The organism is Bosea sp. ANAM02, assembly GCF_011764485.1.
Classification (GTDB): Bacteria; Pseudomonadota; Alphaproteobacteria; order Rhizobiales; family Beijerinckiaceae; genus Allobosea.
In genome coordinates this window covers 112838-223572 of sequence record NZ_AP022849.1, presented here as the reverse complement: position 1 = coordinate 223572, position 110735 = coordinate 112838, and the positions used below count along the sequence as shown (strand labels likewise).

General features: G+C 63.1%; 118 protein-coding genes (2 of these 118 running past the window's edge). 41 read left to right on the top strand and 77 right to left on the bottom strand.

Annotated elements, in window-relative coordinates; all coding sequences use genetic code 11:
- The 6 genes from gyrA to OCUBac02_RS24790 all read right to left on the bottom strand — a co-directional run.
- A protein-coding gene (gene gyrA, locus OCUBac02_RS24815) for a DNA gyrase subunit A (protein WP_173050241.1) crosses the window boundary here: on the bottom strand, positions 1–8 show its beginning. It extends 2842 nt beyond the left edge of the window; only the first 8 of its 2850 coding nucleotides appear in the window; its start codon is at positions 6–8; the stop codon falls past the left edge of the window.
- Between the two features lie 22 nt (positions 9–30).
- Complete coding sequence (locus OCUBac02_RS24810) at positions 31–771, bottom strand: bactofilin family protein (protein WP_173050239.1); 741 nt, start codon at positions 769–771, stop codon at positions 31–33.
- A gap of 75 nt (positions 772–846) precedes the next feature.
- Complete coding sequence (locus OCUBac02_RS24805) at positions 847–1197, bottom strand: hypothetical protein (RefSeq protein ID WP_173050237.1); 351 nt, start codon at positions 1195–1197, stop codon at positions 847–849.
- A gap of 403 nt (positions 1198–1600) precedes the next feature.
- Positions 1601–2395 carry a hypothetical protein gene (locus tag OCUBac02_RS24800; RefSeq protein WP_173050235.1) on the bottom strand — a complete coding sequence of 265 codons (795 nt, stop codon included), beginning with the start codon at positions 2393–2395 and terminating at the stop codon, positions 1601–1603.
- Positions 2396–2426: 31 nt separating this feature from the next.
- A complete protein-coding gene (locus OCUBac02_RS24795) occupies positions 2427–4256 on the bottom strand; it encodes a PcfJ domain-containing protein (protein ID WP_173050233.1) in 1830 nt (609 codons plus the stop codon).
- Positions 4257–4329: 73 nt separating this feature from the next.
- Positions 4330–6756, bottom strand: coding sequence for a DNA gyrase subunit B (locus OCUBac02_RS24790; RefSeq protein ID WP_173051157.1), 2427 nt, complete (start codon positions 6754–6756; stop codon positions 4330–4332).
- Positions 6757–7209: 453 nt separating this feature from the next.
- Between OCUBac02_RS24790 and OCUBac02_RS24785 the strand changes: the two genes are divergently transcribed.
- The 6 genes from OCUBac02_RS24785 (at position 7210) to OCUBac02_RS24760 (ending at position 11634) form a co-directional block, all read left to right on the top strand.
- Positions 7210–7374: a hypothetical protein gene (locus OCUBac02_RS24785; protein WP_173050231.1), complete on the top strand. Its 165-nt coding sequence runs from the start codon at positions 7210–7212 to the stop codon at positions 7372–7374.
- Positions 7374–7955, top strand: a complete 582-nt coding sequence (locus OCUBac02_RS24780; RefSeq protein ID WP_173050229.1) for a hypothetical protein — start codon at positions 7374–7376, stop codon at positions 7953–7955. Before OCUBac02_RS24785 ends, OCUBac02_RS24780 begins: the two co-directional genes overlap by 1 nt.
- 69 nt (positions 7956–8024) lie before the next feature.
- Positions 8025–10211, top strand: a complete 2187-nt coding sequence (locus OCUBac02_RS24775) for a PcfJ domain-containing protein (RefSeq protein WP_173050227.1) — start codon at positions 8025–8027, stop codon at positions 10209–10211.
- Positions 10201–10806, top strand: coding sequence for a hypothetical protein (locus tag OCUBac02_RS24770; RefSeq protein WP_173050225.1), 606 nt, complete (start codon positions 10201–10203; stop codon positions 10804–10806). The genes OCUBac02_RS24775 and OCUBac02_RS24770 overlap by 11 nt, the downstream gene beginning before the upstream one ends.
- A gap of 1 nt (position 10807) precedes the next feature.
- Positions 10808–11419 (top strand): hypothetical protein, encoded by a 612-nt coding sequence (locus OCUBac02_RS24765; RefSeq protein WP_173050223.1) that lies wholly within the window; start codon positions 10808–10810, stop codon positions 11417–11419.
- Entirely contained in the window at positions 11416–11634 is a 219-nt protein-coding gene (locus OCUBac02_RS24760) for a hypothetical protein (RefSeq protein WP_173050222.1), read from the top strand. The genes OCUBac02_RS24765 and OCUBac02_RS24760 overlap by 4 nt, the downstream gene beginning before the upstream one ends.
- Here the strand turns inward: OCUBac02_RS24760 and OCUBac02_RS24755 are convergent.
- On the bottom strand, positions 11631–12608 hold the full coding sequence (locus OCUBac02_RS24755) for a DnaJ C-terminal domain-containing protein (RefSeq protein ID WP_173050220.1): 978 nt from the start codon (positions 12606–12608) through the stop codon (positions 11631–11633). The two genes, OCUBac02_RS24760 and OCUBac02_RS24755, sit on opposite strands and share 4 nt — an antisense overlap.
- The gene (locus OCUBac02_RS24750; protein WP_173050218.1) at positions 12608–13654 is read right to left on the bottom strand and encodes an MFS transporter; all 1047 of its coding nucleotides are present in this window, start codon (positions 13652–13654) and stop codon (positions 12608–12610) included. The genes OCUBac02_RS24755 and OCUBac02_RS24750 overlap by 1 nt, the downstream gene beginning before the upstream one ends.
- Before the next feature lie 397 nt (positions 13655–14051).
- Here OCUBac02_RS24750 and recD2 point away from each other — a divergent pair, with 397 nt between their 5' ends.
- On the top strand, positions 14052–16460 hold the full coding sequence (recD2, locus tag OCUBac02_RS24745) for an SF1B family DNA helicase RecD2 (RefSeq protein WP_173050216.1): 2409 nt from the start codon (positions 14052–14054) through the stop codon (positions 16458–16460).
- A gap of 25 nt (positions 16461–16485) precedes the next feature.
- On the opposite strand, the gene OCUBac02_RS24740 is transcribed toward recD2, so the two are convergent.
- Together OCUBac02_RS24740 and OCUBac02_RS24735 are read right to left on the bottom strand one after the other, a co-directional pair.
- On the bottom strand, positions 16486–17109 hold the full coding sequence (locus tag OCUBac02_RS24740; RefSeq protein ID WP_173050214.1) for a hypothetical protein: 624 nt from the start codon (positions 17107–17109) through the stop codon (positions 16486–16488).
- A 5-nt stretch (positions 17110–17114) separates the two neighbouring features.
- Positions 17115–18044 (bottom strand): hypothetical protein, encoded by a 930-nt coding sequence (locus tag OCUBac02_RS24735; RefSeq protein WP_173050212.1) that lies wholly within the window; start codon positions 18042–18044, stop codon positions 17115–17117.
- A 51-nt stretch (positions 18045–18095) separates the two neighbouring features.
- On the opposite strand from OCUBac02_RS24735, the gene OCUBac02_RS24730 reads away from it, so the two are divergent.
- A complete protein-coding gene (locus OCUBac02_RS24730) occupies positions 18096–18734 on the top strand; it encodes a hypothetical protein (protein ID WP_173050210.1) in 639 nt (212 codons plus the stop codon).
- Here OCUBac02_RS24730 and OCUBac02_RS24725 read toward each other — a convergent pair.
- A complete protein-coding gene (locus OCUBac02_RS24725) occupies positions 18724–19296 on the bottom strand; it encodes a hypothetical protein (protein ID WP_173050208.1) in 573 nt (190 codons plus the stop codon). The two genes, OCUBac02_RS24730 and OCUBac02_RS24725, sit on opposite strands and share 11 nt — an antisense overlap.
- A gap of 255 nt (positions 19297–19551) precedes the next feature.
- Between OCUBac02_RS24725 and OCUBac02_RS24720 the strand changes: the two genes are divergently transcribed.
- Positions 19552–20481, top strand: coding sequence for a radical SAM protein (locus tag OCUBac02_RS24720; RefSeq protein WP_244639326.1), 930 nt, complete (start codon positions 19552–19554; stop codon positions 20479–20481).
- A gap of 30 nt (positions 20482–20511) precedes the next feature.
- On the opposite strand, the gene OCUBac02_RS24715 is transcribed toward OCUBac02_RS24720, so the two are convergent.
- Complete coding sequence (locus OCUBac02_RS24715) at positions 20512–21063, bottom strand: hypothetical protein (protein ID WP_173050204.1); 552 nt, start codon at positions 21061–21063, stop codon at positions 20512–20514.
- A gap of 128 nt (positions 21064–21191) precedes the next feature.
- Between OCUBac02_RS24715 and OCUBac02_RS24710 the strand changes: the two genes are divergently transcribed.
- Complete coding sequence (locus OCUBac02_RS24710; protein WP_173050202.1) at positions 21192–21692, top strand: hypothetical protein; 501 nt, start codon at positions 21192–21194, stop codon at positions 21690–21692.
- Between the two features lie 3 nt (positions 21693–21695).
- Here the strand turns inward: OCUBac02_RS24710 and OCUBac02_RS24705 are convergent, their stop codons facing one another.
- The 3 genes from OCUBac02_RS24705 to OCUBac02_RS24695 form a co-directional block, all read right to left on the bottom strand.
- Positions 21696–23147 (bottom strand): hypothetical protein, encoded by a 1452-nt coding sequence (locus OCUBac02_RS24705; RefSeq protein WP_173050201.1) that lies wholly within the window; start codon positions 23145–23147, stop codon positions 21696–21698.
- A gap of 63 nt (positions 23148–23210) precedes the next feature.
- Positions 23211–24407 carry a hypothetical protein gene (locus OCUBac02_RS24700; protein WP_173050199.1) on the bottom strand — a complete coding sequence of 399 codons (1197 nt, stop codon included), beginning with the start codon at positions 24405–24407 and terminating at the stop codon, positions 23211–23213.
- A gap of 51 nt (positions 24408–24458) precedes the next feature.
- The gene (locus OCUBac02_RS24695; protein ID WP_173050197.1) at positions 24459–24788 is read right to left on the bottom strand and encodes a hypothetical protein; all 330 of its coding nucleotides are present in this window, start codon (positions 24786–24788) and stop codon (positions 24459–24461) included.
- Positions 24789–24905: 117 nt separating this feature from the next.
- Between OCUBac02_RS24695 and OCUBac02_RS24690 the strand changes: the two genes are divergently transcribed.
- From OCUBac02_RS24690 to OCUBac02_RS24680, 3 genes are read left to right on the top strand one after another with little or no spacing between them, the layout of a single operon-like run.
- Positions 24906–25736, top strand: coding sequence for a thymidylate synthase (locus OCUBac02_RS24690; protein ID WP_173051155.1), 831 nt, complete (start codon positions 24906–24908; stop codon positions 25734–25736).
- An 8-nt stretch (positions 25737–25744) separates the two neighbouring features.
- On the top strand, positions 25745–26581 hold the full coding sequence (locus tag OCUBac02_RS24685) for an adenine nucleotide alpha hydrolase family protein (protein WP_173050195.1): 837 nt from the start codon (positions 25745–25747) through the stop codon (positions 26579–26581).
- Positions 26578–27081 carry a dihydrofolate reductase gene (locus tag OCUBac02_RS24680; protein WP_173050194.1) on the top strand — a complete coding sequence of 168 codons (504 nt, stop codon included), beginning with the start codon at positions 26578–26580 and terminating at the stop codon, positions 27079–27081. Before OCUBac02_RS24685 ends, OCUBac02_RS24680 begins: the two co-directional genes overlap by 4 nt.
- Before the next feature lie 151 nt (positions 27082–27232).
- Here the strand turns inward: OCUBac02_RS24680 and OCUBac02_RS24675 are convergent, their stop codons facing one another.
- Positions 27233–27934 carry a hypothetical protein gene (locus OCUBac02_RS24675; RefSeq protein WP_173050192.1) on the bottom strand — a complete coding sequence of 234 codons (702 nt, stop codon included), beginning with the start codon at positions 27932–27934 and terminating at the stop codon, positions 27233–27235.
- A gap of 105 nt (positions 27935–28039) precedes the next feature.
- Entirely contained in the window at positions 28040–29425 is a 1386-nt protein-coding gene (locus tag OCUBac02_RS24670; protein WP_173050190.1) for an RtcB family protein, read from the bottom strand.
- A gap of 299 nt (positions 29426–29724) precedes the next feature.
- Between OCUBac02_RS24670 and rtcR the strand changes: the two genes are divergently transcribed.
- Positions 29725–31317 carry an RNA repair transcriptional activator RtcR gene (rtcR, locus tag OCUBac02_RS24665; RefSeq protein WP_173050188.1) on the top strand — a complete coding sequence of 531 codons (1593 nt, stop codon included), beginning with the start codon at positions 29725–29727 and terminating at the stop codon, positions 31315–31317.
- Between the two features lie 27 nt (positions 31318–31344).
- On the opposite strand, the gene OCUBac02_RS24660 is transcribed toward rtcR, so the two are convergent.
- The gene (locus OCUBac02_RS24660) at positions 31345–31863 is read right to left on the bottom strand and encodes a 3'-5' exonuclease family protein (protein ID WP_173050186.1); all 519 of its coding nucleotides are present in this window, start codon (positions 31861–31863) and stop codon (positions 31345–31347) included.
- A gap of 95 nt (positions 31864–31958) precedes the next feature.
- Positions 31959–32417: a hypothetical protein gene (locus OCUBac02_RS24655; RefSeq protein ID WP_173050184.1), complete on the bottom strand. Its 459-nt coding sequence runs from the start codon at positions 32415–32417 to the stop codon at positions 31959–31961.
- 15 nt (positions 32418–32432) lie between these two features.
- On the opposite strand from OCUBac02_RS24655, the gene OCUBac02_RS24650 reads away from it, so the two are divergent.
- Complete coding sequence (locus OCUBac02_RS24650) at positions 32433–33092, top strand: hypothetical protein (RefSeq protein ID WP_173050182.1); 660 nt, start codon at positions 32433–32435, stop codon at positions 33090–33092.
- On the opposite strand, the gene OCUBac02_RS24645 is transcribed toward OCUBac02_RS24650, so the two are convergent.
- Both OCUBac02_RS24645 and OCUBac02_RS24640 read right to left on the bottom strand, forming a co-directional pair.
- The gene (locus OCUBac02_RS24645) at positions 33058–35367 is read right to left on the bottom strand and encodes a penicillin-binding protein 1A (protein WP_173050180.1); all 2310 of its coding nucleotides are present in this window, start codon (positions 35365–35367) and stop codon (positions 33058–33060) included. The two genes, OCUBac02_RS24650 and OCUBac02_RS24645, sit on opposite strands and share 35 nt — an antisense overlap.
- Positions 35364–35960, bottom strand: a complete 597-nt coding sequence (locus tag OCUBac02_RS24640; protein WP_173050178.1) for a hypothetical protein — start codon at positions 35958–35960, stop codon at positions 35364–35366. The genes OCUBac02_RS24645 and OCUBac02_RS24640 overlap by 4 nt, the downstream gene beginning before the upstream one ends.
- Before the next feature lie 161 nt (positions 35961–36121).
- Between OCUBac02_RS24640 and OCUBac02_RS24635 the strand changes: the two genes are divergently transcribed.
- Together OCUBac02_RS24635 and OCUBac02_RS24630 are read left to right on the top strand one after the other, a co-directional pair.
- The gene (locus OCUBac02_RS24635; RefSeq protein WP_173050176.1) at positions 36122–36463 is read left to right on the top strand and encodes a hypothetical protein; all 342 of its coding nucleotides are present in this window, start codon (positions 36122–36124) and stop codon (positions 36461–36463) included.
- Between the two features lie 364 nt (positions 36464–36827).
- Positions 36828–36992, top strand: coding sequence for a hypothetical protein (locus OCUBac02_RS24630; RefSeq protein ID WP_173050174.1), 165 nt, complete (start codon positions 36828–36830; stop codon positions 36990–36992).
- A gap of 271 nt (positions 36993–37263) precedes the next feature.
- Here the strand turns inward: OCUBac02_RS24630 and OCUBac02_RS24625 are convergent, their stop codons facing one another.
- Positions 37264–38154, bottom strand: a complete 891-nt coding sequence (locus OCUBac02_RS24625) for a hypothetical protein (protein WP_173050172.1) — start codon at positions 38152–38154, stop codon at positions 37264–37266.
- A gap of 130 nt (positions 38155–38284) precedes the next feature.
- Here OCUBac02_RS24625 and OCUBac02_RS24620 point away from each other — a divergent pair, with 130 nt between their 5' ends.
- Genes OCUBac02_RS24620 through OCUBac02_RS24610 form a run of 3 tightly spaced genes read left to right on the top strand, consistent with a single transcriptional unit; the run spans position 38285 to position 41384 of the window.
- Positions 38285–39520: an N-6 DNA methylase gene (locus tag OCUBac02_RS24620; protein ID WP_173050170.1), complete on the top strand. Its 1236-nt coding sequence runs from the start codon at positions 38285–38287 to the stop codon at positions 39518–39520.
- A 57-nt stretch (positions 39521–39577) separates the two neighbouring features.
- Entirely contained in the window at positions 39578–40255 is a 678-nt protein-coding gene (locus OCUBac02_RS24615; RefSeq protein WP_173050168.1) for a hypothetical protein, read from the top strand.
- 10 nt (positions 40256–40265) lie between these two features.
- On the top strand, positions 40266–41384 hold the full coding sequence (locus OCUBac02_RS24610) for a hypothetical protein (protein ID WP_173050166.1): 1119 nt from the start codon (positions 40266–40268) through the stop codon (positions 41382–41384).
- Here OCUBac02_RS24610 and OCUBac02_RS24605 read toward each other — a convergent pair.
- The 4 genes from OCUBac02_RS24605 to OCUBac02_RS24590 all read right to left on the bottom strand — a co-directional run bounded on the left by OCUBac02_RS24605 (position 41367) and on the right by OCUBac02_RS24590 (position 44316).
- A complete protein-coding gene (locus OCUBac02_RS24605; protein WP_173050164.1) occupies positions 41367–41819 on the bottom strand; it encodes a MarR family winged helix-turn-helix transcriptional regulator in 453 nt (150 codons plus the stop codon). The two genes, OCUBac02_RS24610 and OCUBac02_RS24605, sit on opposite strands and share 18 nt — an antisense overlap.
- Before the next feature lie 565 nt (positions 41820–42384).
- Positions 42385–42777, bottom strand: a complete 393-nt coding sequence (locus tag OCUBac02_RS24600) for a hypothetical protein (protein WP_173050162.1) — start codon at positions 42775–42777, stop codon at positions 42385–42387.
- A 115-nt stretch (positions 42778–42892) separates the two neighbouring features.
- Positions 42893–43402, bottom strand: a complete 510-nt coding sequence (locus OCUBac02_RS24595; protein ID WP_173050160.1) for a hypothetical protein — start codon at positions 43400–43402, stop codon at positions 42893–42895.
- On the bottom strand, positions 43402–44316 hold the full coding sequence (locus tag OCUBac02_RS24590) for a hypothetical protein (protein ID WP_173050158.1): 915 nt from the start codon (positions 44314–44316) through the stop codon (positions 43402–43404). The genes OCUBac02_RS24595 and OCUBac02_RS24590 overlap by 1 nt, the downstream gene beginning before the upstream one ends.
- Before the next feature lie 120 nt (positions 44317–44436).
- Here OCUBac02_RS24590 and OCUBac02_RS24585 point away from each other — a divergent pair, with 120 nt between their 5' ends.
- Positions 44437–44928 carry a L,D-transpeptidase gene (locus OCUBac02_RS24585; protein WP_173050156.1) on the top strand — a complete coding sequence of 164 codons (492 nt, stop codon included), beginning with the start codon at positions 44437–44439 and terminating at the stop codon, positions 44926–44928.
- Positions 44929–44935: 7 nt separating this feature from the next.
- Here the strand turns inward: OCUBac02_RS24585 and OCUBac02_RS24580 are convergent, their stop codons facing one another.
- Genes OCUBac02_RS24580 through OCUBac02_RS24570 form a run of 3 tightly spaced genes read right to left on the bottom strand, consistent with a single transcriptional unit; the run spans position 44936 to position 46325 of the window.
- A complete protein-coding gene (locus OCUBac02_RS24580) occupies positions 44936–45226 on the bottom strand; it encodes a hypothetical protein (protein WP_173050154.1) in 291 nt (96 codons plus the stop codon).
- A gap of 15 nt (positions 45227–45241) precedes the next feature.
- Positions 45242–45739 carry a hypothetical protein gene (locus OCUBac02_RS24575; RefSeq protein ID WP_173050152.1) on the bottom strand — a complete coding sequence of 166 codons (498 nt, stop codon included), beginning with the start codon at positions 45737–45739 and terminating at the stop codon, positions 45242–45244.
- Positions 45740–45794: 55 nt separating this feature from the next.
- Positions 45795–46325: a transglycosylase SLT domain-containing protein gene (locus OCUBac02_RS24570; RefSeq protein ID WP_173050151.1), complete on the bottom strand. Its 531-nt coding sequence runs from the start codon at positions 46323–46325 to the stop codon at positions 45795–45797.
- Positions 46326–46626: 301 nt separating this feature from the next.
- Between OCUBac02_RS24570 and OCUBac02_RS24565 the strand changes: the two genes are divergently transcribed.
- The 3 genes from OCUBac02_RS24565 (at position 46627) to OCUBac02_RS24555 (ending at position 59982) form a co-directional block, all read left to right on the top strand.
- Positions 46627–47220, top strand: coding sequence for a hypothetical protein (locus tag OCUBac02_RS24565; protein ID WP_173050149.1), 594 nt, complete (start codon positions 46627–46629; stop codon positions 47218–47220).
- Positions 47221–47557: 337 nt separating this feature from the next.
- Complete coding sequence (locus OCUBac02_RS24560; protein ID WP_173050147.1) at positions 47558–48364, top strand: GntR family transcriptional regulator; 807 nt, start codon at positions 47558–47560, stop codon at positions 48362–48364.
- Between the two features lie 320 nt (positions 48365–48684).
- A complete protein-coding gene (locus tag OCUBac02_RS24555; RefSeq protein ID WP_173050145.1) occupies positions 48685–59982 on the top strand; it encodes a putative Ig domain-containing protein in 11298 nt (3765 codons plus the stop codon).
- Between the two features lie 50 nt (positions 59983–60032).
- Here OCUBac02_RS24555 and OCUBac02_RS24550 read toward each other — a convergent pair whose 3' ends face one another.
- Positions 60033–60242 (bottom strand): cold-shock protein, encoded by a 210-nt coding sequence (locus tag OCUBac02_RS24550; RefSeq protein ID WP_173050143.1) that lies wholly within the window; start codon positions 60240–60242, stop codon positions 60033–60035.
- Between the two features lie 141 nt (positions 60243–60383).
- On the opposite strand from OCUBac02_RS24550, the gene OCUBac02_RS24545 reads away from it, so the two are divergent.
- Together OCUBac02_RS24545 and OCUBac02_RS24540 are read left to right on the top strand one after the other, a co-directional pair.
- Entirely contained in the window at positions 60384–60740 is a 357-nt protein-coding gene (locus OCUBac02_RS24545; RefSeq protein ID WP_173050141.1) for a hypothetical protein, read from the top strand.
- A 59-nt stretch (positions 60741–60799) separates the two neighbouring features.
- Positions 60800–61960, top strand: coding sequence for a hypothetical protein (locus OCUBac02_RS24540; protein WP_173050139.1), 1161 nt, complete (start codon positions 60800–60802; stop codon positions 61958–61960).
- On the opposite strand, the gene OCUBac02_RS24535 is transcribed toward OCUBac02_RS24540, so the two are convergent.
- The 7 genes from OCUBac02_RS24535 to OCUBac02_RS24505 form a co-directional block, all read right to left on the bottom strand.
- Entirely contained in the window at positions 61950–62897 is a 948-nt protein-coding gene (locus tag OCUBac02_RS24535) for a hypothetical protein (protein ID WP_173050137.1), read from the bottom strand. The two genes, OCUBac02_RS24540 and OCUBac02_RS24535, sit on opposite strands and share 11 nt — an antisense overlap.
- A 2-nt stretch (positions 62898–62899) precedes the next feature.
- Entirely contained in the window at positions 62900–63565 is a 666-nt protein-coding gene (locus OCUBac02_RS24530) for a hypothetical protein (RefSeq protein ID WP_173050135.1), read from the bottom strand.
- Between the two features lie 5 nt (positions 63566–63570).
- On the bottom strand, positions 63571–64674 hold the full coding sequence (locus OCUBac02_RS24525; RefSeq protein ID WP_173050134.1) for a hypothetical protein: 1104 nt from the start codon (positions 64672–64674) through the stop codon (positions 63571–63573).
- Positions 64675–64679: 5 nt separating this feature from the next.
- Positions 64680–65063 (bottom strand): hypothetical protein, encoded by a 384-nt coding sequence (locus tag OCUBac02_RS24520; protein ID WP_173050132.1) that lies wholly within the window; start codon positions 65061–65063, stop codon positions 64680–64682.
- Positions 65064–65072: 9 nt separating this feature from the next.
- Complete coding sequence (locus tag OCUBac02_RS24515; RefSeq protein ID WP_173050130.1) at positions 65073–65552, bottom strand: hypothetical protein; 480 nt, start codon at positions 65550–65552, stop codon at positions 65073–65075.
- 55 nt (positions 65553–65607) lie between these two features.
- A complete protein-coding gene (locus tag OCUBac02_RS24510) occupies positions 65608–66435 on the bottom strand; it encodes a hypothetical protein (protein ID WP_173050128.1) in 828 nt (275 codons plus the stop codon).
- A 139-nt stretch (positions 66436–66574) separates the two neighbouring features.
- Positions 66575–67156, bottom strand: coding sequence for a hypothetical protein (locus OCUBac02_RS24505; RefSeq protein WP_173050126.1), 582 nt, complete (start codon positions 67154–67156; stop codon positions 66575–66577).
- Positions 67157–67537: 381 nt separating this feature from the next.
- On the opposite strand from OCUBac02_RS24505, the gene OCUBac02_RS24500 reads away from it, so the two are divergent.
- Both OCUBac02_RS24500 and OCUBac02_RS24495 read left to right on the top strand, forming a co-directional pair.
- Positions 67538–68305, top strand: coding sequence for a GatB/YqeY domain-containing protein (locus tag OCUBac02_RS24500; protein ID WP_173050125.1), 768 nt, complete (start codon positions 67538–67540; stop codon positions 68303–68305).
- Positions 68286–69062: a polyamine aminopropyltransferase gene (locus OCUBac02_RS24495; RefSeq protein WP_173050123.1), complete on the top strand. Its 777-nt coding sequence runs from the start codon at positions 68286–68288 to the stop codon at positions 69060–69062. The genes OCUBac02_RS24500 and OCUBac02_RS24495 overlap by 20 nt, the downstream gene beginning before the upstream one ends.
- A 37-nt stretch (positions 69063–69099) precedes the next feature.
- Here OCUBac02_RS24495 and OCUBac02_RS24490 read toward each other — a convergent pair whose 3' ends face one another.
- The 14 genes from OCUBac02_RS24490 to OCUBac02_RS24425 form a co-directional block, all read right to left on the bottom strand.
- Entirely contained in the window at positions 69100–70494 is a 1395-nt protein-coding gene (locus OCUBac02_RS24490; protein WP_173050121.1) for a nucleotidyltransferase domain-containing protein, read from the bottom strand.
- A 57-nt stretch (positions 70495–70551) separates the two neighbouring features.
- Positions 70552–70806: a hypothetical protein gene (locus tag OCUBac02_RS24485; protein WP_173050119.1), complete on the bottom strand. Its 255-nt coding sequence runs from the start codon at positions 70804–70806 to the stop codon at positions 70552–70554.
- Complete coding sequence (locus OCUBac02_RS24480) at positions 70803–71168, bottom strand: colicin E3/pyocin S6 family cytotoxin (protein WP_244639343.1); 366 nt, start codon at positions 71166–71168, stop codon at positions 70803–70805. Before OCUBac02_RS24480 ends, OCUBac02_RS24485 begins: the two co-directional genes overlap by 4 nt.
- A gap of 230 nt (positions 71169–71398) precedes the next feature.
- Entirely contained in the window at positions 71399–71641 is a 243-nt protein-coding gene (locus OCUBac02_RS24475; RefSeq protein ID WP_173050117.1) for a hypothetical protein, read from the bottom strand.
- On the bottom strand, positions 71638–72006 hold the full coding sequence (locus tag OCUBac02_RS24470; RefSeq protein WP_173050115.1) for a hypothetical protein: 369 nt from the start codon (positions 72004–72006) through the stop codon (positions 71638–71640). Before OCUBac02_RS24470 ends, OCUBac02_RS24475 begins: the two co-directional genes overlap by 4 nt.
- Positions 72003–73037 carry a hypothetical protein gene (locus OCUBac02_RS24465; RefSeq protein ID WP_173050113.1) on the bottom strand — a complete coding sequence of 345 codons (1035 nt, stop codon included), beginning with the start codon at positions 73035–73037 and terminating at the stop codon, positions 72003–72005. Before OCUBac02_RS24465 ends, OCUBac02_RS24470 begins: the two co-directional genes overlap by 4 nt.
- A gap of 23 nt (positions 73038–73060) precedes the next feature.
- On the bottom strand, positions 73061–74029 hold the full coding sequence (locus tag OCUBac02_RS24460; protein ID WP_173050111.1) for a hypothetical protein: 969 nt from the start codon (positions 74027–74029) through the stop codon (positions 73061–73063).
- A 3-nt stretch (positions 74030–74032) separates the two neighbouring features.
- The gene (locus tag OCUBac02_RS24455; RefSeq protein ID WP_173050109.1) at positions 74033–74704 is read right to left on the bottom strand and encodes a nuclease-related domain-containing protein; all 672 of its coding nucleotides are present in this window, start codon (positions 74702–74704) and stop codon (positions 74033–74035) included.
- 9 nt (positions 74705–74713) lie between these two features.
- Positions 74714–75193, bottom strand: coding sequence for a hypothetical protein (locus tag OCUBac02_RS24450; protein WP_173050107.1), 480 nt, complete (start codon positions 75191–75193; stop codon positions 74714–74716).
- Between the two features lie 14 nt (positions 75194–75207).
- Entirely contained in the window at positions 75208–75594 is a 387-nt protein-coding gene (locus OCUBac02_RS24445) for a GcrA family cell cycle regulator (protein WP_244639324.1), read from the bottom strand.
- A gap of 1301 nt (positions 75595–76895) precedes the next feature.
- Positions 76896–77153: a hypothetical protein gene (locus OCUBac02_RS24440; RefSeq protein ID WP_173050105.1), complete on the bottom strand. Its 258-nt coding sequence runs from the start codon at positions 77151–77153 to the stop codon at positions 76896–76898.
- Positions 77154–77391: 238 nt separating this feature from the next.
- Complete coding sequence (locus OCUBac02_RS24435) at positions 77392–77982, bottom strand: nuclease-related domain-containing protein (RefSeq protein ID WP_173050103.1); 591 nt, start codon at positions 77980–77982, stop codon at positions 77392–77394.
- A 78-nt stretch (positions 77983–78060) separates the two neighbouring features.
- Positions 78061–78279 carry a hypothetical protein gene (locus OCUBac02_RS24430; RefSeq protein WP_173050101.1) on the bottom strand — a complete coding sequence of 73 codons (219 nt, stop codon included), beginning with the start codon at positions 78277–78279 and terminating at the stop codon, positions 78061–78063.
- On the bottom strand, positions 78279–78800 hold the full coding sequence (locus OCUBac02_RS24425; protein WP_173050100.1) for a hypothetical protein: 522 nt from the start codon (positions 78798–78800) through the stop codon (positions 78279–78281). The genes OCUBac02_RS24430 and OCUBac02_RS24425 overlap by 1 nt, the downstream gene beginning before the upstream one ends.
- A gap of 221 nt (positions 78801–79021) precedes the next feature.
- Between OCUBac02_RS24425 and OCUBac02_RS24420 the strand changes: the two genes are divergently transcribed.
- Positions 79022–82030 carry a DotA/TraY family protein gene (locus OCUBac02_RS24420; RefSeq protein ID WP_173050098.1) on the top strand — a complete coding sequence of 1003 codons (3009 nt, stop codon included), beginning with the start codon at positions 79022–79024 and terminating at the stop codon, positions 82028–82030.
- Between the two features lie 16 nt (positions 82031–82046).
- On the opposite strand, the gene OCUBac02_RS24415 is transcribed toward OCUBac02_RS24420, so the two are convergent.
- The 3 genes from OCUBac02_RS24415 to OCUBac02_RS24405 form a co-directional block, all read right to left on the bottom strand.
- The gene (locus OCUBac02_RS24415) at positions 82047–82400 is read right to left on the bottom strand and encodes a hypothetical protein (RefSeq protein WP_173050096.1); all 354 of its coding nucleotides are present in this window, start codon (positions 82398–82400) and stop codon (positions 82047–82049) included.
- A 235-nt stretch (positions 82401–82635) separates the two neighbouring features.
- Positions 82636–82968 (bottom strand): hypothetical protein, encoded by a 333-nt coding sequence (locus OCUBac02_RS24410; RefSeq protein WP_173050094.1) that lies wholly within the window; start codon positions 82966–82968, stop codon positions 82636–82638.
- Positions 82965–83180, bottom strand: coding sequence for a hypothetical protein (locus OCUBac02_RS24405; protein ID WP_173050092.1), 216 nt, complete (start codon positions 83178–83180; stop codon positions 82965–82967). Before OCUBac02_RS24405 ends, OCUBac02_RS24410 begins: the two co-directional genes overlap by 4 nt.
- Positions 83181–83454: 274 nt before the next feature.
- On the opposite strand from OCUBac02_RS24405, the gene OCUBac02_RS24400 reads away from it, so the two are divergent.
- The 4 genes from OCUBac02_RS24400 to OCUBac02_RS24385 all read left to right on the top strand — a co-directional run bounded on the left by OCUBac02_RS24400 (position 83455) and on the right by OCUBac02_RS24385 (position 87580).
- A complete protein-coding gene (locus tag OCUBac02_RS24400; protein WP_173050090.1) occupies positions 83455–83682 on the top strand; it encodes a hypothetical protein in 228 nt (75 codons plus the stop codon).
- Positions 83683–83971: 289 nt separating this feature from the next.
- On the top strand, positions 83972–84853 hold the full coding sequence (locus OCUBac02_RS24395; protein ID WP_173050088.1) for a hypothetical protein: 882 nt from the start codon (positions 83972–83974) through the stop codon (positions 84851–84853).
- 564 nt (positions 84854–85417) lie between these two features.
- Positions 85418–85906 carry a hypothetical protein gene (locus OCUBac02_RS24390; RefSeq protein WP_173050086.1) on the top strand — a complete coding sequence of 163 codons (489 nt, stop codon included), beginning with the start codon at positions 85418–85420 and terminating at the stop codon, positions 85904–85906.
- Between the two features lie 9 nt (positions 85907–85915).
- Positions 85916–87580 carry a hypothetical protein gene (locus OCUBac02_RS24385; protein WP_173050084.1) on the top strand — a complete coding sequence of 555 codons (1665 nt, stop codon included), beginning with the start codon at positions 85916–85918 and terminating at the stop codon, positions 87578–87580.
- A 230-nt stretch (positions 87581–87810) separates the two neighbouring features.
- Here the strand turns inward: OCUBac02_RS24385 and OCUBac02_RS24380 are convergent, their stop codons facing one another.
- The 12 genes from OCUBac02_RS24380 to OCUBac02_RS24325 all read right to left on the bottom strand — a co-directional run bounded on the left by OCUBac02_RS24380 (position 87811) and on the right by OCUBac02_RS24325 (position 94837).
- Positions 87811–88104 carry a hypothetical protein gene (locus OCUBac02_RS24380; RefSeq protein ID WP_173050082.1) on the bottom strand — a complete coding sequence of 98 codons (294 nt, stop codon included), beginning with the start codon at positions 88102–88104 and terminating at the stop codon, positions 87811–87813.
- Positions 88105–88137: 33 nt separating this feature from the next.
- A complete protein-coding gene (locus OCUBac02_RS24375) occupies positions 88138–88344 on the bottom strand; it encodes a hypothetical protein (RefSeq protein ID WP_173050080.1) in 207 nt (68 codons plus the stop codon).
- Between the two features lie 43 nt (positions 88345–88387).
- Complete coding sequence (locus OCUBac02_RS24370) at positions 88388–88666, bottom strand: hypothetical protein (protein ID WP_173050078.1); 279 nt, start codon at positions 88664–88666, stop codon at positions 88388–88390.
- Positions 88667–88747: 81 nt separating this feature from the next.
- The gene (locus tag OCUBac02_RS27645; RefSeq protein ID WP_173050077.1) at positions 88748–89308 is read right to left on the bottom strand and encodes a helix-turn-helix transcriptional regulator; all 561 of its coding nucleotides are present in this window, start codon (positions 89306–89308) and stop codon (positions 88748–88750) included.
- A gap of 65 nt (positions 89309–89373) precedes the next feature.
- Positions 89374–89595, bottom strand: a complete 222-nt coding sequence (locus OCUBac02_RS24360) for a hypothetical protein (protein WP_173050076.1) — start codon at positions 89593–89595, stop codon at positions 89374–89376.
- A 1-nt stretch (position 89596) separates the two neighbouring features.
- On the bottom strand, positions 89597–90127 hold the full coding sequence (locus OCUBac02_RS24355; RefSeq protein WP_173050075.1) for a hypothetical protein: 531 nt from the start codon (positions 90125–90127) through the stop codon (positions 89597–89599).
- A complete protein-coding gene (locus OCUBac02_RS24350) occupies positions 90120–90347 on the bottom strand; it encodes a hypothetical protein (protein ID WP_173050074.1) in 228 nt (75 codons plus the stop codon). Before OCUBac02_RS24350 ends, OCUBac02_RS24355 begins: the two co-directional genes overlap by 8 nt.
- Positions 90340–91269, bottom strand: a complete 930-nt coding sequence (locus tag OCUBac02_RS24345; RefSeq protein ID WP_173050073.1) for a hypothetical protein — start codon at positions 91267–91269, stop codon at positions 90340–90342. The genes OCUBac02_RS24350 and OCUBac02_RS24345 overlap by 8 nt, the downstream gene beginning before the upstream one ends.
- An 8-nt stretch (positions 91270–91277) precedes the next feature.
- A complete protein-coding gene (locus OCUBac02_RS24340) occupies positions 91278–91772 on the bottom strand; it encodes a hypothetical protein (RefSeq protein ID WP_173050072.1) in 495 nt (164 codons plus the stop codon).
- Complete coding sequence (locus OCUBac02_RS24335; RefSeq protein ID WP_173050071.1) at positions 91769–92944, bottom strand: hypothetical protein; 1176 nt, start codon at positions 92942–92944, stop codon at positions 91769–91771. Before OCUBac02_RS24335 ends, OCUBac02_RS24340 begins: the two co-directional genes overlap by 4 nt.
- A 146-nt stretch (positions 92945–93090) precedes the next feature.
- A complete protein-coding gene (locus tag OCUBac02_RS24330) occupies positions 93091–93942 on the bottom strand; it encodes a hypothetical protein (protein ID WP_173050070.1) in 852 nt (283 codons plus the stop codon).
- Positions 93935–94837 (bottom strand): hypothetical protein, encoded by a 903-nt coding sequence (locus OCUBac02_RS24325; RefSeq protein ID WP_173050069.1) that lies wholly within the window; start codon positions 94835–94837, stop codon positions 93935–93937. The genes OCUBac02_RS24330 and OCUBac02_RS24325 overlap by 8 nt, the downstream gene beginning before the upstream one ends.
- A 192-nt stretch (positions 94838–95029) precedes the next feature.
- On the opposite strand from OCUBac02_RS24325, the gene OCUBac02_RS24320 reads away from it, so the two are divergent.
- Both OCUBac02_RS24320 and OCUBac02_RS24315 read left to right on the top strand, forming a co-directional pair.
- Positions 95030–96313, top strand: a complete 1284-nt coding sequence (locus tag OCUBac02_RS24320; protein ID WP_173050068.1) for a type II toxin-antitoxin system HipA family toxin — start codon at positions 95030–95032, stop codon at positions 96311–96313.
- A 28-nt stretch (positions 96314–96341) separates the two neighbouring features.
- On the top strand, positions 96342–96806 hold the full coding sequence (locus OCUBac02_RS24315; RefSeq protein ID WP_173050066.1) for a hypothetical protein: 465 nt from the start codon (positions 96342–96344) through the stop codon (positions 96804–96806).
- Position 96807: 1 nt separating this feature from the next.
- On the opposite strand, the gene OCUBac02_RS24310 is transcribed toward OCUBac02_RS24315, so the two are convergent.
- From OCUBac02_RS24310 to OCUBac02_RS24285, 6 genes are all read right to left on the bottom strand, one after another.
- Entirely contained in the window at positions 96808–97239 is a 432-nt protein-coding gene (locus OCUBac02_RS24310; protein ID WP_173050064.1) for a hypothetical protein, read from the bottom strand.
- Positions 97240–97548: 309 nt separating this feature from the next.
- Positions 97549–98106, bottom strand: a complete 558-nt coding sequence (locus tag OCUBac02_RS24305; protein WP_173050062.1) for a hypothetical protein — start codon at positions 98104–98106, stop codon at positions 97549–97551.
- On the bottom strand, positions 98103–98915 hold the full coding sequence (locus tag OCUBac02_RS24300) for a metallophosphoesterase (RefSeq protein WP_173050061.1): 813 nt from the start codon (positions 98913–98915) through the stop codon (positions 98103–98105). The genes OCUBac02_RS24305 and OCUBac02_RS24300 overlap by 4 nt, the downstream gene beginning before the upstream one ends.
- A gap of 5 nt (positions 98916–98920) precedes the next feature.
- Entirely contained in the window at positions 98921–99211 is a 291-nt protein-coding gene (locus OCUBac02_RS24295) for a hypothetical protein (protein ID WP_173050059.1), read from the bottom strand.
- The gene (locus tag OCUBac02_RS24290; protein WP_173050057.1) at positions 99208–99471 is read right to left on the bottom strand and encodes a hypothetical protein; all 264 of its coding nucleotides are present in this window, start codon (positions 99469–99471) and stop codon (positions 99208–99210) included. The genes OCUBac02_RS24295 and OCUBac02_RS24290 overlap by 4 nt, the downstream gene beginning before the upstream one ends.
- Positions 99472–99473: 2 nt before the next feature.
- Positions 99474–100709, bottom strand: coding sequence for an RNA-guided endonuclease InsQ/TnpB family protein (locus tag OCUBac02_RS24285; protein WP_173050055.1), 1236 nt, complete (start codon positions 100707–100709; stop codon positions 99474–99476).
- Positions 100710–100980: 271 nt separating this feature from the next.
- Between OCUBac02_RS24285 and OCUBac02_RS24280 the strand changes: the two genes are divergently transcribed.
- The 6 genes from OCUBac02_RS24280 (at position 100981) to OCUBac02_RS24255 (ending at position 106471) form a co-directional block, all read left to right on the top strand.
- A complete protein-coding gene (locus OCUBac02_RS24280) occupies positions 100981–101226 on the top strand; it encodes a hypothetical protein (protein ID WP_173050053.1) in 246 nt (81 codons plus the stop codon).
- Between the two features lie 42 nt (positions 101227–101268).
- Positions 101269–102501 (top strand): hypothetical protein, encoded by a 1233-nt coding sequence (locus OCUBac02_RS24275; protein WP_173050051.1) that lies wholly within the window; start codon positions 101269–101271, stop codon positions 102499–102501.
- Between the two features lie 30 nt (positions 102502–102531).
- Positions 102532–102963: a hypothetical protein gene (locus OCUBac02_RS24270; RefSeq protein WP_173050049.1), complete on the top strand. Its 432-nt coding sequence runs from the start codon at positions 102532–102534 to the stop codon at positions 102961–102963.
- Positions 102964–103052: 89 nt separating this feature from the next.
- Entirely contained in the window at positions 103053–104783 is a 1731-nt protein-coding gene (locus tag OCUBac02_RS24265; protein WP_173050047.1) for a DUF4403 family protein, read from the top strand.
- Positions 104784–104853: 70 nt separating this feature from the next.
- Positions 104854–105723: a hypothetical protein gene (locus OCUBac02_RS24260; protein ID WP_173050045.1), complete on the top strand. Its 870-nt coding sequence runs from the start codon at positions 104854–104856 to the stop codon at positions 105721–105723.
- Between the two features lies 1 nt (position 105724).
- Complete coding sequence (locus tag OCUBac02_RS24255; RefSeq protein ID WP_173050043.1) at positions 105725–106471, top strand: hypothetical protein; 747 nt, start codon at positions 105725–105727, stop codon at positions 106469–106471.
- A gap of 39 nt (positions 106472–106510) precedes the next feature.
- Here OCUBac02_RS24255 and OCUBac02_RS24250 read toward each other — a convergent pair whose 3' ends face one another.
- The 5 genes from OCUBac02_RS24250 to OCUBac02_RS24230 all read right to left on the bottom strand — a co-directional run.
- Entirely contained in the window at positions 106511–108226 is a 1716-nt protein-coding gene (locus OCUBac02_RS24250; protein ID WP_173050041.1) for a flotillin family protein, read from the bottom strand.
- A 2-nt stretch (positions 108227–108228) separates the two neighbouring features.
- A complete protein-coding gene (locus OCUBac02_RS24245; protein ID WP_173050039.1) occupies positions 108229–108879 on the bottom strand; it encodes an OB-fold-containig protein in 651 nt (216 codons plus the stop codon).
- The gene (locus tag OCUBac02_RS24240; RefSeq protein ID WP_173050037.1) at positions 108879–109991 is read right to left on the bottom strand and encodes a PspA/IM30 family protein; all 1113 of its coding nucleotides are present in this window, start codon (positions 109989–109991) and stop codon (positions 108879–108881) included. Before OCUBac02_RS24240 ends, OCUBac02_RS24245 begins: the two co-directional genes overlap by 1 nt.
- A 226-nt stretch (positions 109992–110217) precedes the next feature.
- Entirely contained in the window at positions 110218–110601 is a 384-nt protein-coding gene (locus tag OCUBac02_RS24235; protein ID WP_173050035.1) for a hypothetical protein, read from the bottom strand.
- 101 nt (positions 110602–110702) lie between these two features.
- Positions 110703–110735: the 3' portion of a hypothetical protein gene (locus OCUBac02_RS24230; protein WP_173050033.1), read on the bottom strand. It continues 2331 nt past the right edge of the window; only the last 33 of its 2364 coding nucleotides appear in the window; the start codon falls outside the window, past its right edge; it ends in the stop codon at positions 110703–110705.

Sequence of the window (110735 nt, the reverse complement as noted above, 5' to 3'; positions counted from 1 at the left end):
TCGGTCATTGGTTAGTCTTCTCTCAGTCAATCAGGGGAAAAGGCGGGGCCTGAACGCGTGCACCGTTGCCGTTTCGGGCCGCGGCTGATCGGGCGCCGCCGAAGCGACGGCCGCCAGCGACACGCGTCGGATGTCCAGAAGCGATGGCTTCACTGCGGCGCTCTGCGCTCCGGCCACCGGAGAAGGCTGCTCCTCGGTTGAAGCCGTCGGCGGGGCATCTGAATGAGGCGCGGGCGCGGTAGAGTCGGGGTGATCGGAAAGGATGAATGGATCACTCGGCGTCGCCCACACATCGGTCGGAGCGAGAAGGCCGGATCGCAGGATGTTCTCGCGGTCGCGATTGAGACGCTCGATCTGGGCGGTGAGGCCGATGGCAGCCCGAAGGCCGCCCTTGATCTCGCAGCCGGGTTCACTGCCGAAGAACTCGGCCACGACGATGCCGCTGAACGTCGCCGATCGCGCGCCGCGAAGCTCGCCGGCGATGCACAGGCCGATGATCTGGCCATAGGTGGTGATTTTCTCGGAGCGCACCTCGCCGCGCAGCACCGTCGTGCGGTGGAGGCGTACCTCACGAGCCCGAACAGGACCGGTCAGCTGCGCGCCGGGAAGCATGTCGAGGAGATTGACCTGCACATCCGCGGACACGTTCGCGCCGGCCTCGAGGATGAGCCGATGGCACTTGATCGTCCCCTCGAAGGGGCGATCAAGGCGAACGGTCCCAGGCTGGCTGATGACGTCGCGGGCGTCTGCGTCCAAGGATTGAGCAAGCATCTCGATTCGATCCTTCCCTTACTCAAGGAACCCTATTGAGAGATCCTTGAATGGGTCAACGAATGCGGCGTTAATTCAAGCCGCGTCCGCCTGATTCTCGTGGATGACGGGGGCGTCTACGCCTTCCTTCTGGATCAGCTCGCCGATCGGCGCGCCCTTCTCCTTCAGCCAAGCGCGGAGCGGCTCAGAGTCGGTGACCAGGCGGATTTCGATCTGCGCCTTGAGCACGTCCTTGACGACCAGCCAGATCTGCGGGCGCTCGCCCGTCTCCGGGTGCACGAGATGGCCGTAGGCCTTGATCTGCTGGGCCTTGATCTTGTCGAGGGTGCGGCGGAGATGCCGGTTGAAGAGCGTATTCACCTCGGTCGGGATGATCTCGCGCTCTTTCATGAAGAGGCGGACGGTGGGGGCGGTCTGAGTGGTCACGAGCCTGATCCTGTGATGCCCGGCGGTCGATATTCGATTCCGCCCAAGAGAGGGACATACAAGGATTACGGTGAGGCGCCCGCGCGGTCCATCAAGGAATGAGAATGCAATCCATGATTCAGTGGATGAACCTCAGGCAGGGCTGTCTACTATAACTCGCAGTCCAAGTCGTGAGATCGCTTTCCGGTCGCGGCAGCCCGGCGCCAAAGGAGCCGACTTTGCGACCAGAACTCAGTCAAGCGGGCCAGTGGATCCGACGTTCGTCCGCGCTCGCGTTACCCCATTTCTGGCCGGAGGCTGCTCTAGGGATCGAGATAGCCTACCTGATCATCTCAGGCATTGCCTTGATGATGCAGTTCTGGACTTTGCGCCGCTCTTCGAAAGGGAAGGAGCGCGATCCGATCTAGAGCTTGGGCGCTCGTCCGCGCTCAAAGCCCTCCAGGCTTTGCTCGAAGCTCGCGATGCGCTCGCGGCATGCAGCCTGGTCGGCTTCGTGTTTCGCGATCCCCTGCCTCGCGATGCCAATCGCATGGTCGTGCCAGGCAATGGTGCGGGCCTGGTCTTTGATCTCGTTGCGTATGACGAGCTGCTGCCCCTCAGGGGTGGCGGCCCATTTCGTCAGAGCAGCCTTCACGGCGAGGAAGAATTCCTGCGGCGCCTGTTGGCTCAGCCGCAGATCGCCGCCGGGCATGACGCTCAGGGTACGCCCGTGGAAGGCTATCTTGCCCTTCGGCTTGTAGGACGCGGTGACGTAAAACTCGACGTCCTGACCGGCGATCTGGAAGGTCCCAGGGACTGATTTGATCACTGCGGCCCGAAAGCAGCCGAAGGCCTCAAGCGTCCCGAGGCCGGGGACGTCAATGCGGGCGATCTCATAAGCGAACTCGTCTTTGGGCTCCGCCTTTTCCTGGTGCGGATTGAAGACCGGCGATGCGCCAATCTTGAAGTCGTCGCCGGCCTTCCAGACCTTCCCATTGTAGCTGACCTGACCGACCAGGTTGCCGGCGGAATCCGTGATGGCGCCGCCAGTCCAATTGCCGCCGCCCAGGCCATTGCGCTCGATGAAGCTCCGGCATTCCTGCGAGGCCTCAGCAAAGTCGACGACCTCGACCGTGCGATCGGCGACACCCGGAAAGCTGCGAGTGGAGTCCTGGCCAAAATCGGGATTGCCGCGGCTGGAAAGCGTGAGCTTGTACATGTCGATGCCTCTCGCCGGCGACGGCCGGCCGTTATCGCATCATCATGCCCGTCGAAGGCGAAAGGCAGAATAGGTCAGCGAGCTCATCCAGCGTGATGCCTTGGCGATTCTTCGCGAGATAGGGGCGCCAAAGGTCCAGAACGCGCTCGATTGCACCGGCTTCGCGCCAGTCGTACCCGCAAACCGCGGTCGCGTCGGACCGGGCTCTCGCCCTGACCCGAGCGAGTGCTTCGAGATCGACGGCGAGAATGCCGTCAGCGAAGCATCGGAGATATCGCTTGAGCGCGCTTTCGGCTTCGATAGGAGGCGGCGTGTTTCCCTTGCCATAGTGCTGCAGAACCTGGAACTGCCCATCCTTCCAACGCAGTTCCGCGGTTGAGAGACGAGCGCCGTCAGTTCGGATGGACAGGATGGCGCAATCGCCACGAGAGGCGCGAGGGGCGTACCCGCCAACGCAGTGAGCCAGCCCCTCCAGGCCGCCCTCGTCCGGGCCGATTCGCCCCTCGTCTATGAGTTCGCAACTGGTGGTCAGCTGCTTGATCGAAAGGCGGTCGTAGATCGAAAAGTCGGGGAGCCACGCCTCCCAGGTCCGAGACGTGTTGAAACGGGTCGGGATCTGAACGCCGCGGTCGTGCCAGCGCTTTGCCACCTCCATGACGGCGACCAACGACCGATCTCCGAACAGGAAGCCGCCGATCGCCGTCAAAAAGCCCGCGCGGCTGGCGGCAACCTCATCATGCCCAAGCGATGCCATCAGGGGCACAATGATTGTCTCGCAGAAGTCGAAAGTAACGTCGTGGGTCTGGTTCCTCACAAACTCGACGAGCTCTGATGCCATCGCGGATCCAGGAAGGAGGCCCGGGGCAGTTAGGAGGCGTCCAGACAGCAGATAAACTTTGCTTTCGAGTTCATCCCAACGCCCACCGTACCCACCGGCCGAGATATGCGGAGGCGTCCCGAACGCGTCCTTCAGATGACGGAATAGAGAGAGCGCGCCGGAGAAGCGATGCCATCCGACTGTGTCATGCCTGGTCGGGACCCAACCCAAAGGCAAGTCGGCAGCGGCATGTAACGCGCTGATCCCGAGCGGAGGCAGGTCGACGCCCGCTAAGCGCCGAAGGAGCCCCTGCCGCTTGTCCAACGCGATATCGAACTCCGCGAGTGTCTCCATGGCGACGGCTTTTGGCGTCCCCGGAAGTGCAGGCGACCAGAAGATAATCGACGCGAGAGCTGGGTACGCCTCGATCGCGACACGAACATCGCCAACCGAGTCCGAGGGCCATCGGAGCCCTCTCAGGCCATGGCGACCGCTGTCGTGCCAGCCGCCGCCCAGCCGAACCGCAGTCTCGCAAAGGGCGATCCGGTCGGCGCCTATGAGATCACGAAGGCGAGCAAGCCCGTGGTCATCGAGCCAGTTCGCTACGCGCCGAATAAGCTCGAAGCGTTCGTCCTGCTCGATGACGTCTCCATAGAACCGCTTGCAGAGTGCGATCCCGATCCCGACGCTGACATCGCCGGACGGCCTCATGTGATCCGGCAGAACCCCGAGCGCACGGAGGTGGTAGATCTCCTCGTCAGCTGACACCAGGCTCGTCGGCATGGCCGCAAGCGTCGTGACAGCGAAATGCCCGGGAACAGATGGCGCGTCGACCTGCATCACGTCGATAAGGCCGTCATCATTCGCTGCGGCCATCAGGAAGCGGTATTTGCCCTCGCTCGCCGGATAGACGACCCAAAAGCCGATGCGTCCATCCTTGCCCTCTTCCAGACCAGCGGAGACCCCGATTTCGGCGAGGGCCTGAGCGAGGTCCTTCAGCCGATCGTCCTGATGGTTGTCGAGCATGACCGGGTAGAGCAACATTCGAGCTGCAGGAGATTCCGAGTTTTCGAGATCCCGGATTGAGGCATGACCCCATAAATCGGGATTCGCGCCCCTACGCGTCCACCTGGGCCAAATCGCTATTTTCGACCACGAAGACCCGCCTATTTTCGGGATCATCGCCCATCAGGGTGCTGACACGCTGCTCGGCGTCTTCAACGTCCTTCAGGGTAATCTGCCTCAGGACGCGAACGGAGGGATCCAGCGTGGTCGCGCGGAGCTGGTCGGGGTTCATTTCACCCAGGCCCTTGTAGCGCTGGATCGTAGCGCCTTCGGAGCCCCAGGCTTTCGCCGTCCGCACGAGTTCCAGCGGGCCGTTGATGGTCACGACCTCGGAACCCGATCGAAGGGTCATCTCGCCCTTGTACGCGGCGTTCAGTTCTCCCATCCGCTTCACCAGTTCGTTGCCGATGGAGAGCTTTGACAGCTCGGAGCGGACTCGGAACGTCGTCATGACGCCGTTCCGCGCCTTCCGCGTCAGCTCGTAGCCGTCGTCGCTGAGACGGCCGCTCCACGCGAGGCCAGACTGCTTGGCGAGGAGACCCGCGACGAACTCTGCGGCCGCGAGCGTCGACTTCTCCTCTCGGAACACGTAGGGGCTGCAGCCTCCCCAGATCGCGAGAGCAGTCGAGAGCTCAGGGCAATCGATGTTGATGTCGAGCTTCTCGATGAGCTCGGCGTCCTTGCTCGCTTGGAGGGCGAAAGCCACCAGCTCTGCGCCCTTGAGAACAGTGCCATCCGCACGGCTGAGCTCGGCGCCGTCCAGGCCCGCCTCGAAGAGGTGCTTGGCGAGCGCGGCTTCGTCCTTGAGGTAGATGCGATCCTTGGAGCGCTTGCGCTGCACGCTGAAAAGCGGCGGCTGGGCGGCGTAGATGAAGCCAGCCTCGATCAGCGGACGCATCTGACGGAAGAAGAACGTCAGGAGCAGCGTGCGAATATGGGCGCCGTCGACGTCGGCGTCCGTCATGATGATGATCTTGTGGTAGCGAACCTTGCTCGGATCGAACTCGGTGGAGATGCCGGCGCCGAGCGCGGTGATGAGCGTTCCCACCTGCTCGTTCTGGAGCACCTTGTCGAAGCGAGCCCTCTCCACATTGAGGATCTTGCCGCGGAGGGGCAGGATCGCCTGGAACTCGCGGAAGCGGCCCTGCTTGGCGGAGCCGCCCGCCGAGTCACCCTCGACGATGAAAAGTTCGGACTTGGCCGGATCGCGCTCCTGACAGTCGGCGAGCTTCCCCGGCAGCGACGTGACGGACAGCGCGCTCTTGCGGGTAAGCTCGCGGGCGCGGCGCGCAGCCTCGCGGCCTTCGGCGGCTTCGCAGATCTTGGTCACAACCTGCTTGGCTTCGGCCGGGTTCTCGTCCAGCCACACCGCCACCGCCTCACCGACGATCTGCTGTACCGGGTTGGTGACTTCCGACGAGACCAACTTGTCCTTGGTCTGCGAGGAGTACTTCGGATCGGGCATCTTGACGGAGATGACCGCAGTGAGGCCCTCGCGGATGTCCTCGGCCGTGATCTCCGCGCGCAGCTTCTTGCCCGGAGGATTGGCCTCGATATAGGCCTGAATGGCCTTCGTCATGGCGCCGCGGAAGCCGGCGACGTGGGTGCCGTGGTCTTTCTGCGGGATCGTATTGGTGAAGGCCAGGAGCGACTCGTTGTAGCCGTCGTTCCACTGCAGGGCGACTTCAGCCTTGACGATGCCACGCTCGCCCTTGGCGGTGATCGGCGCCTTCAAAAGCGACTTCTTCGACCCATCGCGATAGCGAACGAACTCGCTGAGGCCGCCGCTGTAGTGCAGCGTCACCGGAGCCGAGCCATCGCGCTCGTCGGTGAAGACGATCGTCAGGGTCGGATTGAGGAAGGCGAGCTCGCGCAGGCGGCGTTCGACGATCGCGCGGTCGAACTTCGTAACGCCGGTGAAGGTCTTCGGCGACGGGAAGAAGCGCACAGTGGTGCCGGTGCCGGCGACACCCTCGGCGACAACCCGAAGCTGTTCCACCGTTTCGCCGTCCTCGAAGGCCATGAAATGCTCACGGCCGTCGCGCTTGACGCGGACCTCAAGCCGAGACGAAAGGGCATTCACCACCGAGATGCCGACGCCGTGCAAGCCGCCCGAAACCTCGTAGGAGGCTTGGTCGAACTTACCGCCGGCGTGCAGCTGGGTCATGATGACCTCGACCGCCGGAATGCCTTCCTCCGGATGGATCGCGACCGGGATGCCGCGGCCCTGGTCGGAGACCATGACGCCGCCATCAGCGGTCAGCGTGACCCCAACGACCAGGCCATGCCCGGCGAGATGCTCGTCGATCGCGTTGTCGACGCCTTCCCAGATCATGTGATGCAGGCCCGAACCATCATCGGTATCGCCGATGTACATGCCCGGGCGCTTGCGAACCGCATCGAGGCCCTTGAGGACCTTGATGGACGCGGCGCCGTATTCGGCCTGGGGCTGCGTTGCCACGGGCAGTTCGATCGGCATGGGCTGAGCAAGTTGCATCGGTGATCCTGATGGATTCGAAGGAATTCGTCGTCGAACCATGGGGGCGCCGCAGGAATGGGTCAATTCTGAATGCCTCCCCATCCACCGGTTGCATGAAACGGGGATAGCCGCGGAAGGAATGTTGAAGGATTCAATCCTGTGCCCGACAATCGCCCATCGATTGGAGGAAGTCCCTTGTCGTTTGGCGCCATCTCGAAGCCTTCGCTGCGTCTTTCGCAGCGCCAGGTCACCATCTACCTCCCGGAGGCGGAAGCGGATGCGATCCGCGTTCGCGCCGCTTCGCTGGGTGAAACCCTGCAGGAGACAGTGGCCAAGGCCATCAATCGTCGCCTTGGGCAGGATGGTTTCAACCCGGTGCTGAGCGAGCTTCGCATCTCCCATTTCATCAGGAAGCAGCAGGCCGCGGCCGTTCGAAAGGTCGAAGGTCACACCATGGCCCGCCAGGGCACCAAGGTCATGGCCGGCTGGTTCGATCGGAAAGAGGCTGCGTCCCTGGCCTCAGCCTGCGCCGAACTCGGCCTGTCGTCGCAGCAGGTGGGTTATGAGGGAATGATGCTCCTTCTGGCGGAGCAGAGCCGGTCAGGGACGGCGCAGTGATGATCGATGGTGAGGCATCGAAGCGCAGCCTCGCGAAGCGCCGAGTCATCGACCGGCTGCCTGCACACATCGGGTGCAGCGGCTACCTACAGCTGGACGGCAAGGCCGTGACTTTGCGCTTTATCGCGCTTGTTGATCGACCTCCCGATAAGAAATGGACGCAAACTCTCGAACTCACCGAAAGCCCATATCCCACGACTTTCGATGACACCTTTGACCAGGGCGATGGCCTGACGGTGTTCATGACCTTCGTGAGTTGGGTGAACGGCACCATACCGAACCCATATCTCCGGAACCCTTTCTCGAAGGACGAGATCGCGAGGATGGAGGTTCGTTGGCAGCCCCATCTCGAAGATCTCGTGTTCAAGTCCAGAGGCAGAGGCTGGTCGATCTCCTTTGATGGAGCCGAGGTAGGCTGGCTCAAACCGGAGAAGGGTGGCGGCGTCAGGTGGTCCTTCTCCGGTACGAACGAACTCGCAGCGACGATGGATGACGCAGAGACGGCGTTCAAGGCGGCCTGGGCTCAGAGCATCTACGCGTTGGTGTCACCAATGAAGAACAAATCCGTGGATCGGGTATGAATTGCGAATCGAATCCTTCGCGCCCTTCAGCTACGAAGGATTTCGTTCTTTGGGGTCCTTGTTCGTCTCATGCGCGAGTCAGTCGCCATCCTAACGCCGTCCTCCCAGCGCCTTGAGCGTCTGGTTGGTCTGCGTGAGCATCTCGACAATCTGCTGGAGGGGGCCCCGTCGAAGCCCGGTCACCCGCTGATTGCGAAATGCCGCGCTGTCGCCGCTGCCCATCCGCTTCCTTCTGAACCAATCCGCGTCGAGGCGATGTACCTCTATCGGAAGACCGTCGGGCACAGAGTCGTCGACAAGGCCTCGGCCATCGGGATCGCGCACGCACTCGTCAACCGGAAGTCGCAAAAGGTGGTCGTCCTCGGCAACATGCCGAAGGCGGTTGCCTCGCGCGCTGGTCTGCGCCGGGTCTCCAACCGCCGGTTTTCCAAAGATCCAGTCGAGCACGAGCGCATCGCCACGGACCTCGGCAATGTTCTCCAGACTTGGTCCTTGCGCTTCGTCGCGGGGCGGGACACCGGTTGGCATAGCGCTCTTGTCGTCCGCGTTCCGCAGAGGGCGGACGAGACGCACGGCACGCGGTTCCACTTCTTCGTCGCAATGGACGACCTCGGCACCGTCACGCGCGAGCTCTTCCTCCCTGACGCTGAGCAACTGCCGGTTCCTCTTAGCGAGGAAGGCGACGCCGTGCTTCGCTCCCTGGTCACGCAAGCGCTTACTCAAAACCAGCAGGAGAAGTTTCCAGACCTGACGCCGGACGAGAACCTATTCGTCCTCGGAATGAGCATGCGTCCCCCGCTCGATATCGAACGCTTCACCGGGTTCGGCGAGACGGTCAAAGTCATGCTGATGCGGGGGGAGCGCGCCGCGCTCGCCCGCTTTCGTCGGTCATTCGCCAGCGCGATCATCGATCATGCTGCACGCAGTCAGCGCCCGTTTGCCGACAGGCTTGGCGCTGTCGGTTTCTTCAGGGCCCGCGCTGGGTGGAACGCCACCGACTATCAGCTGGCCCAGGAACTGAGGAAAACGCTTCCTTGGCTGGAATGGCGACATCTTCTCTATGGGCCCGTCCAGGCCGGCTTCCGGGCCAGGAAGCCGCTGGCGAGCTTCATTCAGACCCTGTTCGGGCTGAAGGGGTTACACCGGAAGACGTTGAAGGCACTGGTTGGAGTCAGGCTCACCCACGGCTTCCGTTACGAAGCTTTGGAACAGGGCGTGCACGCCTACGAGAAGCTTCTGTCGGCGAACGCTCATGCGCCCGTCCCATCTGGACGCGATTTCAAAACGCTCGCTTGGATGGCAAGCAACTTCGCTGAGGTCGACGCGCCTGGCTTCACCCGCGTGGTCAATTGCTATCGCGATGAGCGGGGCGTGCTTAGCAGCGTAAAAGCGAGCAACGTGCCCAGCGTCTTCCGCTGGATCAGCGGCCAGATCGCAACGGCGACGGGAATCGAGCTGATCTGGGCCCGCAAGGCTGGTCTGGAGGTCGTCTTCCCGGAAAACCGCGACCTCGATGGGCTCGACAAACTCGACCGCGATTGGCACCTGGTTTCACGCGCCCTGTCCGACGCCGAAAGGCGAGACAATGATTGGGCGCGGACGCAATGCATGCCCGACACGGAAGTGATCGAGGAGCTGACCGCGCAGCTCTATCCGCATCTCATCTCGGAGCCGAAGCGTTTCGGCGAGGTTACCATCACGCCTCTGGTCACGACCGAGCAGTTCTTCGCGGAGGGCCGGGAGATGCTCCATTGCGTGGCGTCGTATGCCGGCGACGCAGCCGTTGGGCGCTCGTTGATCCTTGGGCTTTCCTCGCCGGCGGGACGGAGCACGCTGGAGCTGGTCCTGCACCTTTGCGAGCAGACCGGCTACCGCTTAGCGATCCAACAACTAAAAGGCGTCGACAACGGTGACCCACCGGCGGATCACCTCCCTGCTGTTCTGGAGTTTGTGAGGACATTCGAGATCGAGGACCTCGAAGCACTTCTCCTACGCATTCAGGCAGCCCACAAGGCGGGGGAAGAGCTCGCGGCGGTCGGAACGCCGACGCCGGAAATGAAGGCTTGGCTCGCAAGCCAGGCAATGGACCGCGTGCGCCCCTTCCTGCCGCGCAGCTGGCGTCGATTGGACGGCCAGAAGCTCCGTGACCTCATCGATAAAACGATCAGCACACCGGCCGCGCGCCAAGCGGCCATCGCGAGAACAAGGGCCGCGATCGCGCCCCGTCAACCGGAAGCTACCCTCCATGCAGCATGATGCCCTGACTACGACGCCGGCGGCCACAACCGGGATCTTCTCAAATCCAATCCTCGATCGCCTTCGTCAGGACGGCTGGAGCGTCGCGTCGCACTTCGACGTTGTCGGCCCCAATGGGAAGAGCACCTCGGTTTGGCTCTTCACCCACCCCTGCGGCGTTTATCTGCGCGGGGAAGGGGCGACCGATTCTGAGGCCATCGCAAAGGTCGAAGCCGACGCGGTCGCAGATCCTCTGATCGGGACTTTGGTGGCGATGAGGAAACGGATCGAGAGCCTTGAGAAGGCGGCAGAGCGCATTCTCCCGTATCTCCGGTATACGATTGGACCCGAGAGCCGCGGTCATCATCCGACGATGCCGTCGGCCGTAGGCGCCTTCGGCTTCGCCGTTAAGGCGGATGCCGGCCTCAATGAGCGGATGATGACCGCGATCACCCAGCAGGTTACCTCGCACGCGGCGAGGCCCGAGCTCGAAGGGGCTGACCTGAAGCAGCCCGATGCTTATCTCCAGGGCTTCCGGGAGGGCGTCGCCGCATCGAGCGCCTATTGCGATGCCTTGATCCAGGCTGCCAGGGCCCAAGCCAAGGAGCCTGCCTGAGATGGAGGTGGCGACGCAGACGGCCACCCGGCCGGAGATCGATGAGGAATATCTCGGCCGCACCCTCGCGCCGCTCTTGAGCCTCAATGCTGCGCCACCAATGAGCGGAGACGCACGCGACCGCCTCTCTCCTCTGCAGCGAAGCTATCTCGACGAAGCCGTCATGAGGCTTTGGAACAATTTTTCGCCTGCGCTCGCGGAGCTAAAGCAGCTTCGCGAAGAGCGTGCCAACGGCTTCACGAAAGCAGTAGCGGCCGCGCGGGAGGAGCGTTTCAGGAAATGCGATGCAGATCCGCGCGTCTTCGTCCGCCACCTGCGCGAAATCGATCCGGAGGATCCGGGTGAGCTTTCGGATCTCCGCTTCCGCCTGACAGAGGGGGCGGCGACGGAAGCCCTCGCCGAAAGGGAGAAGCGGGCGGCCGATCGAGCGGCGAAGTTGGCCTCGATCGCGTCGTTCGAGGAAGCCGTCGAGATCATCGAAGTCATGGCGGACATTGCCGACGGCGCCTCATTCCGTACGACCGATGAGGCAAAAATTGTCGCCCATAGAGAGGCCGAAGACCGCCTGCGTGAAGCAGCGCGCAGAATTCGGACACGCGCGGAAATCACATGACGGCTGACGTCGTCGTCGACAGGTGGACGATTGCCTTCCATCGGGGAGGTAGGATGTTCGGACGCGGCGAGCTGGAGCCGACCAGGCCGGCTGACGACGACAACTGCCTCGAGGAGAACGGCGCACTCTGGCTGGGCTTCATGCTGGCCCGCTTCCGTGCATTCGAAGAGCGCCGGCGTGTCCGGCGCCTCCTAGATCTGCCCGACGAGGACTAGGACCCGAACCTGCTCTTCAGATCTCGGAACGCCTTCTGAAGCGGGCCCGAGCTCGCATCGGGGATTTCGACCTTCAGAACAACGAAGAGGTCCCCTCGCCCCCCGTCCATCCTGTTGATTCCCTTTCCCTTCGCCTTCAGGCACTTGCCGCTCGGCGTACCCGCAGCGATCTTGAGGTTGAGGCTCTCTCCCGCGAGACCGGCGATCGGTACATCGCAACCAAGCGCGGCGTCCCAGATCGGAATCGTGAGATCGACGAAGAGATCGTCTCCGCGGCGGGATCTGAGATGGTCATTCCGGACGAAAACAGTGACGCGCAGATCGCGATTCCCGCCGCGATAGGGGCAGGAGATGCTGAAGCCGGTGTCGACACCCCTCGGTACTGTGACCAGCCCATAGCGCCCGTCCAAAGCCCCACGCCCTTCGCAAGCGCTGCATTGGGCCCAGGTGACCGCGCCTGTGCCGGAGCAATCCTGGCAGCTGGTCTGAACCGAAACGATCCCCTTACCCTGGCGGTAGGCGCCGGCGCCCCCGCATCCGGGGCAGGCAACGGGGCCGCTGCACTCGACGAGGCCGTGCCCCTTGCAACCGGAGCAAAGGATCGCTTTCGGATCGAGGCGGAACGAACCGCCTCTATGGGCCTCGTCCAACGACAGGTTGATTTCGCGATCGACCCGGAGCCGTTCGGCGCGCACATGCTCTTGCCGGCGGCTCGCGCGATGCATGCTCTCGAAGACGCGCGTGAATGCGTGCTCGAAACCACCTTGGAAATTCGGATGGGACGCGGCCGATGCGGCAGCCACATTTCGCCGGATGTGGTCGATGGCAGCGGAAATCGCCTCGAAGCGATTTCGATCGCCGCCTGCGTCGGGGTGGTGTCGCTTCGCCAGCCGACGAAAAGCCTCTTCGGCTTCCTCGCGGCCGGCACCGTTCGAGATGCCAAGGACCTCGAAAGGATCCGGCCCGCGAAGCATCAGCGCGCCCGAGGCTTGGGCATGCCGATGTGCCGGATGCTCCAGGTCCCGAAACCGGCAACGCCAGCGCCGATATAGGCGAGGGCAAGGGTCGGGGCGACGGTATCGATAGGAGCCCATCCAAGCGCGGCCGAGACAGCAATCGAAAGGCCGGCGCAGATGGCGAAAGTTGACGCAATCAAAACCGACCGCTGGGAGCCGAGGAGCGCCCCAACCACCATCGCCAGAATGGCAGCTACGGCGAGGAGGACATGGTCGAGATAGCGGAGATCCTGCAGGGCAGGTTTGAGCACCGGCGCCTCCACCATCAAGCCGTAGAGACCGACGAGGGCGCCGGCTGCAAGGCTCACGCGGCTGATCACGCTCGGACGCCCCCGGTTGAGCCAGCCCGACAGACCGAAGACGAGGGCAAAAGCCGCGGCGGTGGGCCCGAGCAGGCCGTACACCAGCGCCTGCACACCCTGGGGAACCCGACGATCGGGAAGAAATTCGGACGCGGCCACCACAGTTGGCGCGCGCAGCCGGACCGCGTCGAGGGCACTCGTGATCCCGGCGATCCGGCTCATCAGAACAGGGATCTCGATCACCTCCCATGATGCCAGCAGATGACAGCCGGCGGTGAGGCGGACCGTCATGTTGCCCTGTACCCGAACGCCGTCGTTGCTCTGCTGGCGGGAAGACAGGGTCCAGGACACCGGATCATACGGGAAAATCCCCTTCTGGAGCTCCAGTCCAGGCTTGGTGCGCGCCGTGACTTCGCGATCGAGCCGCCGTTCAAGATCCTTCACGAAGTCGGCCCGCGAAATCGCCTCAGAGGGAACCGACTGCAGCGCAAAGGCGACAGACAGCCGGGAATCGTCGGGATGCACGAAGGCGATTGCGTCCGGGCTCGGGGAGGCCACGCGAACCATCTTGTCTGAAAGAAAACTGGCGTTCGCGACGAGCTTCTGCAGCTGAATTCCCGAGCACGATCCTTGCGCCGCCTCAGCAGCCATCGAGCCCAGACCAAGGACCATCGCGGCGAGGGCTGCGATCACGTTTTTCATTATGAGCCTCTCGCGACGGGTGGAATCGCGGTTTCATCCGAGAATCGAAGGATAAGAGGCAAGTTGCATGCGACGCAAGAATCACCGCGGCGCAAAGTCATGGATAGGGTGCATGGATCATTGACACTCGCATGGCCAATCCTAAAGGTGCTGAAGGATTGAAGGATGGTTTCCTCAGATGATGCGTCGCCCACCGCCGCCGCCCGCGGCCCGCAGACCGACAGCGCCACGCCCTGCGACATCGCAGGGTGAGCTCTTTGGTGCCTCCGGCCCGGCGCTGCCACAGACGCAGCCCTCTGGTGCTCGGCGTTCGCCGCCGCCGGCGCGTCCCAGTCAGCGACCGCCGTCAACCTCGCTTGGCGATCAGAGGCGTGCTGTTCCGCCGGCACCAGCGGTGATGCAACAGACGCCGTCTGCCCCGGCCCTGAATCAGACGCCCCGACTGCCGCCGAAGGCTGCAACGGGGCTCGCCGCGCTCCGCTCATCTGAGCCTGATGATTACGACGACGAGGACTATTCCGCCCCTGAGGTTTCGGAGGCCCCGAAGCAGGCAGAGGTCGAGGTCGATCTGGAGGCGAAGGTGCGCATTCGCCGAGTTCTCTACTCGGCGGAGGACGGGTATCGCGTGATGCTCGTCACGAAGGGCAAGGACAAGTTCAAGGTCATCACGAACTTCGCCCAGGGAACCGAGATCGGCGACGAGGTGATGATCCGCGGGAAATGGGGCACCAGTCGCGGTGAGCGAGTCTTCAACGCGGTTGCGGTGGTCGGCGAAATGCCCCGCTCCGCGATGGGCGTCGTCTACTGGATCAAGAAGAGCAAGATCCCCGGAGTTGGCGCCGCAACGGCGGATGCGCTCGGGAAGCACTTCGGTGTTCGCCTGATCGACGTCGTCACCCAACCCGAGATTCTCGTCGAGGCCGAGATCCCGCTCGAAAAGGCGAAGGCGATCGCCGAAGCGTGGCTTACCAATGCCATGCGTCCCGAAACCGTTGCCTTCCTGGCCGAGCACGGCCTGAATTCCCGCCAGATCAAGAACGTGATGGAGGTCCTGGGGGAGACCGCGAGGCAGAAGATCGCGGAGAACCCCTGGAGCCTTTCCGAGCTCATCGAGGGCGTGGGGTTCGCGACGGCTGACAGGATCGGAGCCATCGAAGGGCACGCGAAGGATTCTCCGCTGCGTATGCGAGCGGGGCTTCGTCATACCCTTATTGCCGCCAAGCGAGACGGTCACTGCGGCTTGCCGGTGGAGGTTCTGGTCGAGAAGGCGGCAATGCTGCTCCAGCATCCGAAGCCAATCGTCCACAAATACATAGACTTGGCGCTCGATGGTCACGCTGCCGTGCTGGACGAGGAGACCGGACTCGCCGTTTCGTTGAAGGTGCGCGCGGTCGAGCAGCGCGTTGCTCGCGATCTCGCTCGCCTGCTGAATTGCGGCGCCTATGAGCACGACGAAGCGTTGGCGGCCATTCGTCTGGCCGAGACGCAGATGCATATCACACTCGACCCCAGTCAGCGTGAAGCGGCCGTCAATGCGCTGACGCACGCCGTCAGCGTCATCACCGGTGGCCCGGGCACGGGTAAGTCGACGACCCAGAAGGTCATCGTTCAGGCCCTCAGCAACTTCAAGCGCGACATCGCTCTTGTTGCGCCTACCGGCCGCGCAGCAAAGCGCCTGGCCGAGGTGTCAGGTCGCGAGGCTTCGACCTGTCACAGGCTGCTGCGTGTGCAGGAAGGTGCTTTCGTTCATGACGCAGGCAATCCATTCCCCAACAACTGGTTCATCGTCGACGAGTTCTCGATGGTGGATATCGATCTCGCCTGCAGCTTCATCCAGGCAATCGGCAGCGACAGTGGGCTCACGATCGTCGGCGACGTGGACCAGCTTCCGTCGGTCGGCGCCGGCCAGGTCCTCCGAGATCTTATCGAGTCCGGAGTGATACCGACGTCGCGCCTGGAGGTCGTTCACCGCCAAGGCAATGACTCGGCGATCGTGACGGCCGCTCACCGCGTGAACAACGGGCTCACGCCTCTCCCGGCAGATGTGTACACGGCCAAGGGCTTCAAGGTGATGCCGATCGAGCAGCCGGAGGAGATCCTGGGCAAGGTGATCTCCCTGCTCAAAGACGTGCTGCCGGCCCGCGGCGTCGACCCGCTGCGCGACGTGCATGTGATGACGCCGATGCGTCCGCGCGAGATCGGCGTCGACAAGCTCAACGAGGCGATCAAGGCGGCCCTGAACCCGGCCATCGAGGATGACCCGAACTCGGTCACGATCGGGAAAACGACCTACACGGTCGGCGACCGCATCATGCAGCAGCGCAACGACTACTCGAAGGGAATATTCAACGGCGAGGTCGGCTTCGTCTGCCATGTCGGACACCGCCCCGACGAGGAGAACGGCAAGCCGTTGCCGTTCATCGTCGTCGAATATCCAGAGTCGAAGGCGACCTACGGCAAGTCGGACATCGAAGACATCGAGCTCGCCTACGCCACGACCGTCCACAAGAGCCAGGGTTGCGAAGCTCCCGTGGTCATCTTCGCTGCGCACCGCAGCCAGATGTTCATGCTGCGCCGGAACCTCTTCTATACAGCGATTACCCGCGCCAAGCAGCTGTGCGTCGTGATCGGCGCCGACGAGTGCATCGAGCGCGCCGCCGCGACGATCGATCTCGACCGCCGCTATACCGGCCTCGCAAAGCGCCTGCAGAGTGAGATGGCAATCGAGCCGGAACTCGATGAGGGTATCGATCACATGGTGCCGGCAATGGTGCCGGGCGGCTTCCTTCAGATCGACGAACCTTGAAGGGCGGAAATCCCGCCTTCTGAAATCAGAAACTCGGAGAGGGCGCCGGGGCTAGGCGCTGGTGGAGCTCCACGCGTAGCGCATAGTCAAGCGCGTCGACGTCCTGCGTCGCGATCAATCCTCGACCGTCTGCCGCCGGCAAGCGCCCGAAGAATGCGGAAGCGGCAGCGACGAGTTCCACACGTTCGACCTGGTCGGCGCCATAGGTGGCGCGGATCTCACGACCAATAGCCGTTTGGCCGGCGGAGACACGGGCGTCGCTCAGCGCGAGGAAACCGTCGTGGTCCATTTCAAGCACCTCTTCCGTCACATCGATCCCGACAACGGTGCCGTTCTTGAGATGGACAGAAGCCTCGATGACGTTGGGCAGGACGCGGAGTGGCTCCGAGAGGTCGACGGGGATCTCAGGACCGCTGGCCAACCGAAGGAAGCCGCGTACACGCCCGTCGCCGACCATGGCTGAGGTGTAGAAGCGTTCACCGAAGCGCTCGGCGAGGACGATGTCGCCATCCCCGATCGCGGAGGGGTTGGGCGGGAGCGAAACGAGCTCATACCGGCCGTCGGAAAAGAGAAAGCCCCGCGCCGGGATGACGCCGCCTTCGAGAACGAGGGTAGCGTCGACGGCGCGGGGCTTAGCGATGAGATCCATAGCGGTCACATGCCAGGGCGCATGCCGGGAGCGCGCCGCGGCGGGGGCGGGGCGGCACGACCGGGCAGCGGGCGAGCAGCTGGACGCGCCTGAGGAGCTGGCGCAGAGGGTTTCTCCGCGGCCGCCGTCACTTCCGGAGCCGACGGCTCTTCGTTGGCCTCAGCGGTCGCGTCAGGTGCGTCGCCGAAGGTCTGGTCGTCATCCTCAGTCGCTTCTTCGCTCGCCTCGACGGCAGCAGCCTGCTCGGCCACGACTGCCGCGTCAGGAGTGACTTCGACAGTCGCTTCGGCCTCGGCGGCGTTCTCGACCACTTCCGCAGTCGCACTCACCTCTGCCGGCTCCGCCTGCGAGGGCTCGGCAACCGCTGCGCCATCGGACGCACCGCGAGCAGCGTCCGCTTCACGAATGCGCTGGGCGGCCGCTTCCTCCGGACCCGCGTTGAGTTCGGCAGGCGGATCCATTTCCGCCGCAGGAATCTCGACGCGCAGAGACGGTGCCGGGACGCGAGCGATGCTAGCCGCCAGCCCTTCCAGCATGCGGTAGGCTCCGTCCAGATCGCCGGCCTCGCGAGCACGATGTGCCGCTGCAAGAGTGATCGCAGCATCCAGGCGCGTGCGGGCAGCCTCGAGGCTCGGTCCACTGAGGAAGTTGAAGGACTTGATGATGAACTTGTTCTCGACATAGGTCGAGCCGTCGCGCCGGGTCTTGTCGGTGGACTTGGTGTAGCCGGAGCAATCGATGAAAGCGCGCCGCGAGGCGAGATCCTCGTCAGCCTGCGTCAGGTTCTCGATCTTGGCGGAAAGCGCTTCCGCGACCGAATCCCAGGCCATCGCCTTGACCCACTCGCCGGAATCGGAACGACCCAGGATCGAAAGATAGGGGCGATCCTTGTAGAGGCCCATCTGCGGGCGGCTCAGCTGCATAACGATCTTCATTGGATGCTCCGCACCGGAATTAGCTCATCCACCGGAATCTGCGTCGACTCCATGAAAGTCACCATCGCAGGGCAAGGAGAAATGTGGACGTCGCCTTCGGTCCCATGGATAGTCATTCGAGAGTCGAAGGAATCTTGTTGGAGTGACGTGATGAAAATCCTGACCAGCCTGGCGACGGCCGCGCTCGTCCTGATGGGTGCCGCCGGCGCCTCGGCCCAGACCAAGGGCTGGGAGACCTGGACCAAGGGTGAGGAGTGCTTCGCGCTGCTCGGCATGGCCGCGGACAACGAAGCGCCCGTGCGGCCGCTTGGGCGCCCGTACATCGCGATCAAGAATGCCCCGAAGCTCGACAACTTCAATGGGGTGGTGATCGTCTCCGGCTACGGCGAAGACACGGGTGAAGAAGGAACCATCGACGTCGATGGCAAGGAGTTCAGCCTGCTGATTTTCAAGGGCGCCGGCTTCGTGAGGTCGGGGGAGCCCGAAGAGCGTCTCGTTGCGGCCCTGGAACAGGGCAAGGAAGCCCGCGTCACCTGGCTGCGCAAGGACGGCATGATCATCCAGAACTATCGCCTGGAAGGCTTCCCTGTGGCGAAGAAGACGATCGACGCGGCGTGCCCGAAACCCGGCGCGAAGCCGGCCGCCGCTGAAGCGGCGGCAAAGCCCGAGACCACGAAGGTCAAGCGCTGAGGAAATCCTCGCGCATGAAGGCATTGAAGGCGTCAGCGAGCGCCATGAAGGTCCGCCCGCTGAGCCTGCGATACTCGCGTAGATCAGCCTGCGGCGCGACGGCGCCCTCCTGGATGTAGTTGCGGCTCTCGACGAGCTGGTTATTCACCACAATCCGGAACTGGATCGAAACCGGCGGCGTGACCATGAACACGAGGTCCACCGCCGAGGCTCGCGCCTCCCAGGTCACCCCCGTCGTTTTGAAGTGCTGGTCGACCTGCCCGTTCACATATCGCTCGATCAGAGCGGCGACGGCGCTGATCCCGTCGGTCTCGGGCAGCGTGTCCAAAAGCCCACCGGTGGAGTGTTGAGCGAGCTTGGTGTTCGCGAACTGATCATGAGCCTCGACCGCATGGAACGGGCGGGGCGTTGCCGCCATCGCGACCATCGCACGCGCGGCATCAAGTGGGGTCATATCAGCGGCGGCACGCCCACGGCCAGACTTGGACAGGAGCTTGGCCTCGCGCAGCTGACGCATGAAGATCACCGCCGTCGAGGCGGGGACCCCCATCACGTTGGACAATGTCTCGCTGAGCGTTCTCGGCAGCAACCTTCTGGCCTCACCATCGGACTTCCACACCGATGAAACTAACCAGTCGGATAAGGCAGCGCCACGAATTGTCTTCGGCTATCCACCAAAGGATTGCGTGCCGGGTCTTTCAAACCGGCCAAAGACATCCGATCGTCGATGCCAATCTGATGAGACCAGGCGGCGAAAGAGTCGATGCGCCATATTCGAATCACCCAGCTCGATGGAAAGCTGCCGAACTTGGCCTTGATGAAGATCTCGGCCTGGCATCGCGCCCGCGGTGACGTGATCCATTTCACAAGGTCGCCATACCGTCATCTCGACGAGCCTGCCTATGACGCTGTCTATGGCGGTGCGATCTTCAAGTTCTCCGAGGAGCGGGTTCGGCGCTTTGAGGCTGAATGGCCGGGCGCCCTGCTGGGTGGAACCGGAAGCGGCCGCATCGCGACCGTCGAGGAAATCCCGGGCTTCGTCGAGAGCGGTCTCGATTACGCGCTCTATCCAGATTTCAACGCGAGCATCGGCTTCACCCAGCGCGGCTGCAGGCTTTCGTGCAAGTTCTGCGTCGTGCCCGGGAAGGAGGGAAAGCCGCGCTCGGTCGCGTCGATCGCCGATATCTGGCGCGGCGACCCATGGCCCCGGAACCTTCACCTGCTCGATAACGACTTCTTCGGCGCGCCGGGCTGGGAAGAGCGGATGGCGGAAATCCGCGACGGCGGCTTCAAGGTCAGCTTTACGCAGGGGATCAATGTCCGCGCGATGACGGACGAGGTCGCCTCTGCGCTTTCGTCGGTTGAATACCGCGATGACGGATTCACCAAGCGCCGGCTCTACACCGCGTGGGATAATCTCAAGGACGAGGAGGTCTTCTTCCGCGGCGTCGACACACTGGAACGCCATGGCGTCCCGCCGTCCCACCTCATGACTTTTATGCTGGTCGGTTTCGACAAGAAGGAAACCTGGGAGCGGATATTCCACCGGTTCGACCGCATGGTCGCGCGTGGGATACGCCCTTACCCGATGGTTTTCGACAACAGCCGGAGGGACCTGAAGAGGTTCCAGCGTTGGGTCGTGACAGGACTGTATCGAGCAGTCCCGTGGAAATCCTATGACGGCGGCTACAAGGCGAGCCGTGTTGTCGGGCCCAATCAGGGCGATCTATTTGCTCCGGCCTCGTGACCTGAAATCACGAGGCCGGAGCGTTCCGGATCAGTGCAGACCGGGGGCCTGGGTCATCTCCAGGCGCGCTTCGTAGTGGGCGACGGCATTGTGGATGTCGACGCCACCGCCGAGGAAGTCGAAGGTTCCTCCCGACACGGTCGCGAAGCCGTCGTCATCGAGAGAGAGCTCGGCATCCTCGGAGAAGAAGGCGCCGAAGCCCCAGCTTCCGGTCCGCGAGGTGATGGCCTCCATCTTGAACACGCCGCCGGCCCCGGCGCGATAGACCGCGCCGTCCCCGCCGATCGCCCAGCCTTCATCCTCGCGCACATAGTTCGCGAGGGCCGCGATGCGGAGGTTTTCGGCCCGCGCGTTTTCGAGACTGGTATCGCCCTCGGCGCGGACGAAGCCGTAGGTCTTCGAAAGCCGGTCCACGAAATCATCGGCGAAGATTCCATCGGCGAGCGCCTGGCTCATGATCGCGAGGTGCGGGTCGATATCGTTGTGAACCTTCATGAAGCCCACGCCGAAGCTGGCCGCCATGCTGCCATTGACCGCCTTCATGTATTCCGCCTTCTCGACGTTGATCTGGCGTCCGTTCATCGATTCGTCTCCGCGCTTCGGCAGTTTGTCCCAAGCAGCGTGCGAGCGGTCCTTGAAATGCACAACCAGAATCCACGAAAATATTTTCCGGAAGCGCTACGCGCGTTCGCCGCCCCCGAGGATCCTCGATGAATAGCTCGACCAGGAACGCGCAGAGGAGCTTCGGCCCCGACGATGATCCGCTGCAGAAGCGCGTCTATGATTGGGAGCGCGCCTGCGTCGACAGCCGAGCGCGCCCGGAGATCATGTCGCGCGACGAATGCGCTGCGTTCATTCGCCTGGTGGTTCGCAGCCGCGCGATATCGGTCAGTTCCCTACGCTTCACGGGGACAGGCGATTGCTATGCCACGCCAGGCGGACTGATCTCGATCGCGGACTGGGGGCGGACGAAACACACCATTCTCCACGAGCTTGCTCATCTCGTGACATTTCCTGATGTGGCGGCTGGCGAGCCCGCGCATGGGGAGAGCTTCGTGGTGGCGGTAATCGAGCTCTACGCCGAGTTTCTCGGGCTGGATGTGCAGGATCTTTCGCGAAGTGCCCAGGTCTTCGGCGTCCTTACGGAGAAGGGCGCCGCCCGGTTGGTCCGGAAGGCGCCCTCTGTGCCGTACTGCGATCTTGACTGGTAACCCTTAGCGCTTGCGGGCGCCGGGACGGGGCGGCGTCGGCTCCGGGAGGAACTTCGGCCCCAGATCAGGTTCCGGTTCCGGCTCGGGCCGTGCGGGGGTCCGATCCAGGAGGCGCTCATAGGTCGTGCGAGCCTGGAATTCGACCTTCGTGAGAAACTCCCCGTTCATGGCCCAGCGCGGCGGCTCCTGAGAGCCCTTGGGAGGCACCAGGGCAGGTCCGAAGGCGTTGTGGTAGCGCTCATCCTCGTCGAGGTGCGCATAGCCGCCGTCGGCGTCCACAAGGACAAAGCCCGCAGGCAGCCCGAACCCGTCCTCCTTGTTGTAACGCCCGGCCGGGAGCTTCGTCGGATCGAACGGATGCTCGTGCCCGGTGCTGGGATCGAACACCGTGAGCTGCTCGACGCCGATGCGGATCAGGACCTGGCGGACAACTTCCGGACGGATAGCAGGCTGGATGGGCTCCGGCGACTCGACCCGACGGAAGCGATCGCGGAAGGCCGCGAGCTCGACCACCTTGTTGGGCGCCGGCGTCTGACGACCCATGCGGCGCGCCATCTCCTCGAAATAGGCGAAGGGCGACTGCTTGAAGGTCTCGGTCAGCTTGGCGTAGCTCAGCGACTTCGCGATCAGACGGGTGCGGACGGCGCCTTCGCGAGCCACGAGCGGCATGCCGGGAACGAAGCGGCCGGCCTCGGCATCCTCACGCGTCTTCGCGGGGACGATGACGTTGTGGCCCTGTGCGCGGAGATCGCGATAGAGGCGCAGGTTCGCAGCCGGATCGTCGGAAGCCCGAGCAAGCTCGAAACCTGCCCAGACCTCGGTGCCCTGCACCGTGATCTCGCGGCCACGGAACATCGACTGCGCCGAGAAGCGCATGTCGTCCCAGTCGCCGAAAGGCGGAGCATCCGGATCGCCGGCGCGCCCGCGCAGTCGGGTAGCGTTGAAAGAGCGCAGGCGACGCGCTTCGGTCTGCTCCGGGGTTTCCTGCTGGACGCGCATCCGGGCGGCCGCTTCGACTTCGGCATCGAGGGTGCGACCGAACATGCGCGCAAGGCCAGGGCGCGAGAGACGGCGATCGACGGAAGCCGCCAGCACGCTCTGCTTGCTCACCCCGTCAATGAGGTAGTTCGCGCTGCCGCCGTCGGGCTGACGCCGATGCTCGATATGAAGCAGACGCTGGCGGAGGTAGCCAACGAGCTCGAACAGGCTCTCGGGACGGAAGGTGTTGTCGAGGAACTCGGTAATGCGTTCCCGAGCGTCCTTGACGGTGAAGCCGGAATCGAGCGCCGGCCGCTTGCGCGGGGCGAGATTGCGAGCAGCGAGGACGCCGAAATTGTCGAAGGGCGAGCGCTGCGGCGCGATGACGAGCGCCGTCGCGTTCCGAAGGCCGGCGGACAGCCGGCGCAGCGTGCTTTCTTCAAACCGAAGGGCGCGTACCTGGTTCGCCGTTGCCATGCCTTATCTCCAATCGATTCCACCGAGGATGCTCGGAGACGGTGCAAGCAACAAGCGAAGCAGTCAGGGATGGGGCGCCGAGAGGCCCTCGAATTCGAGAACGGCTTCCTTGGCCTTCTCGGAAACGGAAATGAAGCCGTCACGGAGCAGAGCCTCCCGCAGAGCTGAGAAGGCGAAGCCGCCAACATCCGCACTGGGCTCGCGCACCAGATCCCATCTTTCCTCAAGCAGGGCTCCATACGCTCCAAGGAAGGGAACACCGCCCATGGCAATCGTGGTGATCATTCCGGGCGCCTTGTCGAAGTCCACGTCCCGGAACATCTGCTGGATCTCGGCGTCGCTGAGATGGAAACCGAAGCCTTGCCCCATCTCCAAGGCCTCTGTAACCGAGAGACGCTCCAGGAGACCCTTCACGCAGCGACTGGCTTCGACCACGTTGACGAGTCCCGTTACGGTGCGAGGAAGCGAATTCGGCTTGAGACGGCGAGCGAGTGCCAGAAAATCGCTGGTGAAATAGAGGTCGTCCTCATCGAACGACACGCGTACCCCCGGAAGATCAGCGAGGCGAGCCAGTGTCTCACGCGAGATCGACCCGACCTCGCGCTTCCAGCCTCCGCCATTCCCGGTGAACCCGACCGTCTCGATGGAAGACAGGATCGCCTCGTATGCCGCCTCGGGCGTGGAGTACCCCTTTGCAATGTCGAACAACTCGGAGCCGTTCATCGCGAAAGCGGCGAGGATCGGATGCGTGAGGACGAAGCGCTTGACGGCCTGGGCGCTGACGGTGGGTTCGGCCAGCCAGTTGTAGTGTTCCAGAGGCATCAGCTCACTGCCGCGATTGTCGTAGGGCAGGGCATGGAGCGCGTCGAAGTCAATGTCTCCAACGCCCCAAAGTTGCACTATCGATGAGCCGATCGCCTTGTTCCGGATCGCCTCGAGGAAAGCCTTGCGCTCTTCCCATGCGGCCTCGCGACCGTAGAGCTCCTGGAATAATCCGCTGACATGTGCCCAAAGGGATGCTGGCACAGCCATGCGACTGGGTTGCACCGCTGCGCCCTTCCAGTCGACGAACGGTCGATCAAGGATGCCGTATAGCGGGGCATTTAAGCCGCTAAAGATCTGGTTGTTTGCAAGCTGCAACGATATCGGCGCGTAGCACTTTCGGGCGCCTTCCCCTGTGACAGACAAGGTGGAAAGCCCATTCTCCGCTTCGAGACGAAATTCGATGCGGCCGAGATCGAGCGAGGCGGCTTCGGACATCATTGTTCCTTGCCCTTGGGCATTGAAAGAGATCGAAGGCGCTCAGGCCTGCTAGGCGGCCGCATCAAGCGCGGAGTTGACACGGCTGCCGACGAGATGAACGACCGCGCGGCGGGCGACCTCAACCTCGCTTCCGACCGGCAGGGTCGCAAGCTCGTTGCGAACGGGCCTGGCGCCACCAGCCTGTAGGTCTGGGACCTCGTAGATCTCCCGCAGCCGGTAGACGTAGCCGTCCTTGCCCAGCTCGACCGCGATCTCGATGCTGCTCCCGGGCAACCTGAAGAGCTTGGCGTTCCCGTCATAGGTCGGCGCGCCCGAGATGTGAGCTGCGTCGCAAGCCACGACCAGAAGCCGTCGCATGCGTTCGATGTTCTTGGCCACGTCGCGATTCCTTTCAACGGATCAAGCTACGATAATCGGTGGACGGGGCGCGAAACAAGGATTGTGACTTGTAATCCACCAGAGGACTGTCTTCGACGAAAGATCGGAGACGATTCAATGTCCATTCCTTGTGACGATCCCCGCCACGTCGATAATCAATATGCCGCGCTCATTCGAAAGATCCTCGAAAAGGGCGATAGGCGTATGGATCGCACCGGGGTCGGTACGAAGGCGCTGTTCGGCGAACAGCTGCGTTTCGACCTCGCAGACGGCTTCCCGCTGCTGACGACGAAGAGGATCCATCTGAAGTCAGTGATCCACGAGCTGCTCTGGTTCCTGAAAGGCGACACCAACATTCGCTATCTGAAGGAGAACGGCGTCACCATCTGGGACGAGTGGGCCGACAAGGATCTTGAGCTCGGTCCAGTGTACGGCCAGCAATGGAGGCGATGGGAAACGCCGGAAGGCGGCACAATCGACCAGATCGCCAACGCCATCGCCGACATCAAGAACAATCCGGCTTCGCGCCGCACCATCATCTCGGCCTGGAACCCCGCGGACATCCCGAAGATGGCCCTGGCGCCGTGCCACTGCCTCGTCCAGCTGTTTTGCACCAGCGACAACCGGCTCCACCTCATGCTGACCCAGCGCAGCTGTGATTCCGGCTTGGGCTGGGCCTTCAACGTTGCCAGCTACGCCATCCTGCTCGCCATGATGGCGCAGGCCACCGGCAGGATCGCAGGCGAATTCATTCATTCGCTCGGCGACGTGCATGTCTATCGGAACCACGAGAAGGCGCTGAAGGAGCAGCTTGCTCGGGCGCCGCGGCCGATGCCGAAGCTCCGGCTCAATCCGGACGTGAAGGACCTCTTCGCCTTCCGCTTCGAGGACATCGTGATCGAGGATTACGACCCTCATCCCGCGATCAAGATGGACGTGGCGGTCTGAGATCCGCCATGACCATCAAGCCCAATCCATTCCTGCTACAGGGGACCGCGCTGATCAGCTTCTCTGGAGGCCGCACCAGCGCACGCATGCTCAAGGCGATCATCGACGCCCATGACGGCCGCCTTCCTGAAAACATCGTCGTCGCCTTCGCCAATACGGGAAAGGAGCGCGAGGAAACCCTGCGCTTCGTCCATGAGTGCGGCACCCGATGGGGGATCCATATCTACTGGATCGAATGGTGCGCCGAGGCGCCCGGCTTCGAGATCGTCGGCTACAATTCTGCGAGCCGCGATGGTGAGCCTTTCGCTGCGCTGATCGAAAAGAAGAAGCGCGTGCCGAACTGGAAGGAACGCTGGTGCACCCAGTTCCTTAAGGTGCTCCCCATGTTCTCGCTGATGCGCTCTCTCGGTCACGGAGAGCCTGGCAATTATCTCGAAGCGATCGGCCTTCGGGATGACGAGGGCATTCGCATCCTGAACGGCCTGGAGAACGCCGAAAAGCACGGCCGCCGTGTCATCTATCCGCTGGCCAAGGCCAAGATGCGCAAGGACGATATCAACGCGTTCTGGGCTGCGCAGGAATTCGACCTGCAGCTGCCACGAGGCGTCGGTAATTGCACGCATTGCTTCGCCATGGCGCGCGCTGACCGGATCAACCGCATTCGCATCCATCCAGATGACGTGTCCTGGTGGCTCGACAAGGAAGCTCGCTTTGGACGCTTCGATCGCCGCGACTCGATGCAGAAGCTCGTCGACGAGGCCAGGCGCGCACCGACCTTCTTCGAAGACGAATGGGAGCCCTCGGACTCCGAATGCGGCGTGGCGTGCGCGGGAGAGCCGGCATGACCGGCCTCGTCCTCCCCAGCGGGCTCACCCTAACCCAGATCGTCGCGCTTGATGACGATCGCGGGATCGGACGCGCTGGGAAGCTCGCGTGGCACTATCCAGCCGACTTGGCTTACTTCCGGCGGATGACGCTCGGCCGCGTGCTTTTAATGGGCCGCACAACCTTCGAGTCGATCGGCAAGCCTCTGCCTGGCCGGACGAGCATCGTCCTCACCAGGCAGGCTCCTGAGGCCATTGACGGGGTGTTCTTCGAGCAGAGCTATGCTGCGGCCTTTTCCCGAGCTCTCGAACTCGGTGCCGAGGAGCTGATCGTAGCCGGCGGTTGCGAGATCTACGCGGCATCCCGCCCCCACACCGATCGGATCATCGCCACCCGAATTCCCGGACGGCATCGATGTGACGTGTTCTTGGAGCCATTCCCGGGGAGCTTCCAGCGCACCCGCTACGACCAAGTCGGCGAGCTCAGGCACGAGATCTGGCAAAGGAGGACCGCATGCTGACCCGATCGACCTCTGTGGACGTCATGGCAGGCTGCTTCACCTGTGCAGGCTCGACCGCAATCTGGGTGGCGAAGAACGCCATGGCCGTTGCAGCGCGGCACGCGCAGGCGACCGGTCACGAGACCTGGGCAGATCAGAGCCTGTCGGTCCGCTACAAATGCGAGGCCGTTCCTGACAAGCCGGGCAGGCAATAGACCTTCGCTTGGGCGGCGGCCCTCTTGATCATTTTCGACGTATAGACCAGCAGCGGGGCTGTGCTGGTGCGAACCGAGATCGAGCTGTCGTTGCCCATGATCTCCCGTATCTGCACCTCTTTGAGCCGGTGCTTCATTGCGTACCGACTGAGCCACGGATTGATTGCGTGATGAGTGATCAAGGTCGGCATGGCAAGCCCCTCCTCCTCGACCGTCCTGACCGCCACATAGTCGTAATCCCCGGCGAGGATCGTCACATCCAGGAAGATGGTCGGACTGGAGGATTTGCCGTCGCGGCGCCAGACGGTCAGGCCGAGGGTCGGCGGCGAATAGTTGAATTCGTCGAGACGGATGACGTCGAAGCCAGCTGCGTCGAGGATGTGCTGGTCGCAGAGGGAGATCATCTCCTGAAGGGTCAGTGGTGGTCGTAGATCGAGCCATTCGCCGTCGCGAAAATCGAGAACACAACCCTCGACCTTGGCCTTCTGATCTTCGGTCATCAGTTGCCCTGGGCAGGCGCTCGTCAACGACGAGAAGTTCAAATCGCGCACCCCGCCGCAGGCTTCACAAATCAGCTGGCAGCCTTCGCCGCGGAATCTCGTGCAGTCGCAAACGCCATCATCAGAGCAGATTCGCGCCTTCAGGACGTGCTTGGTCATCACCAGTCTCTCCTTGGTCGAGAACGATGCTCGATCGGAAAAACGAAAACGGCAAGCCGCGCGCACCGGGAGTGCTCTCGCCCTGAGGCGAGAGCACGAGCCTTGTCAGGCAGCCCGCTTTCGGCGGCGCCAGGGTGCATCAACCTCCCAATCACCCGCCATGATCGAGCCGTACGGAAGGACCTCGTCGACCACCTCGGCCAGGCCGAAGTGCTCGATCTGGCGCCGCACCGACGCCGCCGACTTGTAGGCGCTCGGCAGCTCGGAGATATCCGGGCGTCCGCAGAAGAAGCGGCAGTCGAGCCCGCGGGTCTCCTCCGCGACGATGTCCTCAACCGGGCGATCACCCATCAAGCGCTTGTGCGCCGTCCGGGAGAGGTTGCGCCCTGCCCCGTGAGGGGAGAAGCCCAGCCCATGAGCTGCGTCGCTCCCGCGCACGATCAGGATCGGCTGGCCCATGTTCAGCGGGATCATGGTCAGCCCAGTATCGTCGTCGGCATATCCCTTGAACGCCGGCGTCGCGCCCTTGGCGTGGTAGAACTGGCCATCCGTCTTCCTGAAGACAAAGTTGTGCTCATTCCACCACCGGTCACCGGCCGCAACACCCAGAACCGACAGCGCCAGGTCATGGATGGCGTAGTGGCTCGACTTGGTCCACCGACGCAGGATCTGTAGCGCGTCGAAGTAGGCCTCGCCCTCGCGGGTGTCGGCCTCAATCCATGCGCTGCTCGCCAAAGTTTCCGGAGAAATGCGGCGCCGCGTAGCTTCGGCCAGCTTCATTCCCTTCCCGTAGAGCTTCGCTCCAGGCGCTCGCGAGCCATGGTGGGTTACCAGTGCCGTCTCGCCCGTCGACTTGAGTTGGCCAACATAGGCAAAATGATTGCCATCGCCTTCCGTCGCATGATGTTCCCGCGCAACAGACACGAGGTCCTTGAGAAACTCGTTGCCATCGAAGGATTGAAGCAAAGAATCAGACATACGGACCTGCTTCCCGCGCTCGCGCCCGCCGGGACCGAAATGCGTGACCTTGTGGACGGCGTCGAGCAACGCGGCCGGAGATGCGCCCGGAACCACGGTGATCGCCATCGAGCAGCAGATATCGGCCGAGTGGAAGCCGGGATGGATCCCCGTGCTCGATACCACCCCGCCGACCGGGATCGATCCGGGGCCGGAAGGGCAGGCGTCGGGCATGATCGCGCCTGCGGTCACCACAGGCGTCCTCAGGAGCTCCGTCATGGTCTTCTTCACGGCCTCGACATTCGCCTCCTCCTCGGGCGTCTCGGCCTCGATATTGGCGTAGAAGGGCAGCGCACCCGGCGTGCGGAGAGCCAACGCTGGAGGCGGAGCAAAGCCCGCGGCGATCGCCAGCGCAGCGTTGAAGCTTTCGCCCTGGGCGATGGCCGAGTTGGCTGCTTCGAGCGCCGGCTTGAACCAGCGGCCCTGCCGCAGTCCGGCATCAATGAGATCCTGTCCCGAGATCGTAATGGTCATGCGTCCTCGCTCCCGGCCTGGCGCCGGCATGCGTCCTCGTTCCGGCCTGGATGGCCGGTCGTGTCGGGGGATGGGTGGCGAGGGAGGCTTTCTCCGCCGCCGGTTACGGGGAGGAGGATTTCAAGGCGCGTGCCAACTCGCAGAACAATCCTTCAAAGGATTGTCGAAGCGGCAATCAAGTTATTGAGTTCAGGTGGGAAATTCACTCTGTGATGTGCACCGAAATCCTTGAGGCAAGGATTGCCGGAAGCCGCCCAATGCTATACAGAGAGATAGCGAGTTAGAAATTTGGATAGACCATGAAGCGGCGGGTTGGCATCGCGATCCTCGGCACCAAGCTCGATGCCGGGATGAAGGAGCAGCGCTGGAACAAGTGGCGACCGACCGTCGGGATGTGCCAGCAACCTGGTCTGTTCATCGACGACCTTCATTTGCTCGTCGACACGCACAGTGATGCGCTCTTCAAGCAGGTCACGGCTGATATTGCCGAAGTCGCACCGGCGACGGAGGTCCATCGGCATGCCTTCAACGCACGCGATCCGTGGGATTTCGAGGAGGTTTTCAGCAAGCTTCTCGCCGTCATCGAAAACGAGATCGCATTCAAGCCGGAGCAAGAGGACGTCTATGTCAGTATCACCACCGGCACCCACGTCGCGCAGATCTGCCTCTTCCTTCTCGTCGAGGCGCATTTCATCCCGTCCGCCAAGCTCATCCAGCTTTCGCCGCCCAAGCGCGGCAGCGACGTGCCTGAGGCGGTCGGTCGACACACGGTCATCGATCTGGATCTGTCACGCTACAACGCGATCACAACGCGCTTTGCGGTGGAGAGGCTCGCGTCGACCTCTGTGCTGAAGGGGGGCATCGCGACGCGGAACCGTACCTTCAACACGATGATCGACGAGATCGAGCGGGTGGCCATCAACTCGCGCGCGCCCGTGTTGCTGACCGGGCCGACGGGAGCCGGAAAGAGCCAGCTCGCAAGCAAGATCTATGAGCTCCGCAAGAAGCGCGGCCAGGTCTCTGGACAGTTCATCGAGGTCAACTGCGCCACCCTGCGCGGCGACCAGGCGATGTCGGCGCTATTCGGACACCGCAAGGGTGCATTCACCGGCGCGCTCGCCGATCGGCCGGGGCTGATGAAGGCTGCCGACAAGGGTATGCTGTTTCTCGACGAGATCGCCGAGCTCGGCGCGGACGAGCAGGCCATGTGCCTGAGGGCGATTGAGGAGAAGCGCTTCCTTCCTCTGGGATCCGATCGTGACGTGTCGTCCGAATTCCTGCTCATCGCGGGCACGAACAAGGACCTGGGCAAAGAGGTCAGGGCAGGGCGCTTCCGCGAGGACCTCTACGCCCGTCTGAACCTGTGGACCTTCGCGCTGCCAGCGTTGCGGGACCGTGTCGAGGACATCGAGCCCAACCTCGATCACGAGCTCGATCGCTTCAGCATCCGGGAGGGACGAAAAGTCGGAATGACTCGCGAGGCGCGCGAGCTCTTCCTGTCCTTCGCGACGTCGCCGGCGGCCGCCTGGAGCGCGAACTTCCGCGACCTGACTGCGAGCACGACTCGCATGGCAACGCTGGCGCCGAAGGGACGCATCGACGAAGACACCGTCCAATCGGAGATACGCAGGCTTAAGGCGCTGTGGGCGGTAGATCAGGGTGGAGACGGCCTCGAGGAGCTACTGGGCGACAGGGCTGCCGAAATTGATCCGTTCGATCGTGTGCAGTTGGCACATGTCGTCCGCGTCTGCCGGCGGCACAACACCATGAGCGCGGCCGGCCGCGAGCTCTTCGCCGTGTCGCGCGGAAAGAAGGCAAGCTCGAACGACACGGACCGCGTGCGGAAGTATCTCGGGCGCTTCGACTTGGCGTTTGAGGACCTCGCTGGCTGATGAGCAGCAGGGCCTCGCCGCCGGTGATCAGAGCCTTCCTGAGATCCAACCTGTAACGAAGCCCTTCAACTCCTCGAAATAGACCTCATCGGCGAAGAGCCGGAAACGAGATGCGAGGCTGAGGCTGTCCGGCCCAGCGCGGTGGACATGCGGGAATGTCGCTCGAACGAGCTCGACGACATCATCCTTGCGCAGAGCCCAGGCCGCCGCCGCGGTCGCTTCACCCAATGCTTCAGTCAACGCGCCGGCCTCGTGGTAGACCGAAAGCCCGCTCCACACCGGTGAGGGATGGAGGGCTACCAGATGGCCGAGCCAATGCGCATCATAGGCGGGGTTGTCGGACCAGACGAAACGAATGCCCTTCAGCCGGTCGGCGATCTCGGCCGCGACCTGCTCGGCTGGCACACCTTCCGCCTGCAGATAGGCCTGCGAGAGGCCATGGATGGCTTGAGCTTCGTCATTCCAGTTGAGGCCTGCCCATCGCTCATGCGGCCGCACCAGCCATTTGGAGACGTTGAGACCATCGTCGCAGAATGCGACCTCCACCGGGTATCCCGACACCAGAGCCGACGACTCCACGTCGATGAACGTGAAGTCAGGTCGCAGGACCCGATCGGGCCTTGGAGGAACGGGAAGCGCCCTCACGCGAGCACAGCCGGCAGATAGGCTGTCGTGATCGCGGCGGGATAGTGGATCACCTTGCTCTGATCCTGATGGCAGCCGTAGAGCACCAGCGACGGAAGCTTGGTGGTCATGGTGCGATCAAAGATCGGTTGCGGCTCGATGTCCTCCAGGAACTCCTGCACCTTGGCCGTCGAGATTCCGCTGGGGACATAGACGTCAAGGGTCCCCTGAACGCGCAGCCCTGCCCAGTTCATGGGGCGCCGGCGTTCATCCGGAGGGACCTGAGCCAACGCAACGCGCTGGCAGGAAGCCATGCGGTATTCGCCGACTCCAAAGCCGGAGAGTAGCGAGGGCTGGAATTTTGAGAGATCACCGCGCGCACCCAGAATGATTTGGGCCAGGCCATCACCAGGATCGCTCCCATCGGGAATCCCGATCGGCACCACCAGATCGAAGTCCGCCTTTTCGATACTCACGTCGAGCGAGCCTGCATGGCCATCCCAGACATGGCGGAAGCTGATGATCTCGTCATTGCGAACGTGCGCATTGGGGTTGTACCTGCCGCCAGAGCCCTCGGCTTCCTTGAAGCGACGCGTTTTCTTCTCGCTGACGCGAAGGACAAGCGTCGCGCCCTTGTCGACCTTGAAGCGTTTCGCCTGCTTCTCGGCCTCCTGGATCGCGGCCGCAACGCTGGTCCACCCCGAGATGTCGCAGAGAAAACGCTCACCAGCCAGGCTGTGATCTCGGCGTGGACGTCCTCGATGATCTGGATCGTTCGCCGGCGGGTCTCGACGACCTCGTCGACATACTCATGGACCACGTTCTCACGCATGAGACGTCTCTCCGAGAAGCTGGGCGAGGCTGTTGTCGAGCTCTCCCCTGAGGGTGCGCATCCGGCGGATCGCGGCTATCCGCCGGGTAAGGTAGTCAAAGATCATGTCCTCATGCTCTTCATCGCCGGTCGCAGCGACGCCGTAGAGAAAATTAGAAAGGACCTCGGGTTTCATGGCCAACGCGCGCCGGCGAAGGCGCTCTTCGATTTGGGCCTCGTTCATGCCATCGAACTCTTCGAGATCGATGTGCTCGATGTCCGTCATTTCGCCGTCCTCGGTCACATCAGTCCTCCTCGGGGACAAATTCAGGCGGCGTGACGGGATCCACCGGCAATGCTGGCAGTGTGCGCGCTCCCCGCGGCGTTGCAGGCCGTCCGCTTTCAATGGGGATCGCCGACAGCAGGGGCGAGTCAGTCCGCACCAGCTCCGTCTGCCCGGAGCGAGCCGGCAGTCCTGTGGTCGGATCGACCAGGACCGGAACGAGCCCCTGAGCCACCGGTGGCTCCTTCAGGGTGAAGCTCGCTCCTGAGTGATCGAGGAAATCGCGAACGATCGGTGCAGCCACCCGGCCGCCACCAGCGCCCTGGAAGAGAACCTTGTTATCGTCGCGTCCTATCCAGACCGCGACCACGACATCCGCTGCGAAGCCGACAAACCAGACGTCGCGGGCTGAGTTGGTTGTTCCCGTCTTCCCGGCGAAGTTTCGACCGAACCCGGAGAAGGCAGTCCGGGCGGTACCGCGTTCGACGACGCCCTTCAGGATCGACGCCATCTGCGATGCGGCCAGCGGGTCGATGGCGGGAGCGGCCTGGACGGGCTCACGCAGGATCAACTGCCCCTCACGGGACCTGATCTCGTTGACATAACGGGGCTGAACAAGCGAACCGCCATTGGCGAAGGCACCGTAGGCCATGGCCATCTGCAGCGGGGTGACCTCGATGGCACCGAGAGCGGCAGCGTTCGTCATCGAGCCGGATATACCGAGACGACGAGCGACATCCTGAACATCCTGCAGGCCGAGCGTCCACGAAAGCCGGGCGGACGGGATGTTGCGGGACTGCTCAAGCGCGCGCCGGACCGTCACCAGGCCGCCGCGGCTGCGGCCCTGCGGATCCGCCGGGCGCCAGTCGATCATGCCGGGCCCCTGTTCGATGACAATGGGCGCATCGAGGATGGGGGAGGTGGCATCGAAGCCGATTTCGAGCGCGCCGCTATATAGGATCGGCTTGAATGATGACCCGGCCTGCCGGCGCGCCTGCGTCGCGCGATCGAACTGAGATCGTTCGCGCGAGAAGCCACCGACAAGCGCCAACACATCGCCGGAGCGGGGATCGAGAGCGACGAGAGCGCCTTCAACCTCCGGCATCTGGGCGAGCTGCGGCCGACCGCCAAGAAGGTCGAGCAGGATGACGTCTCCGGCGCGGACGACGTCCTGAAGCCGACGCCCCGTCCAGCGCACGCCGTCAGCTCCGAGACGCACCCGCTCGGTTGGGCCGAGTGCGACAACGGCTTCCGCGCCGACGCTCTCGACGACCCCAAGCGAGAAGTCCGAGCTCCCCGCTGGCGGATCGAGCTCGGGGTCGGACCAATTCACTGGCAACCGCACACGAGCCAGGGGCCCGCGCCAGCCGAGGATCTGGTCCGTGCGGCGGATGCCCGCCTTGAGAGCAGTGTCTGCGGCCGTCTGGAGGTCAGGCCGCAGGGTCGTGCGCACAACGATATCCTGGCGGCTCTGCAGGTCGCTCGGGAGGCCAGCCAGCGCCTGCTTCCAGGCGAGGTCCTGGAACCAACCCTCCTGACTGTCGGAGGCATTCTCCTTGTGCTTCCGCTCGGCGAGGCGGATCGGCTGGCCGATCGCAGCAGATGTGGTTGCGACGTCGATCGCGCCGTCCTCCGCCATGCGTCGCAGGACATAGTTGCGCCGCTCAAGCGCGCGCGACGGGTTGCGGACCGGATTGTAGGAACTCGGTGCCTTGGGCATGCCGGCAAGCAGAGCCGCTTCGCCGAGGGAAAGGGCATCGAGCGACTTGCCGAAATAGGTCTGCGCGGCTTCGGCAACGCCATAGGCCCCGAGCCCGAGATAGATCTCGTTCAGGTAGATCTCCAGGACCCGCTCTTTGCCGAGATCCTTGTCCATCCGCATCGCCAGAAGGGCCTCGCGCACCTTTCGCACGACGCTGCGCTCGTTGCCGACGAGCAGGTTCTTCGCGACCTGCTGGGTGATCGTCGATCCGCCCGATGAGCTGGCTCCGGATGCGTGACCGACAGCGGCGCGCGCGACCGCAAGCAGATCGACGCCCTGGTGCGTGAAGTAGCTGCGATCCTCCGCAGAGATGAACGCCTGCTTCACGAGCGGCGGGATGGCGCCGATCGCAACAAAGGTTCGGCGCTGATCCGTCCGTTTGGAGAGGAGGGAGCCATCTGCCGCGAGGATTTCGGAACCGGTTTTCGGGACGTAGGTCGCGAGAGCCCGATGGTCGGGAAGGTCGCGGCTATAGTTCTCGACAACCGCAAGACCGGTCGCCAGTGCAACAGCGCCAACACCGACCGAGGCAAGAAGGCCGAGCCCGAGAACAAGGCGGACAACCCTCACGATGCCTTCCTCTTGGTCGGCTTCTTCCGGAAAAAGGCCGGCAGCGTGGTCGAAAGCCGGACCAGATCAGCGAGCTCCGCGCGCCTGCGCAGCTTCTTCGACCGCGGCACCGGATCAGCGTCGGCAAATTTGGAGAACCTCCGCAGCTCCTCGGCCCCTTGCGCCGCGTTATCCCGCGCCAGCCAGAGCAGCTTCCAGGCGTCGCCAACAACCGAACCGGATGACTTGTCCGCCGCGGCGGCGCCGAGGGTTGCGATGACGACCTCGTAGGCCCGAAGCTGCCGCATGGATTGGGCGAACGCGACGTCCTCCATGCCTCGATTGGAGATCGGTTGGAGTCGCTCCTCGAAGACGCGCTCATGGGATTCCGACAAAGCGACGACGATGTCAGAGGCCAGGTCAGGATCGAGCGTCATCGGGCGGTTGGCCACGGCGGCGCCCCACCTCTCGGCTGCGACATCGATCAGCGCATTGGCGATTGCCATGACCGCAGCGCGATCAGGACCGGAGAGCGCGGTTAACCCGGCCATCAGGCTAGAGCGGACATGCTCCACAATGGTTCGCGCGCGGCGCCGGCGGAAAAAAGACAGCACGAATGGCTCTTGGATTCTTGATCAGACGAAAGAGCGTATCCGCGAGCGGAACAAGGAACAACGACCGCGATCCTTGATGGTGCAGCAAACTGTGGATCCGCTGATGCGGCTTGCGAAGCGCTGGGATATCCTCCCCGGAGAACTCGAACTGAGAGAGCCTGATGAGCCGCGAGACCATTTACGTCGTCGTCAACGGCACGCCTTCCGAGGAGGAGGATGCGCTTATCCCTGGGATCTACAGCGCCGAGGTCGACACGGATCTGTCACCGGGAGAGAAGGCGGAGGTCGCGCTCGATCATTTCCACGACAACAACGGCATTGCCTGCCTGGACGATTTCGATATCAGCGCGCACCTGGCCTCCGGCGAGGAGCTCCCGCGCATGGAAGCCTATCAGCCGAATTCGCTTTCCGCCCGCGGCGAATACGGCGAGTTCGTCGGTGACGATGCGCCTGCGGAGGTGTTGAAGCTCCGTACGTCGAACGATCCCGCCCCTTCGATCTAGGGAAAAGCGCGCCGGCCGTCAGGCGAGATGGAGCCGATCTTCTTCCAACGATGGATGCGGCGTCGGAATGCCGGCCAGGGCAGAACGGGATCTCCCGATCGGCAGCTGGCCGGCTCGCGTGCGTTCAGCGATGCAGCGTCGGTGCGACTCCAACCGGGCCGATCTGCGGAAGCGGAGCACCCGCTCGGCCGAGGTCGCGGATCGGAGCCGGAGCTCCTACCGGGAGCGAGGGGAGAACACCAGTGGGAGCCGCCGGCGCGCCATCGACACGCGCTCTGAGCCCTCCAAGCTGCCCGATCTGCGGAAGCGGGCCTCCGACCGAGCCGCGGGCTGCCAGATCGGAATGCCCCGAGAACTGCCCGAGATGCTGAGCAACAATGGCCTGGTCTGCGCCCTTGCCGCTGACCGCCCTTGCCTGGTCTGGAGAAAGCACCTTGACCTGGGCCGTGCCGAAGACCTTGGCGGTGTCGGCCTGCGCAGCCTGACCGGCCAACGCGAACGCAACGAATGCGAACGCGACAACGAGTGAATGCGACTTCATGCAACTGCTCCTTCTGCGGCGGTCTCCATCTGGAGACCTCACGATGCCGATGGGCATCCCTGAGTGGCGTGAAGGCAGCTGCCCCACCAGCGTAGGATGCTCACAAGACGCGAACGCGGGAAAAGGTCATGACAAGGGGTGGGCTGGTCGGTTCATTGAAGGATTCGCGAGTGGAATCATCGAGGTGAGTTGCGAAACTATAAAATCGTCCGCTCTGTCCTGCTAGCCATAGAAGAAAGGATTGTCGCGCGACCGCGCCTCAGGCGTAGCGAAGGCTGTCTTCTCGACGCTGCTCCTCAACCATCGCCTTGACAATCTCGTCAACGACGCGGCGCTGGCGCTGCCGCTCTTCAGCCGTTGGGTACGAATCCAGCTGTCCGACAGCCCCAGCCTCGCTGGAACGGCGATAATACTCGGCGAAGAGCTCGTCCTTCCAATGCACCTTGAATGGCTCACACAGCGGTGACGCCTTGAGCTCTTCAAGCCGACGCGCCTCGGCTTCCGAAAGATCGTCGCGATAAAGAAGGGAGATAATCTCCTTTCCGTGGTCAAGAACATCAAGATGGAGCGTGGAAGGAATTGCCCTGCGCTCTCCGAAACCCCAGATCGGTTTGTCAAAGGTTTGGCTAGGGATGCTGCCATCTGGAAAAGCTTCCGGCACTGGCTCCGGGGACCCCATGGTGAGCCGCGATGGACTGCCTAAGAGCGAAAACATCTCCTTTTCCGGAACTACAGTGATTGGGGATCGCATGATGCCAGCCCCGGCCATGACTACGCGGCCAGGTGCGCCGGGGAACCTAGTCTTCCGAAGAACCATCCCCCCGCAGCAGAGAAGCGATCCTAGGAATGGCGGCTTGATCTGCATTGTCCGCAACAGGCCATCGAGCTTGTCGATCCTGGCATAATCCGGAACCGGATCGCCGCGGCGATCCAATGAGAGTCTGAAACTGTCGGGGGCCCCGGAGAGCGTGAACGGTAGAAGCTGCTCGTCGGCATAGGTGCCCGGATCGCATTCAATGAGCGCAAGGGCGATGTCATACACAAACGGGTATCCGCTCTCGAAGCGAGCATGTCGTGGCTGGCTGTAGTCGGGCGTTACCGAGCCCACAGCCCTGCGAAAGATGATCTGGCCGCGAATGAAATCAGTCATTGGGCGAGCCTGTAAGCGTGCCTCGAAAGTCACAACGAGGCGAATCTGGAGAAGGAATTCCGCGCGAGACCATGGATGGACGCGAGGCCCCATGGGATCATGTGAATCGAATCCTTGATCTGGAGCCATCGTGGTCGAGTCGTCTCTCGCGGCGGATGTCGCAGCCATACCTTCGCGCTCCGACTTCAGGCCGGGAGACCCACTCTCGCGCTTCTATTCGAAGTCGCCGATGGCCGACAGCTTCGCCGCATTGTTCACGACCGATATGGCGAAGAACGTCCTCGATCTCGGTTGCGGCGAAGGCTCGCTCACGCTCCCGACGACGCAGCGCTGGCGTTCCGCGAGCTTCATGACCGTCGATAAGGATCCAGAGATAGAGCTCAAGCTGAAGCGCGAGCTGCGCGGCGCAGGACGCATCAGCCATCAGCACCATTGCCTCGATGCGTTGTCCTTGGATCTCCCAGGGAAACTCCACCGGAAATTCGATGTGCTGCTGTCGAACCCGCCCTATCGAAGGGTGGCCAGAACCGCGGCGATCGAGCGGATCTTCGCGGACGCAGGTCTCGCCGGTTTGCTGGATCTGCCAGCCGAGACCTGCACGGCGGAGCTTGTCTTCCTCGCCCAGATGCTTCGGGCCGCGAAGGAGGGCGCAGAGATCGGTATGATCGTCCCCGACGGCCTGATGACGTCATTCAAGAACGCGGCCGTGCGCCAGGCCTTGGTGGAGAGGCTATCGATCTCGAAGGTCGTGTCGTTGGGGCGCGGTTCCTTCCTGCGAACGACGGCTCAAGCCTATGCCCTGATGATGCGCAACGAACCCGGCGGGACAGGCTATGTCGATCTCCATACGCTGGATGAGGACGGGCTCTCGAACCCGATCCAGATCTCGCCTCAGGAGGCCGCAAGGCGGCTCGACCACGCCTACTATGCACTGAGGCCAACGCAGATGGAGCGTTCGATCACGCTTCGAGAACTGCGTGCAGAGATTGTCCGTGGCCACCGCTCATCGGTCGAGGTCAGAACGAAGGGCGGCTTCCACACCACCTCGTTCCCGAAGAGCGACGAGCCGCGGGAGATCCATCTCGACGAGGCAGGCGCCGGAAAAAAGACGGACGCGCGCGCTGGGGACATACTGCTCGCCAGGGTCGGGCGCTCCTCCCATGAGAAGATCGGCCTGGTCGAGAGCGGCTCCTCTCCGCTAAGCGACTGCGTCTACGCGATCCGTATCCCGCAGGCCTGGCGGCGCGTGGTGATGGCCTCCCTGCTGAGCCCCGGCGGTCAGCGAGCCTTGCGTCGGATCAGCTGCGGCGTCGGCCCGAGGGTGATCCGGAAGGCCGACCTTCTCGACCTGCCGTTGCCCATTTGAGACCGAGACTTCTGGCTTTCCAGCTATCGAGCGATCATGGCGCCAAAGGAGCCGTTGATGACTGCGACAGAGAACGATGACGAGACGATCGTTGCCTATGGCTTCCTGGATGCAACATCCGGCAAGCAGGTGAGGTTGCGCCGTCGACACACCGAGGACACCGAAGAGTACGGCGTGGTTGAGGTGCCGGAGCTCAGCACCGATGATTACGGCACCATCTTCTCTGTCCGCGGGCCTGAGGCGCTGCAGATCGTGCTCGAAGAAGAGCCCTTCTGGCTCAACGCGGACGAAAGGCGCCCGCAATGGGGTGACTATGCCAGGAAGTTCGACCAGCTCGTTCCGGTGAAGTTCCGGAGCACCCGCAGCGTCACTCGCGACCACGCCGGCAGGGCGGTCGGCTTGACGATGGAGACGCATGTCGAGCTCGTCGAGCACAAACCGCTGCCCCGTTTCCTGCCCAAGGGCGAGATCATGTACGACGTTCCCCGCAAGGGAGCGAAGAACGATTTCACCCCCGAGGAGCGCTACCTCTACATGTATCCGCTCAGCGAGCAGGAGAACCTGCAGAAGTTCGTGGGTCACGACGTCCGTCTGCGCGGCGACCGCTACGAGAAGCGATATGTCCATCGCCTGAAGATCATGGGTGATCGCATCGCGGCCGTTCTGGGCGCGCGCGAGCCTGTCGTGACAATCGATCCCGAAGTCGAGGGGCCAGTGGCCCCTGGCATGCGGTAAGGAGGCACTCGTGGCCCTGGCCAACATCGCAAAGACTAAGGGCGCGGCCGACAATGCCGCGTCGCGCCTGTCGAACAAGCGCGGAGCCGTCGCAATCCGGGTTTCGGAGAAGCCAGGCCACGGAATCCTCGTCTCGCCGCTCGGCGCCCTGCCGGCCGGAACGGAGCTCAAGCTTCACCAGCCCGAGGTTCAGGGGCTGCCGCTGGCGACCGCGCTATCCGGTACCCGCAGCCCGGAGGGGCGCGTGACCCATCGCACCGCTCCGGGCGATCTCGTCGTGCTCGAAGCCGCGTTCATCGAAGGCGACACGCTCGTTTGTGGCCGCGTCGCAGGGCGTATCCATGACGGGATGAGCGGACCTGTCCAGGTCATGAAGGCGCTCGCGCGCATCTCGGCCGCGAACGTCCACAAGGGCGGCTTCTCACAATGGGTCTCGATCCCCGATCCGCTCGCCGCTCGCGTGATGCGCAGCACCGTCGACGTCGAGACACTTGTCACGAGCCAGGTCGGACGAGAGTTCCCGGGCGGCGAGGTGAGCTTCTTCATGCGCTCGCGCGCCGGCCGGCAGGAGTTCAAGATGGATCCGGGCGAGAAGGTCGCTGCCTATGTGAAGCGCCTGGTGGAGGCCAACCGCCTGCTCGCCGGCGGGCCAGTTGAGCTGATGCCGATCTTCAGCGTGCATGTCGGGCGCGATCAGTCGCTTCGCGAAGGGATCAACACGCGCGTCGAAACCACCGGCAAAGTACTGGGTTCGGTCTCGAAGCTCTATGGCGAGGGCTACGTGCCGAGCCTCTTGATCCTCTGCGACGAGGACAAGTGGGCCTTCGGCGGGAAAACGGAAAAGACGCATCGAGTCGCGGCCTGCGTGGAGCCGCTCGCGATCGTCCCTCCGATCGATCGAAAGATGATTGGAACCGCGAATATGAAGGACGCTTCCGGCAAGCCGATGAAGCCCTTCGAAACCCGCGAGCTCTGGTCGGCTGAGCAGATGGCTGCCGATGCGAAGCGTCGTGCGCCCGAGAAGGCTGCCCCGGCTCGGGGCTATGACGATGAAGGCGACGATCAGCCGAGCGCGCCACTTCCCTTTAGGAGCGCCCAGGCCCGACGGCCGCTACCCGGCATGGGCTAACCGGCGCATGCCGGTGGAGCAGTGGTTCTCGAAATGGGTGACGCCCTTGAGAGCGGCGCCGATCTGACCGGCGTCGCCACTTGTCGCGCGGCGGATTGAGGCCGCCAAGTTCTGTCCACGTTCGGTCAACGTCACGACGCGAACACGCTTGTCCTTGGGGTCGGACTCTCGCACCGCAAGCTCGCAATCGACGAGTGAAGCGATCGCGTAGGAGACGTTCGATCCAGCAATGTTCTCGTCCCTGATCAGGTCGACGACGCGCTTCGGCCCCTTGTCGAGGCTGAGGAGGAAAATGACGTTGGAGACGGCCATATTGCCGAGGCCAGCCTGCTTCAGCAGGGGATGAATGAAATCATCGAAGTGGCGGAGCGCGCGGTGTGAAGCGACGGCCACATCGGCCCAGTGCCCTTTCCCGCGACGATCTGATCCGCTCATTGCCTTCCCCGATGACCTTCGATTTGAACCTTGAATCGAATATCGAAGGAATACGGAAATTGGGCAAGGAGAAATCCGGACGGATGTGCTCCGTCCGGAAGGATCGTTCACGCTGCGACCATGAATCGCTGCCCTTGACCTTGCTGTGACGCAGCCACTGCAGCTGTAGCGAAAAATGCTATCAGCTCGTCTCTCGCGGCGGCGTCGGCCTGAGCCAAGACCGATCCTGCCAGGATCGGATCGGTCGTCCAGGGGTCTCGGCTTTGTTCAGTCTCGGCGGGCGCTTCGGCCCCAGTCAAATCGGAAAACATCGCGGTAATCTCCAGAGAATGCGGACAGGAACGAGAGCTTCGCGAGCTCTTTGCCGTCTCGGAGCGATTTCGCCGTCAGGGCTGCGTTGTGGGCCATGGCACAGTCTCCTTCATGGCGTTGCGATGGAACGAATAGGGAACATAACTGAGGCGGCAGCGCAAGCCCCCGGTCGAAATCCGGGGAACGCGCACTGTGGATAGGTGAACCGATCCTTGATGCCCGCGGTCGAATTCGCGGGATGAGCTCGCGTCGTCTAGATCGACGGTGCGAAGGAATTCCGAGCCGCGAGCTGAGACGCCGCATCCGCCGCCGTCGGCGCCTTCAAAAGTTCCTCGTCGCCTTCGAAAACAGCCCACTCACCACGCTTCATGCGCGTGAGCTCGAAGCCGGCGGCGGAAACGAAGGTCGGCAGATCGCGATCAAGCTGGAATGCCCACTCGTCGTCGAGGCCTTCGCTGCGGGCGATCTCTGAAGCTTGCTTGGCGTCAAGCTCAGCCAGGGCACGATCGCCGGCAGCCTGGGCGGCCGCAAGAGTCTCGAAGGGCGACTGGCCGGCCTGGTCGGGGATCGAGAGCCAGAACTTTCCGCCATCGAGGTTGATGAACGCGGAGCCTGTTTCGCCCGAGAGGAACGTCTCGACCGTCATCGCCGTCATCGGGCGGTGCCAGGTCGTAGAATCCAGTCGATCCCATTCCATCGCGGGCAGTCCTTCAGCTGAGATGCTGGTGAGGCTATGGTGGCCCGATGAAAGCCAAAAGTCGCTAGCGACCGAAGCCGGCCGCCGGCGCTGGCCGACAGGACGCGACAGCGAAAACGCGCTCCATATCAGCCTTCCAGAAGCGCTTCACTTGCCGTTCGAGGTCCACGCGCCGCAGATAACGCCGAACCGTGCGAAGACGCTCGTCCATCTCGTTCTCGGGTCCGTCCCAGGCATACATCACGTCAAGGGCATGGCCGGGCTCGCTTTCGATCCAGGCATGCCCGTTATAGCCGCCATCCTCGTCCATGAGGGATGGGTCGAGATAGAACCGACCTCGATCGTGGTCGACACCAGCCAGGCCCCAGCCGCCGCGGATCGCCAAGTCGAAGTCGTCCTCGAAACCGGATGGCCAGAACAAGGCGCCGACGCGAACGTCGGCGGTCTGGAAACCGAGAAGGCCGGCCGCCGCCGTCTGAATAAGGATGCAGACAGTATCAATCTGCAGGTCAGGACGAACGGAGCGAACGATCTCGCTCGCCTCCTGCAGGGTCCCTGGCAGATCGAAGTCCATCAGAAGAAGCGCGGCGCCGGCGGTTCGTCATCCCTCAGTTCGAGCTTCAGATCGGGATCGGTCGCGAAGGCGTAGGCGTATGAGGCGAAATGATCCTCGAAAAAAACGATCCCGACCCCGTCCTTCTCAGCGAAAATGGGGACTCCGGTTTCGTACCCGGGAAAGCTTGGGTGACTGAAAGGAGCGAGCTCGCAGCTTTCTTCCGCGTTGCGAACCCACCGCTTCATGGCCGCTGATCGCTCAACTTCGTTCGGATCCATCTTCAGGATACGCATATCCTCAAGATCAGCGGCATTGCCAATCACGGGAGCCAGCATAGCGCGCGCAATGGCGCGCAGTGACTCGTGCTGATAGCGAGGCATGTCGATAACGCGATGCCAGTTTTCAGGCGCGACGCGCGTCTGCTGCTCGATGAGCAGAATAACAGGATCGAGCTCGGCCTTCTCCGGCGCTCGGGACGTCACCTCGCCGATGTATTTCTGCGGAACGCGGGGATCCTTCACGTCGAGGTTCAGTGCGTCGTAGGTCAATGCATCGTTGCGCGCCTGGGCATCGAGCGCAGCGAGTTCGGGCATGCGCCGCCGCAGCGCCGCGATGTCTGCAAAATGCGCGCTCAGGTCCGGCGCAGGATCGAGCGTCTTCGCAGCTTCACGCAGGGATTCAACCTGGAAGGAGATGGGCGTATCGACGGGCAGCAGAGGGAAGCCATCCTCGGTGCAGCGGAAGGCGTCGACGTTGAACTCCTCGTGGGAGATCACGTCGCCGCGGCCCTGCTGAAGGACGCCGTCCTCCACGCGCAGGCAGCGGATAGGATCCGAGAACTCCAGCTGGACCCGATCCTCGAACTGCACGCGATCGGTGATCATGCGGTAGATCGCGCCTTCCGGCAGACGGTGGAGCTCGGGATGCGGCATTAGGCTGTTCCTTGATCTGGGCCGGTCCGGCTTCCTTCGAAATTGCCGCGACCGGACGCCAGTCACAAGCGCAGTGTCGAATGGATTTCGCCATTCCTGGCCTCGAGGCATAATCGCCGGATGCTCACGCTCCTGCTTCTCGCTGCTCTCGTCATGATCGCCCTCGCCCAACCGGCAGCCGCGCAACTGGTCTATGCGTATGACGGCCCTGGTCGGCCGGGAACGATCGTCATCAACACGCGAGAGCGGCTCCTCTATTTCGTTCGAGCGGACGGCGAGGCGCATATCTGGCCGATCGCCGTCGGACGGGAGGGCCACCAGTGGTTTGGCCGCACCCGTGTCATCAGCAAGGCGAAGAACCCAGCCTGGCGCCCGACGGAATCGATGCGAGCCGAGAATCCGCGCCTGCCGGCCTATGTCGCGCCGGGTCCCCGCAATCCGTTGGGGATCAGGGCGATTTATCTCGCGGAGGGAGCTCTACGGATTCATGGGACGAACTCGCCTGGCAGCATCGGTCGCGCAGCGTCCAGCGGCTGTTTCCGGATGCACAACGCTCACGTCAGCCAGCTCTATGAGCTTGTGAGCACCGGCGCCTCGGTCGAAGTCCGGTAACCAGCACTCAATAGCCGCCGATGCGCCACCACGCCCAGACACCGGCGAGGGTCACCAACCAGATCAGCTTGAGGCGGATCCACGGCCAGTACATTTCGCAGAGGAGCTTGACCACGGTCAGGAGGAACAAGGCCGCCAGGACGTTCCCGACGATCTCCATGATCTTGTCGCCAAGCTTGCCGAGACCGTAGAGGTCGTCGATCAGATAGGCGGCAGCGCCGAGAACACCCAGAGCCATCACGGCCCGGGTCAGAAGCGTGCGGACGCGGCTCGGCGACGGGCGATCAATATCAGTCATGTTGAAATCTCGGGATCAGGGGTAGACGCGCGTATCGAGAAGCGAGGCGAACTCCACGCGCGTGTGGGTGCTGCTGCTACCACGAAGACGAATGAGCATCCGGTCTTCGCTGGCGAGGCTCTCCGCCGTCCCGGCTAAAGCGCGTATCTGCGAACGATTGAAGCCGAGCGCGACCTCCTGTCCACTCCGAAGCAGATTGGCGATACCGTCGGGGTTGAGCGGGACCGAGCTGATCTCACTGGTCGCCGCGGCAACCGCCCGGATGTCCTCAATCGTCGAGTCGAAGGACTTCCCCTCAAAATGGGGGCGCACCTTCTCGGTGAGATCGATATAGACATCCCGCGACTGGCCGCGCTCGGCGAGAGCCGTCCGGATCGACTTGAGGAACGCATTTTCGGGCGAGAGGGAAGCCGGCGTCATCTGCTCTCGCGGCAATGAGAACAGCACCACTCCAGTGATGAGCCCCGCGACCACGAGGACGGAAAAGACGAGGCGTCCGAGCATCGCGAGCATCAAAGTTCAAATCCAAGCGCCACGAAACCCCCTCGAAGCGATCTGTCGCGATGAGTCACTTCGAAGCGACACCTGTCCGCGAGAAGTTCGCCGCGATCGTCATGACCTCGCTGCCATAAGCGGTGCAGCGCGGCGTGGCGTAGAGCCCCATCTGGTGGAGCGCGACGCCCTTGCAGGAGGCCCCGCCGCGCCGGATCGCGCGATGAAGGTGTTCCAACCCCCAGACCAGGTTGGTCTCGGCATCCTTCAGTTGAGAGCAATCGCCCTTGAAACCGAGACCACGCGCCGTCTGGCACTTGATTTGGGTGAGGCCGAGCGGACCACCGCGGCCGACGGCGGACGGGTTGTAGTTGCTCTCCTGGCGAACGATCGCATGCGCCAGAGCGACAGGAACCTGCTTGCGTTCTGCCACCTTCGTGACGAGGTCGTGGACCGGCGTGCGGGCGACCTTGCCGATCGTGTTGTTGCGGGCCTTTGCGGCAGCAGGAGCCGGCTCTGCGACTGCCGCCGTCTGGACACCGGTCTGCGCGCAACCTGCGAGAGACAAGGCGGCGATAGCCGCGAGCGTAATTCGTGAGAAATTCATTCCGTAGTCTCGCGTGTTGCGTTGGCGCTGTCGGCCTACGGTGGAGAGAGCTGAATCCGGTCAGCTCGAAAGGAATGGATCATCGGATCCGGTTCAATCAGGAGAGCGCCGCGTCGGCAATCAATCTCCCGGTGATAAAGAACTAGGATCGGTCTGCGACTGCGACAAGGATAAAATGAGTAATCCATGAATCGCCCGTGGATGGCCATTCCATATTGCCTCAGTTGGCGGAGAAGGAGCGTGCCAATTTCAAGGTTGCCGAGTAGGATCTCGGCACTTCAACATTCCGGACGGCTTCGCGATGTATCTCGCCATCATTGGATCTGCTGGTCGGCGCGACGACGCCGATCGAATGACCCCGGATCTGTACGCGGAGATGTGCGCCGAGGCGCGCTTGATGGTGCGCGACGTGGGCGCCACCCGGCTGATATCCGGAGGGGCCGCCTTCGCCGACCACGTCGCCGTGACGCTATTTCTTGAGGACGTAGTGTCGGAGCTCCAGCTGCACCTGCCAGCGCCCTGGCAGGGGAGTGCCTATGCTGATCGTGGCGACGGTCGAACCGCGAACTTCTACCACGAGGCGTTCAGCCGGGCCTGCGGGCTCGACAGCCTCGCCGAGCTGTCGCGCGCCGCGGAGAAGGGCGCCATGACGGCCAGCTATCGTGGGTTCAAGGAGCGCAACACGCGGGTTGCAGCCTCCGACGCAATCCTTGCTTTCACCTTCGGCGCCGGGGGCGATCATCGTTTCTGGCCAGGAGAAACGCTTGCTCTTAGAGCTGGCCTGAAACCAGGCGGCACGGCCGACACCTGGAACAAGGCCGTGTTCGCGAAATTCAAGCGGCACGTCGACCTCGGCCAGCTCGAACACCGGCTGACCACAGCTCTACGACCTTAGGCGAATCAGGTGACTTGGTTTCGCGACACGGAATGAGCGGTACCAACTCATGCTTTGGGGTGTCGCTAGAAGGACACGCCGACGAAAATCCGTGTCGTTGAAGGATTGTCAAAAGACGGTCCTGGCAACGTTCCCGACCCGCCAAACCCCCAGTGAATACCGCGTTTCCGGCAGAGGAGCCCGGCCACGAGCGCCATCCCTCTCACCAGGTAGCACCGAACAGGGCTTGGCAACGGGTAGTTCCTCGGCAACAACCGCTAAAGCAAGCCAGAGACCGAGGTGCCGGCGTGTAGACCAAAGCCGATGGAAGCTGACGTACGAGCGTGCCCGACTACCCTTGGCTGTTCCCCTTTCTGGTGAATCGGCCGTTCAAACCGAAGCCCCCATGCGAAACGCGCCGGATCACAGGATCCCCTTATACCTCCGCCTGAGAAACGAATTCGCGCAACACATCGCGGAAGGCCACTGGGCGTTCGGCGCGGCCATCCCACCAGAAACCGAACTCGCATCGAAGCTTCAGGTGTCTATGGGCACCATTCGTAAGGCCATCGAGACGCTGGTGGATGACGGCCTGCTCGTTCGGACTAGAGGGCGCGGCACGTTCATCAGGCGCCCCAGCTTCGAGAAGTCACTCTACCGAGCGTTCCGATCGCCGGGGCTGCCCATTGAAGCCGCTGGCGAGGGTTATCCAGACCCTGTCGCCGGGACCGGACCAATCAATGCATCAGCCGTAACGGTCAACGCAGACCCGCCCCAGGCCGCGCTCGACAAACTTGGGCTACGCAAAGCCCAGGACGTCATAGAGCTGCGTCGCCTGACCTCCGTGGGCGGAAAGCCGGAGTTGAGTGAGCGCATCTGGTTGCCCCGGAAGCGTTTCCAAGGATTGCTGGCGCTCGGCGAAGCGCCCCTGATTGGTCTCCTCTACCCAATCTACGAGGCCAGCTGCAGCCAGTTGGTTGCCTCCGTTGTCGAAACACTCTCGATCGACAGCGCGAGCGAAGCCGATGGCATTACCGGAGCACGGCCAGGCGATCCGATGGTCGTGCTGACGCGCATCGCATACGACTATGCCGGCGAGCCGATGGAATACCGGACGGCGCGCGGAGCGGCCGGCAACTTCACCTTCAGCGTCGAGATCCGCTGAGCCCCTGATATCTCCGATTTCGATCGCGCCGCGGTATCAACACCGCGCCCGGTCCTTGCGCGCGTCGCTCGCATCTCGGGAACAAGGTGCTCGAATCGCTTGAATTCCCGGTCCTTCAATCCTTCAAATCCTGCAACGAATCCATTGTTCTGTTGCCGAAAATCCTTCGAATGTCGGATTAATCCTCGGAGCGGGTGATGGTAAAAGTCCATTATCCATAGACGGTTGGTGGACTGAGGCCTTGCGCCTATGGAAATGCGCAAGGAACCCAGTTACACATCAAGGACTGTAGTGTCTGGTTCTTGGGGTCAGAGCAGAAAATGCTTCGCCGTATCATCAGTGCCGTCCTGGCCGTCTCGATCGCGCTCCCGCAGGGCGCTTTCGCCCAGCAGGCGTTCTATTTCAGGCACACGGTGTCGAGCGTCGCGACCCCGACGAACCCCGGTACTCCTGGCGAAGAGGGGCCCGTCCGAGGCACCGGTGATCTCGCGATCTATCTTCCTGTCCAGGTCCGCGCGCGACTCGGCGTTCCGTTCTCGTTGCAGCTGACCGCGCAGAACGGCACCGGCCCCATCGCATGGAGCAGCATCGGCACGGCGCTCCCGGCTGGCCTCACCTTCAATCCTTCCACAGGCCTGATCGCGGGCATTCCTTCTCAGATCCAGAGCTCCACCGCTGCGCGTTTCAAGGGCGTCGATGCGAGCGGCAAGACCGGTGAGAGCCCGTCGCTGATCATCGATGTTCAGCCGGTTCCGACCGTCACCGTCCTGCCGAATTACACGGCGAAGACCGGCGAAGCAGTCACCATCAATCCCACTGCGCGCCCGGTCTTTGGTTCTCAGAGCTGGTCGATCGCTGGCCAGCTTCCGCTCGGCCTTAGCCTGAACCCGAACACCGGCTCGATCATCGGCACTCCGCGGCAGCAGGGGACCTATCCGGGCCTTCGCCTGACGGTAACGGACGCTGACGGCGCCACCGGGTCGTCCGCGGAGTTCATGATCTCGGTCACCTCGACCATCCTGATCACGGGCCTGCCGAGCAAGGTTCCCGCGCGACTCGCGCGTGCAATCAATGAAGTGCGCCCGAATGCGAGCGGAACACCGGGTCCGTATCGCTGGTCTGTTTCGGAAGAAGGTTCGCCGCTCCCGGCCGGCCTGACCCTGAACGGCGCGACCGGTGTCATCTCGGGATCGGCCACCGCTGCCGGAAAGTTCGACAACGTCGCACTCAAGATCGTCGACAACACCACCGGCGCCTCGACGATCTCGCCGCCGGTGTCCTTCACCGTTGGTGAAGCGCCGTCGATCGCGGTCAGCGGAGTCTACAATTTCCGCCAGGGACAGAATGCAAGGCTGATGGTCAGCCCGCAGGGCAACAATCTGCTGGCCGGCGGCTACTGGACGATGTCCCGCACGATCCCTGGCTACGAATTCAGGTACGAGAACGGCTCCCTGTTCGGCTATGTCGGATCGCTGGCCTCCTATACGGGCGTGACCTTCAGCGTGGTCGACCTCTTCGACGGCGCCACCGCGACCTCGTCTCCGACGACGATCAATATCCTCAAGGGTCTGTCGGTCACTGCGCCATCGGTTCCGTCCGCGCGCGTGGGGCAGCCCTTCACTGCGTCTGCTCCGATGGTCGACGGCCTAGTCGGCACAGGTACCTGGAGTGCTGGCGGGAGCCTACCAGCTGGCCTGTCGATCGACAGCGCAACTGGTGTGATCTCAGGTACGCCGACTGAGGTGGGCAACCGGGAGACCACGGTGCGGGTCCGGGACTCGCATGATGGCATTCAGGCCAGCTCGCGCCTGTTCAACATCAATGTGCGGCCGGCCGAAGAGCCGGTACCGTTCGCCATCGCCGATGTCCCGGAAAGCCTGCCCGCCTCGACGAACCAGTTCTTCCGCTACACCCCGACGGTCAGCGGCGCGAAGGGCACGGTTTCGTGGTCGGTCGTTGGCTCGCTCCCTGCCTGGCTGCAGATCGACGCGGGAACGGGCGCGCTTGTCGGCACGCCGACTGCCGTCGGAACGGTGCCAGGGCTTTCCCTGCGCGCGACAGACAGCAGCAACGGCGCTCAGGTCACGTCGAACACCTTCGCGATCAGCATCACTCCATCGTCACCGGTGACGGTGACGATGCCCGAGACGGTTTCGGTGCGCGTCGCGGAGGAAACCACAACGGCCGCTCCGACCGTGACCGGCACCGGCTCTCAGCCGGTCTACTCGATTGTTTCAGGTCGCGTGCCCGAGGGTCTCGCTTTCGATAGCCAGAGCGGCCGCTTCAGCGGCATGCCCACGGTCTCGGGCGATCTGCCTGGCTTGAGCATTCTTGTGACCGACCAGGCGGGTCGATCCGGCGTCTCCAACAATTTCACCATCTCGGTCGCGCCCTCGAACACCAGCCCAACTGTCGCGATGTCGTCGCGCACGGCCACGACCGGACAAGAGTTCTCGGCTACCCCGCAGCTGACGAACGCGTTCGCTCCGCTGACATGGAAGCTCGACTCCGGCGAGCTGCCGTCTTGGGCGGCTCTGGACACCTCGACAGGCGCCATCAGCGGGACCCCGCCGGCCGCCGGCATCAGCGGTGAGATCAGCCTGTTCGTCACGGATCGGTTCGGCCGGTCTGGACGCAGCGCGCCCTTCACAATCTCGGTCGTCGATATGCCGGTCTTCTCCGCCACGATGGCGGCGAACCTCGCCGCAACGCAGGGAAGCACTTTCAGCGCATCTCCGACTGTTGTTGGCGCCAAGGGCACCACATCCTGGTCCATCAGCGCTGGCAACCTGCCGGCGGGCCTGGCGCTTACGCAGACGGGCTCGATCATGGGCCTGCCGACGACTGTCGGTACGTTCTCTGGCCTGGTTCTGTCGGGTCAGGATGCGAGCGGCGCGACCACGTCCACCAAGCCCTTCACCATCACGGTCGGGCCGTCGCCACTGACAATGGATGCGTTCGGCGAAGAGCTGATCGCCCACTTCAATGTCCCCTTCAACGCTCCGGCTCCGACTGTCCGCGGTGCGCAGGGCACGCTCGCCTGGTCGCTTGCGGCCGGCACGCTTCCGTCCTGGGCCACGCTAAATACCTCGACCGGACGCATCAGCGGCACGCCGAACTCGCTCGCCGAGACGACGGGTCTGCGCCTGCGGGTGACAGACGAGAACGGAACGAATGCCCAAACGACGCCTTTCAAGCTGACGGTGAACCGCCCGACGCTGACGGCAACGTTGAGCTCGTCCTTGAGCTTCCACATCAACAGCCCGATCGCCACCCCGGCGCCAGAGCTCGCTGGCGTGCTTGGATCCCCCACTTTCGCGATCACCTCCGGCACCCTTCCTGCGGGCCTGACGCTGAACCCGTCGAACGGCGTGATCTCGGGTAATCTTTCGAGCTCGGTCTCGGCGACCAATCTCATCCTGACGGTCACCGACAGCTACGATCGGGCCGTCGCTCACACGAGCGCTTTCAGCATCTCGGTCCTCGGTGATCCCCAAATCACGGTCGCCTCGGAGTATCCGGGTGCGCGGGACGCTGTCTTCGCGGCCACTCCATCGGTCACCAACGCCATTGCCCCGCAGACCTGGACGCTGGCCTCCGGCACGCTCCCGAGCTGGGCGAACCTGAGTGCCTCGACCGGCGCTATCAGCGGCCGCCCGAACGCGATCGAAACGATTTCCGGCATCTCGCTTCGCATGACGGACGCCGCAGGCGGCGTCGCCACCTCGGCGCCGTTCTCGATCGTCATCAGCTCCGGTCTCTCCGCGGCGTCCAGGTCGAGCTACACCCCGCGCATCGGTGTCGCCTTCACATCGGAGGCTCCGCAGGTCTTCAACGCGAAGGGCACCATCAGCTGGTCCATCGACTCGGGCAGCCTCCCGAGCTGGGCGACGCTCGACACGACGACGGGTCAGTTCTCCGGCACGCCTGCCGCCGCGTCGAACCATACGGTCGTCCTGCGCCTGACGGATTCCGCCGGCGGCTTCGCGACGGTCACGCCGATCACGATTGACACGAAGAATTCGGCTCAGATCGCGGTTGCGAACAAGTCCGTCCGCGTCGGTGCTCCGCTGACGTTGGAGCCGACCGCCACTGGCGCCGTCACCACGATGACCTGGAGCGTCAACACCGGCACATTGCCGGCGTGGGCTCTGCTCAATCCCTCGACGGGCGCCATCACCGGTACGCCTGAGGCCACGGGCGATTGGACCCTTTCGCTCAAGGTGACCGAGGCGGACGGCGCGGTCAGCACCAGCCCGAACTTCACGGTCTCGGCCACCCCAGGCCTCTCGGTCGCCAACAAGGCTCCAAGCTACGGAGGGCGCGTCGAGCGTGCCTTCAGCATGGCTCCGGTGACCGTCAACGGCGCCATCGGAGAGCTGGTCTGGTCGCTTGCTCCTCAGGCTAACCTCGTTCCCGGGATGACGCTGAATGGCGCCAATGGCGTCCTTGGCGGCACGCCGAGCAATGCTGGTGCTTTCACGGCCAACCTGATCGTTCGCGATAAGAGCGACCAGGCGACGCTCGCGGTCCCGTTGACCGTCCAGATCGCTGGCAAGCTCACCATCGTCGGCCCGAGCACGGTTCAGGTACACGCTGAGGACACCTTCGCGAGCAACGCTCCGTCGGTCTCCGGCCAGCGCGGCACCCTGACCTGGGCACTCACCGGGGCGAACCTCCCGGGCTGGGCAACGTTCAACGCTGGGACTGGGACGATTACCGGCTTGGCTCCGGTGGATCTCACCACGGTCGGACCGCTCACGCTCACGGCGACCGACTCGGTCGATCAGGAGAAGTCCAACGAGCTCACGCTCTCGCTGCAGGTGATCGGACGCCTTGGTGTCGCCAATCTGCCCACCAGCTTCCTCGCTCGTAACGGCACTGCCTTCACAAGCGCCCGTCCCACCGCGGTCAACGCGGTCGGCGCTTCGAACTGGACCTGGGGTCAGGGCTCCAACCCGCCGGCCTGGGTCTCGCTGAATGCCGCCACCGGCGTTCTGACCGGAACCCCGAACGAGATCACCACGACCAGCGGCCTGACGCTTGTCGTGTCGGACACGACCGGCAAGGTCGCCTCGTCCGCTCCGTTCACGCTGACCGTCTACAACCAGCCGACCGTCACGGTCTCGACGGACACCGTGAAGAAGCGCGTCGGTGACGCGATCTCCATCACCGCGAATGCGACGGGTCTCGCTGGCACACCGACCTGGTCTCTGGTGTTCCAGCCGGGCAGCGACCAGCTCCCTGCTGGCTTGAACTTCGACAACTCGACCGGTCGCATCACAGGCACGCCGACCGCGCCTGGCTCGTCGTTCTTCATGATCCGGGTGACGGACAGCAACGACCAGTCGGTCGCGGACTCTCCGCTCGTCTCGCTGACCATTGGACCGCAGTTCTCCATTACCGGTCTCGGCAATTCCTATTTCGCGCGCGTCGGATCCTTCATCGACCTCGGTCAGCCGACGATCATCGGTCAGGCCGGCCCGACGGTGACGTTCTCGGTTGCGCTTGCCAACGGTTCGCTGCCGCAGGGTCTCAGCCTCGACTCCGTCTCCGGTCAAATCCGCGGCGTGCCGTCGACCAGCCTCTCCCCCACGATCGTCACTCTGACAGCGACTGATTCATCCGACTCGGCGAAGGCGACCGCGTCCTTCACGCTTGGTGCGATGCCGAACCCCTCGATCGGGAACGTCGGCAACGTCACGCTCCGCAACGACACCGCGGTCGAGAGCAACGCTTTCGCACCGAACGGCGCCAATCTCTTCTACCCGAACGCCGGCTATTGGACGATCAGCGGAAACCTGCCCAACGGCGTTTCGCTGAACCCTGCCACCGGCCGCCTGCTGGGCACGCCGACTGGCTATGCGACGCTGGCGACCTTCCCTGGCCTGACCCTGACGCTGACCGACACGACCGACAACAAGTCGACAACGTCGTCGGCCTTCTCGATCACGGTCAATTCCGGCCTTGCCGTCACGACTGCCCAGTCGACCTACACCTTGCGCGCCGGCACTTCCTTTACCACCCAGGCCCCGACGGCGGTTGGCATCAGCGGAACCCCGATCTGGTCGATCGCGAACGTCGGCGGAACCCCTCGCCCGTACAGCATCAACTCGGCGACGGGTGCGATGGTCGTGACGCCTCCGGCGGGAGCCAGCGGCAACTGGGTCTATGCCCTGACGGTCAAGGACTCCCAGGACAACCGGACGGCCTCCACCCAGGTGACCGCTTCCGTCCTGCCAGCCACGACCATCAGCTACACCGCGAACTCGCCGATCACTCCCGGCCAGTCGTTGACGCTGAACCCGACGGTCCGCAGCAACCTAGGCGCTCTTCAGTTCTCGGTTTCCACCGGAACCCTGCCGGCAGGCATCACGCTGGATGAGAGCACGGGCCAGATCAGCGGTTCGACCTCCGTCACCGGCACCGCAATCGTTCGTGTGCAGGCGCGTGATACCGACGGATACGTCGCGTCCTCGGCGGACATCCGCATTGCCGTCTCGAACGCGCCCGACGTGTTCCTCGGGGACATCCCCACGGCGAAGGTCGGCAAGCCCTTCACCCTCGTCCCCACCACGAACATCTCCACCGTCACCTGGTCCTTGACCGGATCGCTGCCGGCCGGCCTGACGTTCTCGGCTGCGAATGGCTCGATCACAGGCACGCCGACGGCGGCTGTCACCTCCGGATCGCTCAAGATCAACGCGTTGAACACCGCGACGTCGATCACAGGCTCGTCCGACAACTTCGTGCTCGCGGTTGCGCAACCGAACGTGATCTCGGTCGCGGCGGCGGCTCCGAAGTGGCGTAAGGGACTGGCCTCGACCACGCAGCTCGCTGTCGCCAATGCGGTGGGCGGGGTCACCTGGTCGATCTCGTCCAACGCGCTGCCTCCTGGCGTGGCAATCGACTCGACAGGCAAGATCTCGGGCACGCCGACGCAGTTCGGCACCTACGCACCCGTCGTTCGGGTGGTCGACAGCGAGAATGCGGCAGCGACGCTCACGCATACGCTCGATGTCCAGGTCGGCCCGTCGCTGACCTATCAGTCAGCCGTCATTCGGCCGGCGGTGAACAGCAACATCGTCCCGACGACGCAGAACCTCGTTGGCGCTCCGACCTTCTCGCTTAACGGCACCCTGCCGGCGGGGCTGAGCTTCAACACGACGACGGGTGCGATCACCGGTGTGCCCACCGGTGCGGCTTCGAATACCCCCGCGCTCGTTACCGTCCGCCTGACGGACAGCGACGGCGCTGTGGCAGAGGCGCAGCTCTCGCTTATCGTCAGTGAGAACGCCTTCATCGTCGACGCCGGCGGCACCGCTTTCACCGCTACGGTGGGCCAGCCCTTCCGTCTGGCTCCTGTTGCTTACCTGCAGAACCAGACTGTCGGCCAGTACGCTTCGTGGGTGATCTCCGGTCGCCTTCCGCAGGGATTGTCCTTCGATGCTATCACCGGCGTCGTGGCGGGCACTCCTACGGCGTTCGCCATCGGCGCAAGCTCGTTCAGCATCCAGGCGACCTACAACTATCAGTCGGCAAGCACGCCCGAGCTGACCATCACGGTCGCGGACCGCGCTATCCCGACAGCCTCCTTCGATGCCAACGCCTACACGGTCCGCCGCAACGCGCAGCTCGATATCCGCCCGTCGTCGCAGAATACGATTGGCGGGGTCATGTGGTCGGTCATTTCCGGGGCGCTTCCGCCGGGCGTCGCTGTGAATGAGACCACGGGTGCGCTCAACGGCGTTCCCTCCAGCAACGGAACGTATCAGATCGCGCTGCGCGTGACGGACTCTTCGAAGACGGCGAACACGCAGGCGATCACCATCACCGTTCAGGATGGTCTCGATGCGGCGGTCACCGAGGTCAGCTCGAACAACCGTATCGGCAAAGTTTATCTGGCCAACGCCATCGCGACCGGCGCCAGTGGCACAGTGACCTGGAGCCTCGTCCAGGGTCCGTTCCCGTCAGGTCTGAGCCTGAATGCGGAGAACGGCTACATCACAGGTACGCCTGGGCAAGCGGGAAGCTTCCTTGTGAAGCTTCGCGCTACGGATGCCACCGGCGCATCCAAGGACGTCAGCTACACGATCAGCGTTGGCGCGGCTCCGCAGATCGCATCGATCTCGGCACTCTCCGCAGTTGCGGGCAAGCCGTTCTCTTTCACGCCGACCGTAACCAACGCCGTTCCTTCTCTGGTCTGGGAAGTCATCGGCACGCTTCCGGCTGGCTTGACCTTCAACAACAGTACTGGCGCGATTTCGGGCACTCCGACAACCGTCGGGACCGGAAGCGAACTCCGTCTCCTCGTGCGTGACGGGGACGGCCTTACCGCGACCTCGCGCTCGTTCCTTATCGCGGTAACGGCGGATTCCACGTCGTTCTCGGCGGCAATGCCGTCGATCGTATACACGAAGCAGGGAGCGCCCCTTTCCATCGCTCCGACGCTGACGGGAGCTACAGGCGCATCGCAGAGCTATACCCTGCAGTACCTTTCCGGAACGTCATGGTACAACGCAACGGCAGGCGTTCTTCCGACGGGCCTCACGTTCAGCAGCACGACCGGCGCCATTTCCGGCTCGCCAACCAACGCTTCGGTCCAGGCTGCCTACCGGATCGTCGTGGTGGATAATCGATCGCCGTCGGCGGTCACTGCGACCACCAACCAGTTCACCATGGTGGTCGAAGCCGCCGAGCCCTTTAAGATTTCGACGGCATCCAAGTTCGATATCCAGCGTGGCCAAGCCTTCCAGATGGCGCCGACCGTCACCGGCAACGTCGGAGCGACGACCTACTCGCTCTATTATGCTCAGAGCGGAAGTTTCTATAGCGCGACCGCGGCTCATCTCCCGGCTGGCATCACCTTCAATCCGGCCAACGGCACCATCAGCGGCACCACCTCTGTCCAGAGCGTGCCGGCCACGACGTTCTCGATCTATGGGAGCGACTCCCGGTCCGTTGGCACGATGTCGAACCAGTTCACGCTCTCGATCCAAAACTGGGAAAGCGGCAAGATCGTTCTGCCTTCGAATATCACCGTGAACCGCGGGCAGCCCGTCGAGATTATTCCGACCCTGCAGGGGGTCACGGGGACGGTTTCGTCCTGGTACCTCTATGGTCTCTCCGGAACCTCCTCGACCAATATTGGTAGCGGGAGTGTCGTCCCAGGCATGACGTGGTCGAACGTGACCGGGGCTTTTGGAGGCACCCCGACTTCTACAACCCCCTACTACCAGTCCTATCGCCTGTACGCGACCGAGAACCGTAACGGTCAAAGCCTGCCGCTGTATTCGAACCAGATGGTGATCACGATCGCCGACTGGGCGAAGCCGGCTGCCTCGATCGATCAGACCGTGCAGATCCGTCGTGGTGTTCCCGCGACGATCACGCCGACAATCACAGGCGTGGTCGGAACACTGAGTGTTCAGCTTCAGGGTTACAACGGAAGCAACTACACGACCGCGAGTCTGCCGCAGGGTCTGGCGATGAACCCGTCGACAGGCGTCATCAGCGGGACCCCTCTCAATACGAGTACACCCAACTTCCTCTACCGCTACATCTTCACGGAGACCAGGAACGGGGTCGCCCAGAGCTTCTATTCGAACGCATTCTCGATCGCGATCGCCAATTGGGACATGCCTGTGGTTGCCTATCCGGAGCGAACCGACTTCGTCATTGGTCAACCGCTGACTCTCGATCCGGAAGTTTCCAATATCGAGGGGACGCCGACCTATCGGCTCGCCTGGTTCAACGGATCTTCGTGGAGTTATTCGGCGTCAGGTCCAGCGTATCTGCCGAATGGCCTCACCTTTGACGGCGCAACAGGCAGAATTTCCGGAACGCCCACGGCTGCCACCTATGGTCAAGGCATTTATCAAGTCACTTTGACTGAAGTTCGCCCAGTGAGCGGGCAGACACAAAACAACGTAGTGCTGTCGAGGAACTTCAGGCTGGCAGGCGCCGCCGCGAGCTCGGCCCCGAAGCTCGCTTACGGGACGAACAACACCATCATTGCGACGGCCAACGATCCCCTCGACGTCACTCCGGTCCTTTCCGGCGCGACTGCGGTGACGGGTCCCTATACCCTGACCTACGGCCCTGTCCCGGCCCTGACCGGAGGGAAGGAATTCTATACTGGCTCGTTGCCAAGCGGTGTGGGCTTCGACACGACCACCGGCAGGTTCACCTCGGCTCGTATTCTGCAGACGGCCGGCGGCAACTGGCACGGGTATAAGATCTGCGCGCCGACCGCGGCAGGTCAAGCTTGCGCCGAGGAGGTGACCTTCAGGATTGCTGACCGTCCCTTGGTGAGCGTCGAGATGTCGCCGTATATCGATGGCACGCGCCGCCAATCCCTCAGCGTCACTCCGACCGTGAAGAATGCGGTCGGAGCGGTGACTTGGCAGCTGTTCACCCAGCAGACTTCGCCTAACGGGGCCAGCAATGACGATCAGATGCTGAACACGCTGCCGGCGGGATTGAGCTTCGACACCAGCACCGGAACGATCTCTGGAACGCCGACCGTGATCGGCAATTTCCGCGGCTACAAAATCGCGGCGAATGACAGCCAGGGCGCGACCTATCGCGGCATGACGCAGGAAATCATTATCCGCATCGCGGAGATGGAACCCTTCGTTCTGAAAGCGCCGACGCTTCTGGAGCTCACGGTCGGGGACAGCGTCGATGTTCGACCGACCTTCTCGGGCAACTTCGGCTCGGTGACGTGGGACAGCACGATTTCCACGACCGCGAACTACACCCAGACGGATGGCGTCGGCACGATCAAGCAGACGGCCCTTCCGACCGGCCTGAGCTACAGCGGAGGCGCTCTGAGCGGTACACTGACGGCTCAGGCTGCGGAAGGGAACTATCGCGGCTACCGCATCTGCGCGACCGACGGCGCCAATCGGGGAGCTTGCACGGACGAAATCCTCATTCGTGTGCTGCAGCGACCCGCGCTGACCGTGAAGGTGCCAACCTACGTCACGGCAAAGGTTGGAGATGCGGTGTCGCTGGTTCCTTCGGTTGAAAACGGCTTCGGCACGATCACCTGGAACAGCGGTATCTCCGCTGGCACCGCACCTGTTGTCGATGGCCAAACGGGGGACTTCAACAAGGGCACCCTTCCGGGAGGCCTGGTGTACAGCCCCACGGACGGCTCAATCACGGGCACGCTCCAGGTGAACCTGTCCCCTGGCCGTTACCGCGGCTACAAGGTCGGAGCCAAGGATGTGCGCAATGTGCTGACTTTCTCTGATGAGATCATCATCGAGGTGCTCGCCGCGGATGCCGCCAGGATCCAAGTCGCAAGCGTGACGGATGCGGTGCGGGGACAGCCCGTCACGATCAAGGCGACCGCGACGACGCCGCTCGGCCCGTTCACCTTCGGCGCCAGCCTCAACGCAGGATCCACGACCGCCCAGGATGGCGCAAACGGAGACTTCGTGAAGGGCTTCCTGCCCTCGGGGCTGGCCTACGATCCCGCCACTGGGACGGTCTCGGGAACCGTGGCCGTCGGCGTGACGCCTGGTCGCTACCGCGGCTACAAGTTCAACGGAACGGACCGCCGCGGTCAGACGGTTATGAGCGAAGAGTTCATCATCAACGTGCAGTGACAAAGAAGGGGCGCCTCGCGGCGCCCCTTCTGATTTCCAGCTCGCGCTGATCAACCGTTCTTGAGATTGACGGCGCTCTCCTTGCCAGAGCGCCTATCGGCCTCCAGGTCGTAAGAAACCTTTTGACCATCCGAGAGCTCGCGCATGCCCGAGCGCTCGACCGCGCTGATGTGCACGAAGACGTCCTTGCCGCCGGCGTCCGGCGTGATGAAGCCATAGCCCTTCGTCGCGTTGAACCATTTCACGGTACCGGTCGCCATCGTCAGTCCTGTTGCGCTGTAAAGGTAGGGTGCCGGGCCAGCCTAGACTCGGCCGGGTGGATCTGTCGACCCGCGGTGGCCGGCTGCTAAGCTTTGAAACTTTCGGCGCCGCGTGAGAGACCCTTGGGAAATGAGGATCTCATGACCAACAAAATCGACTTCCTGGATGCTGGCGCCGAGATCGATCTTGGACCGCACGGCTACACGAGCGCGATGGTCGTCTACCGAAACGAGGTCGCGGACGAGAAGGCGCTCACCGATGCCGGAGTGACACACGCGTATGCCGAGCTCGCGCTGTCGGCTCCGCACTTCTTCGTGGGATTCTCCTCCGATTCCGGCGGCACCGGCGCTTGGCAGGTTCTGCTGCTCGATGCCGACCAGGCTGCTCGCTACCCGGTAGGAGCTGAGACCGAATTCCACTTCAGGAAAACGCGCGAGATTGGCTTCGGGACGCTGGTTGCGATCACGTCAGATCCGGTTCCCTCACTGGTGCCCTGAGCCAGCCTTTGTGCCTTGCATCCCCGCGCTGGATCCTCAGCCTCGAAAGAGGTTGACCCATGTCCGAAATCACCCAGAGCGGCCGTCTGATCGTTCAGGCCCAGCACACCTACAAGCAGACCTATTATCCGTCGGAAGGCTCCGGCAAAATCCAGGGCTGTGAGGGTGTCCTCGTTCAGGAAGTCCCGGTCGCCATCCGCATGGGATCGAACGACGACTATCCGGTCGTCGCCAGGCTCCTCTACGGCGAGGGCAACGAGACGCATATCGAGGTTCGCCAAGGGCCCGACGGCTTCTACCGAACATTGCTTGCGCCCGGCGAAGTGCCGACGCCGTGCAATGTCGAGCAGCTGCGCTTCGGCCTGATGGGCGAGCATTATTGGGTCGACGATCCGGTTAGCGGCCGGCCGAAGACCAATCGGAACCCAGCGCCGCGCGCGGAACGCACCGTCCCGCCGGATTGGACCATCCGCAAGTTCGGCGGGAACCAGAAAGCCGACGCGGAGGCTTCCTTCCGTCGCAAGCTGGAGCGGATCATCGTCATCGACGATATGGCCTATGTGCGCTGCACCGAGCCCAAAATCATCCTGCGCATGATGGCCGACTCAGTGCGCGTCACCTACTCGATGACGGACATCATTCCAGGCGAACAGCAAGTCACGCGCCTCGATGGTGACGACAACGAGATTTTCGGCCCTACGGTCATCAAGCCGTTCCAGTACGGCCAGAACAAGAGCGAGCGTAAGCTCGGCGATCGCTCGGACCTCGAGGCGGACTGGCGGATCTTCCCGCTGGGCAGGTTCGAATGCGCGCGCAAGTTCGCGCTCGCCCTCGCAGCAGAGCAGGGCCACTTCGCCCGCGCCCGGCCGGACCTTGTGACGGAGCTTGACGCCAGCGTGTTTCCAGACACCACGCGGATGGACTTCAGCAAGAACGATGTCCAGATGATGAGCCGGTCTATCGGCGGCAAGGCGAACGACCTGCCGGACGACATCATCGATATGTGGCAGGACGTCCGCAGAGAGGCGTACAGCGCCTCTCCCGATATCTCGGTGGCTCTGGATGGCATCGTGGCGATCAGGGACGCCTGCGCGGCCCGAAACCTGTCCTCGCCGATCAGCGGCAGGGAGTCGAAGCTTCTCCTGCGCTGGACTGAAATCGAACGCGAGCTCGCGATGCGCCCGATCGAGGCGCCCGAGCTGGCCGGCCTTACCCTCTGAGGGCCATTGCGCCTGCTGGGCGAACATTCGGGTTCGGCGAATCCTGCAGGCGCTGTGACAACCACTGCGCCATCTCCAGGCCGCGCTGCATGCGCTGCTTCCCATTGCCGTTGAGATAGGCGTTCGGCGCATCGGCCGCGACGCGGCGGATCAGATCGGCCAGCTCCGGAGAAGCCTCATCCGGCTTGGTTTGGGCGCTGAAATATTCGAAATAGGCGTCCAGGTAGGCGACCGTGTAGTTGTAGAGATACCGGTCAGGCACGCTCTCAAAGATCGCCTTGGCGGTCTGGATGAGCGCCATTTCCTCAACATCGAAATCCTGGCAGCCTTCGATCAGGATTTCCGGCCGATTGACGGGGAGGAAGCGCACATCCGTGCCCAAGAGCTTCAGCATCTCGTCGAGCTGATCCCATTGATCCGCCTTCAACAGGAAGGCCGGGCAGGGAGCCTCGTCACACTCGGTCACCGTGACCTTCGCAATGCCATCCTCAACAGGGTTCAGCGAGATGACCGGTCCCAGGCTCGGCGCGTAGATCTCGCCATCGATGGCCCGGAGCGTCGACGCAAAGCGCTGAACGGCCGCGACAGCGTCTGGGCGGCCATCAGCCTCGGCTGTCCGAAAGCGTTTCTCCAACTCCCCGACCTCGTGAACCCGAGGGAAGTCTTTCAGTAGCTTCCTGAGCGGCGGCGCAAGAAGCGGGTTGTCGGGAACGAAAGGCAGCTTCGGAACAAGAATGGGAGCCAGCAGTACGCCGTCGCAGAAGCGCCAAGTCGTCCGGCCGGCTTCGGTGACGGCCACGATCGCTTCAGGCGCCAGGCCAGGTGCGACCTCGGGAATATGCACGGGGACCATTTCGCCCACGAGCGCGCGCACCTGGTTCCGGGCCCGAGCGGGAACGGCCATAGCTTCGTAGACGGCGGGGAGCTCGGTGATCATCGTCATATTCCGGGAAGAGAGAGCCCGGGTTCGGGCTGGGGGTAGTGACGCTCGACAGGCAGGCCTGAGATAGGCGGGTGCTTTGGCGCATCCGATGGGTCAGGCTTCCGGCCAATGTTCGCGATGAGCAATTTAAGCCCATCGTCGAGCGAGGGAGCATCATGGACGATGACCGTCCTGATGCCGCGGCGACCGGTGATCTGCCAGCCGACGCCACCCATGGCGCCCCGATAGGGCTTGAGTTCACGGTTGCAGCTGGCATGGATCCAGCGCCAGCCGAGGTCTGGGTGAATAGCGAGATAGGAGAGGTCGTCCTCCCTCGCCGAATCGCAGTGAAGCACCCATCCGTCGAAGGTCAGCTTTCGATCGCGGTTGACGTGCCAACTGACGAGCTGTTGAACGCATGCCTTGCGACTGGTCCGACCATAGCCAGACCCGACAGCGGAATCGGGAAAGGATACGCCGAGGGCCGTGGGCTTCTTGAGCCAGCAGACCACAGGCTTCCTGCTATTGAAGCAGCCCCGCTCAGCGCGCCAGACCTCTCCGATCCGGCAGCCATCGAGAGAAACCTCCCAGCGATCCGTCTCGGTGAAATCGCGATAGGGTTCGCCCGCCGCATCGATGCGGACGAGAACAGGTTCGGGCGAGCCGTAGGCTGTATCTTCCATGGCCGTCAGAGCCCCATCCCGAGGCCTTCCAGCCCGTCCTCCAGCTTCGGAGCGAGCTCGCGATAGATCGCGTACGCCGCCCCGATCGGCTTCAACTCCCTCAACCGATAGTCATGCTGATTGGAGAAGGGGTGCTGCTCCATCGCCTCCAGCGCCCGATTGACCAGATGGGTGAGAAAGTCCCGGTCGTAATCGGCGACGTCATCGAAAACGGCGTTCCGCGACCTAAGGCCATTCTTGAGCTCAATCGGATCCATACCCTCAAGATCCGTGAAGAACCGCCGCAGCGCGTGTCCGGCGCGAACGCGCTCGCGCGGAGCCGAGGTTAGGCGCTGATGGGTGAAGACATCCATCAGGCCGCGGGCGAAGATCCGCTCAGTGCAGAAGCGCGCGGTTTCATCGAGTGGGAAATCCGCCGCGGCGTCCAGGGGGACGACAGTCGCATTCGAGCCGGCGCCCCAGCCCGTCTCAAGGCAGAACCGATGCGCAGCTTCGCCATCGGTGGTCGCAAAGACCGGGCGCCCGCTGGGGTTACGGTTCTGGTCGAAGTCGTTCTTGAAGACCGGCCTCTCGTCCGACCAGCAGACCAGGCGATGTCCCGTCGGCGAAGCCTGGAATAGCGGGCCGACGGAGCGGCAGTGGATTTCACCGTCGATCGAGAGGAAGTTTGAGGCGCATCGCGCGATTTCCGCCTCCGGAAGGGCGGTGGCCGCGCCTCGTGCGGTAAGCGGAGGCTCGCGATGCCAGTCATAATGAGACTCGGCTTCGACGATGTGCCACTCAGCAGCTTCCCGCATGGAAGCTCGGAGCGGCAGCTGCGCGAGGATCGTTCCAGCGAGCGCTCGATCAGGATATGTGAAGTCGAGCTCGGGAGGCCGGTGGTAACGCGACGAAACGGGAATCCGGGTCGCGAGCAGCGGCCTCCACAGGCTGCCTTCGTAGGCCTTCCAGATGATGGGAAGCCGCCCATCGCCCGGGTTGCCCGCATAGGCGTTCTGCGCCTCCTTACGGGAGATCTCGGGGATCTTGACCATGGTGGTCGTGAGATCGATCCCGTGGACGCCGCGTTGGCGCACCATCTGGATGGTATGGATCTTCGCCGGCAGCATCGTATTCAAAGTCCTGGCCTGGGGATCGCCAACGCATCCTCCGGGAGGAGATACGGCAATGCCTCCGAATATCTCTCGTACCAGACGGGATCACGCCTGAAGCTGGCGGAGACGAAATCCCGATCAAGGTCACGAAGTGCCAGATTTCGCCCATCCATGGCGAAATCTGAGAGGATAATCACTTCGTCACGGCTTCCGCCGGCATCAACGAGGAGGCCGTCGGGCGCCCTGCACGCGACATGATAGACGCCGGCTCCAGGTCGATCGCCTGCCTCGGCGATCCCGACGAGAGGCCAGCCGGTCAGATCGTGCAAGACGAGCGCGAGGACAGAGCACATGCCTCGCATCCCAAGCGCTCGCAGCTCGTCGATGCTGATCTCGGCCGCCATGGTTCGCGCTCACATGCGCGGAGCAAGGGCGTCCTCGACGGGAGCCAGGAAGCCCTTCTCGCGCAGACCACGACGCGTCCAGTCGTCCGGGCCGCTGATATCGAAGTCAGCGGCCGCCTCGTCCACGAGATCCGAAATGACGTCTCCGCGCTCGACGGAGCGCTCGCAGTCATCCTCGAAATCGTACCAGCAATACTGGTCCGCGGCGTAGAGCTGGCAGGCCGCCTGGTAGACGCGCGCAGTCGAGAGGTTGTCGTCGGCGCGGTGCTCATGAACCTCGAAGCCGAAATCGGCACTCAGATCGCCGGCCTTGCCGACCAGCGCGTCGCCGATCTCGGCGATGGTGCGATGGGAGCCCTTGGACACGCGGTCGAGCTCGAAATCGAGGTCGCCATGGGCGCGGGCGATGTAGAGCTGGGTCGCGGCGCGCAGCAGATTGTGCTCGGTGTAATTCGGAAGCGGCTTGGTCGGATCGATTGCGAGACGCATGGGATTCTCCTTCGGCTCGGAATCTACCGAGGGGCGATGAAAGCCACGACGGCTCTCAAAGCCGCGGCGCCGGTGCTGGGTTGAGGTCGGCCGCTGCAAATCCTTCGTCTGTCACAGAGGCCGTCATCCCATCGCGCCGTATCCAGCCGACCCGCTCCAGCATGCTGAATTCCGTAGCGCCGATGACGAGATCGCCGGCGGAGGCCTGCAGATTGTTGCGGCGGTAGGCGAGCGTGACACCGTTCTCGGCGGCGGCGGTGATGAAGCGGCGACGAGGGGGATTCATCTTCATCGAGGCCACGAAGGCCGCGTGCCAGGCTTCCTTTCTCAGCAGCGCGCAGCCCAGAACGGCGTCCTGGAAGGCCCGCAACGTCCGGACGACTTCGGCATCGTTGTTCAGCGGCCGCGAGACGAAGACCCGCTCTTCCGGATCGTAACGGGTGTCGACCGGAGCCAACTCGGCATAGCGATCGCGGATCGACGGGTCGTTGCCTTCATGGCCGTCGGCGACGGTCACGACCATGCCTTCTTCCTCGAAGGAGACAATCCCCGGTCCCATGCGAACCCAGTCGGAGGCGTATCCATAGACCTCAAAGCCCGCGACCTTCCCGGCCAGGCGCAAAGACGAGGTGCGTCGATCAGCATCGGCCTGGGCCTCTCGCCGGCGAGCCTGGAGCGCGTCCATCGAGGCAGCCTGTGCGGTCGCTTCGTGGTGAACGTGGTCATGGCCGACATGGCGCACTGCACTCTCGACGTCGCTCGCCTCTGGCCTGGGCTCATCCAGGCGCAGAACCACCACGGTCCGGTTGGCCCGCTGGTACGCACCGGGCTCCCAGGTCCAGGCAAGCGTGTTGCGCGAGCCCGAAAGCTCCAGCCCGGCCACGAAGGCGCCCGCGGCGTCAGACGATCGGAACGTGTGCAGCTCGATCTGGCAATCGGGGAGCTCCGAGATGTTGTCGATCTCGTTACCTGACTGGACGGAGAGGCCCGTTGCAGTGTTCGAAGAGAGAAAAAGGCGCATGTCAGCTCGCGGCCCCGATATTGCCAGTCCGGGTGCAGAGCACGCCCGTGGCGCAAGCGCGCCAGAGAAGGGTGTCAATCGTCGCGACGCGCAGGCCGGTCATGTTGGCGAGCTCCTCGCAGAGCGCCTGAGGCTCCTTGCTCCAGAGCTTGCCGAGGCGGACCAGATGGACGTCCGGCTTCGCGACCTGCTCGCCGAAATTCTTGCCGAGATGGAAGACCGTCGTCGGGCCGATCCACGGGATTGCCCTGAGGAATGCCATCCGATCCTTGGAGGCCATGAAGTCCCTGTAGAGCTGCGCACGAGTCTGCCAGATCGTGTCCATGGCCGCGGCCTTGGCCTTGTGCCCGAAGACGTCAGCTGCAGAGTTGCCGGCCTGCAGTGCCCATTTGACGCGATCGAAGATCTTTTGCGCGACGGTGAACCGCATCCCGCTGTTGCAGATCACGAAGATCGTCTCCAAGGCGAAGGCCTCGGGATCCTGGGGAGGCTGGATGTTCTCGGCCCACTCTATATCGCCATTCGCCCAGCCGGCCGCGCGCAGGTTGGCGACGAGGAGTTGAAACTGGTCTGACGTGAGCATGGATCGATTCTCCGAACCTGCAGAGGATCCTCGAATGCCGTGCATTTTAAAAGGATTCCGCATGGGGAAGCGTGCTTCGTCCACGCCCTTGCGAGTTTCTCATCTTGCGAAATTGTTCAGGAGCATGCTCTGTGTCGGTCCAGCTAACAGCGGCCCATCCAAGGGTGAGATATGCCAAAGAAGTCCAGGCTCAGCGTCCCTCTTCTATGCTTGTTCCTCGCTATCGGAGTTTTTGGAGCCAGCTTGATCTACGCCGCGCCGAAAATCGCGCAGCGTGAACGAGAAGCGCAAACCGGCAAGCCCGCAGAGGTAACCCGGTAGACGCTCTCCATGCGGTGCCGCGTCTGCGGCGGCTGCGAGGCTGACTATCTCAGAGTTGGCATGCCGGACCTTCACAAATTGCTCGGCCTCTCTCCTGAGATCGACTGGGTGATCGAGCAAAGCGAGGTGACGATCGCGGCCGTCAGAGAGCTGGAAGTCAATCTCGATTGCAGGATCCCGACCGCGCTGGTCGATTGCTGGCTCGACGCCGGCGCTTTCAAGGTCTGGCCAGGCAAGAAAAGCGCGTCGGGTGACCCCCTCTTTTCGGTCCTGCACCCGTCTGAAGCCGAGGCGATGATCGATAACCCCTATCTGATTTACGAGCACGAACCGTTTACCTGGCTTCCGATTGTCCAGAGCGGAGGGTCGACGCTGTCCGCGATGCATCCCGGTTGCGATCCAGACGCGATCGTGTCGCGATTTGGCCCGAGGGTGCTCGCGCCGACGCTCAAAGATGCGCTCCGCCGGTTTCGGGAAGACCATGACTTTGTCCAGCGCGACTATGAGGACGAGCGCGAGCGAGAGCGTCAGCGCTGGATCCACGAACGCGATCAGCTGCTGAGGCAGCTCGGTCAATCTCAAGTCCCCGCCGACGCCGATCAGCTCCGCGCTCAGATTGCATCTCTTGAGGAGATGATCGCGGTTCCCTTAAGCCGCATCCGAACCGCAGTGCTTGTGGACGAAGCCATTGAGGCTGTGGGCGCGCGCTCGCTTGCCGAAATGAAGGCCGTCATGGATCGCCTGAAGGGAAACGACCGCATCGACCCCTCTCTGGCGCGATCGATCGCGAGGGAGAAGCTCGGCAGCAATGCAAACCTCGCTCGCTGATCGCAGCGAGGAGATGGAGGCCGACTACGGCTTCCCTCTACCGCTCGATATTCCCGACTACAAACCTGCGAACCGCGGCGCCTGGCGCATCAATGCCGGTCGCGGCGGCCTTTCGTCGTCCTATGTCGCGACACACGCGATCGAGCATGCACATCACGTTCTCTCTCGGGAGGGCGTGCCTTGGATGGCGAGCTCCCTTCTGGAGATCGAGAGCCATGCCTGGCACCTTCACAAGGCGAAGGGCGTCGTCGCCGTCGCCGGCCTAGGCATGGGGCTGTTCGCTCATGCGGCCGCGGCGAAGCCGGAAGTAGAACGCATCATCGTCGCCGAGATCGATCCCGACGTCATCGCGCTCGTGACCGGTTCGATCGACCTCAGCCCGAAGATCCACATAGTCTGCTGCGACGCCGCATCGGACGATTTCGGGGCATCCATCCGAGCCCGGGTCGGATCTCGCCAGGTCGACTATCTCTTCGCCGACATCTGGCCCGTCTATCCAGAGCCCGAGGCGCCTGCATGGACTGCGGCGCTCGTCGAGCGGCTGAAGCCGCGGAAAGCGGGATGGTGGGGCCAAGAGGCAGAGATGGCAGTGCGCGCCTATACCGAGGGCCTGAGCCTCGAGGCGGATGCGCTGACGGCTGCTCTCGCCGAGCTGGGCGTCCCGTGCGAGGCCACAGAGGGCTACGCGATGTTCTGTCGGGACGTCGCCGCGGCACATGAGCCGGAACTGGCTCAGCGGCCGCCTCTGGCGCTCTGAGCGACTGCGGCGCGATACGGAACGGCGGCGCCGAGCCTCACATCGTCATCCCTGGCGCGCCCCACATCGCGATCCGCTCGACCTTGAAGGCAGGCCCTGACCAGCCTTCTGGCACGATGGATATCTCGCCCTCTTCGAGAAGCAGAGCGATGTCGCTTGCCACCATGGTGCGCAGATCGTCCGTCGGCCCTGAGTTATCGATGGCGATGGTGACCTGCTTCGTCGCTCCGACGTCCATCTGCCGGCGCATTACGCGATCGGCGTCAGTGGCGAGCAACAGCGTGATCGCTGACGAGATGTCGTCGTAGAGATCCTGCCCGGGTTCCTTGACGTTGAGCATCTCGGACGACTCAAGCGTCGCCGTGATCCTGATCCCTGCGTCGTCCTCGACGATGGTGCGCTTCAGCACAACCGAGATCGCCTCGGAACCGTTGTGGTTGGTCAGCACGACGCGTTCGGAGCCGTCGATCTCGCCCTTGCCGAGAGCATCAGGCATCCAATCGCCGCGCCTCGCGATCTTCTTGTCCCGATCGGTCAGCACAGCAAGGTTGCGCGGGAACCGGTAGAAGAGCGGCTCCGCTTCCTCCCAGCTCCCGAAAATGTCGTACGGCGACACCGCGCCGTACTGCGCGTGAGAGACGAGCCAGCGCGCATCCATCGGCCCTACCAGGCCAGCGTTGAAGTCGGGAAGCTTGCGCTGCTCCGGTGTGCCCTCCTGCCGGCCCTCTGAAGCCGGATGCTGTGGCAGGATCGGATCGTTGACCTTGCCGCCGCGGGAGCGATCGTAGAGCAGCTGGCACGGCGCGGCGATTGCTTCGAGATCCCCGGTGCTTCCCTGCACACCGGCGAGCAATGGGTGCCGGCGCTCGCCAAAGATCGCTCGGCGCATCAGCCAGTCTTCGCCGCTGAAGAGTGGGGAGTGGTTCGCAGGGGAATCGCCGCGCTCGCGCAAAACCTCGCGGACGCGCCTCTGCATCAGATCCCAGTTCTTGTCGTAAGGAGGCCGCCGGCTCGTCGACAATGCGATGTCGATGTCGCCAACCGTTTCCTCTCCACGCATGGTGCTCCCGTAGAGCCAGACCTGGTCGATATGGAGAAATCCCTCCGGGTCGGCATTGTAGGCGGCGATCCGTTCGAGAAGCTGCTCGACATGCATCTGAGCGCGCGCAAGTGGGGTACGGGTCTTCGCTTTACCCGAAGCGATTGCCTCGCCGGCCTCCGTCAACTCGTGGGCGTTTTGGCGGGGTTCCACCAGCTTCCGGTCCAGGAGCTCCTGGAACAGGATTGCGCGCTCGCGAACGTTCTCGCCGACGCCTTTGAGCGTCATGAACGCAGCGGCGTTGCTCGTCCGCGCCAAGGACTTGAGGCCGGCCTTGATCACGCCAGCCTTGAACCCCGCGAAGCGCATATCCTTGGGAAGGGTGACGCCCATGAATCCCGACTCCTGTCCTTGACCAAGCAAGGATAGGGTGAATTGCGCATGGGACAATCAGCCGTCCGAAGCGGATACATCCTTGGTGACTTGCCCAACAAACCAGTCAGCGGTTGGCAGCGCCTCTCCAAGTAGCAGATCACGCACTGCGCTTTCGCTTATCGCATAGGTATGAGCCAACCCGAGGTCATCTCCGACAAGCTCCGCATCCAAGTGCCTTCGAACTGCATCCAGCGGAAGCGCGACCGTGCGGTCGAAAATGAGCTCGTCAGTGACCTGATCGAAGCCATTGATGTTGATCCACACTTTCATGTCTCAGCCCTCCTGCCGGGCACAGGCGGCTTTGTCTGCTTCCCTGATCTGGGGTCAAGCACTCCCTTGTGCTTTCCCCGCTTATCATAGAGTTCAAGTTCGCCGTGTTGGGAATCCCATTCCACGAAATCGCCGTTTGGAAGGCGCCAGCGCTTGCGGCTCTTGTTGCCCTTCGGCTTTTCCTTGACCGAGCCAGGGAGACCAACCAACGTCTCAGGGGGCGGAATATAGTCGAATTGTCCTTCTCCCCTCGGCCCAAGGGCTTGCTTTCCAGCCCTGATAGCGCGTTTGAGGCCAGGAAGGCATTGATCACTCGCAGCGCAAGCGATCCCCAAACCAGCTGCGCCGAGGCCGCCGATCACAACGCCCGTTGTTGCAAGAGGCCGAAGCGCTTGGGTCTTAGCCTGCACGGGCGCGCACCAAAGCGCCACAAGGATCACAAACAGAGTCCGTATCAAAGACCATCTCCTATCTGAGATATCTTCGAACGAGAGATCGTATGGGGGATTGACGGATTACCCCAGATTTTACGCACACGCAGGCATTCCGCCATTATTTTGTCGAAGACCTTTTCTCAGGGCAGACTGGGAAATCACGCGGAAGATCTCGCCTTAAGCCGCGCCGCATTCCGTCGGGCCCGCTTCGCGTCCGCCGCTGAAAGAGCCGCGTTGGCGCGCGCCTCTTCGGCGGCGGCGCGCGCCGCACGCACGTGAGGTGGATCGTGCTCGGGCCGATGCACATAGGGTCTGCGGGGTTGGATGCGCGCGCGGGGCAGATGATCCAGCAGGTCGAGCATCCGATTGGCGATATCAAGGAGGTGGATCGGGCGAGTCATGGGGACGCCTCGACACACTCGAACGCGCTGCCCAGCAGTTGGCGGAACCGAGGATCGGCGTCGACCTGATGCTGGAACGGCCACGCGTTCCAGGGCTGCTCGTGATCAACCGTGGGGTAGAAGAGCGCTCCTCCGCGCATCGTCCGCCGATGAGCCTCGACGAGTCCGTTAGCGTTAGCGATCTGGTGGCGCACGCTCTCCGGGACACCCTTGGCGTTATGGCGGTAGACCCACTGGGCGCCAACACAGAGGTCGCAGGTGCCGTGGCCGGCGGGCGCATCGCACCATGCCTGCATCACCTCACCCCAGCCGTGGCAGAGGGCGCAGACCTCGACGGTTTCAGGGAGCTTGAGGGTGTTCCTCATGGAGTCGCTCCCAGCGCGGTGCCGGCAGCGCGGCGCGCCAGTTCACTCACGAGGGGTTTGAGGTCGTCCCACGACGGGCACTGATCCTCGTCCCAGCGGTCACGGATGCGAACAAACAGCCCAGCGGCCGGATCCCCGTTCGCAGCCTTGGCGAACGGCTCGATGAGATCGAAGCAGCGATCGAAGACCTCGATCTCGTGCTTCCAGTAGGAGATTTCGTCGTCGCGACGACGGGCGTTGCCCATTTCGCTGACGAGCGCGCTGCGCCAGACGCGGCGATGCGTGACGAAATCGAGAAGATCGAAGGCAGGCTTCGCCCCAACGACGCGGCCCGTGGGGGCTTTGCCGGACAGAGCGGTATCGATCTCCTCGCAAAAGATATCGGTGAACGGACGGGAACGGGGAAACCCGTCGCTGCCCTCCCAGACATCGGAGCCCAGCGCGGTCGGGTCGCCCTTGCGCACGTTGAGCACGAATTGGATGCGGCGCAGGAGAGCTGCCGTATCGCCATCGAGAAGGGGGACTGCGTCGCTGGCAGCGGCAACAGGGGAACGCTGATCCGCCGCGGCGAGGGGAGCCCGCAGTTCCTCCAGCACATGATCGAGCATCTGATGCGATGCGTTCTTCCGAGGAAGGTCCTCGATCCAGGAAATGGCCAGCGCCAGTGCATCGCGGACGGTGGCCGGTTTGGTCCTCGCAGTCGAAAGCGATGCGAGGACTGCCTCTGGCGAGCGACGCGGCCGCTGAATCTCCTCCTCGTGCCAAGTGAGCAATTCGGCGACGTCCAGACCATCGTCCTGATGCTCGGCGGGGTCATAGAGACCGCGCTCCTTTAGCCAAGCGAGCAGATCGTCGGCGATCTGAACTTTGGCGCTGGTGATGGTGACCTCGGCCTCGCTTTCGACGGGCTGCTTCTGCGCGAAGAGCTCGGCAATGCGGGACGCGGCTGCATACTCGTCGACACCGGCTTCGCGGATGATGCGGGCGATCTCTTCCTGGGTGGGCAGGGTGTTCGAGACTTCAGAGGTCATGGGATGATCCTGGGAGGAGGGCGTCACGCAGCGGTCGCCTTCAGCTGTTTGCCGTTCAGCCGCCACTTGATGACCGCATCGAGGTCGATGGCACCGCCGGGAGCCGTGCGAGCCGCGGCGTAGGCGCCGATCACGATGTCAGCGAGGGAGCGAGCAAAATCGCTGTCGGCGTCCGCCGGCGGTGGTGGCTTGATCGGGATGACGAAAGGCAGGACCTTCTGCCGGAACTGCAGCAATGCTTTGCCGAGGTCTCGGCTGGTAGCGGTCCTGTCGATGTCGCTTTGCCAGTAGGCGTCCCGAAGACGCTCGCAAAAAAGCTCGTATTCGAGCCCACCCCTCAGCCCGAGGTACCATTCGAGATGGCGATCATTCAGATCGGGGGCGGTCTGATAGGATTCCTCCAAACTCGGGCGAGCCTGCCACCACAGATTCAGGCCGGGTTCGCGGAACGCCAACGAGCTACGGACATGGGCTTCAAATTTGCCCCATGGACGCCAGTTATCCGTGAGCACGGGCGCTTCGATGACATCACCGTGCGTATGTGAAATCACCCGATAGGCCTGCTCGCCGATCGCAACCGTGTCGCCAAGCGGCAACGGGAGGTCTGTGAGGCCGAGACGATCGGCATCGCGTTTCGGGCAGATATGCCACCGCCACGAGTGGATCGTGGTGATTGAAGGAGGCCGCAACCCAAGCTTCAGGCATCTTTCGGAAACGCGGGCATGGATATCTTTGGTTGCAAGGCCGACCTGACGGCTCGGAACGAGCTCTTTCCAGATCTCGTCTACGACCTCCTGCGGGAATGTTCGCTTGCCTGGTTTCCCCACCGGGAGAGCCCGAGCCCGAGCCGCCAGAAAGCGGCGCCGCGCAGCTCTGTGTTCGAGATCCACGCCGTCATCGCCGGCCGTCAAAGCGCGCTGCGCGACCTCGATGAGGTAGGTCCGAAGCTGCTTGATGCGCCAAGCTGGGATGGAGGACGCGAACCCAATCACGGCTCAGAGACCTTGATGGCGAAGCTTGATGGCCGTCGGGCAGCTCGGCGCCTTGCGAGGATGCCTCTGGCGCTGAAGATCGCCGGGTTGATCGCCACGGGCCAAAGTACCGGCGAACCAGTTCCAGTCCAGCACTGCCTTCCCCGTTCCGCGGCGAGAAAGCTCCTGAAGGTAACGGCGCAGCGCGCGAGGCGTGTAGACGCCATCCGGGCGCCTCTTGGCGAAGGTTGCGTCGCCAATGAATGCAACGAGGCCGACCACCTCGACGTTACCGCCCACACGCTCCTGGATTGCCTCCACGACCGGGTAGTTCTGACGAAGCGGGTTCGGGATCCGCGACGTGACGCCGCCACGCTCAGCGAGCCAGGTTGGCTCGTGAGCCTGGCCGGTGATCTTGCCGCGCAACGACGCGTGCTGGATGACCACGACGGTGTCGCCAGCGAGGACGATGTAGTCGACGACCTTCACGCCACCCGCGTGGGGCAGATAGGCATTGTGGACCACCTGCAGGCCGAGGCGGTCGACGATCTTCCAGACGATCATCGGGCCGTAGCCGCCGGCCCAGAGGTCACGCAGCAGGTACGCCACCGAGGCAGCCGCCAGGACGATGACAGCTGCGAGCGCGTGCCAGTGGTTTTCGAAGGCCTGCACTAGGCTCTTGAGAACGGCGTCCATGGAATTCTCCTACTCGGAGCGCCGGGCCGCTCGGACCGCCGCATCGATTTCGTGAAGGGCAGCGCGCGCGGTCAGCCAGTTGACAGCGCGGCGAGGTTGGGTCGCCATCTCGGCTGCGGCCTCAGCGAGTGCTTTCGAGCGATCGAGAGCCTCTGGCGCGCCTTCGCCCCAAGCGATCGCGTTCAGCACCGCGTTCGCGATCGAGAAAGCGAGGTGCGGGTTCGGGTGGGGCAGACCAGGCGCGGAGCGTGCAGCCTGCTCGGCGGCCGGCGGCGGCGTGGACGCGGACATTACCGAGCGTATCTCTTCGCCGAGCTGCTCGATCCGCGCTTCAGCCGCATCACGATCATAGGAGGCAGGATCCCTGCCCAAGAGGCCGAGCGCTTCGTCTTCAAGTCGAGCGACCAAGCTCGCCAGCCGCTCAGTCGGCGTCGTAGCGATGGTGTCCGCGTCGGCGGTGGTCGACAGAGCAGGGATTTGATGGTTCATATCCGCCATCGAGCTCAGCCTTTCGCCCCGGCGCCGTTGGCCCTCGCGAGGTGAGCCTGAACTACCGTGACATCGACATAGGGCAGGGGAAGATGCCCCTCAGGCTTAAGCGCAGGCGTCGCGACCGCGTTAGCTTGCGTGGCGATCGAGAAGGTCGAATTCCCGCGGCGACGACCAGGCGCGCGCCGGGCCAGGCCGAGCCGATTGGCCTTGCCAATGACGACGTTCTTGGTGATGCCGCCGAACTCGGCCGCGATCTCCGTGGCGCTGGCGCCGGTGTCCCAATGAGACTTGAGCTTCGCGACCCGTTCCGGGGTCCAGTAATCCTGAGCCATTGATGGACCAATCACGCAATTCTTGATGATGGCGCGATCATGCCGTTGCCGGATGCGCGGGAACAAGGATTGAATCCGGCCAATCCACCAAGTCGTTGGCCGGGAGCCCGGACGGAATGCGGTTTCGCTTCCGATGAGCGCGCACGAATTTCGAGATCTCTCCCCCTGTATGGGGATGGCAACCCCTGGTTGGGTCTGCTTAGATGACCAAGGGGAAGCAGCGCCGACCCGCTCTTCTCCCAATTCGAGCTCGAACAGGGATTGGGGACAACGATGATTTCGAAAGCGAAAATCAGTCTGTTATGCGCCGTTTCCTCGCTTTGCATCGCAGGAGCTGCGCTCGCGCAAGACGCCAAGCCTAAGGAGGTGCCTTCCTCCAGCATCGTCGATGACGCAAAGCAGGTGCGAGAGTCCGTCGCCTTGATCGGGCTCGCACCCGAATTCGTGGTCTCGGGCGATCAGCCATACGATAGCTATTTCGTCGGCGCTGAGGTCATTCGCTTCAAGCCCGGTGCGAGGCTGATTTTCAGCGAAAAGGCGCTCAAAATCAGGAACAACCTAGTTCTCGCGGCGAAGACCATCGTGAACGAAGACCAATCCAGGCCAGGCATCATCACCTGGGCGAGGGGAGAGGGGCCTGCTCAAAGCCCTCCGCAGTCAGGGCAAGCACCTGGCGGGCCACACGGCGTCGGTGATGGAGCATCTGGTGGGTCTGGATCAAATGGGGCGCCCGGGAATCCCGGAATTGACGGACAATCAGCGCCCAATCTGACCCTATTCATGCTCTCCGCAGAGGGAGCGCCTCCAATCATTGACCTGCGTGGTCAGCGCGGTGGCAAGGGCGGAACCGGGCAGCAGGGCGGCGACGGCGGTGTCGGCCAAAAGGGATCTCCTGCGAGCGCGTCTCTATTCGACTGCAAGGCCGGCGCTGGGTATGGAGGAAATGGTGGGACTGGCGGAACCGGCGGACAAGGCGGCCGCGGCGGCTCCGGCGGGAAGGGTGGGACGTTTACGATAGTCTCGCTACCGACCGCTTTCCCAGCGCTGATTTCTTTGGTCCGAGCGGATGCCGGTGGCGGGGATGGTGGAGCCGGTGGGGATGGCGGCGGATTTGGCCGGGGCGGCCCTGAAGGCGCCCAAGGCGAAAAGGCGCTTCCCTATTGCAAGGACGAGCCAGGCCGGCGTGGAAAACGCGGAGCCGACGGAGGCCAGGGTGGGACCGGGCAACCGGGAACGGGAGGGCTCTCTGGGGACGTCAGCTTCACGACGCTATCGCGCGAGGCGTTCAACCAGCTCTACGGCATCAAGTAGGCCGAGGTCTGAAAACTCCCGCGCGGCTGGGCTGCCTGCTGCGCGGGAGGAGGGCGTTACTTGAAACGATACTCGTACATCACGCCACCAGAGCTGTTGACCGAGCTCCCGCGGCTGTTGTCGGGGACGTATTGTCCGGAACCACCCGTATTGTAGCCGCCCGAGGTATTCTGGTTGGTGTAAGTGCCGAAGGACGAATTCCCCGACGAGTACCTCGGATTGTAGTCGGTGCGGCTTTGCGGTGTGTTTCCGCTCGACTGCGCCAACGCAGCAGAACTCAAAATGCCAAGCAGGAAGACCAGAGCATAACGCATATCAGCCTCCACAATGCCGGAAATTCGGCAACGGACGCAGCGTAATCTGGCTCGCAGTTCTTCACAAGCACGACGTTTGCTGGGATTAGGATAGATCTCGATCCCTGAAACCCGCTGATGGCTCTGCGTCGCGCCGGGATGGAACGGCGATCGCTGGCGCCTTCGGAGCGAGAGGGACGATCGCGAGCGGCGCGAGCGGAGGATCGATCCGCGGCAGAGGGTCCTTCCCTTTCCTGCGCTAGATCCCAGCCTTGTGCGCTGCCTTCAGCGCTTTGCGTTCCGCCTTCCGATCGGCGCCGGCCGCCCGTTGCAGCAGGAGCTCCCACGCAAGCGCGACCGAGCGCTTGCGGTTGGTGTCCAGGGCCACCAGCGCCTTCTTTAGCTCGCGAGGTGTGTAAACGCCCTCGGGAGCGCCATTCGGGAACTCGGCATCGCCGACGAACACGACCATCCCGACGACCTCGACTTCCGGGCCGACGACTGCCTTCACAGCTTCGACATGAGCGTAGTTCTGTCGGAGCGGGTTCTGGAAGCGATGCTTGCTGTGAGGGTTGTAGGCGACTGTCCAGCTCGCCTCGCGCTCGCGTCCGAAAATGCGCCCCTCATAGTTCTTGGTCTCGATGACAACGATTGCGCTGCCGGCAAGGGTAAGGTGGTCGATCTGGGAGACGCCGCCCGGGAAGGGCAGGTAGACGTCGTGCAGGACCGGAAGCTTCATGCGCTTCAGGATTCTGTTCACGATCGCCTCGCCAAACCGCCCCTTGATTAGCGGTTTCAGCCCGCTGATGACGGCCGCGGCCATGATCAGCATGAAAAGACCAAGCATCATCCAGCCGTGATCCGCGCCGGTCTTCCAGAGAGCTTCAAAGACGTAGTTGCGAGGCTGATTCACGGCCAATCAGCTCTGCTACCCGAGCCTCTTGGCGATGTCAGCAAGGCTCGTGCTGTAGTCGGGGTCGGCAGCCTGCTTCGCGAAGTCAGGATGGCACGGCGCCACGGGGTAGCAGACGTCGCGTTGATGCCCCTCGTGGTAGACGTCGATGTCGATCAGGATCCCGTTGACGCATTCCACGTCCTGGCCGAAGCGGTTGTCGAGAAAGCCGTTCTGGCAATGAGGGCACGGCATCAGCGCAGGCCCTCCAGCCAGGCGTGGGCCTTCTGGGCATCGCGCAGATCGCCGATACGGAACATGTCGTGATAGCTCGTTCCGGAGCCGGCCGGGCGAACCATCAAGCCCATGTTTCCTCGCAGGCCTTGGAAGAACGCCGCGGCGGTGGCGAACGGCCGCAGCGCCCGCGCGAGCTCCTTCGATGCGAGATCGTGCTCAGCCGCCTCCTGGACGAGATGCTCCTGCAGGTCCTGATCATAGGCCAGAAGGTCCGGCTCCTCCTCGTATTCGCCGAGCAGATAGCGGACACGATCAGCGGTGTAGCGGACGCGGTCCTTGAACTCGGAGCGTTCGAGGGTGATGCCGTCCCAGACGTGGCCGCCCTTCGGCATCAGCACCGCGGTCCAGTTGGTCTTCCCGTTGCTCTCCGGCATCGGACCGAACCAGACGGTAAGCGGGTTCTGCTGCTTGCTCTCGGGCAGCTGATTGCCGGCGGCCGTTTGGGCGGAGGAGGTGTCGACGGCGGGGCTCACGAACATCGGAGCATTCCTTCAAGGGATCGAAATAGAGGGGGCGACAGTGAGGCGCGCTCAGCCCGCAAACAAGGATAGCGCGCTCTCCATCCACCGAGATCTCCGGACCTCGACAAGAATCCTTTGCCTGACCAAGGCTCCCCACCATCTGGCCTCGACACTTTCAAGGAAACGGAGGACAATTCCGCGATCAAGGACCCTGTCCTTCAAGGAATCGTGGACCAGCCATGGCAACCGGCAAGAGCGACGACATCAACTACAGCCGTGAAGCTGCTGAAGGCATCAAGGATGCCGTTCAGGAGACGATCATCGGCAAGGGCGAGTGGAAGCGCTCGAAGCTCGGCTACCTCTTCGGCTTCTCGTCGCTGAAGCGAAACGTCGGCGGCGTCGCGGATCGCGGCAAGAAGTCCTTCTGGCGCTGGAACTTCTTCAAGGTCGGCGCCTTTCGCCATGACGACCAGGGCGTCGCCATCGAGGAGGAGGTGACGGACGCTCACCTGCGCTTCCGCGCGGCCATGGAGGTCAATGGTCGGACCCTCACCGAGGTCAATCGCTCGGTCGACAACACCTATCGCCAGTTCTGGCTGTTCGCATCGCTGTTCCTCCTCGCCTTTGCCTGGGGCCTCGGCAGCCTGATGGGCAACGGCGTCGGGCACGGCATCTTCATGGTGACCGACATCCTCTTCCGCTTCGCGCTCCTGCCGATCCTGGCGGCGCTGGTGCTGCGCGCTGGTTTCACGAACTGGCTGTTCCGCCGCCGGCGTCTAGACGGCCTCGGCGATTACCTGCGCTCGGGCGAGTTCTTCCCGACAAAGGCGCCGCGCGCGCCGGCCCCGGTCCCTGCGAAGACTAAGAAGGCCTCTGGCACTCCGCGTTCGACCGCTGCCATCTTGCTGCTGCTCGGCGCCGCGCTGCTGATCGCTGCCTTCCCTGACGCCGTGCTCGCCCAGGCGACGAACACCTCGGGCACAGTCAATCCGAACGACATCTTCCAGACCAAGTCGCAACCCGACCTGTTCATGCGTCTGCTGGCCTATGTGATCCCGGACGCTGGCCCGGTCGGAACCCCCGACATCGGCATGCAGGGGTGGCACTCGGCCGTGAAGAACGGCTTCATGGCCTTCTGCGGCACGCTGCTCTTCATCGGCTCCGCGATGGCCGGCTGGCACATCACCACCGGCCTGGTGGCGAGCGCGCGCGAAGGCAAGGCCCTTGGCAGCAACTACCACGAGGTCTGGGCCCCGATGCGTGTCGTCGTCGGCTACGGCATGCTCGTGCCGGCGATGAAGGGTCTCTGCGCCGCGCAGATCCTGGTGCTCTACCTGATCTCCTGGGGCGGAAACCTCGCCAACCTGGTCTGGAACCCCTACATCGACACCATCACGGCCGGAACGATCCCGAACATGCAACAGCAGGTTCAGGACACCGTGAAGATGGGCAATGCCGCGAACGCGACGGCCGCCGTGAAGGCGATCTTCGAGAAGACCCTCTGTGCTGAGATCGTCAACCTTGGCAACACGCGACTCGGCGTGCAGAACGCGCAGATCTCGGTCCCGCCATCCTGGACCACCGTCTCGAATCCCAACTACTCGATGTGGTCGAGCCAGTCTGTACCGAAGAATATCCAGACTATGGATTACGGTCCTGTCTGCGGGATGATCTCCCTTGAGGTTCTTGCAGTGAGCCTCAACACGCCCGAGATCAGCAACACCAAGGCCATGCTCGAAGCGAAGAAGCAGGCCATCACCGAGATCGCCAACAATAGCGAGCTCAAGAACCTCGCGAAGACGGCCGCGCAGACCTACTTCACCAATCAAGGCAGCGGGGAGCAGTCCTCGAGGGCGTTCTCGTCGGAATCCAACCCGGACCAGTACACGAACCTCTTCACCCAAGCGATCAACACCTATGTGACCGCAGTCAGCAACGCCGTCGGGCAGGCGATGCAGTCCTCGGATCCGAACACGGCGAACGAGATCACGCAGCTGCGCGAGCAGGCGAAGAAGGATGGCTGGGCGGCCGCCGGCGTGTATTACCTGACGCTGGCTCGCATCCAGGCGCGCGTCTATGCGGCCGCCACCGAAGGTCTGCAGATCGGTGGCGTCTCGGGCACGCGCACCAATGGTCAGTCCGCCTTCATCACCGATGCCCTGGTCGGCACCAAGGAAAGCCCCGGCGCGCTAACGCAGTTCGGCGACTGGTGGGATGCCAAGAACCGCCAGATCACCAACACCGCAATGGGCACCGCCAGCCAGGCTGCGAGCGAGACCAACTCGAACGCTCTGAGCTGGGTCCTGAACCAGGTCTTCGGCGGCTTCGCCAACTGGTTCAACAGCCGCTCGGACAGTACCCAGGTCATCATTAACCCGATGGGCGACACCATCAGCTATGGCAACAAGCTTCTGGTGGGCGCGCAGGCGGCGATCGTGTCAGGCGCGCTCATGAGCGGCACCATCGAGGCCGGCAACTCGAACATCCTCGGCAAGGGCCTGAACTGGCTGACCGGCGCCGGAGCTGGTTTGAAGGGCGTTTTCGGCTTCCTGAGTCCGTTCGTGACCATGCTGACGATCGCCATCCTCGCAGCGGGCGCGATCCAGGCCTTCGTGATCCCGATGATCCCCTACATTATGTCGGTCTTCTTCATTGCTGGTATGATGACCCTCGTTGTCGAAGGCCTTGCCGCGGCGCCGCTCTGGGCATTCTTCCACATCAGGATGGATGGGCAGGAGTTCGTCGACCAGGTTCAGAAGCCGGGCTACATGATCGCCTTCAATCTCATCCTCCGGCCGGTATTGATGGTCTTTGGCATCATCCTCTCATACATCGTGTTCGGAACGATGCTCTGGTTCGTGAACACGACCTTCATCCCGGCCTCGAACGCGCTCTCGCAGTCGTCCTCGATCGGCTTCATCGGCATGTTCGTCATGATCGTGCTCATGAGCTACATCGACTTCCAGATCGCCGTCCGCTCATTCCAGCTGATCACCCACATCCCAGAGCGTGTAAGCCGCTGGTTTGGTCAGGGTGGCGATCATCTTGGAGACGACAATGACAGCCAACAGGCGACCCGCGTGTTCGTCGGCGGCATGGAGCATCGCGTGTCGACAATGGCGACAGGCGTGGGCAATGCCAATATGATGAAGGGAGCTGGCCGTGGGTCGAGGATTGCTCCTCCGCAGAACCAGGAAAGCGCTCCGAAGCCCGCAAAAGATGGCGGGGGCGGTAGGGGCGTCAAGTAAGTAGGGACACCCCTACTTACTTCGCTTGAGCGCGGAGGGTCTCGGGCCGTTTGAGGCCCTTGGCTTTGCCCAGCGCATCGAACTTGTCTGCATAGACCGCAGAGAGTTGCTTTTGCGGGCGACCGTCGCCGAAGTGCTTACCAGTCGGCTTGAGCAGGCGGTTCGCGGGATCAAGGCGCTGGAGCTCGGCCATAAGCACGTCAACGAGGTGGTCCAGGGCGCCGGCGTGGATCTGCTCGCTAAGAAGCGCCGCCTTGTAATCCGCGATGGTGGCGTTTTTCTGCGCGATGGTCTGCTCGCCATCGGCCACCACCTGCGCAATCGCAGCCTGTGCACCGAGAACCGTACCCATTTGCGCGAAATCAGTCACTAACGAACCTCACAAACGAACCACACTTGATGCCCTCTTGTACGACGGAGGCAGTCGAGTGTCAAGCAATGAGGCAAGGAAAGGCGCGACAATCCTTAGTCAAGGCAATGAGCGTTCCTTGGATGTGAGCGAGATCTATAAAATTGATCAGGCTTTCCAGAAGAAATCATTGATCGCAATTTGAGGAGGGGGGCGCGATCGGACAAAGCACCTGTGACCGCCGCCGATGTCCATATCATCGGGCACGAGCGCGCAGATATTCAGGGTGGGTCACGCCCCTTTTCCTGCCAGCTTCATCAAATTTCGCTTCGTACAGGAGCGAAAGCTGAGTCTGAGGGTGGCCGTTATCGAACCTTTTCCCGGTTTGCTTGAAAAGGCGGTGCCCAGGTGCGACGGCCCTGAGCTCCGCCTTTAGGACCTCAACGAGATGGTTGAGGCCAGCTGAATGCATCTCCTCCTTGGCGAGGGCGCCCCTGAACTCTCCGATGGTCTGCTCGCCATCCGCCACGACCTGCGCGATGGCTGCCCGGGCACCAAGGATGGTTCCGATATTCGCGTAATCGATCACGAGGCGCTCCCTGTCAGCAGCGCCAGCGGCTGGATATCCCCGCGCTCCAGGAGACGGTCATGGAGCTCGGGAGCGCGCTCGCGCAGCTTGCGGTGTAGCTTCACGCAGAAGCGACGAGCACCGGGCTCGCCGGCCCAGACCATCATTTGGGCGCCGATGAGCGCCGCACAGTGCTCCTCAACAGACATCCGGACGACCCAGGGCTTAGACACTGCGTATCCCCACTCTGATTTCGGTGGATAGGGAGATACTCGCGGATCCGTGAAGAGGCGCTTCGTTCGATGCGCTCAATTGAGGATACCCGCAGAGGAAACGAAGATTTCTCAACTCGGGGCAGCATAAGGGCAGCGGCAACTGCCCCGAGTTATAACTTCGGCGCGAATTCGTTATAGCCGGCGGCGCGTCTTCTTCCGGACCTCAGAACTTTCCTCTTGCGACGGCCATCAGATCGCTGTCGCTTGGGCATAGGATCACTGAGGAAACAGCATGGTCACCGATCTAAGCCGGTCCGAGCGCAAACTGCTGGAATGGTGCGCGCGGACCTTGGTCCTGGAGAGCCAGGTCGTGGCGAGCGGCCTGTCGCGGGCGCTGAACGAGCTCCTGCTCAAGGGCGCGGTCCGGTTGGTCGATCACCCCACTGTGCGCGGGGGCGCTTCCCGCCTGGTGCCGGCGGCCGCAGTGGAAGCGACGGAGATCGGGAAGGGGCTTCTTTGAGTGGGGGCGGCCAGACTTGACGGCATGGACGGCATGCTTGCGCGCCTTCCACCGATGCAGGCGAAGGTGTACTGTCGAGCCATGGTCGATGCTCGTCATCAAGATCCTTGGACGCCAGATCACGAGCGCTGGTACCAGGAGGCAATCGAGCGCTATGGCGCCATGTGTTTGTGGAACGCAAAGCCACAGCGCACGATCGCGGGGTTGCGAGTGATCATCGAGCGGCTGAAGACCTACGGGGATATGCCGGCCTGGAAGCTCGCATTATCGATCTCGGAGTTTCTCGGTGATGCCTCTGGACCAGTTTCAGCACAAAATACTGCAGGCGCTCCTTCCGCAACGCAGCCCCGATAGCGTTTTCGCCGGCGGAACCGTTCTACAGCGGCACGGTCATCGGTTATCCCAGGACCAGGACATCTTCACCGCGACAGGCTCCCAAGAATTCCTCACGATCGTCTATCGGGATGTCAAAGCCCTTGAGGCCGCCGGCGTAACTGTCGACCTGAACATTCTCTTCGAAGGCATGGCCGAAGCCATCGTCAACATCGAGGATGAGGGAGCCTCGAAAGTGCAATGGGTTCAGGCGAGCTCGTTCAACTTCTTCGGCCCGGTCGCAGATCCGGAATATGGCTGGCGCCTGCACATGGCCGACCTGGCGATCAATAAGGTCCTTGCTGCCGCTGGCCGTCGAGAAGTGCGCGACTATGTCGACCTCGCTCTTATCGACGCTCACATCATGCCGCTGTGGCTCGCGATCTGGGCGGCGCCCGGAAAGGACGCAAGCCAGACGCCCAACAAGATTCTGGAGCGGATTGCTCGAACCAACCAGTTCACCCAGGTCGAATTCGACAACCAGATTGACAGCCTTTGCGATCTCTCCGCAGGGGAGGTTGGCGCAGCTGTCAGAGACGCGATCGACACTGCGCGCGATGTGTTCCCGCTGCTTCCACAGGCCAGCGCTGGGCAGCTCTTTATCGGGCCAGAAGGAGAGATCCCGATGACGGTTGAGGAGACACTCTCTGGCAGGTTCATCCCGACGGCACCAGCCGACGGCGGTGCGTGGCCATCGGGACCGGCAATTGACGCCGCGCTGCTTCAGCGGCTGATCGACGAATTTGGCGAGAACGGAAGTCGCCTCACCGGGACCGATCCGGGTTGCGGAAAGCGGTGATTGGAAGGCGACCGAGGCCGGGAAGGGGATGCTTTGAGCAGCGGCGGGGAGGGCGTAGGCTAGTCGTGCCGAAGGAACGAGGCCGACCAAGCCCATGACAACGCGCGATGGGGACGGATTGGTCCTCTCGACCACGAATGCCCCATATCGACGCCGCATCGATGCGCAGACGCTTGCTCACTGTGTGCGGACAGGCGACACGGGCTCCTGGACAGTCCACGTAGCAACATTCTTTACCGATGTCCGGCCCGGCCTCGTGGTGAGCTTCGCGGCGCGGCAAGAAATCGACCTTGAGACGCTGGCGAGGACTTATCACTCAATTCGCGACGAAACCGGTGAACGGAGCCCCGATCTAGAGGCGGAGCTTGCGCGACTGGGGATAGCCAACGGATCAGAGCCAGACCAAAGGCAGCCGCTTCGGTCATGAACGATACTGTCCCCGAGGCCGGCTGGACACCGGAACGACGAGCGATATCTCGCGCCCTCCTTCTGGCTTTCAAAGCTCACGGATAGCCTCCAGGCCCTGAAGCACCCGCATCCGCTATCCTGGAGCCCGGCAACGCCATGATCGACTTCGCAGCCCTGCTCGCCGAGAAACGCGCCCGCATGATGCCGGAAGAGCGCGAGCGCTTCGACGCGGCCGTTGCAGCCCGGGAGGCAATCGAGGCGACCGAGCACCCCATCCCCGCGGTGTTCGAGGTCCTGGTGTGGAAGCGGCCGTCGGGGCTCGCTGCTCTGAAGGCTGGACAGCAAGCGCTGCCTGAGCGCGCGGTGGACCATACCTACGAGCGCGATGTTCGCATCCGCATCGAACCGCGTGACAACGGCGCCAGGGAGGTCATCCAGTTCATCGGCGCGGTGACGGGACATGAAGCCTTCGAACTCACCCCGGACCTTTGCGCTGGGCTCGCGAGCGATGCGGGCGGAACCTGGTCGATCTGTGCTGGGACGCCGAACCGCTACGACTCCTGCACGATCCAGGTCGCCGACGTCCTCGACTATCTCCGAGATCGCCGGCCAGAGCTAGTCGGCGGGCTTCCGCTGCGCCCTTGAGGTGTCATCATGACCATTCGCACGACATCCGAAGAGCAGCAGCGCGAGAGGAGCCCCATGAAAAATGGGGTGACGATCCTGACGGACTTCACCGAAGCTGAGCGCGATCGCATCTTCGCGGCCGTCGACGCTGAGAAATTGAAGCGGACGAACGCCTACGACGAGATCACGGTCGGCTTCGGCCTGGAGAAGCTTTTCCAGAACTGCGAGGACGCCATAGAGGGGTCGTTAGAGACGACGGCTCCGGAAGACCTGCTACCGAGGGTTATCGCAGCCAAAGTCCCGGCGGGAGGCAAGCCAAGGCTGCTCATCGCCGCGGTCGTGAACTGGCGCGGCAATCTCGTCGTTGAAGCTCATCGGAAAATGAGGGTTGGTGATCTTCATCTCGACGAGGCGCCCGAGTGGAAGCGCGGTGAAGCGAGCCGCATCCTCTGGATCCGGGACGTTGGGAAGCTCGATGCCTTGATCGCTTCCGACGACCCGGAAAAACGGCGCGCCGCGAGTGTCGCATACGAGTTCGTTGGATTGGCGTTCGCCGAAGTCGTCAAGCAGTTCGCCGAGCACTTCGATGTGTCGATGATGCACCAGATCGGCGTCGAGTACGGCCAGGACGGGTTGGCGTCGCGCATACGCTTCCTCGACCCCACAGGGATACGGAAAGCTCGCTTCGACGAGGATCTGCGCGATCAACGCTCCTGGGCAGGGTTCTCAGCGGACGAGATCTGGAATGCTCAGCACGGCGCCCGCGGATCAGCGTCCTGGTTCCGGGCGGAGAAAGCTGCGCAGACGCTCTATCGTCCTGATGGGCCGCGGCTGCAGGACCTGGAACAAGAATTCGCGAATTGCTTGAAATTCCTCGATGAGGCGATCGATGACGGCTTCTGGTCGCCGGCCGATCCCACACCTATCCGTATCGACAACGAGCGGGACAAAGAAGAGATCGTTCCGTACGGCATTCAGTTCAAATTCCCGGATCCTGAGAAGGAGCCCGAGCCAGTCCCGTATGTCGAAGACCCGGAGGTCATCGGCTTCGGGGATATGCCGTTCGACACCCGCAGGCCTCCGCCGGAGCCGAAGCGCGAGCCTGTGCCGCCGGCGAGAGGGCGAAAGCCTGCTGCTCCGCCTCCGCCTCCAAAACCACCCACCAAGATCGGCTTCGATCCGATCATGGTTGCATCCGTCACAAAGTTCGCGCCGCTCGTCCTCCCCAGGCCGGCTGTAACAGCCACGCTGTCTCCAAGAGCTTCTTCCGCGCCCACACCAAGTTCAGGAGGGCTTGCCGCGATCAAGAAGGCGCGCATGGATGCTTCAAGGCTTCATGAGGAAGAGGCCGCTCGGCTTCATGCGGAGGAGGCAGCTCGGCTTCGTGCGGAGGAGGCGCGGCTTCAGGCAGAAAGGGCGGATCGGCTGGCTGCCCAGGCCCTCGAACGGAAGTGGAGGCCCGACTATAGCGGACTGCCGGCCGCGAACTGGAGCTCAGAATATGAGGAAGAGTTCGGTGCCGGAAGCACGGAAGAATTCGTCGCGCTGCTGAACCTTCACAGGAAAGCGAGCGGCCGCCTTCCTGTGCCGCATGGCGGATTCCCCACGAGCACTCGCATCCTGAACAACCTCTTCAAGGAGGCACGGTCGACTGGCATGGTTCAGAAGGTCGAAGGCCCGAAGCCAGGCTGACGGAGCATGGTTACCTCAGGAGCGACAGACATGTCGGCGAGAAGACCCTCCAAGACCATAGGCGACGAAAAGCTCGCCGATCCCGAGGCATCCAGGCGCGCAGCCTAGCCAAAGCGGGGTCCGACTTCGAAATCGCAATCGAGAAGGCGGCGGAGACGATGCAGGTTGAGGACGATCCAGAGGACTATGACGATGCCGAGATTGTCGCACAGGTCCCCTGACCGAGCGGATCAATTGTGAAAGCCGGCATCGACCGCGTCGACAGAGGCAATGGCCTCGCCGGCTCGTCCTTCACGAACGAGTTTCATTGCGGTCTTACCGGAGAGGCCAAGCATGGCTTCGGAACGGTACCAGGCGAAGGCCAGGGTCGCTGAGCCAAAGCGTGCCTTCACCTTGTTGAGGATCTCGACCAGATTGCGCAGGCGGCGCTGGGCAGTCTCTGAGCGCATCGGGTCGATGTGTGGATCGGCATCTGGGTTGAGGCCGGCCGCGGCGATGATCTCGGCCTCGCTGAACGTCATCATCGCCAATTTGACCAGTGTGCATGATCGCGTCGCTCAGCGATGGCTATCGCCGAGCTTAACTCGCGACCGCCACGCTACGACACGAGCGCTGGCTCGATCGAGCAGCGAGAAGAAGCCGTTCCGCTTGTTCAGATCGACAGCCGGGATCTCGCCGCTTTGGATGCGCGCAGCATCCTGCTCACGCGACCGGCGCTTGGCCTCCCGACGCTTCTCGACATCGAATGTTGGTGGCGTGCTCATCAGGAAAGGATGAGTGATAAAGCCACAGTGTCAACTCAGCCCCTCACGGCGCCGGCGCACCGCCAAGCAGGCTGGGATTCAACTCATTGAGGCGCTCGATATAGGCGCTGTAGTCCGCGATCCCGACGCGCTCGGCCTCGGCCGCCGTCATCGCCCAGGCCTCGCTGTCGCCGTCGAGCCAATCCTGAAGCGACAAGCCCTCGTTGTAGATTGTCCCGTCCTCCGCGTTGAAGTGCACAACCAGGCCGTCGAGAACGCCAACGACATCACAGTCGCCGAGCTTGGCGTGAACGAGGTGCGGAGCGAAGTCCTTGAGCAGCATACTGGCGATCCTTTGCGGTGATCGTGGGATCGTATCAGGGGAGCTTGAAAGTGACTTCGTCGTGCACAACGAGCTGTTGTCTTATCGACCGTCTGGCGCACCCGACAGTCCAGAGGGTTCACTGCCGTCAAGCAACCATCGTGCACTTACCCCATAGGCTCGACTGTAAAGCTCCGCCGTGGCTTCTGTGAGCCGGTTCTGCCCATTCTCATGCGCCGTATAGGTCGACTGCCTCCAGCCGAAAGATGTCGCCGCGCGCCTGGCGCTGCTGAACCCACCGGCAGCCCGAGCTAGCCTGAGCCGCTGCCATTGAGGTCTGTACGGGTGCCCGCGTTCCAGATGAGCCAGCCGATCAGGGATCTCGGAGATCGCGGCCTCAGCTATGACGCTCAATCGATCCAATCCGAGCTTGTCAGTTGGATAGGCTCCGGTAGCCAGCCATTCTGCGGGAACGTCGAAGGTGGCCGCATAAACTTGGAGCTGAGCCGGCGGACAGTGCCGTGAACCTGACTCGTGCGCCGCGTATGTTGCTGGCGACCAGCGGAACGCCGCCGTTGCCTTTTGAGCAGTGCCAAACCCTTTTGCGACGCGCGCGCGCCTCAACAGATCACCCGCAAGCGTGTCACCATAGTGAGCGCTCACCTTACCTCCCTGCGCAGCGACCAAACGGAAACATTGATAATTTACGCAGCCGAGGAATCAACTTGTCAGGGGGTACGCTGCCGTTCGCGCTCCATCTTCGCATCCTCTCGATACCCCTCACAAGCACCGCCCGGCAGGCAGTGACCGCCGGTCCAGCTGCATGCGAATCCGGCAGAGGTCACGCCGCCGTTGCGCGGGGTGACCGCCATCCGCAGCTCGCAGCCATCGGCGGTCCAGCCAGGGTGACTGGCATGCTCGGGGACGAGTTCGCCGTTCGACTGCGACATCTCAGAACTCCTTCGAACGGGTTGCAGGCTTTTGGGCATAGGCCTTGAGGATCGCGGCGACCTGGGCGCGCGCGGCGCACGGCGCGTGGGCTTCCGTCCATATCCAGGAAGGGATGCGGCTACCCTCCGGTCGCCAGCCCACCTGGACGAAGCCGCCGACATCGTCTTCGAAATTCACGGTCACCCGCCGGCGGCCGGGCAGCAGCTGCTTGACGAGGGCCGCGCCGGCATCCTGACTTTCGGTGTAGCGAGGCACGACGACACTGTGCTGATCGCGGTCCACGCAGAAGCGTGCGAAGTCAGCGGGCACGTCAGACGGCAGATCCCGCACTGCAAGGCCCAAAGGCACGGAAACGGCGTCACTGAGCGAGCTCCAGCGATAGGGATGCTCACTCCACAGGTTCAGGATCGCGAGATCGAGCTCGCGATCGACACCCTCACCATCTTCGAGACGGCGGATGACGTCCTCGATGGATCGGTCGGGGGTGACGACCGGGGCGGCTTCAACGGGGCTCGCGAGGACCTCAGACATCGGAGATCTCGCTTCGCCTCGAGGCGGGATCAGCCGAACGCTTCTTGCCGAGCTCGATCCCGGCGTCAGTCGCCGTGAAGTGGTTCAATCGGTGGCGGATGGCGTAGCCGTTCTTCGCCAGCCAGGCCGCCGCTGTCAGGTCTGTTCCTGCGACGAGCTTGGGCTGGTCGGAAAGGGTCTCCAGCACCCGGTGCCGGTTCGCTGTCAGTATGTCAGGCATCGGGGCGGCCCTCGGACGAACCGGTCGGCTCGGGCAGGACGTTCTTCAGCCCCCAGATGGTATCGCCGACGCGCTGCAGGAGTTCGACTTGGGCGGTCCTGGCCTTCGACGGTCGGCCGGTGCTCTCGATCTCCGCCCGGCAGATGTCGACCAGGTGAGCAGCGTCGAAGAAACCGCCGCGAACGCCGTTGAGATAGGAGCGATCGCCGGCGTGGTGTGCGGCAGCTCGACGAACGAACTCACGATGGGCATCCACGCGATCGCTCTTGATCTCGTTGGTGGTGGCGCGCTCGGCTTCCTCGGAGGGTCGAACAATCGTGGCGGACTTCGCGCCGCCCGGTGCCGCCGGCGGCGCGCGCCAGTGGGTCGGAACTCCGCAATCATCGACCGCGACAGGGCGGTCCACGCCAGGCACATGGCGCATCCATCGCCCGTCCTGATACCAGGCATCCGCGATCCGGCCAGGGTTGCCGTTGGCCTCGGCATCGTACGGTCGCACCCACAAATCGACCTTGCGGCCGTCGAGCGGCGCGCCTGCGATGTCGAGCCAGCCATCGTCGGCCTGAGTGGTGCCCGCGCGGATCTCGTCGTGGGCTTCGTCGAGAAGCGTGAAGACGAAGGCCTTCTCGGCCTTGGAGTAGCTGTTGGGGCTTTGGAAATAGTTCCAGGCGGACACGACGGCTTTCTCGAACGCGCTGAGCGAGTCCCAGCTTCTCTTCGCCGCAGTGTCAACTTGATCCGCAAGGGTGGTGGGGCACAACGCCGGCGCGACATGGCGCACGATCACCGGAATGATCGGATGCTCGCCACCATGTCGATCGTAGGCTTCGGGAGACAGCCGATATTCGACACAGATGGCGCGAGCGATCGTGCGAGCCCGCTCGATCGCCTCGGCGGTTGGGAGCGGTGTGGTTGCGGGCATTGTTGGCCTCACGATGGAAGTTTGAGGTTGCCGAGGACAAAGGCCGCGAGCGTGCGCGGGTCATTGTGGCCGTCGGCGATAAGCTGGAGGGCATCGCGAAACACATTGGCTTCGCGATAGGCGAGGCGGGAGATTTTCTGGTCGATGGTGCCGGAGCCACGGAGGCGCCGAGGGTTCGGTACGTACTGGCGGGCCGGCAGAGGGGCGCCGGCATAGTAGCCACCAACGACGGAGCCTTCGCCGTTCGGAATCCATTTCAGCTCGATCGGGAAGCTCGGCTCGGCGATACGGTGCCAGCCGTCGAGCGAGCAGGCCGGCTCGAAGGTCCGCGGCCCACCGCATGCGGGTGACTCCCGGCCGACACGTTTGCCCTTGCGGTCGTACAGCACGAGATCCGCCAGGGCCTCGCCGCTGCAGTCATAGACCGCCTTGACCTTGGCCGGGCGACCGTTGCTGTTCGACACCCAGTCGCCGGGCTTCACAGGGAAGGTGACCGTCGTCATGAGCGGGCCTCCGTGACGGCAGCGATTGCGTCAAGGGCCTCAGCGGTCACCGCATGGGCATAGGCGAAAGCCTCGGGTGCGGTCGAGCTGTTCGTGTTGCGGTGATCGGCGTCCCGGATGCGCTGCAGCGACTTCATGGCGATCGCGAGTTGATCCTCCAGGACCTTGTATGAGGGTCCGTAGTTGGACTCGGGCGGCGATGTAGTCCAGCCGCGCTTCCAGCAGAAGGCGGCATAGGCACCGACGTCGAGAGGATCACCCTTGATCAGGTGCTTGAAGAGCGATTGCCGGCACTCGGTCTCCCAGTCGTCGGTGCGCCAGTCGTCTCCGAATTCGTATTTTTGCTGGGCCTTCAGGAGCTTGGCGCGCAAAGCGAAACTGAATTCCGCGACGAGCTTCTCGGTCTCAGGATGCAGCCCGTCGCCGCGCTCGGACCGACAAGCAATCAGGCTCCGGACCATGGCAACAAAAGCCTTGCCGGCCTCGCGCAACTCTCGCCCTTCATCGGCGTGAGCCGAACCTGTCTTTCCAGTCTGAACGGAGCAATGCGTTTCCAACTGCTCAAGGTGCGCTCCCATCCCGATAGCGAGCGTTTTCCAATTCCGAAACTCGCCAGCCTGGGGCAACGGCATCCCGCCGGTCCACGGTTCATCAGGCGAGCCACCGCGGGTCTCGGGTGGCGGAACTAGATTGCAAACAGGCGAGGAGGCGGGGTTACCGAGGGCTGCGTCCAGTTGAGCAGCCAGCTTGGTCGTCAGATCGAACTGCTCGGTGAGCTGCTTGTTGAGCCCGGCGATGACGGCTTCGCTCTTGTCGTGCATTTCGAGGATCGTGCGCTCTCGGCTAAGCACTGCGGTCCGGTACTTGTCGAGAGGTACGGTCTCGCCCCCAGCCGCGTCCGAGACGGCCATCCGCTCCTTCATCTGGCGCAGATTGGCAGCGACCTCATTGAACGCAGCGAAGTGGGAAAGCACCCACTCGTAAAGCTCGTCGCCCTTATCCTTGTCGCCAAGCTCATAGCCGGCCTTCATGACGCCGAACTCGCGCTGCTTGCGCGTAAGCCACTCCTCGAACGTGTCGAGATCGCTGACGCCCGTATGCGCTGCCCACCGCTCCAGAGGGGTGTTGCCGCTGATCAGGTCCGAAAGCGGGATCATGCCCGCCGCCTTCATCCGAGCATCGATATCGCCCCCATCAGACCCTGGCGTCGCTGATAGGGACGCGGACGGGCCCATACCAGTATCGCAAGGCACGCTAGGTGCCTTCTCAGAAACCGTCATGAAGATTCTCCCGCTGCCCACCGCCGCGCTGCACATCATCATTTCCTGCTGACGTTGCCGGCCGACGCTGATTGAGCCTGCAGCGCGGCGGCGCCGGCCGAGGCGAATGTCTTCCCGAACCCGAGAGCGTCCTTGGTCTCATGCGGGATCAGCCCAAGACCGGATCCGGTCACCCCGTACGCCTTCATATCGATGGACCCAGCTCCCTTGCCCGGCAGGCGGACCAGCCATGGCGATGGGCAGTTCGGGTTGTGCTGCACGGCGAAGGTGAGCGCCCTGAATTCGGCCGGGACGAAGCTTCCCGCCGTCGCTTCAGCCATCAGCCCCTCGACGCGCTTCTCGATGAGGCAGTCGATATCCGTGCAGATGTCGCGCACGGTGTCGGTAACTGCCTGGTCCGGATCGCGATCCACCGGCCAGTCGAGGTGCAAGCGGATTGAGGCCTCGATGGCGCTGTGCATCGAGAAACGCTTTCGCGACCGGATTTCCTGCGACAGCTGCTCGAACTCGCGTTCGACATCGTCGGTCGCAAATTCGAGATATCGCTGTCCGTCGAGATCTTCCTTTCCCGGGAACCCATTCGCGAGAAAATCACGAACCCTCTTGAGAACCTCGACCATCCGAGAACGGAAGCCCAGATGCCGGGCCTCGGAATACTCCAGGTCGTCGCTGGCATCCCGGGCGCGGGTTTTCCAGTCCTGGCTTTCCTGCAGGGCCGCGGCATAGAGCTGATGCTCGACAAGCCCGGCGGCATAGACCTGGCCGAGCGCCTCGGCCTCGGTATCGAGACCGAGCTCCACCAGGCGCCCCCGAACCTGCATCAGCTGGTCAAGATGAGGAACCTCGGGGAAGGATCGGGTGGTCGATACGGTCGCCGCGGCCTCAGACATGGGCGGCCTCCGATGCAACGTGATCTGGGAGCTCGCGCTCGATACTCCGCAGCAGGGTCTTCGCGTTGAGGCAGCGCTCGGTGACGAAGGGGCCGGCCTGCATCGCCTTGAATACGCGATCCTTGAATTCGGCGAGCCAGGGCGTGCCGTTGACGAAGTCGACACGCAGGTTGCGCCACTCTTCATGGAGGATTTGAACCTCGATACAAAAATCGTCCGCGCGATCAGAGTGATGACCGAATCGACCGACGGGGCCATCGACGGCTACTGGCTCGTGGCCGGCAAGGCGATCAGCCGCGTCGTGAAGCATCCGAGCATCCGAGCCACCGAGATAGTCGCGCGCACGCGCCTTGCGGCCGTAGAGCGCCAGGCAGAGGCGATCGGTGCCATCGCGGCCGTCGACATCCGATACGGGCTGTCCGCCGTCAGCGCCCGCCATCAGGCTGGCGAGAATGGCCTTCGCATTGCCATCGGCCGTGCCTGCGGCGCCATCGGTGATCAGCCGCTCGCGCTCGGCGACGGGGTGAACCGTGGCGATCGCGAACCAGGCAGGGAGGCCGTTGATGCAGGAGATCTCTCGCTCGATGTCGAAGCCGCCTTCGGCCCGCGGTGTGATGCGGTAGCCCTTGGGTGTCGCCGCGGCGATCGCCTCCTGGATGGTCTTCATCCACCAGTCGGCCTCGCTGTAGCGGCCGTTGGTATAGCCGGACGACCAGGCACCTTCGTCGCCGATCGGAGTATGAGCTCCGTGCTCGGAGTAGGCGTCCTCCAGAGCCTTCTCGCTCACCTGGCGCTCACGCCAATACTGAACCTGAGTTTCCGCCAGCTTCAGCAAGGCGGCGAGGCCGGCCGGCGCCGGCGGCGTCTCGTTCGTAGGCGGGTTCGCGTTTGCCATCTCTCAATCCCGGATGAGGACCAGCGGGGAAGGGCGGTCCAAACTGCTTGACCGGATGAAGGCGGAGATCGTGAAGAATTGGAACTGCAATCCTTGCGTGAGCGCGACAAATCCGTGGATGGGCCGGAATGGAGGGTGGCTCTGCAATGCCTATTCTTGATCTCGACGGGCTTCTGACGTTACTGGGCGGGAATGACCGCTCCCAATCTGTTAGCAGACGAGTGCTACGCCTGGATCTGGCTTCCAGCGGCAACCGAGCCGGTGCTCGCTGGCCGGCTGGGTCGCGACGGCAATACGCTCTCGTTCGCCTATGCGGATTCGTACCTCCGGCGCAGCGATGCGATCTCGATTTATCCTGATGAGTTGCCCCTGCAGGAGGGCCCGATTTCCCCCGCACCAGGGCTAATGCTGGCGAGCTGCATTCGCGACGCCGCTCCGGACGCATGGGGCAGGCGAGTGCTCGCGAACCAGAGTTTTGGGGCCGGCGCGAGTGATCTGGACGGCGCAGAGTTGGACGAAATCTCATGCCTCCTTCGATCGGGATCTGATCGAATTGGTGCGCTCGACTTCCAGAGCTCGCCGACCCGCCATACGCCACGCCTCCCGCATGGGGGTTCGCTGGACCGGCTTCTGGATGCAGCCGATCTCGTGCAGCGCGGCATCCCGTTGTCGCGCGAGCTGAAGTCCGCGTTGCTTCCTCGCTGCGCCGTCGGCGGCGCCCGTCCGAAGGCGCTCGTGGCAGACGAGGGCAAGGCCTTTATCGCGAAGTTCAGTGGACCGAACGACGGCTTCGACATCGTCAAGGCCGAGTTCATCGCGATGCGCCTCGCTCGCGTAGTCGGCCTCGAGGTCGCTCCGGTCCAGCTGGTTCGCTCTGGCTCGCGCGATGTCCTTCTCATCGAGCGCTTCGATAGGATCATGGATGACGGCGTCTGGCGTCGGCGCGCAATGGTCTCAGGCCTTACCCTGCTCGGCCTCGACGAGATGATGGCGCGTTACGCCAGCTACGAGGATCTGGCAGAGCTAGTGAAGAAGGGGTTCGACGCTCCCGAGCGCACGCTGCGCGAGCTCTTCGGGCGGATCGTCTTCAACATCCTTTGCGGCAACACGGATGATCATGCCCGGAATCACTCGGCGTTCTGGAACGGGAGCTCTCTGCAGCTGACACCGGCCTACGACATCTGCCCGCAATCCCGCCACGGCAACGAAGCCTCTCAGGCTATGTTGATCCATGGCGATCACCGGGACAGCAGGCTCGCGCGGTGCATCGAGGCCGCGGATGTCTTCGGGCTGACCAGAGACGACGCGATCGCGCTCATCATCGGCCAGGTGCAGGCGATGATCGCGAACTGGGAGAACGTTTGCGTGGAAGCGGGCATCAGTGATCTGGACAAGCGGCAGTTTGCTCGCCGACAGTTCCTCAATCCCTACGCGTTCGAAGGCGCGCCCGAAGACATCCTCAAGGCTCTCCGTTAGCGGGCACCCCCACATGCGACCGTCTTACTTGCACGTCCTGTCCTTCCTTGCGCAGCGCCAGGGCACCTGGACGATCCCGACCGGAATCCCTGATCTCAAGGGAAATCTCGGGAAGGTCTCTGGTGTCGCCCTAAATGAACTGCGCCTCGCCGGGCTGATTGAATACGGCAAGGAGCCGCAGCACAGCCTGCATGGCTACCGGCTTACCGCGCTCGGGATCGAGACCGAACTCGCGTCGCGCCACCGCATCGAGAAATACGACCGCGTCTCCCGGCGCATCGTCGACGAGGCCGGGCAGGTGGTTGCGCTGGCTCTGCTGCTAGGCAACGATCAGTGGTGCCTCGCGGACACCGAGGGCAAACGCATTGGCAGAACCGCATATGCGGCACCGAAGGATGCGCTCTCCGCCTTCGTCACGCAGCGAATCGAGATCGCGATGAAAGCACGCGAGGAGGAGCCGGACACATGGCAATCGGCGGTCCGTAAAGCCTGAGCTACTGGCGTGAGATCGCCTTTAGGACCGCCACGAGCAGAGCCCTGCAATCCGAGGACGCCCGGGCCTCAATGTGATCCGCCCAGAATTCGTCATCGTCCGACGGCTTGCAGACGGTCATCACCAGCGGGCTGCGTTTCAGCCACATCCAGCCTGCCAACTTCTCATCGATGACGGCTGTTGCCGCGTCGAGGCTCGTCGTAAAGGCGGGCGCTACCCAGGAGCGCCCGCCGCCGGCCCACTCGGGCCGGCCGAAGAAGCATTCCGGTCCGTCGACTTCCTTAAAGCCGGAGAAGGGAGATCGACCATTATCGTCGGTATCGAAGCCGTCGAAATAGGCCTGCGGCATGCCGAGAGCGAGTGCGATGTCGCCATCGAGCGCGCGATCGGCGCCGCTTCCCTGCTCCAGGCGTTCGATCAGCTCAGCCAGCATGCATCACTCCTGACACCGCTGCTCCGCCCATTCCGGCTGATCGCTATCCATGCGCTGAGCCCTCCGATCAACCCAGCTATCACGCCGCATGCAATCGGTGGTCCCCACGCCAAGACGGCGTCTAGCCGATGGGCGAAGAGCCAAGCGCCCATCGCGGCGTCGAAAATGCCCATCGACAGGAGAAACAGGGCGAGCTTCACGAGCGATCCTTTAGTTGCCGACGCTCCAACCAGGCTAGCAGCAGGCGGACGGCGGAGCGAGGCGCTCACTTGAGAGTTTGGTGGACGACGTCCGAGCCATCGCCGGGAATTATCGCAGGCCCCGGCCGAGCGAGCTGTGAGCGGCACTCCAACCGATCTCGTGCTGGCTCGCCCATTCATCCAACCAGCCGGCCACCCGATCCCGGACGTCCTTCAGGCGCTCAACCACCGCGGCCGAGACGTAGTTCTCACGATAGGCGCCGTCGGCCACGTCCTCTATTACAACGACAGGCTCTCCGCCGAATTGGTCCGCCGTGATGTCGACGACAAGCTCGAAATCGCCGTCCGCGACCCAGTAGTGGCCGCTCCAATTCCCATCGCTGTCGCGATAGCCGCCAGGAAGGCCCAGGGCGGGATCAACGTCCTCATCGGCGGCGTCCGGGGATCCGCCGAGGCATTGCCATCCTACGGCCGGCAGCTCCTGCTCCAGGACGCGCAGCAGGAAGAGAGCGGAAAGCCGGCACATGCCTGTCGACGGGTGGCTCGCGTAGACGAGCCCGCGCTGCCTCTGGAACTCGATCCAACGCGGATCCAGGAAGCTGCGCACCTCGGTTGCGATCGCGAAGAGCTCCTCGCGGTCGATGGCGGCCGCACTCGTAGACGTCATGGCACGAAAGCCGGTGCTGGCGGCACTTCAACCACAAGCCTGGGATCGAAGGTCGGGTTTTCGCGCTTCTCGCCGAGCGTAGGGTAGCCGGCCTGGTTCGATAGGATGCGGGTCGAGCCAACCGTGTAGTCGTGCGAGCCATGGTCGTGCCCATGGATCCAGAGCGCAGGCTCGTAGCGCTCGATGACCTCCGTCAGATCCGATGCGAACGCCGGCGAGAGAGAGCTTCCACGATGCTTTGGCTGGACCGAACCGGGATGAGGGGCATGATGCGTCACAACGACAGTCTGCCCGTCGAAAGGCTCCTCCATGCGGGCCGTGAGGAAGGCGAGATCCTCCTGATGGAGGCGCACCGCGTCGGCCGTCGTGAAAATGTGGTCGCCGGTGTCGTCATCGATGGCGATGAGGCGGTGGTCATTCATCGTGCGGCCGGCAGCTTGCCGACCCGCGCGCGCATCGCCGAGCAGGGCGTAGTCGGTCCAGAGGGTTGCGCCGATGATCCGGACGTCGCCAAGGACGACGCAGCCCGGCGCCAGCAGGTGAACGCCGGTCTCTCGGGCTTGATCTCGCCCCCAGGCAAGCTGACGGGTCATGTTCTCGCGGTAGAACTCATGGTTGCCCGGAACGAGCACGACCTCCTTTCCCTTCAGGGGGCCGTTCTTCATCTCGTAGTCGAGCCACATCAGCGAGCCCGTTAGAGGCTTGTCGATGTCGCCGGCGAACACGGCCACGTCAAAGTCCGGAAGGTCATCCGGAAGGCGCCAGGGTGCGAATTCGAGGTGGAGGTCGGAGATGACGAGGAGGTGCATCGGTCTCAGAGCTCTGGGGTTCGGGCGGCGTCGAACTCGATTTCGCACCCGCTGTGATCGCCGAGGGGCAGCCATGCGGCGCCGCCATCGAAATTCTCGCAAAACCATTGCCATCCGACGTCGCCGCTGTCCGAACCCTGCGTATTGAGCTGAATATAGGCGCGCCCGCCGTCATCCGCCGCGAGGTGCAGTCCGACGTGAAGGAAGCCGGAGTAGGTTTCGATAACCTCGCCCACGCGGCCGTCGGCGTTCCGAACCTTCGTTCCCTTCCAGCCAGTCTCGTCCATGGCGGTCACGTGCCGATCGGGGCAGGGGACAGCTGCAGGAGCGCGTCGCGGATCGTCTCGCCCTTGGCGGTCAGGCTCCCCAGGGCACCTGCTGCGCGATTGGCGTGAGCCCGACCGTGGGCGAGCCCTCGGGTGGGCAGACCCCGAAAGCCGGGGTGGCGAGTGCTGACGACCCAGCCCCAGCCGCCCTCGCCCTGTTTGGCGTTGCGCAGAGCATCCTTCTGGGACGCGCTCAGCGACGCGATCTCCTCGGCAATCTGTTCAGGCATGACTACTCTCGGCCCTGAAGGACCGAGCTTCTCGCCTTCGCAGGCGTGAGTTCCTGATTCCGGCCGCCAGCGCGGCTCGATCCACAGGCCATCCCCGGAAGTCCTCCGGTTGAGCCGAGCCCGCGGGCCAGGATCGACCTGGCCGCGTTGACGTCGGCGTTCTCTATGAGACCGCAGTTCGTGCAGACGAACTGCGAGCGGCTGATGCGGCTCTTTGCATCGACCGTGCGGCAGGAAGAGCACTCCTGCGACGTGTAGGCCGGATCGACGGCGATGAGCCGCGATCCGTACCAGGACGCCTTGTAGGCGAGCATGGAGCGGATCATCCCCGGCGCGATGTCGAGCATGGAGCGGTTCAGCCCCGCCTTCTGGCGGACTTTCGAACCGGGCTCCCCGGCGGTTCCTCGCGCCGAAGCTGTCATCTTCCTGACCTTCAGGTCCTCGACGACAATCGTGCCGTGGCTCTTGGCGATGATCGTCGTAGCCTTGTGAGCTGCGTCCCTCCTTCGTCTGGCGAACTTCGCCTGCAGGCGCGCGACGCGGCGCCGCGCCTTGGCCCGGTTCCTGGATCCCTTGCGCCTGCGAGCCATGCTCTGCTGCGCGGACGCGAGCCGGCGCCGCTCGTGGGGCGTCACGCGCGGCAGCTGGAAGATGGTGCCGTCCGATAACGTGATCGGTTGCTCGACGCCCAGGTCGACGCCGACGGCCGGTCCTTGATTGGCTGGAGCCTCCGCGACTTCCTGCTCGACCTGGATCGAGACGAACCAGTCGCCCGCGATCACCGAAACGGTGACGTTCCTTATTTCGCCTTTGACCGGCCGGTGCTGGACGATCTCCACCCAGCCAGCCTTCGGCAAGAAGATGCGCTGTTTCTCCAGCTTGACCTGCTTCGGATCGGGATAGCGAAAAGCCTCGTTCTGTCCCTTGCGTCGGAACGAAGGGTAGCGCGCCCGACCCTCGAAGAAGTTCGTGAAGGCACGGTGCAGGTCCCGGATCGCCTGTTGCAGCGGGTGATGCGGGACATCCCTCAGCCACTCCACTTCGCGCTTCAGTTCGGTCAGGCCGTCGCATTGCTCCGAGTAACTCAACCGCCGCGGCGCGCTGCGGTGCTGCTCCAGAGTCTTTTGATCGAGGCACAGATTGTAGACCAACCGGCAACAGCCGATCGTCCGGCGGAACAGATCCACCTGATCGTCACCTGGATAAATTCGGAATCGGTAGGCCTGCTGGCGCAACATAGCCCGAAGCTATGCTCGATCCTTTGACGAGACAAGGATTGCCGAACGCTTGACCCGGCGCTGAAGAACCGGACTTGCGGCGATCATTTTGTCCAGCCACAGGGCTCGCGGCACCACGCCCGCCTATGTAGAACCCTCTCTGAGGCTGAACGAGGCTTTCGACAAGCTCGCCGGCAGGAACTGGTGGACGAGGTGGCCTCAATCCTTCTGGGATACGGCAGTCCTTGTTACGATCCCAAGAATTCGACTCCAAAAACTTGATGAGAGCGCAGTGTCCGAGCGAGCCCGCCCCGATCTCCCGGTCCGCCATCCCCAGAACGTGCCGCTGCATCAGTGGACGGATGGCTGGCTGAAAATGAGCGTCGCCATGCACACGGACGCCTTGTTCCTGATGGCATACGACCACGAGAAGCGAGCAAAAGGCTGGCCGGTGACCCGGGAGGAAATGATCGCGCTGCTGGTCGAGAAGGACGACATCCCAGCAGCTGGTATCGGCACCCCCTCGTCGGTTTCGTAGCACCGCGCCAAGCTCGCGCTTTACCCGAGAAATTCACATCCAATGAGCATGCTGCCTTCCCCTTCCTTTCAGGCCGCGGTCGTCTCGCCGAACTGCCGTCTCTATTCCGTGCTGCAATCGGCCCCGCACGGGACGATGGACGAGGTTTTCGGGGAAGTTCTCGAAGACCGGATCGCGGACGCCACGCCCCTCAAGGCCGTCACCTACGCGACGTTGTTCACCTATTTGCATCGGCGCTTTGGCTATCCGTCCCGCGCTAGCGACCCTTACAAGGATCTGTCGGCCGCCTGGCTCCTATCGACGCCGGAGCCTGACATCGTCATCCATGTGCTGCCGAGCGTTAACGGCAACCACTTCACCTTCACCATCTACACGACGACAGAGCGAACGCCGTTCAAGCCGGAGCCAATCCCTCGGGAAGAGCAGCTCCGGATCGCCGGCGCCTACCGGAGCCTTCTGCTCGACCTCCTGAGGCCCGTCTGCATCCAGGACGCCCACATCAACGCCCTCGGCGAGGTCGATGACGATGAGCTCTTGGCGTACGACGAGAAGGAGGAGGCGCCTCTTTACGAAGTGAAGTACGCGGCGTCCTCTGGATATCCGATCCTACCGGGACTCATTGGGACGAAGACCTGGGAGGAGTTGTTGGGGCAAGCGGCCTTCTTTGGCTCCGACCGCCTCGATGGGCTGACGACGATCGTAACGGAGGGGCGAAATCGGATCATCGCTCAGATCCCGAACGAGCCCGTCGATGTCCAAGTCCTGATCGGGATGTACACGACGCTCTCTCGGCCCAATGCGCCGGCGATCGAGATCGACTTCGCGCCGGAAGTGCCCGAGCGCATCGCGGCGCTGCAAGCGGTTCTCTGGAAGGACGGGCGTCCGACCTCCGAAGATTTGGCGATCGTGAACGACGCGGCCGTCGAGCGCGCTGGGAGGTATCTGGATGCCCTCGCAGTCCGCGACGACCTCGACAAGGCAGCTCGAAGGGTTCGCGCTACGGCGCGCCTCAATGAGGTCTATGAAGCGATATGCGACGCTTGTGGGCGGGATTTTCCGGACGAGGTCTTCGACGAGAAGCCGGTCCTCTGGAACGATGACGACGTGCAGAGAGCGGTCGCGCGGATGAAGGAGAGCGGCCACGACGCTCTTGCCGAAACCGTCGAACGGCTATTCTCAACCGACCCATGGCCAACGACACGCTGCCTCCATGCTCTGCAAGCGCAGGCTATCGAGCATCGCAAGAATCGCGATTCCGGCCCGACGCCGGGCTGACCCGCCCCCGGAAACCCCCGAGACATACCCATGACCAGCGACGATTTCGACCATCTCATCGCCCGCATTTCAGCCTTCGAAGGCGAGAGCCAGGAGCTCGACGCCCGCGTTCTGCATGCCTTGCTGGCGCCGGAAGGCTCGAAGATCGAAGAGAGCCCGATAAACGGCCAATGGGTCATCTACGAGCCCATGCGCTTCGGGCGCGAGTCTTTTCGTCTCTGGCAGACCCCGTCGCCGCTGCGGCAGATGCGCAGCATCATCACCTCGATCGACGCGGTTCTCGAATTGTGCGGGAAGAGCGTCGGCAGTGCCGAAGCGGCGAGAGGATTGATCAATGCGCTCCACTTCGGCGACGTCATCAATGACCAGCCCATCGGGCCCCAAATCGCGAAAGCGCTGACGCTAGATCTGCTCCGCAATGCCCAAGCTTCACTAGAGGCCAACCCGCAGCCGGTCCGCTGACGTCCCTCGACTATAGGACGTGCTGAGTTCAGCTTGCATTCCCTCAATCGGCAACCAATAGTTGTCCTGGGTGACCAAGGGGAATGGGCATGACACATGTTGGCTCGGGCACGAACGATCCAGGAGACGGATACGATCCGAGAGATAGAGCACAGCTCCAGGATCAAGATGTCATCCTCGAAGGCAGAGAGGTTGGCAACGAGATTGAGAAAGACCTCGCGGTTTCTGGGCCGCTGATCCCTGAGGAGCCGCCGCAACGCGGGCCCAACAAGATCCTCCTCGGGGGGATTGGTATCGCCGTTCTCGCCGCAGGCTACGTCGGCTGGGATTGGTACAGGTCCTGGGAGAAGACGTACTCAGAGCAGCCGTCCAGAAAGGCCACCGTCGCTTCCTTCGACCCGCGGCGAAGCACTATCCAGCCGAGTGTCATGCTTCCCTATCAGGCCTTGAAGGACGCCGCGAACAAGGCGGTCGACAAGTTCGCGCAGCCCGCCAGCGGACAGATACAGGCTGCCTGCAAGAAGATCGAGTTCGGCATCACTCTTTTCGACGGATGCCTCGATGTGAACTGGAGCCTCAACGCTTCTAGAAGCGGGAGCATAGATGTCGCGAAGGCTGGGGACGGCATCACCGTTAGTATCCCCGTTCAGTTTTCCGGACAGGCGGGAGTCGGCGGTGACATTGCGAAGGCGCTCAGCCTGGGTGGGAAGAACTTTTCCGGGTCGTTCGTTGCGGGCGCTTCAGGGAAGGTGATCCTTGATGAAAAATTCTGCCCCAAGATCACGAATCCGTCGGCGAGCTTCAGCTGGAACACGCCTGCTTCGATCCAGATCATCGGGAAAAGCTGCGTGGGAGTTGGTCACGGCTTGGATCTGTGCGTCGGCCCGTGGGATCTCCCGGTGGGAAGTCTGCTGACGCCACTCATCCAGGCAAAGATCGCCGAGCAGGTGGAAGACATCAATTCCAAGATCCCTTGCGAGCCAGTTCGCAACGCCCTCGACAAGGTGTGGCAGAAGCAGTCTATCGCGCTGCCGGCGCAGAAGGGCATGCCGCCGATGTTCGTGAATGTCACGCCGCGGGCGCTCGCTAGCCCCGGAATCATTGCGGAGGACGCGGGCGTGCGTTTGCTCGCGCGTCTCGATGCCGATGTCGGGGCATCAACGCAGAAGGGTGACACCGGACCTGCCGGCCCTCTACCTCCCAACAGGCCGATCGCGGATCCTGCTGGGATGCTCTCTGTGGCGCTTCCTCTTTCGGCCGACTATCCGACCATCAACAAGGTCGTGAACGATCAGATCAAGGCTCAGCTCGCGAAAAAACCGATCGTCGCCGACACGCCTGCGGGGGCTGTAAAGGTCGATGTGGACGAGGTCGAGATCTATCCCAGCGGCGACAGGCTCGCCGTCGGAGCGAAGTTCAAGGCGAGCATTCCGGGGCGTATCTTCGACGCCAAGGGGACCGTCTGGTTGACGACCAACCCGACGCCGGCCGCCGACGGCCGATCTCTCACGCTGGCCGACATCAAGCTGACGCGGGCGATCGACAATCAGCTCTGGTCGCTTCTCACGGCCGCGCTCAACACCCAGCTGGTCCAAGCTCTCCAGGAGCACTCGAAGGTCGAGTTCGGGAAAGAGATCGACGAGGCCATCGCCAAGGCCAAAACCATCCTCGCGGATCCGAAGCAGACCCAAGGCGTGCTGGTCAACGTCAAAAAGATCGAAGCGAAGTTGGGCCGGGTAGCGCCGACCGAGCAGGCGCTAGTGGTTGAAGCGCTCCTCGATGTCCAGGCCGACGCAACGCTCCCAACGATTCCGTTCTGAGGTGGGCGAGATGTCTCGCTTGGCCCGCCTCCGGTCACCGCCGCGTCAGAAGCGAGGCGCGATCACCTACTTGAAGGCTGTGCTGGAACCGTGCCGAAAGAGCGCTGCGGGTGTCGAGGCCGGAGCCTGGTTGGGCATCGCGGTGCTCGCAGCGCCTGCTGCCGCACTGGCGGAACCGTTGCGGACTGCGCAGTCAGCCGTCGAGCTGTTGCCACTATGCACTCGCCCGAACAAGGAAACGGTTTTCGGGACTGAGGACCAGGCGAAGGCAAGTTGCCAGGCTGGAATGCGGAAAATCGCGATGCCTGGTTGTCCCGCCGTATGGCTTTGCGAAGCAGCGGCGCCGAAGGCTAGCTATTCGACGCAGTACCGCACGAGAGAGGAAGCTCAAGCAAATTGTTCAAATGGCGTTGTGCGAGGAGTCATTTATCCCGAATGGTATTGGTATTGCGACCCGATACCGCCGGGCACATCTGCTGCCAAGGACATATTCCAGGGGCAGTCCGAGGACATCCAAAAAGAGTACGATCGAATGATCGACAAGCTCTATTCCGGCCAGAAGGATGCCGTGAAACTGCCCGCAGAGAATCCCTTCGGAAAGGGCGCCGATGCATCCAAAGCGGCGCCAAGGCATATGCCCGCTGCCGCGTCCGAAGCTGTCGATCGGAGCAAGCGAGGAAGGAAAGGTGGCGAGCCGCCAATCGTCTGTCCTCCGAACCCCGCGGGATGCATCACCGTAAAAGAGCTGGGAAAGAGCTCCGAACAGCTGGCGTCAAAATTCGTTCAGTCGTGCAGCGGGGTCAAAATTTCATTCAGATGGCAAAGCTGCGGTCGGGTCTGCATTGAGCACACCGAACACATGTCGGAGGGAGAGAGCTTCATCAACTACACAAACAGGACCTATCCGACCGCCTACGATGTGACGTGCAGCGTTCCCTGACGTGCTCATCCGTTCGATCACATTATTGACTTGGGTCGCCGGCCTTTTCCTGGCTACGGCATCCGCCGTCCGCGCGGAAACATCCGAGCGATGTGAGATCCCCGCTGGGACGACGTTCGTCTACGTCCCAACCGAGGTCACCATCTACAGCGACCGGAACCGCCTCAATGTCTACTTTTCGACCACGAAACAGTTTCTCGCGCCGTTTCGCTCAATCACAGCATCAGGCGACCGGTTCGTGTTGGAGCTTTTCACCGACGGGATGCCTGTTTGGGTGGTTGCCCCTCGCTCTGACCTATGGCGGTTCCAGTTCGAGAGCGCGAAGACTTTGGTGAAGTCGCCTACTGATCTTCGCTTACAGGACGCCTTCCTGCAGGCGAACACGGCTGAGAGAACGATGAAATGCGCGGTCGCAGAGAGGCGGGAGCAGGCCCGTCTGCTTTTCGAAAAAGGGTATGCGAAGCTATCGAGTGCGCCGGGTGATGCGGAAAAAATCTTCCGGGAAGGGCTCGACCTAGATTCTGAAAACGCCACTGCGATCTTGTACTGGGGACACGCACAGGTTCTGACCGGGAGCCCATACCTCAAGGGAGCATACGAGGCCTTTCAAGAGGCGCTGCTGATGGGGTTGCCGGACGATCTGGGAGCGCTGGCGCGCGCGCATATCCGGAACCTGGAAAGGCGTTCCCCGTGCTACAAGGAGTGGTACGGGGCCTTGCCGAAAATCTTCGATGGCGCTTGTCAATGATCGGCGGTGAGCCGCGTCCCCACGGCTCACCGGAACCCATCAATTGGTCGACGGCTTTGCGGCTCCATCCGGCTTGGCCGCCGGGGGCGCGGCATGGCGCGCTCCAGTGGCGCCGCCGACCGAAGCCGCAAGAAGCGCCTGCGTCGGGTCGGCGCCCTTGAAACCGGCCTGGGACAGGATCTCGTCGAGGATCGGCTTTTGCGCCGTGAAGCTCAGCAGCTGGCTGGAGAGATCGCCCATCGAGTTGCCGTTCTGCTCGCCCGAGCCATTGCCGAGGGCGCCCGCGAGCCCGCCGGCGCTGAAGATGCGGATATCGGAGATCTTCTCGATCGGCTTCATCGCCTGCGCCAGCGCTTCCGGAATGATGTCGACGCGCGCCTTCGCCAGCTCGAAGTCGATGATGTTGGCAGAGAGTGCGTTGCGGGCCTCGTTCTTGGCCCGTTCAGCGCGAGCCTGCGCCTCGCCGAGCTCGATCACACCGGTAGCGCGGATCTTGGCCGCCTCGGCCTCCGCTTCCGCCTGGATTTTGACCGCGGCAGCGAGATCCTCGGCCGCCTGACGTTCTGCTTCGGCCTTGACGGTGACAGCCGTGGCCTGCTGCTCGGCATCCTTGCGGGCGTCGATCACGGCGATGCGCTTGGCACGCTCGGCGATCTCGACGTCGCGGGCAGTCGTGACCTGTTCCTCGGCGGTGATGGCGGCGGCCTTCGCGGCGTCGGCCTTCGCCCGTGCCGCCTGCTCCTCCTCGGTCTTCTGAGCGACCGCAATGGCAGCTTCGATGCGGGCGGTTTCAGTGATCTTGCGCGCCTCGGCCTCGCGCTCAGCAATCCCGCGCTCTGCCGCAATCCGGGCGGACTCGCGGGCCTGGCGGGCTTCGGAGTCACGCTCGGCAATGCCGCGCTCTGCGTCGAGGCGCGCAGTTTCCTCGGCCAGTCGCGCGAGCTGCTCGGCCTTGGCGGCTTCGGCTCGGGTCTCGGCGGTCTTGTTGGCGATGTCGCGCTCCTGCGTCAGCTCAGCGTCACGCTGCTCGCGCTCGATCGTCAGCCGGCGCAGCGAGGCCTCGCGGTCCTTGGTCGCGATCTCGACCTCGTTGTCGCGCACGATCTGATTGCGCTCGCGCTTGCGTTCCTCGGTGATCTTGGTGAGCGCGGTCAGGCCCTCGGCGTCGAAGGTGTTGTTCGGGTTGAAGTGCTTGATGTCGGTCTGGTCGAGCCTGGTCAGCGAGACGGATTCCAGTTCGAGTCCGTTCGACTGCAGGTCATGCGCCACAGCAGCCTGTACCGACTTCACGAACTCGGCGCGCTGCTCCTGCAGGTCGCGCAGAGACATGGTCGCCGCGACCGAGCGCAGACCGTCGACGAACTTCGCCTCAACCAGCGCCTTCAGCGCATCGGCATCGTTCGTGCGATCGCCCAACGTCTGGGCAGCGAGCGCGATGTTTTCCGCATCCGGCTTCACGCGGACATAGAACTCGGCGGTGATGTCGGCACGCATCCGGTCCTTGGTGATGAGCGACTCGTTCTCGGCACGCTTGACCTCGAGGCGCAGCGTGCTGAGCGACACCCAGGAATACGAGTGGAAGATCGGCAGGATGACGGAGCCGCCGTCGAGCACGACCTTCTTGCCGCCGAGGCCGGTGCGGACATAGGCCTTGTCCCGGGTTGAGCGGGTGTAGAGCGACGTCATGATGACGCCGATGACGACGATTGCCGTGACGATGACGCCGGCAATAATTCCCAGAGAAACGAAATCCATGGTCAGCCCCCGTGGCTATCTGTGCGGCCAAGTTCCAGCGGAGCAGGAATGGCCTGAAACAATCCGTCGGCGCCGTCGACAATAAGGACAGCGGCACCTGTCTCGATGAAATGACCCTGCGCTGCTTGGGCGCGCAGGAGGTGAATGTTGTCGTGACGGTCCTTGACCCGGACAGTGCCGGGTTTCCCCTGATCGAGCGGTCCGAGCGTCACCATGCCGACCAGGCCGATGAACTCCTCCTGGCTGAGGACCGAGGTCTCATCGCGGGGAATGACCCTCGCGAGACCGCGGCTGACCCAACGGGTCGTGGGGATCGCCAAAAACAGAGCAACGGGAACCGCCAACGTAGCCGAGAGCGGGCGAAGAACCGCTCCAAACACTCCTTGGATGGCGAAGCCGAACACTGCGAAAGCCGAGAGCAGGATGACCGCCAGAACCAGGATCGGTACGCCGCCAGCATTGAGCCACGACATCCAGCCGCCGAGCATTCCGGCTTCGTGCTCACCCGGGCCGTGATGCCCAAGGCCATCGTCGATCAGGCCAGACGCCGAAGCACCGAGAAGGACTGACAGGAGTTCGACGAGTCCGAGGCCGGCGACGACCATGAGCGCCACCCAGAAAGGCCCGGTGCCCGGCTGGATGATTGACGACATCAGCGCTGCCCCTCCTTGAACGCCTTGAGCCGGGCCTCGATCGCGTCCTCGCGCTGCATGCGACCGAGCTCCTCCACCTCGGAAGCGCCTGCCATCGGCTTGGCCGGCACGCCGGTCACGCGTTCGACGGCAGTTAATGCTGCGGCGAGGCGCTGATCGTTGCGCTGTGATGGGGTAGCCGGGTCGCTTGCAGCGACGGCGCGCTCGGCCCGCTTGGCGTCGTCGAGGCGCTTCATGGCGTCTGCGCGGGCGGAGGCGATGCTGCGCAGGGCAGCTTCGGCTTCGCCGATCTCGCCGGCGTTATCAGAAATCGCCTTGGCGAGCGCGGTGCGCTGCGCCTCCAGGTCGAGCTGGACGCCGGTGGCGGCTCGGGCGAGATCTTCGCGACCCTTTTCGAGGCCGGTCCTGATCTTCTCGTCGAGATCACGTATCTCCGCGTCCAGATCGTCCGCCTTCGCCTTGAGACGGTGCCCAGCTGCCACGGCGACGCCAAGAGCAGCTCGGGCTTCCTCCGAAATCTTGTCGATCTCGCGGACCGCCTGCTGAGCAACGGCCGTTGGCGTAGCGCCCTCGGCCGCATCGACGGCGCTGTTGACGACCCCGGCGATGACGCGTCCGAGGCGGGCGAGAATTCCTTCATTGGACATCGTGCTCTCCTTCTGTTGATGGAGGCCGGCCTGGACGCCGACGACAACGTTAATTGAGGTGCCGCTGAAGCACAGACGCGCTTCAGCGAAGTCCTCCCAGCCGCTGCGATAACCCTCGACCGAGAAGGGAACGACCACTCGACCAGCAACGGTCGAAATGCTCAGGATGTCTGGGCCCTTCACCGCGAACAGTTTGGAATCCAGCGGAATATCGTGGACCGGCAGACCGGACATGCGGCGGCTATGATCTCGCAAGGCGAGCGTGGCCATGCGCGATGGCAGTCCCGTCTGGGCCCGTATCTCCTCGTACGCCTCCTCGTGAAGCGCGACGAGGTTGGCTCCTTTCGTACCGTCCAGGATCTCCATCGCGCGCCGGTACGCTGTCAGGGTCGCGTTAAGTGCCGCGCGATCGTCAGCTGACGGGGACAGTGATAAAGCCATCGTGGATTGAAGCTTCGAGACCATGTCTGAGATATAAAGCACTTCATTGGTGCTTTCAAGAGTTGACGGCTGCTTCGAGGGGATGACAATCTAATTTGTACGGGCACAGTGACCTTAGCGAAGGCAGTGGCCCGGCTTCAGCGCCGACAGGCCGTCCATGACCGCAGGCCTAGCCGCGCTCACGGATCTCGATAGACTGGAGGCGATCGACACGGCTGAAGTCGCCGAGGAACATGCCTACCGATGCTCGTCACATTCCGGGGCGCTGGAAGCCATGGTATTCGAGGGCTTCAAGCTCGTCCGGCGAGAGCTTCGCGAGACCGCTCTTCAGGTCAGCAACACGCTTGGCATGTTCGGCCCGGTCTGCCTTCATCGCGGCGTAAAGCTTGTCGCCGGGCACCTTCCAATCGAAGCTTTCCCAACGCGCAGTGTTCGGACGCCAGCGGCCGCAATCCCGCATCACCAGGTTGATGCTGACCTCCTCGTCGAGCTCGGCTCGATTGGAAACATGAGGACGCGACAGCAGTCGTATTTTCTCGGCGTCTTCCGGCGTCGCGGGCTCGGATCGATCATGCCCCGGCATCTCGGGGGGAAAGGGCCAGCGGCCAACGACGGTGTAGTGATGATCGGTCATGGCGCCCTCGCAGGAATTGCTAGGTGATCGTGCTTTATTTCGGAGGCAAGGAACAAGTGTGCGGGTCGACGAGCGGATCGGCTCGTCCACCACAAGGTTCGTTACCACCCAGGAGATCGGGAAGCTTGTTCGAC

Excerpts from the sequence above, each read along its gene's own strand:
- OCUBac02_RS24750 (WP_173050218.1), bottom strand. The coding sequence starts at position 13,654 with ATGAAAAACGTGATCGCAGCCCTCGCCGCGATGGTCCTTGGTCTGGGC.
- OCUBac02_RS24705 (WP_173050201.1), bottom strand. The coding sequence starts at position 23,147 with ATGGCAACGGCGAACCAGGTACGCGCCCTTCGGTTTGAAGAAAGCACG.
- OCUBac02_RS24785 (WP_173050231.1), top strand. The coding sequence starts at position 7,210 with ATGGCCCGCCAGGGCACCAAGGTCATGGCCGGCTGGTTCGATCGGAAA.
- OCUBac02_RS24440 (WP_173050105.1), bottom strand. The coding sequence starts at position 77,153 with ATGCGTTATGCTCTGGTCTTCCTGCTTGGCATTTTGAGTTCTGCTGCG.
- OCUBac02_RS24680 (WP_173050194.1), top strand. The coding sequence starts at position 26,578 with ATGACCGGCCTCGTCCTCCCCAGCGGGCTCACCCTAACCCAGATCGTC.
- OCUBac02_RS24625 (WP_173050172.1), bottom strand. The coding sequence starts at position 38,154 with ATGACTGATTTCATTCGCGGCCAGATCATCTTTCGCAGGGCTGTGGGC.
- OCUBac02_RS24285 (WP_173050055.1), bottom strand. The coding sequence starts at position 100,709 with ATGTTGCGCCAGCAGGCCTACCGATTCCGAATTTATCCAGGTGACGAT.
- OCUBac02_RS24530 (WP_173050135.1), bottom strand. The coding sequence starts at position 63,565 with ATGGAAGATACAGCCTACGGCTCGCCCGAACCTGTTCTCGTCCGCATC.
- OCUBac02_RS24245 (WP_173050039.1), bottom strand. The coding sequence starts at position 108,879 with ATGTCGTCAATCATCCAGCCGGGCACCGGGCCTTTCTGGGTGGCGCTC.
- OCUBac02_RS24470 (WP_173050115.1), bottom strand. The coding sequence starts at position 72,006 with ATGAGGAACACCCTCAAGCTCCCTGAAACCGTCGAGGTCTGCGCCCTC.
- OCUBac02_RS24585 (WP_173050156.1), top strand. The coding sequence starts at position 44,437 with ATGCTCACGCTCCTGCTTCTCGCTGCTCTCGTCATGATCGCCCTCGCC.
- OCUBac02_RS24430 (WP_173050101.1), bottom strand. The coding sequence starts at position 78,279 with ATGCCGTGCCCTCATTGCCAGAACGGCTTTCTCGACAACCGCTTCGGC.
- OCUBac02_RS24270 (WP_173050049.1), top strand. The coding sequence starts at position 102,532 with ATGACCAGCGACGATTTCGACCATCTCATCGCCCGCATTTCAGCCTTC.
- OCUBac02_RS24495 (WP_173050123.1), top strand. The coding sequence starts at position 68,286 with ATGCAAACCTCGCTCGCTGATCGCAGCGAGGAGATGGAGGCCGACTAC.
- OCUBac02_RS24395 (WP_173050088.1), top strand. The coding sequence starts at position 83,972 with ATGCCTCTGGACCAGTTTCAGCACAAAATACTGCAGGCGCTCCTTCCG.
- OCUBac02_RS24500 (WP_173050125.1), top strand. The coding sequence starts at position 67,538 with ATGCCGGACCTTCACAAATTGCTCGGCCTCTCTCCTGAGATCGACTGG.
- OCUBac02_RS24735 (WP_173050212.1), bottom strand. The coding sequence starts at position 18,044 with ATGAAGATCGTTATGCAGCTGAGCCGCCCGCAGATGGGCCTCTACAAG.
- OCUBac02_RS24505 (WP_173050126.1), bottom strand. The coding sequence starts at position 67,156 with ATGCTCACGTCAGACCAGTTTCAACTCCTCGTCGCCAACCTGCGCGCG.
- OCUBac02_RS24675 (WP_173050192.1), bottom strand. The coding sequence starts at position 27,934 with ATGACCAAGCACGTCCTGAAGGCGCGAATCTGCTCTGATGATGGCGTT.
- OCUBac02_RS24605 (WP_173050164.1), bottom strand. The coding sequence starts at position 41,819 with ATGAGCGGATCAGATCGTCGCGGGAAAGGGCACTGGGCCGATGTGGCC.
- OCUBac02_RS24765 (WP_173050223.1), top strand. The coding sequence starts at position 10,808 with ATGGAGGTGGCGACGCAGACGGCCACCCGGCCGGAGATCGATGAGGAA.
- OCUBac02_RS24330 (WP_173050070.1), bottom strand. The coding sequence starts at position 93,942 with ATGTCTGAGGCCGCGGCGACCGTATCGACCACCCGATCCTTCCCCGAG.
- OCUBac02_RS24590 (WP_173050158.1), bottom strand. The coding sequence starts at position 44,316 with ATGCCGCATCCCGAGCTCCACCGTCTGCCGGAAGGCGCGATCTACCGC.
- OCUBac02_RS24300 (WP_173050061.1), bottom strand. The coding sequence starts at position 98,915 with ATGCACCTCCTCGTCATCTCCGACCTCCACCTCGAATTCGCACCCTGG.
- OCUBac02_RS24310 (WP_173050064.1), bottom strand. The coding sequence starts at position 97,239 with ATGCTGGCTGAGCTGATCGAACGCCTGGAGCAGGGAAGCGGCGCCGAT.
- OCUBac02_RS24570 (WP_173050151.1), bottom strand. The coding sequence starts at position 46,325 with ATGAATTTCTCACGAATTACGCTCGCGGCTATCGCCGCCTTGTCTCTC.
- OCUBac02_RS24450 (WP_173050107.1), bottom strand. The coding sequence starts at position 75,193 with ATGAACCATCAAATCCCTGCTCTGTCGACCACCGCCGACGCGGACACC.
- OCUBac02_RS24710 (WP_173050202.1), top strand. The coding sequence starts at position 21,192 with ATGAATAGCTCGACCAGGAACGCGCAGAGGAGCTTCGGCCCCGACGAT.
- OCUBac02_RS24810 (WP_173050239.1), bottom strand. The coding sequence starts at position 771 with ATGCTTGCTCAATCCTTGGACGCAGACGCCCGCGACGTCATCAGCCAG.
- OCUBac02_RS24425 (WP_173050100.1), bottom strand. The coding sequence starts at position 78,800 with ATGTTCGTGAGCCCCGCCGTCGACACCTCCTCCGCCCAAACGGCCGCC.
- OCUBac02_RS24740 (WP_173050214.1), bottom strand. The coding sequence starts at position 17,109 with ATGGATCTCATCGCTAAGCCCCGCGCCGTCGACGCTACCCTCGTTCTC.
- OCUBac02_RS24320 (WP_173050068.1), top strand. The coding sequence starts at position 95,030 with ATGACCGCTCCCAATCTGTTAGCAGACGAGTGCTACGCCTGGATCTGG.
- OCUBac02_RS24755 (WP_173050220.1), bottom strand. The coding sequence starts at position 12,608 with ATGCTTCGCGGGCCGGATCCTTTCGAGGTCCTTGGCATCTCGAACGGT.
- OCUBac02_RS24535 (WP_173050137.1), bottom strand. The coding sequence starts at position 62,897 with ATGATCACCGAGCTCCCCGCCGTCTACGAAGCTATGGCCGTTCCCGCT.
- OCUBac02_RS24485 (WP_173050119.1), bottom strand. The coding sequence starts at position 70,806 with ATGAAAGTGTGGATCAACATCAATGGCTTCGATCAGGTCACTGACGAG.
- OCUBac02_RS24465 (WP_173050113.1), bottom strand. The coding sequence starts at position 73,037 with ATGACCTCTGAAGTCTCGAACACCCTGCCCACCCAGGAAGAGATCGCC.
- OCUBac02_RS24475 (WP_173050117.1), bottom strand. The coding sequence starts at position 71,641 with ATGACTCGCCCGATCCACCTCCTTGATATCGCCAATCGGATGCTCGAC.
- OCUBac02_RS24715 (WP_173050204.1), bottom strand. The coding sequence starts at position 21,063 with ATGAACGGACGCCAGATCAACGTCGAGAAGGCGGAATACATGAAGGCG.
- OCUBac02_RS24455 (WP_173050109.1), bottom strand. The coding sequence starts at position 74,704 with ATGGACGCCGTTCTCAAGAGCCTAGTGCAGGCCTTCGAAAACCACTGG.
- OCUBac02_RS24340 (WP_173050072.1), bottom strand. The coding sequence starts at position 91,772 with ATGACGACGGTCACCTTCCCTGTGAAGCCCGGCGACTGGGTGTCGAAC.
- OCUBac02_RS24355 (WP_173050075.1), bottom strand. The coding sequence starts at position 90,127 with ATGTCTGAGGTCCTCGCGAGCCCCGTTGAAGCCGCCCCGGTCGTCACC.
- OCUBac02_RS24335 (WP_173050071.1), bottom strand. The coding sequence starts at position 92,944 with ATGAAGGCGGCGGGCATGATCCCGCTTTCGGACCTGATCAGCGGCAAC.
- OCUBac02_RS24800 (WP_173050235.1), bottom strand. The coding sequence starts at position 2,395 with ATGTACAAGCTCACGCTTTCCAGCCGCGGCAATCCCGATTTTGGCCAG.
- OCUBac02_RS24545 (WP_173050141.1), top strand. The coding sequence starts at position 60,384 with ATGACCAACAAAATCGACTTCCTGGATGCTGGCGCCGAGATCGATCTT.
- OCUBac02_RS24515 (WP_173050130.1), bottom strand. The coding sequence starts at position 65,552 with ATGCGTCTCGCAATCGATCCGACCAAGCCGCTTCCGAATTACACCGAG.
- OCUBac02_RS24770 (WP_173050225.1), top strand. The coding sequence starts at position 10,201 with ATGCAGCATGATGCCCTGACTACGACGCCGGCGGCCACAACCGGGATC.
- OCUBac02_RS24555 (WP_173050145.1), top strand. The coding sequence starts at position 48,685 with ATGCTTCGCCGTATCATCAGTGCCGTCCTGGCCGTCTCGATCGCGCTC.
- OCUBac02_RS24490 (WP_173050121.1), bottom strand. The coding sequence starts at position 70,494 with ATGGGCGTCACCCTTCCCAAGGATATGCGCTTCGCGGGGTTCAAGGCT.
- OCUBac02_RS24275 (WP_173050051.1), top strand. The coding sequence starts at position 101,269 with ATGAGCATGCTGCCTTCCCCTTCCTTTCAGGCCGCGGTCGTCTCGCCG.
- OCUBac02_RS24600 (WP_173050162.1), bottom strand. The coding sequence starts at position 42,777 with ATGACGGTCGAGACGTTCCTCTCGGGCGAAACAGGCTCCGCGTTCATC.
- OCUBac02_RS24760 (WP_173050222.1), top strand. The coding sequence starts at position 11,416 with ATGACGGCTGACGTCGTCGTCGACAGGTGGACGATTGCCTTCCATCGG.
- OCUBac02_RS24385 (WP_173050084.1), top strand. The coding sequence starts at position 85,916 with ATGACCATTCGCACGACATCCGAAGAGCAGCAGCGCGAGAGGAGCCCC.
- OCUBac02_RS24375 (WP_173050080.1), bottom strand. The coding sequence starts at position 88,344 with ATGAGCACGCCACCAACATTCGATGTCGAGAAGCGTCGGGAGGCCAAG.
- OCUBac02_RS24630 (WP_173050174.1), top strand. The coding sequence starts at position 36,828 with ATGCTGAGCAACAATGGCCTGGTCTGCGCCCTTGCCGCTGACCGCCCT.
- OCUBac02_RS24240 (WP_173050037.1), bottom strand. The coding sequence starts at position 109,991 with ATGGTCTCGAAGCTTCAATCCACGATGGCTTTATCACTGTCCCCGTCA.
- OCUBac02_RS24325 (WP_173050069.1), bottom strand. The coding sequence starts at position 94,837 with ATGGCAAACGCGAACCCGCCTACGAACGAGACGCCGCCGGCGCCGGCC.
- OCUBac02_RS24730 (WP_173050210.1), top strand. The coding sequence starts at position 18,096 with ATGAAAGTCACCATCGCAGGGCAAGGAGAAATGTGGACGTCGCCTTCG.
- OCUBac02_RS24520 (WP_173050132.1), bottom strand. The coding sequence starts at position 65,063 with ATGGCGGCCGAGATCAGCATCGACGAGCTGCGAGCGCTTGGGATGCGA.
- OCUBac02_RS24580 (WP_173050154.1), bottom strand. The coding sequence starts at position 45,226 with ATGACTGATATTGATCGCCCGTCGCCGAGCCGCGTCCGCACGCTTCTG.
- OCUBac02_RS24360 (WP_173050076.1), bottom strand. The coding sequence starts at position 89,595 with ATGTCGCAGTCGAACGGCGAACTCGTCCCCGAGCATGCCAGTCACCCT.
- OCUBac02_RS24720 (WP_244639326.1), top strand. The coding sequence starts at position 19,552 with ATGAAGATCTCGGCCTGGCATCGCGCCCGCGGTGACGTGATCCATTTC.
- OCUBac02_RS24420 (WP_173050098.1), top strand. The coding sequence starts at position 79,022 with ATGGCAACCGGCAAGAGCGACGACATCAACTACAGCCGTGAAGCTGCT.
- OCUBac02_RS24790 (WP_173051157.1), bottom strand. The coding sequence starts at position 6,756 with ATGCCGATCGAACTGCCCGTGGCAACGCAGCCCCAGGCCGAATACGGC.
- OCUBac02_RS24250 (WP_173050041.1), bottom strand. The coding sequence starts at position 108,226 with ATGGATTTCGTTTCTCTGGGAATTATTGCCGGCGTCATCGTCACGGCA.
- OCUBac02_RS24380 (WP_173050082.1), bottom strand. The coding sequence starts at position 88,104 with ATGATGACGTTCAGCGAGGCCGAGATCATCGCCGCGGCCGGCCTCAAC.
- OCUBac02_RS24795 (WP_173050233.1), bottom strand. The coding sequence starts at position 4,256 with ATGTTGCTCTACCCGGTCATGCTCGACAACCATCAGGACGATCGGCTG.
- OCUBac02_RS24595 (WP_173050160.1), bottom strand. The coding sequence starts at position 43,402 with ATGGACTTCGATCTGCCAGGGACCCTGCAGGAGGCGAGCGAGATCGTT.
- OCUBac02_RS24650 (WP_173050182.1), top strand. The coding sequence starts at position 32,433 with ATGGCCATCCCAGACATGGCGGAAGCTGATGATCTCGTCATTGCGAAC.
- OCUBac02_RS24780 (WP_173050229.1), top strand. The coding sequence starts at position 7,374 with ATGATCGATGGTGAGGCATCGAAGCGCAGCCTCGCGAAGCGCCGAGTC.
- recD2 (WP_173050216.1), top strand. The coding sequence starts at position 14,052 with ATGCAACAGACGCCGTCTGCCCCGGCCCTGAATCAGACGCCCCGACTG.
- OCUBac02_RS24350 (WP_173050074.1), bottom strand. The coding sequence starts at position 90,347 with ATGCCTGACATACTGACAGCGAACCGGCACCGGGTGCTGGAGACCCTT.
- OCUBac02_RS24525 (WP_173050134.1), bottom strand. The coding sequence starts at position 64,674 with ATGCTGCCGGCGAAGATCCATACCATCCAGATGGTGCGCCAACGCGGC.
- rtcR (WP_173050188.1), top strand. The coding sequence starts at position 29,725 with ATGAAGCGGCGGGTTGGCATCGCGATCCTCGGCACCAAGCTCGATGCC.
- OCUBac02_RS24775 (WP_173050227.1), top strand. The coding sequence starts at position 8,025 with ATGCGCGAGTCAGTCGCCATCCTAACGCCGTCCTCCCAGCGCCTTGAG.
- OCUBac02_RS24565 (WP_173050149.1), top strand. The coding sequence starts at position 46,627 with ATGTATCTCGCCATCATTGGATCTGCTGGTCGGCGCGACGACGCCGAT.
- OCUBac02_RS24390 (WP_173050086.1), top strand. The coding sequence starts at position 85,418 with ATGATCGACTTCGCAGCCCTGCTCGCCGAGAAACGCGCCCGCATGATG.
- OCUBac02_RS24265 (WP_173050047.1), top strand. The coding sequence starts at position 103,053 with ATGACACATGTTGGCTCGGGCACGAACGATCCAGGAGACGGATACGAT.
- OCUBac02_RS24635 (WP_173050176.1), top strand. The coding sequence starts at position 36,122 with ATGAGCCGCGAGACCATTTACGTCGTCGTCAACGGCACGCCTTCCGAG.
- OCUBac02_RS24615 (WP_173050168.1), top strand. The coding sequence starts at position 39,578 with ATGACTGCGACAGAGAACGATGACGAGACGATCGTTGCCTATGGCTTC.
- OCUBac02_RS24575 (WP_173050152.1), bottom strand. The coding sequence starts at position 45,739 with ATGCTCGCGATGCTCGGACGCCTCGTCTTTTCCGTCCTCGTGGTCGCG.
- OCUBac02_RS24400 (WP_173050090.1), top strand. The coding sequence starts at position 83,455 with ATGGTCACCGATCTAAGCCGGTCCGAGCGCAAACTGCTGGAATGGTGC.
- OCUBac02_RS24685 (WP_173050195.1), top strand. The coding sequence starts at position 25,745 with ATGACCATCAAGCCCAATCCATTCCTGCTACAGGGGACCGCGCTGATC.
- OCUBac02_RS24345 (WP_173050073.1), bottom strand. The coding sequence starts at position 91,269 with ATGCCCGCAACCACACCGCTCCCAACCGCCGAGGCGATCGAGCGGGCT.
- OCUBac02_RS24435 (WP_173050103.1), bottom strand. The coding sequence starts at position 77,982 with ATGATGCTTGGTCTTTTCATGCTGATCATGGCCGCGGCCGTCATCAGC.
- OCUBac02_RS24550 (WP_173050143.1), bottom strand. The coding sequence starts at position 60,242 with ATGGCGACCGGTACCGTGAAATGGTTCAACGCGACGAAGGGCTATGGC.
- OCUBac02_RS24290 (WP_173050057.1), bottom strand. The coding sequence starts at position 99,471 with ATGCCTGAACAGATTGCCGAGGAGATCGCGTCGCTGAGCGCGTCCCAG.
- OCUBac02_RS24690 (WP_173051155.1), top strand. The coding sequence starts at position 24,906 with ATGTCCATTCCTTGTGACGATCCCCGCCACGTCGATAATCAATATGCC.
- OCUBac02_RS24370 (WP_173050078.1), bottom strand. The coding sequence starts at position 88,666 with ATGCTGCTCAAGGACTTCGCTCCGCACCTCGTTCACGCCAAGCTCGGC.
- OCUBac02_RS24700 (WP_173050199.1), bottom strand. The coding sequence starts at position 24,407 with ATGTCCGAAGCCGCCTCGCTCGATCTCGGCCGCATCGAATTTCGTCTC.
- OCUBac02_RS24235 (WP_173050035.1), bottom strand. The coding sequence starts at position 110,601 with ATGACCGATCATCACTACACCGTCGTTGGCCGCTGGCCCTTTCCCCCC.
- OCUBac02_RS24540 (WP_173050139.1), top strand. The coding sequence starts at position 60,800 with ATGTCCGAAATCACCCAGAGCGGCCGTCTGATCGTTCAGGCCCAGCAC.
- OCUBac02_RS24305 (WP_173050062.1), bottom strand. The coding sequence starts at position 98,106 with ATGACGTCTACGAGTGCGGCCGCCATCGACCGCGAGGAGCTCTTCGCG.
- OCUBac02_RS24670 (WP_173050190.1), bottom strand. The coding sequence starts at position 29,425 with ATGACCATTACGATCTCGGGACAGGATCTCATTGATGCCGGACTGCGG.